Raw genomic sequence first — 107,597 nt, forward strand, 5'->3', positions numbered from 1 at the left:
CGACCTTCCAATCCGCCGGCAGGCCGGCCCGCAGCCGTTCCTTGCCGGTCGTGCTTGCCACCAGCCAGGCGATCAGCCTGTCGCAGGAGGCTTCAGTGAGGACCGAGCCGAGCGTCAGATTGCCGAGCGTGTCGAGCATCGCATCCGGGGTCGTCGTGTCGCGCGGATCGCCCTTCCGGCCCTCGTTCAGCGTCGGTTCGGTACGGTCGAGACGGGTCGTGCCGTCGCCGATCGAGCGCAGCCAGTCGGTCAGGCCCGCGGGCCCGCCAAAACTTTCGAGCAGCAGATTGCCGGCGGTGTTGTCGCTGACGGTCACCGCCGCCTCGCAGAGTTCGGCGACAGTCATGCCATCGGTTCCGGCATGTTTTTCGCTGATCGGCGAATAATCGACGAGCTTATCCTTGCCGTAGCTCACCCGCCGATCGAGGTTCTCCTCGCCCTTGTCGGCCCGGGCAAGCACGAAAGCAGCGGCCAGCGCCTTGAAGGTGCTGCACATCGGAAAGGCCTCGCTGCCGCGATAGCCGAAGGAGATGCTCGTATCGGTGTCGAGCACCGAGACGCCGAGGCGGCCGCCGGTGCGTTTTTCCAATGCGGCAAGGCGGTGTTCGATATTGTCGTCGCCCTCGCCGGCACTCTCCTTGGCCCCCTCCTCGGCATTGGCGGGAAGCGTCAGCACGGGCAGGCACAATGCCGAGCCTATCAGCATGCGGCGGGTCAGACTGAGATCCATAAAATCCTCCGGCGAATCAGGAGGACAGAGCTAAGCAGCGATTGCGGCGGCATCTCGTCCCCGCGGCGACCTTTGTCGTCCGCCGAGCGATGTCAATCGTCCGTCGAGCGATCTTGTCGTCCGCCGAGCGTCTCCGCCCGCGCCGATCATGCGGCGCGCGTGACCTCGACCGTCACATGCGACAATTCCTCCAGCGCCGAGAGCCTGCCCTTGTAGAACGCCGGATCGCGCGGCTGTGAGGTGAGGACGGCGACGATCGCGGCATGATGGCCGGGGCCGACCTGCCAGACATGCAGATCGGTGATCCGGTCGTCCTCCGTCTCGATGGCGCCGCGGATTTCAGCCGGCAGCGTCTCGCCTTCGGGGACGACGTCGAGAAGGACGCCGCCCGAGGATTTCATCAGGCTCCAGGACCAATTGGCAATGACCAGCCCGCCGACGATGCCCATCAGGGGATCGAGCCAGCGCCAGCCATAGAGGCTGCCGAGCGTCAGCGCCGCGATGGCGAGCACCGAGGTCAGGGCATCGGCGAGGACATGCAGATAGGCGGCGCGGATATTGTTGTCGCCGGTCTTTTGGTGATGGGCATGATCGCCATGTCCGTGATGATGGTGGCCGTGGTGGGCATGATCACCATGCCCATGGTGATGGTGCGCATGGCCGCCGCCGGCCAGCAGCCAGGCGCTCACCAGATTGACGGCAAGGCCGATCACCGCCACGGCGATTGCCTGGGCAAAGCCGATCGGCACGGGATTGGAAAGGCGCAGCAGGCTCTCCCAGGCCATCAGCAGGGCGATCAGCGCAAGGACGATGGCGCTGGCGAAGCCGGCGAGATCGCCGAGCTTGCCGGTGCCGAAGGTGAAACGCGGATTGCGCGCCTGCCGGCGGGCGAAGAGATAGGCGAGTGCGGAAATCAGCAGTGCGCTGGCATGGGTCGACATGTGCCAGCCATCGGCGACGAGCGCCATCGAGCCGTAGACGGTGCCGGCGGCGATTTCCGCCACCATCATCACCGCCGTCAGCGCAATCACCAGCCAGATGCGCCGCTCGTTGCGCGCATGATCAGTGCCGAGGAAGACGTGATCGTGTTCCATGGCATCAATTCCAGCTTTGTCGATTCCGGCACTCATGACAGGCTCCTTCGTCGCTTTAACTCTTTGTTTTTACGCAATTCTCGGCAAAACCACTTCGCGCTTTGCCTGGGAAAACCGCTTCACACTTTTCCTGGAATTGCTCTAGCGCATATAGGTTCTCAAGACTTCCGATATTTCCTCGACCGCCTCTGCCCTGGCCGCATCGTCGGCGGCATTCAGCACATGCTCGCGCAGGTGATCGTCCAGCACCTCGCCGGTCAGCCCGGTCAGGGCGCCGCGGATCGAGGCGAGCAGTTGCAGAATCTCGCCACAGGGGCGCTCGGCCTCGAGCGCGCGCTCGACCGCCTCCATCTGCCCCTTCAGCCGGCTGATGCGGGCGACGAGCTTCTTTTTCTGCAGGGTGGTGTGGGACATGATGGGCTCTCATATAACATAGGGGGGTATACTATCAAGAGTGAAGCCGGGGCTCAATGCCGGTGATGGGCTCCGATCCGCCATTGACAAAGCCCGCGTTTCCGACGATCTATGATCCATGATCAAGAACGCGCACCAGAGCCGCTCGTATTTTTGGCTGTACCTGTAAAGGGCGGCCGGACAAGATCATATTGTCAACAAGCCGCCGTCAGGCGGCTTTGTTGTATCGGCAGCGTCCTGACGGCAGACTATCAAAGGACGCGAAGACCATGACCGAAATCGAAGACAGCGAAATTTCACTGATGCGCCCATCGGTGGTGACGATCCGCGCCGCCAAGCCGCGCGACCTGCCCGAACTCGGCGAGATGATCGCCCTGCTTGCCGCCCATCACGGCGATGCGGCTGCCACAACGCCGGAGCAGCTGGAACGCGACCTCTTCGGGCCCCTGCCCTGGATCAATGCGCTCGTCGCCGAGACCGGCGGAGAGCTGATCGGCTACGCCATTCTCGTGCCGCTCTACAGGGCGCAGGAGGGCAAGCGCGGCATGGACCTGCACCACCTCTTCGTGCGTGATGGCCATCGCGGCCACGGCACCGGCCAATTGCTCGTCGACCGGGCGCGCGAGACCGCCCGCAATGCCGGCTGCGGCTACCTCTCCGTCAGCGCCGCCACCGGAAACGTGCTGGCGCACCGCTTCTACGAACAGCTGGATTTCACCCCGCGTCCGGTGACCGGCATGCGCTACATGCAGTCGATCGGTTAGGGTGGCCGGCTCGAAGGTTCGGCTTTCGCAAGAGCTGAAGCTCGACGCATCAAAACGGCTGCACAGGTTTGCGCGACATGCTTTATCGAATTGCATAAGGAGCTTTCATGCCTGATTTCAAACTCCATTGTTTCGCTCTCTCGGGGAACTGTTACAAGGTCGCGCTGTTCTTTGCGCTTGCCGGCATCGAGTGGGAAAGCATTTTCGTTGATTATCTGGGCGGCGAAACGCGAACCGAACAATGGCGAAAAACCATAAACGAACAGGGCGAGGCGCCTGTGCTCGAACATGGGCAAACGAAGATCAGCCAATCGGGGATCATCCTGGACTACTTGTCAGAGATGACAGGCCACTTTGGGGCGCAGACAGCCGAAGAACGGCGTGACATCATGCGTTGGATTCTTTTCGACAACCATAAATTCACGAGCTACTACGCGACGCTGAGGTTCATGTATGGCCTCCAGAAGAGCGGCGAGACGCCCGTCGTCGAGTTTTTGAGACTGAGGGCCAAAGCTGCCTATGCCATTGTTGACGAACATCTGGCGCACCGGGCCTTCATGGTCGGCGACCGGCTGACAATCGCAGACCTCTCTCTGGCGGGCTACGTCTTCATGCCGGAGGAAACCGGGATAGATCACAGCGCCTTCCCGGCTATCGCAGCCTGGAAGGATCGTATCAGCAAGATGCCCGGCTGGCGCCATCCCTATGATCTGATGCCAGGTCCCACCTCCCTCTAAACAGGCGTGGGACCTTGCGAAGGTGCCAAGCACAACCGCACTCTTAAGCGCGTCGCATCAAACTTGATTCATGCGACGCGCTTTGGATCTTTTTACGCATGTCGTTGCTTTAGCGTCCCGGCACCGCCTTCAGATAGGCGGCGATCGCCTCGCGGTCGGAGGCCGGCAGATGGGCGATGTTCTGCTGCACATCAACCATCGAGCCGCCGACGGAATCGAAATCGGGGGTAAAGCCGGTTTCGAGGTAACTGGCGATATCGGCCTCGCTCCAGCCGCCGATGCTCTCGGAGGCCGGGGTGACATCGGGTATGCGGCCCTTCCCTTCCGGATTGGGCGCGCCGGCAAGCCACTGATTCGCCTTGAAGCCGCCGAGCGCATCACGCGGCGTATGGCATTCGCCGCAATGGCCGGGGCCTTCGACGAGATATTGCCCGCGCTTGATCTTGTCGTCGCTCTTTGCCAGGGCGACGCGCGGCTGGTCGTTGAGATAGAGGAATTTCCAGCCGCCGAGCGCCAGCCGGATGTTGAAGGGGAACGGCAGTTCATGCGGCGGCGCGACGTTTGCGCTCTTCGGCAGGGTTTTCAGGAAGCCATAGAGATCGTTGACGTCCTTGTCGCTCATGCGGGAATAAGAGCCATAGGGAAAAGACGGATAGAGATGCTGCCCGCCCGGGCCGACGCCGCGCTTCATCGCATTGCCGAACTCGGCAAGCGTCCAGGTGCCGATGCCGGCTTTTTCATCGGGTGATATGTTCGGCACGTGGAAGGTGCCGAAAGGGCTGTTCAGTGCCAGGCCGCCTGCAAGTGTCAGCTTGGCATCGCCTTCGGACCCGGGCGCGGCATGACAGCTGACACAGCCGCCCGCCCAGAAGACCGCCTGGCCGTTTGCCGGATCCGGTGCGCCGAGACCCGCCCAATGGCTTTCCGGCAGCGGATCGGGTGCGGTGACGAGATAGAAGGCGCCTCCGCCGAGGACGGCGACGCCGATCAGACAGAGCAGTACCCGGATGAACCTGCGGACCATGCGCCGCCTCCCCTGTTGTCAATATTTCCTTGCAGATCGATCATTCGACCGGTCCGCGCAGGCGGAGAATAAGGCGATCCGCGCCGGCGACAAGGCCGGCGCGGATCCAGTACTATCTTTGCTTTGCGAAATCCCGGACGCAAAACCGCTGCACACTTTTGCTGGAATTGCTCCAGACGAAAACGGCCTATCGCTCACTTGCCGAGGCGATAGGCCTTGTGACAGCCGGCGCAATTGGCCCCGAGCGTGTTCATCGTGGCGCCGATGGCCGCAGGATCGGCCGGAAGCTGAGCCAGCGCGGTTTCGGCATCAGCGGAGAGCTTGGCGGCGCGGGCCTTGAAGTCGTCCATGTTTTCCCAGATCTTCGGGCTCGCTGCCTCGTCGCCTGTCTCCGTGCCCGGCTTGAACTGGTCGGGGAAAACCTTGGCCGTTGCGGCGATCGTCGTCAGCGCCGCCTTCACCGCTTCGGCGTCATAGGGCTTGGTGCCCTTGGCGATGGCTGCCAAGGCCCCGGCCGAACCGCCGATCTGCTTCATCAGCGCAACGCGCGAATCATGGGTGCCGTCGGCGGCGGTCACCGAACCGAAGGCCATGCCGGCCATGACTACGGCCGCAGCTGCTGCTTTCCAATTCATATTGCTCTCCCTTTTTCCTCGGCCAAGCTGGCCGATGGCCAATCTGCACCGGCAGCATGACAAAATCCATGCTTCCGGGCAGTCACGTTTTGCCGGATCATCATAAAAACAATGTGATAGGCCGTTCTCTGCTTTTATGCATGTCGTTATCCCGGAACCGCTGCACACTTCCGGGCGACATGCAGTGGCGCTCAAGCGCTTTTCCACCCCTGCCAGAGGCTGAAGGCGGAAACAGCAACCAGCAGCAGTCCGGCAAAGCGGCCGACAAAGGCCGTAACGTCAGGGTTGGCGATGAGCAGGTCACGGCTGCGGCCAGCCGTCATCGCCAGCGTGCCGTAGATGGCGAACTGGGTGACGACGGTCATGGCGCCCATGATCAGCCCCTGCATCCAGATCGGGCCGTATTCCGGTCTGAGGAACTGCGGATAAACGGCAAACATAAAGATATAGGCCTTCGGATTGACGAGACAGGTGACTGCGCCCTGACGAAAAGCGCGCCAGCCGGAGCGTGCCGTCCCCGGCCCGACCGCCTCGACGGTGATCGAACTGCGGATCAGCGAAATTCCGATCCAGATCATGTAGGCGACGCCGGCAAAGAGCAGCACGTTGAAAAGCTGCGGCAGCATGGTGACGAGCACGCCGACGCCGGCCGCGCCATAGGCCGAATGCACCGCGCCGCCGGCCATGATGCCGCCGGTCGCCGCCAGCCCACGCTTGACGCCGCCGGTCAGCGAATTGGCGAGCACGAAGAGCATGTCCATGCCCGGCACGATGATAATGCCGAAGAGAAGGCTGAAAAAGAGCCAGAGGTTTTCATGGTAGTTCATGTCAGTTACCGCCTTGGGTCCTACGGGCCGTTGTGAAAAGACCCTGATTAATTTCAATCCGATAGGCGGCTCTATACGCAAACCCAACTGACAGTGTATTGTCAGGAGCGTGACGGATGGAGAGGTAAAATGCGCAAGGCCTCGCGGCTTTTCGAGATCATTCAGATCCTCAGGCTGGCAAGAAAGCCTATGACGGCGGCAGTCATGGCCGAGACGCTCGAAGTGACCGTGCGCTCGATCTATCGCGACATTGCAGCGCTTCAGGCGATGCGGGTGCCGATCGAGGGCGGGCGCGGCATCGGCTACATCATGCGGCCGGGCTTCGACCTGCCGCCGCTGATGTTCTCGATCGAGGAGATGGAGGCGATCGTGCTATCGCTGGCGCTGCTCGAACGCACCGCGGACGAGGAGTTGAAGCAGGCCGCACGCCGGGTCAACCGGAAGATATCAGGCGCCGTGCCGGCGCCACTGCGCCAGGCGATGGACAACAAGGCGCTTTATGCCTGGGGCTCGATCGCGCAGCCGGCAGGCTTCGACCTGGCGATCGTGCGCCGCGCGATCCGCGACGAACGCAAGCTGATGCTCGGCTACCGCGACGAGCTCGGCCGCGCGAGCGAGCGGACGATCCGGCCGATCGCGCTAATCTATTATTCGCAGACCGCCAATATCGTCGCCTGGTGCGAGCTGCGCCAGGCAATCCGCAATTTCCGCAGCGACCGGGTGGATCGCTGCGCGACGAGCGAAGATTTCTTCAAGGGCGACGGCGATCGGCTGCGGGAACTGTGGACCAGCGGCTGGACGGAGAAACCAGTTGCCGTCTAGCTGCTTGCCCAAGTCGGATGGCTCAGAGCGACATGCCGCCGGAAACCTCGATACGCTGAGCATTGACCCAACGGTTGGCATCGCTCAACAGGGAGGCGATCATCGGCCCGATATCGTCGGGTACGCCAGCGCGGCCGAGTGCGGTCATGGAGGCGACAGCACGGTTGATCTCCGGATTGTCCCGCACCATGCCGCCGCTGAAATCGGTTTCGATGGCGCCCGGGGCGACGGTGTTGACGGCAATGCCGCGGGGGCCAAGCTCCTTGGCCATGTAGCGCGTCAGCACCTCGACTGCACCCTTCATCGAGCCATAGGCCGAGGCGCCAACCATGGCCATGCGGGCAAGACCGCTGGAGAGGTTAACGATGCGGCCGCCGTCCTCGATCACCGGCAGGAGCTTCTGCGTGAGGAAGAAAACCCCCTTGAAATGCAGGTTGTAGAGCTTGTCCATCTCCGCTTCGGTCGTCTCCGAAATCGGGGCGTGGTAGCTGGTGCCGGCATTGTTGACGAGAAAGTCGAAATGCTGACGCCCCCAGCCCTTGAGGATCTCGCGTACACTTTCGACAAAGGCATCGAACGCCGCCACGTTGCCGGCATCGAGTTGAAGTGCAGCGGCCTTGCGGCCCAGCGCCTCGATCTCAGCGACGACCTTCTCTGCCTCGTCGCGGTTCGAGTTATAGGTCAAGATCACATCGACACCGCTCCTTGCCAGATTGACGACCGTATTGCGGCCCAGGCCGCGGCTTCCGCCGGTAACGATTGCGACTTTCGAGGTTGAATTCTGGTTAGGCATTTCAGGTACTCCTGATGTTTTGATAGACCAGCTTATGCGCCGCAAGCATGAAATCCTGAATGCCGAAATCCCGCAATTTCTTGCCTATTCCTCCAAACGCCTTGCCCAGCCGGGCTGAGGGATTAAGATCATCCTCACCGGCGCGGCAGACCGACCCCGCGTTCACTGGAGGCGAAGATGTCCGCAGATCTGAAGCAGGCGCTCAATGGGTACATGGATGCCCATGGCGGAGGCGACGGGCTCTTTGCCACCGCTATTGACGGTTTTTTCCTGATGCGTTCCAGCACTCTCTCCATGCCGAAACCAGCGATCTACCGACCGGCGCTCTGCATCATCGTCGACGGCGCTAAGCAGCTCATGTTTGGAGAACGCCTTTTCAATTACGAAGCGATGCAAGCGTTGATCATCAGCGTCGAGATGCCGGCCTTCGGACAGGTGACGAAAGCCAGTGCCGAACGGCCGATGATCGCCATCAACCTGGAACTCGACGTCACTATCCTGCGCGAGGTGCTGGAGGAGATGGATGCACCGCCGAAGGCGGCAGGCGACGGCGGGCCGGGTGTTTTCGTACAAGAATTCGGCCCCGAGCTGCAGGACTGCATACTGAGACTGATCCGGACGCTCGCGACGCCTAAAGCGATCCCAATCCTTCATCCGGCAATCATGCGAGAGATCAGTTTCTGGTTGCTTTCCGGAAAAAATGGCGATGAGATCTGCAAGCTTGCATTGCCCGACAGCCATACGCGCCGCGTGGCCGAGGCCATCTACCTGTTGCGCGGCAATTTTGCGGACGCCGTCCGGGTGGAAAAGCTTGCGGCGGCAGCCAGGATGAGCCCTTCCTCCTTCCACCAGCATTTCAAAGTGCTGACCTCGATGACGCCGCTGCAGTATCAGAAGCAATTGCGGTTGCTTGAAGCCCGGCGGCTGATGGTGACCGATGGGTTCAACGCCGCAAACGCGGCCTACCAGGTGGGTTACGAGAGCGCCTCGCAGTTCAGCCGCGAATATGCCCGCATGTTCGGCACACCACCGAAGCGCGACATCAGTGAAATGAAGGCGATGCCGGCTGGGCCTGCGATCAGCTAGATAGAAAGCGTGCGGCTCACCTCGCGGCCGAAGCCGCGGATTTCGATGCGGTCGGCATGAACTTCCACGATCGCGAAGGCGTTTTCCGTCTCGGTGTCGACGACGCCCTTGAAATTGACGAAGTGACAGCCGCCGGCCAAGCCGTAATTGCCGACGTGGTCGTGGCCGTTGAGATAGGCGACGACATTGCGAGCAGAGGCGAGCAGCGCGACGATGCGTTCGCTGTCCCACATGCCGTGCTCACCGGGCGGATGCACCGGATAGTGATTCATGACAATCACCTTCTCGCCAGCCTCGGCCCCTTTTGCGATTTCATCGCCGAGCCAGGCGAATTGTTCGTCGCTCAGCGCGGCATTCCAGCGATGGGCATTCCTCGCACCTTTTGCCTGCAGCTCCGCCAGCATCTCAGCGGCAAGGGCGCGATGATGATGGCCTTCGGGCGGCGCGAAGATGCTGACCTCGTTGCCGTCGAGCACGATAAAGCGCCAGCCGTGGCGCAAGAAACTGTAATAGGGCGACGGCATGCCGAGGCGCGCGGCGACCTCGGACAAGTGTCCTGAAGAGACCGAGAAATCGTGGTTGCCGAGCAGGAAGAGCGCTTCGTGCCTGAGCGTCTCATAGACCGGCAGGATATCGTCGAAGCTTGAAAAGCTGCGGTCGATGACATCGCCGAGCGTCATGACGAAGCTGAGCTGCTCGCCGTTGAAGGCCTCGATCGCCGCGGCGACCTTGGCGAGGCTGTTGGCATAATAGCGATCCATCGCAATATGCGGCGCGATCGCCGCATATTGCGGGTCGGCGATGATGCCGAAGCGGAACAGGAGAGAAGCAGAGGAGGACATGGGGCGTGATTAGGAGCGGCCGATGACAGGGATGTGACGGCTTGGTGTGAAAACGAAACACCCGGCGTTTGAGGCGCCGGGTGCTGAGTTCGAAGAGGCGGACGACATCGCCGCCGTGGCGGCGCGTCTGATACCGCTTACTTCGTGGCTGCTTCGTAGCGTTCCAGGACGTAGTCCCAGTTGATCAGGCTGTCGACGAAGGCTTCGAGGTACTTCGGGCGGGCGTTGCGATAGTCGATGTAATAAGAATGTTCCCAGACGTCGACGCCGAGGATCGGGGTGGCGCCGTGAACGAGCGGGTTTTCGCCGTTCGGGGTCTTGGAGATTTCGAGCTTGCCGTTCTTGACGGAAACCCAGGCCCAGCCGGAGCCGAACTGGGTGGCGCCGGCAGTGGCGAAATCGGCCTTGAACTTGTCGTAGCCGCCGAGATCCGACGTAAAGGCCGCTTCGAGCTTGCCCGGCAGCTTGTTGCCGCCGCCGCCCTTCTTCATCCACTTCCAGAAATGGATGTGGTTGTAGTGCTGGGCGGCGTTATTGAAGAGGCCGGCATTGGTGCCGAAGGACTTCTTGACGACGTCTTCGAGCGAGAGGTCCGAAAGACCGGCTTCGGCGGCGAGCTTGTTGCCGTTGTCGACATAGGCCTTGTGGTGCTTGTCGTGGTGGAACTCCAGCGTTTCCTTCGACATGAAGGGAGCAAGCGCTTCGTAGTCATAGGGAAGTTCAGGCAATTCGAAAGCCATGTCAGATCTCCTCTTGGCAATAGATTGCGTCTCGGCAGGTGAGGCGGAACATAGGAGGGGAAAGGGGGAGAGGCAACCGGCGAATTATCAAAAAACGACCGGCCGGAGGAAAATTTGCCTCAGTTGCAGGGTTGGAGTCGTGCGTAGAAATCGCCTGGGCAAATCAATGGGAATACCCGCCCCGAAAACCACTTTGCCTATCATGGCGATCAACGGAGACCCGATATGAACAGGAATATAATCCAGCCTCTCACTGTCGCCGCCCTGCTTTGCCTGGCAGGTGCGGCGCATGCCTCTTCCGATGACGCCTGGAAGCAGCTCGCCGCCGACGTCGAGGCCAAATGCAAGAAGGCAGCGGTCACGATCGAGAAGCCCAGCGCCACCGTCGATCCCTTCGGCAGCTCCCATTACGGGCTTGCCCTGGTGACCGGCAAGCCGAAAGGCGCCAAGGGGCTGATCGCCCAGATCTGCGTCTACGACAAGCAAAAGAAAACCGTCGAGATCGGCAGCGAGCTGGACGCCAAGACGCTCGGTCTCACGCCGGCAAAATAGTCGGCCGGGGCTTGCACGCCGGTGCCCCCAAAATGATCGCAGGTGAGAATCTGTGCCTTGCGTCACATTTCGTGGGGAACCGGAGCCTATCCTTAGGAGTTGAAAGGCTGGGCTTTACGGCTGTTCGCGCTTTTTCACGGAAGCGCAGAACCGCTCAAATCTTTTGTATAATGCAATTCCTGGGAAAACCGCCTTCCACTTTTCCTGGACTTGCTCTGGGGAGGTGCGGCATGTCAGAGCTTCGCAGCAGGGCGGACGATCAGCAAAAAATCTATCAGCGCTGGGCACCGGTCTATGACCGGGTCTATCGCGGCATCCTGCGCGATGGCCACCGTAAACTCGCTGCCCTCGCCGCTGCGGCCGGCACCGACATCCTGGAGATCGGCGTCGGCACCGGACTGACGCTCGGGCATTACCCGCGCCATTGCCGGGTGACCGGCATCGACATTTCAGAACACATGATCGCGCGGGCGCGTGAAAAGGCGAGACGCGAAAACCTTCAGCATGTGCAGGCGCTGGAGGTGATGGATGCGTATGCGCTCACCTTTGCCGACCGGTCTTTCGATGCGGTCTGCCTGCCCTTCGTCATCACGCTCATCCCCGAACCCGAACGGGCGCTGGACGAATGCGCCAGGGTGCTGAGGCCGGGCGGCGAGATCATCCTCGCCAGCAAGCTTGGCGACGGCGCCGGTCTGCAGGGCGCGATCGAGACGGCGGTGGCGCCGCTGGTGCGTCACATCGGCTGGTCCTCCGCCTTCCGCATTCACCGCATCGTCGCCTGGGCCGAGCGCCGTGGCGATTTTGCCGCTGCCGATATCCTGCCGGTCTTTCCGAACGGCTTCTTCAAGATCATCCGGCTGAAGCAGCGCGGATTTGCCGGCTGAGACCGGAGATTTTTTCCCGCGTCGCCTATTCTGATGCTACCGTTCGTCTGAGGGGACTGCATGACATCGGATATCTTCCTTTTCATCGTCGTGGGTTTCTGCGCGCAGATCGTCGACGGCGCACTCGGTATGGCCTTCGGCGTACTGTCGACGACGAGCCTTCTCGCCTTCGGGGTGCCGGCGGCCAATGCCAGCGCCATGACGCATGTGGCGGAAATGTTCACCACCACCGCCTCGGGCATCTCGCATGTCTATCATCGCAACGTCGACTGGCGTCTGGTAGCGCGGCTCGCACCGGCCGGCATGATCGGCGGCGCGATCGGGGCCTATCTGCTCGCCAATATCGACGGCAAGGCGATCGAGCCCTTCGTGTCGGCCTATCTGATCGCGATCGGGCTGGTGATCCTCTACAAGGCCTTTCGGCCGCCGCCGAAGCGGGATGTTCGCGACTGGATGGTGCCGCCGGTCGCGCTTTGCGGCGGCATGCTCGATGCGATCGGCGGTGGCGGATGGGGGCCGATCGTCACCAGTTCGCTCGTCAGCCGCGGCCATGACCTGAAGCGGGTGATCGGCTCGACCAATTTCACCGAATTCGCGGTGACGCTGACGATTTCCCTGACCTTCATCCTGACGCTCGGCTGGTCGGAACTCGATTCGGCGATCGGCCTGATCATCGGCGGCGTCATCGCTGCCCCCTTCGGCGCGATCCTCGTCAAACGGCTGCCGGTGCGGCCGCTGATGGTGGCGGTCTCGATGATCATCATCGGTACGTCGGCGATACGGATCTTCTAAGGCCGGATGGCCACCTCGGCCGGGTTACAGAGTCCGACCGAAATAAACATCCACGGAGGCGACCTTGTCGCCGCGGAAACGAAAGCTCTCGATGTTGCGGAAGCTGCCGCCGTCGCGTTTTTCCGCACGGTAGCGGACGACCGCCTCGTCGCCGTCGATCACCAGGAATTCGATGTCAAAGCCGCGGAAGACTGGCTCCTTCGGCCAGCAGCGCTCGAAATAAGTTGCCCGGTCGATGTGGTCGTCACGCGGACTGGAGAAGGTGAAATCCTCCGTCAACATGGCGCCGACGATATCCTTGCGGTCGTCGAGATAGGCGGCGTAGAGATGACGGATGGTCTGCTCTCGGGATGTGCGCATGTCGCTCATGGCAATGTCCTTGGCTTAACCGATTGCATCATGCAATCGGTCATGTACTAGCACTTTTGCCCGACAGGGTCCAGATTGCGGCTCTCATTTCCAAAGACAGGTCACCGATGCAAAAGCGCCGTCTTGAAGGATGGGCCATAGCGCGGTTATATCAGTGCGTGCCCGCCCTGGAACGGCGAGCGCATGCACCGCTACGGCCTATGCGCTCGACCTCGAAAAGCTCGATCGTCAGGACAGATTCACCCGCGCCGATCTCCTCGCCGCGGCAACGGGCACATCATTTCATCAGGCGCGGCGGAACCCGCGCCGCCGCATATTTCCTCAAATCGGAACCGATTTAAGGAAATATGCAGATTTCAAAGTGTTACAGCGTCCTTTGCGCGTCTTAAAAGACGCGCGGCGCTGTAGAATCAATGCCGAGGCCGAGAGTATGACCGATACGCAGTGGGACGCCAGCGCCAGGCCGGGCTCGATCTACTGGAAGCGCAATCTCACCATCTCGCTGGTCGGCTCCTTCACCACGATCGTGGCGATGACGCTGCTGCTTCCCTTCCTGCCGCTTTATGTCGAGGAACTCGGCGTCAGCGACCATGCGGCGATCGTGCAATGGTCGGGCATCGCCTATGGCGCCACCTTCTTTGCCGCGGCTCTCGTCGCACCGCTCTGGGGCCGGCTCGGCGATATTTACGGCCGCAAGCTGATGCTGGTGCGCGCCAGCCTCGGCATGACGCTGGCAATCTCGCTGATGGGCATGGCCGGCAATGTCTGGCAGTTGGTGGCGCTGCGTCTGTTCGTCGGGCTTGCCGGCGGCTATGCCTCCGGCTCGATGGTGCTGGTGGCGACACAGACGCCGAAGGATCGTTCGGCCTGGGCGCTCGGCGTGCTCTCTTCCGGCATCATGGCCGGCAATCTCGTCGGGCCGCTGATCGGCGGGGCGCTGCCGCCGATCATCGGCATCCGCGGCACGTTTCTCGCCGCCGGCGGCATGATCTTCCTTGCCTTCCTTGCCACAGCCTTCCTGATCAAGGAAGAGAAATCGCCGGCCCGCAGACAAGCGGCCAAGGCCAGCGGCGGCTGGAAATCCATTGCCGACAAGCGGCCCGTCATCGCCATGCTGGCGACGGGCATGCTCTTGATGTTTGCCAATATGTCGATCGAGCCGATCATCACCGTCTATGTCGCGCAGCTCGTGCCCGTCGAATCCCAGGTGACGATCGTATCGGGCGTCGTCATGTCGGCGGCCGCTCTCGGCAGCATTCTGTCGGCCTCATGGCTCGGCAAGCTCGCCGACAGGATCGGCCACTGGCCGGTGATTGCAGGCGCGCTCGCCGTCGCCGGGCTGCTGCTGATCCCGCAGGCCTTCGTCACCAGCGCCTGGCAGCTGATCATCCTGCGTTTCCTGATGGGCGCAGCACTCGGCGGGCTGCTGCCGTGCATCGCCGCGGTCATCCGCCACAGCGTGCCGGATAGTGCGGCCGGCAGCATTCTCGGACTTTCGATTTCCTCGCAATATGTCGGCCAGGTGGCCGGCCCTATCCTTGGCGGTTTTGTCGGCGGCCATATCGGCATGCGGGCGGTTTTCCTCGGCACCTCAGTACTGCTTCTCGCCGGTGCTGCCTATGCCTGGATCGTGCGTCCGAGGGATGCGGAGACTCGGGACTCGACCTAAGGATTATTGGCGCTTCCGCAGATCAGCTCGACGCCCGACCGGGCGATCGCTTCCAGCGTCTCGCGGCTGTCGCCGGCGCGGGCGCGGACGGCGAGCGAATGCATGACGGCGGAGGCGAGCCTGGCAAGCATCTGCGGATCGGCGCTTTCCGGAAGCTCGCCTCTTTCCACGCCAAGGCGCATGCGCTTTTCGATCTCGTCGTCGAAATCGTTGAGGCTGCGGCCGAGCACTTCGCGAACCCGCTCATGCTGGACCGCCTCGACCGATGCCGTGCCGATCAGCAGACAACCGCGGGCGGCGGTTTCGCCATGCAGATAGATCGCCAGCGCACCCGCATAGACGCGGGCGATATTGTCGCGCAGCGGCAGTGACGGGTCGAGCGCCTCGGCGAGTGTATTCATGCCGTCCTGCCGATAACCCTCCAGCGTATCGAGATAGAGATCCTCCTTGTCGCCGAAGGCGCCGTAGAGGCTCGGGCGGTTGAGGTTGGTCGCAGCACTCAGATTATCGAGCGAGGCGGCGGCAAACCCCCTGTCCCAGAAGACATCCCGCGCCTTGCCGAGCGCGGCCTTGGCGTCGAAAGCCCTCGGGCGGCCGCGCTTCTTCTCGTCTTTCATATCTGTACCGTTTCGCATTAAATTGTTGACGAGAGTCATTTTATGCGAAACAGTACAGATGTTCAACGCTATCGACGGGTGGCATCGACCGCCTCCACGAGGAGAGGAAACCGCAATGAAACTTTACATGCACGCCGCGGCCTGCTCGCTTTCACCGCACATCATCTGCCGGGAGCTGGGCCTCGATATCGAGCTCATCCAGGTCGACCGGCAAACCCACAGGACGAGCACCGGCGAGGATTACCTCGCGATCAACGGCAACGGCTATGTGCCGGCGCTGATGCTCGACGACGGCAAGGTGCTGACCGAGGGGCCGGCGATCGTGCAGTTCCTCGCCGACAGCGTGCCCGAAGGGGCAGCCCTGTTGCCTGAGGTCGGCAATATCCGCCGCAACGAGGTGCAATCCTATCTCAACTTCATCACCGCCGAGCTGCACAAGCCGATGGTGCTGCTCTTCAATCCGACCTATTCCAGTGTTCATGGGGAGGTCCGCGCGCTGATATCGAAGCGGCTCACATGGCTGAACGGCCGCCTTGCCGGACCCTATCTCACCGGCGATGCGTTCACCGTTGCAGATGCCTACCTCTTCGTCTGCCTGAACTGGTCGCCCTGGACCGATATCGATCTCAAGCAATGGCCGACGCTGCACGGCTACATGGCCCTCGTGGCGGCACGGCCGAAGGTGCGCGAGGCGCTGCAGGCCGAAGATCTCGAGGCCTTCGATGCCGACGGCGTCTATTTCGCGCCGCACGCCTATCTCGCTTCGTCAGGACGGACGGGCGAGCCGGTCAGGCCGTAAACCCGGAGTCGCGCCCGCGCGCATCCCGCGCTTCGACGACCGTCAGAGCGCGCTGACGGCCACCGGCAAAGCGCGCTTGTGGGCGGTCGCCCGATAGGCGGCGAGGATGCGGCGGCGGGCGATCTCGCCGACCGGCTTGCCTTCGAGGAAATCGTCGATTTCATCATAGCTGACGCCATAGGCTTCTTCATCGGGGCGCAGCGGCCGCTGGTCCTCGAGATCGGCGGTCGGCACCTTGAAGACCAGTTCGTCCGGGGCGCCGAGCCGCTTTGCCAGCAGGCGGACGCGGCGCTTGTTGAGGCCGGCGAGCGGCAGGATATCGGCTGCGCCATCGCCGAACTTGGTGAAGAAGCCCATGACCGCCTCCGCTGCATGATCGGTGCCAATGACAAGGCCGCTCACCGCGCCGGCCAGCGCAAACTGGGCGATCATGCGTTGGCGGGCCTTGATATTGCCGAGGATGAAATCCTGCCGGCCGGCATCGGCAAAGGCGAGGCCGCCGTCCTGTGCGGCGGCAAGCATCGCAGCCGCCGGCGCCTTGATGTTGACCACCATCGAACGGTCGGGGCCGATCGTTTCCAGCGCCTTCACCGCATCGGCCTCGTCTGCCTGGACACCGTAGGGAAGGCGCACGGCGATGAATTCGGCCGCATGGCCGCTTTCCCGCAGCTCGCGCACCGCTTTCTGAGCCAGCAGTGCTGCCGTCAGCGAATCGACGCCGCCGCTGATGCCGAGCACGTAGCCGCGCATGCCGGAGGCGACGAGATAATCCTTGAGGAAAGCAGTTCGCCGTTCGATCTCCCGCTCTGGGTCGATATCGGCGGCAACACCCAGTTCGCGGATAATCTCGCCTTGTTCGTCGAACAGCACAGTCATAAGCCTCTTCCTCCCCGCTTACGGAATTTCGGCGCCACTATGGCGAAAAGATGGGGGAAGACGAAGCCGTTTAGGGCAGACCTGCCATGCATTTTATGCAAGTGGCCTGTCTGAGCCCGGCAGGGCAGAGGGGGTGGGCTTGCACCTACCGCAAGATCGTGAACAGCTCGACCGGATCGGCAAAACCCTTCAGCCTGTGCGCCCCGACCGACACCACATCCCCTGCCCCCGCTTCCTCGCGAAACGGCGCCGACATCAGCAGGGCCTCTCCCAGTTCGCTGCAGGCGGTCTGGATGCGGCTGACCAGATTGACGTCGCCGCCGATCAGGGTGAAATCGAGGCGGCGGCCGGAGCCGACATTGCCGTAGCTGACCTCGCCGTAATGCAGGGCGATGCCGGCTTTGACTCCGATGCCCTCGTACTGGAAATTGTCGATCTCATCGAGGATGGCGCGGGCCGATGCCAGGGCCGCGCCGCAGGAATGGGCGGCATCATAACCCGGGAAGAAGGCAAGCACGGCGTCGCCCATGAATTTCAGCACTTCGCCGCCCTCGCGGGTGATGGCCGGCACGATCCTGTCGAAATAGGCGTTCAGCAGCCCGAGCACGGTGCTGCCGGGCAGCCGGTTCGACAGCTCGGTAAAGCCGCGCAGATCGCAAAGCAGCAGTGCTGCCTCCATCGATTCGATCTCGTCGCGGCGGATGCGGCCGGCCAGGATGCGGCTTGCCGTCAGCGGGCCGATATAGGTATCGAGCAGGCTGAGCTCGACCTGGCGAAGAGTGCGCAGCTCGCTGGTGTTGCGCAGCGCCGGCAGGATGCGCTCGATCACCTCGCGCTCGGAGGCAGTGAAGCCGCCCGGCCGCCGCGTGCCGAAGACGGCGGCGCTGACCGGGCCGTCGACATTGCAGAGCGGCGCGATGACGAGCTGCATCAGGCCGCGATCGGCAAAGACATCGATATGCTGCCAGCGGCCATGCACGCTTTCTCTGGTATCGACCACCAGCGGCTCGCGGGTTTCCATCACCTTGCGCAGCGGCGTATTGGCGATGGCGACGCGCGCGCCGTGCTCCCGGTCGTGGATCTCGACCGGCTCGCCCGGCGCCCAGGCGATGGTGCGGCCGATGAATTCGGGATGCAGCGTCATCAGATGCAGGGTCAGCCGGTCGACCGGCAGGCCGAGCGCCTGCAGCCGGCGGCCGAGGCCGGAGACGAGCCCCGCTTCATCGAGCGCGTGGCATTCGTCGCCGGAGAGCCATTCGATGATCGAGAGCAGTGCGCCGATGCTGACGGCATGGCCGGCGGCCTTGGGCTGGAGCCTGTCGGCATCGGGAGCATAGATCGCTGACGTCATGGCTTTCTCCTCCTTGAGGGTCGCGCGGCGCTAGTGGGCGCCGCCGCCGGAGAGTTGACCGGGTTTTCTCAGAAGCAGGCTTGCAAGCAGGGCGACGACCAGGGCGACGCCGAGCAGGAAGAAGGTGTCGCTGAAGGCCATGATATTGGCCTGCTTGCGTATTTTGAGCGCGATTGCGACGACGGCCTTGTGGCTGGCGAGCGCCTGATCGCTGACGCCGTGGCTCATGAAGTAGCCGGTGAGCCTGGCGATGCGATCGCGGGTGGCTTCCTCGAAGATCGAGACCGAGTGGGTCAAGATGTTCGAATGGAACTGTTCGCGTTTCGACAGGAAGGTCTGCAGCGAGGCGATGCCGACGGCGCCGCCGAGATTGCGCATCATGTTGAAGAGCGCGGAAGCCGAACCGGCATTCTCCTGTTCGATGCCTGCCGTGGCGATTGCCGAGAGCGGCGTGAAGACCAGTGCCTGGCCGATGGCACGGACGATGTTCGGCCAGAACAGCTGGTCGCTGGCATAATCGCCGGTCATGTGCACGTTCATGAAGTTCGAGGCGGCGAAAAGGGCAAAGCCGACGATGATCAGCAGGCGGACATCGAAACGCTTCATCAGTTGCGGCACCAGCGGGATCAGCAGCAACTGCGGGATGCCGGTCCAGGCGAGAACCATGCCGATCTGCTCGGAATTATAGCCCTGGATGCGAGCCAGATAGATCGGCAGCACGAAAACGGAGCCGTAAAGCGCAATGCCGAGCAGGAAATTGGCGACGATGCCGAAGCCGAAGTTGCGGCGCACCAGCAGGCGAAGATTGAGCAGCGGATTGGCGGTCTTCAGCTCGATGATCAAGAACAGCGTCAGCGAGACGGCGGCGATAACAGACAGGCGGACGATGAAATCGGAGCCGAACCAGTCTTCCTTGTTGCCCTCTTCCAGTACCGTCTGCAGGGCTGCCAGGCCGATCGCCATGGTGATGATACCAGGCCAGTCACCCTTGGCGAGCAGCTTCAGGTTCATCGGCGCACGGTCGAGCGAGACCCAGAGCAGGCCGACCATCAGCGCGCCGGGCACCAGGTTGACGTAGAAGATATGTTCCCAGCCCCAGTTCTCGGTGAGATAACCGCCGATCGTCGGGCCGATCGCCGGCGCGAAGGTGGCAGACAGGGCAAAGAGCGCAAGGCCGATCGGCTGCTTGGCCTTGGGCAGCAGGGTGATGATGATGGTGAAGGCCATCGGGATCAGCACGCCGCCGGAAAAGCCCTGAATGGCGCGCAGGATGATCATCTGCTGCAGATTGGCCGCGAAGGCGCAGGCAACGGAAAAGATGAGGAAGAGGATGGCGTTGGTGAGCAGGTAATTGCGGAGCGAGAAGACGCGCGCCAGCCAGGCGCTGAGCGGAATGACGACGATCTCGGCGATCAGATAGGAGGTCGAAATCCAGCCGCCGTCATCGGTGCCGGCGCCGATCGCGCCCTGGATATCGGCAAGCGAGGCATTGACGATCTGGATATTGAGGACCGCCATGAAAGCGCCGAGCGTCGAACCGACAACGGCAGCCCACATGCGCAGCGGGCTCATGGCGGCAGGTGCCGCAAGCGCTGCTGCGGTGGGGGCCGCCAGCGCATTGCTGTTGGCGGCGATCTGAAGAGTGGCCATGACCTATCTCCTTCCGGCTCTTGCGGAAAATTTTCTCGTGACGGGGTCCGGGTGATCATTCAGGGAACGATCGGGATCATTCAGGAACGATCGGGATCAATTCGGGAATGATCGGGATCATTCGGGAAAAAGGGAAAGGATCATCCAGCAGGGTTGGATGATCCCTCCTTGGCTGCCGCGGAGGTTTGGGCAGCCTTGGTATCGATTTCGGGCTCGACCGACATGCCCGAGCGCAACAGGCCGCTCAAAGCCTCGTCGTCGATGACGATCTTGACCGGGATGCGCTGGACGATCTTGGTGAAATTGCCGGTGGCATTGTCCGGCGGCAGCAGTGAGAATTCCAGCCCGCTTGCCGGCGAAACGCTGTCGACATGACCCTTGATCGAGATATCGGGAAAGCTGTCGACCTTGATCTCGACCGACTGGCCGGGGCTGATATAGGTCAGCTGCGTTTCCTTGAAATTGGCGACGACATAGACCGCGTGCAGCGGCACCACCGCCATCAGCTGCGTGCCCGAGGTGACATACTGGCCGACCCGGATCGACCGGGCGCCGACCGTGCCGTCGACGGCGGCGACGATATCGGTATAGGAGAGGTTGAGCTCTGCCTGGCGGGCGGCGGCTGCCGCGCGGTCACGCTGGGCAACCGTCTGTTCACGCTCAGTCTGCAGCACCGGCACCTTGTTTTGAGCCGTGACGAGGGCCGCCCGGTCGCGCTCGACGGCGGCAGCGGCCTGGTCACGGGCCGACTGGGTCTGTTCGGCGCGAGACTGGGTGCCGGCGCCGTTGGTGATCAGGCGGGCCGAGCGGGCGGCATCGGACACGGCAAAATCGAGCGAGGCCTGCGAGGCATCGACCGTCGCCTTGGCCTGCTCGATCACCGATTGCTGCAGGGCGATCTGGGCATCGATATTGGTGATGGCGGCCTCGGCTGCCTTCACATCGGCCTTCGCCTGCGACAATGCGGCCTGGAAGTCGCGGTCGTCGATACGGGCGAGAACCTGGCCGGCCTTGACCGCGTCATTATCGTTGACGAGCACTGCCTTGATATAGCCGGCGACCTTCGGGGCGACCGTGGTGTAATCGGCCTTCACATAGGCATCGTCGGTGGATTCGATGAAGCGGCCGACCGTCCAATAGTGGTGGCCGAAGTCGCCGGCGAAAGCGACGCCGGCGATCAGTACGGCGGCGATGACGGCGCGCTTGACGATGCGGCGGCCGGTCTTTTTGGGAGCTTCCGCGACCGACGCTTCGGCGACCGGCGCTTCAGAGACAGGCATGGGAGGCGCCTCGGCGGCAGGCGCCCTGGCGGCTTCCTCGGCCAGGATCTGCTCAGCCTCCCTCGCACTTTCGAAAACGTCTTTGCGGGGCAACTCGACCATCATCATTCTCCTTCACCCTTGGCCTCCTCTGCGAGAGGCCCTGTTCGTTACGAAGGAAAATGCACCCTGACATTCATTTTGATAATCTGCTTAAATCGGGAAGGATCATCAACTCTCAGCGGATAATCCGAGGGCAATATGGATCGACTAACCAGCCTCATGGTGTTTGGCCGCGTGGTGGAATGCGGCGGGTTTTCCGCCGCCGCGCGCCGGCTCAACATGTCCGTCACCATGGTCGGCAATCACGTGCAATCGTTGGAGGACCGGCTCGGCGTGCGGCTGCTCAACCGCACAACGCGCAAGGTCAGCCTGACCGAAACCGGCAAATATTATTATGAGCGCTCGTCGCAGATCCTGGCCGAACTCGATGAGGCGGACCGGACGGCCGGCGCGCTCAGTACGACGCCGCGCGGCACGCTGAAGGTCTATACCAGCAGCGCCATCGTGCGTTTCCTGCTGCCCGTCGTCGGCGAATTTATGGAGCTCTATCCGTCGATCTCACTCGATTTCAGCGTCGGCGAGCGGATGGTCGACATGATCGAGGATGGCTACGACCTGGTGATGCGCACCGTACCACCGCCGGATTCATCGCTCGTCGCCCGCAAGCTGACGCCCTGGCGCCATATGCTCGTCTGCTCGCCGGCCTATTTCGAGAGCCATCCGATGCCGAAGACGCCGGCCGAGGTCGCCGATCACAATTGCCTGCAATATGCCTATTACCCCTATGGCGACGAATGGCGCTTCGAGGATGGCGAGGGCAATAAGGAGAGCGTCAAGATCAGCGGCAACGTCGTTTCCAACAGCGCCGAGATGCTGCGCTTCCTGACGCTGACCGGGCGGGGCATCTTCCTGGCGCCGAGTTTCGTGGTGTTCGACGACATCGCCGAAGGGCGGCTGGTGAAGATCATGCCGGACTACCGGCCGGTGGAGTTCAACATCAACGCCGTCTATCCCAACCGCAGCCATCTGCCGACGAAGGTGCGGCTGTTCATCGATCTCCTGGCGGAGAGATTTGCGGAGCATCGGAAGTGGATGACGTGAGGGGTGCGTGTGGGTAGGCCTGTTCTCACTTTTTTGCGGATGGCCTCGGGTGTGGCTGGCACCCCCTCTGCCCTGCCGGGCATCTCCCCCACAAGGAGGGAGATTGGCAAGAAGCGATGCCTCGCCTTAAATTTACGATTCATATGACGGCCAGTTGTTTGGGGAAGCCATCACGCCCAGCCAATCTCCCCACCTGTGGGGGAGATGCCCGGCAGGGCAGAGGGGGGTTGGACGCAGATCTCGATTCTGCCAGGGGAGCGCCCCGGCCCTGCGCTTGCGCTCCGGGCGTTCGTCGCTGCAATCGATTCACTGGATCGATTGCTTCGGCTTCGCCGAACCGCTCCTCACCCTCACTCTTCACTCTCGCTGCGGCCGAAGGCCCAGTCCATGTAGAGTTCCAGCGCCTTGCGGGTGAACGGGCCTTCCTGCAGGTTGCGGTCGTCGAGGCGGGTGACGCCGACGACTTTGGAGTAGTTGCCGGTGGTGAAGATCTCGTCGGCTTGCATGAAATCCTCGACGGAAAGCGCTGCTTCATGCACGTCGAAACCGGCCTGGCGCAGCAGGCCGATGACGCGGGCACGAGTGATGCCGGCAAGGAAGGTTCGGTTGGCGGCAGGCGTCATCACCACGCCGTCCCTGACCATGAAGACGTTCGACGAGGCGGTCTCGACGACGTTGCCGTTCAGGTCGCGCACCAGCGCATTGTCGAAACCGCGGCTGCGCGCTTCGGCGATCATGCGGCCGCTGTTTGGATAGAGCGAGCCGGTCTTCGCCTCGGTCATCGCCGTTTCCGGCGACGGGCGGCGATAGGGCGAGACTGTGAGGCTTGTGCCGCCATGGCCGCCCATCGGCGCCTCGAACAGGCAGAGCGCGAAGCGGGTCGATTCCCCGTCGACGGCGACGACGCTGCCCGGCGCGCCGTGTTCGCCCCAATACATCGGCTTGATATAAATCGCCGTGGCGCCATCGAATTTCGCAACGCCTTCCCAGGCAAGTGCCACAATCTCCTCGGCTGATTTCACCGGCTTCAGGCCCATGGCGAGCGCCGAGCGGTTGATGCGCTGGCAGTGCAGGTCGAGATCCGGCGCGATGCCGTCGAACCAGCGGGCACCGTCGAAGACCGTGGAGCCGAGCCACATGGCATGCGAGGTCGGCCCGATCAGCGGCGGATTGCCGGGGAGCCACTCTCCGTCGACATGAGTCCAGGTGGTTGAACGGGGTGATGTATCGACGGCCATGATGGTTTCCTCCTGAAGCCGGAGAAGGAAAAACCGTCGCGGCAAGCCGGGTCAAGGACAAATCCCGAGCCGAAACACGGAAGCAAGAAAATGCCGGGGAATGGCGCCCGGCCGCAATATTCGTGCGCAGCGATGGCAGCTTCATCGATGGGTGCATCAGCAAAAATGATGGAATGGAATGTTGGAATGGCTGGCTGCCGCATGCGATGATGGGCGCAACAGCGGATAAGCAGCAAGGAAAACGCCGATGAAAGCCATGTTCTACGAAGCCTTCGAACAGGCGCCCGAAATCCGCACCGTTGCCGATCCGACACCGACAGAGGACGGTGTCGTCATATCCGTTGGGGCCAGCGGGCTCTGCCGCAGCGACTGGCACGGCTGGATGGGGCACGATCCGGATATCCGGCTGCCGCATGTGCCGGGACATGAGCTTGCCGGGCGGATCGTCGCCACCGGCCGCGGCGTGATGCGCTTCAAGGTGGGCGACCGGGTGACCGTGCCCTTCGTTTCCGGCTGCGGCCATTGCGGGGAATGCCATTCCGGCAACCAGCAGGTCTGCCCGAACCAGTTCCAGCCGGGCTTCACTCATTGGGGGTCGTTTGCCGAATATGTGGCGATCGATTATGCCGACACCAACCTGGTGCACCTGCCCGATACGATCGACGATGCGACGGCGGCCAGCCTCGGCTGCCGCTTCGCCACCTCGTTTCGCGCCGTCGCCGACCAGGCGCGCACCGGCCCCGGCGAATGGATCGCCGTGCATGGCTGCGGCGGCGTCGGCCTGTCGGCGATCATGATCGCCACCGCGCTCGGAGCGAATGCGATCGGCATCGATATTTCGGAAGAGAAACTCGCCTTTGCGCGGGAGTGTGGGGCGGTGGCAACGGTCAATGCATCCGGCGTCGCCGACGTGGCGGAGGCGGTGCGCGAGATCACCAAGGGCGGCGCGCATGTCTCGATCGACGCGCTCGGCCATCCCGTCACCTGCTTCAACTCGATCAAGAACCTGCGCCGGCGCGGACGGCATGTGCAGGTGGGGTTGATGCTCGGCGAGCATGCGACGCCGCAAATCCCGATGGCACAGGTGATCGGCCACGAGCTGGAAATCTACGGCAGCCACGGCATGCAGGCTTGGCGATACGACGCCATGCTGTCGATGCTTTCGGCCGGAAAGATCGCGCCGCAGAAGCTGATCGGACGCCGCATCAGCCTCGAGGAGGCCGTGCCGGCGCTGATGGCGCTCGACAAGGCTGAGGCCACGGGGATCAGCGTGATTACCCGGTTTTCATGAGGGAACTCCACCCTCCCCTGCTGTGGCGAGTAAAGGTGGGAGCAAGGCGCTGCAACAGGTCTCTTCTCCCCAGCGGGGAGAAAGTGCCGGCAGGCGGTTGAGGGGGTGAGCGGCAAGCCGCGAATGCGCTGAGCGCAAGCGAAGGGCAATCAATGACGTAGTGTCGGGTGGCCCCCTCATCCGACCCTTCGGGCCACCTTCTCCCCGCTGGGGGAGAAGAGGGAGCCCAGCCCAAATGCCCAGAGGACAAACAACGGCGTTATTCAGCCACGCCAATCGAGGCGAGATAGGCCGCAGAGGCCGGGATCTTCGACTTGTCCTTGATCTCGATGATGAGGCGCGGATTGCTTTCGAGCTTGGCAAGGGCCCTAAAGACGGCATGCCAGTGGATCGAGCCCTCGCCGAGGCTCCAGTGGCGGTCGGCATATCCGTCGGCATCCTGCAGGTGAACATGCTGCAGGCGATTGCCGGCGGCCTTGACGTAGTAATCGACCGGCGGCGCACCGGTATAGCCGTGAGCATAATGGGCGTGGCCGGTGTCGATCGAGACGGCGACGGCAGGCGAGTTGAAGCTCTCGGCAAGCGCCACGCGAATATGCGGATCCTTGTCCTCGATGTTCTCGATGACCATCGTGCAGCCGATATCCTCGGCGTGCCTGACGGCGTCACGCAGGGTCATGTGCGTGCGCTCGGCCAAGGCTTCGCGGGCGCCGGCATTGTCGTCGAGATTGTTGTAGGACCAGGACGTATAAGGGCTGTGGATGACCATATGGGTCGCGCCGATGGCGGCGCAGACATCCAGGCCCTGCAGCAGGCGCCGGGTGACGATGGCACGGATATCCGGATCTTCCGAGGCGATGGTGAAGCCCCAGAACGGGCCGTGAATGCCGAGGCGGCCGCCATGACCGTCGAGAAGCCGCCTGGCGCGGGCGGCAAGCGGCGCCCAGTCGCCGTTCAAAACCTCGGCATCGATGAAGCTCTGCAATTCGAGATCGGGGGATTTTTCGAAGAGCCAATCACGGTGAAGTTCGACTTCATCGAGCGTCATGGCGGCGCCGACGACGGGAAGAGAGGACATGGATGCGCTCCATCAATGTGAATGCCGGGACGGCGTGGAAGGACGGCCCCAGGGAAGGCCAAGAACGGCCGCCGCGTTCTATGCGCCCCTTCTGTGTCGGCGGTATTACAGGCGCCGAGCCTTTCGAACTCTCCGGCCTCAGTCATTTCCGCATAGCTGATGCGGCATTGGCGGACCTTGCGGAAACGCCCCGAAGTACCGATATCGGCCCCGACAGTCTCGTGACGCAGTGGCGCGCGAGCGGCGCTGAACCCCTGGCAACGGAGCCGGCTATTCAGCGCTTCGCCTGATATAGCGCGCTTCTTTGAAGCGCGTTCGGCGATGTTACCCCCGACAACAGGGCGGGTTGTCAAAGGCGGCGCAAAGGTCTAACGGCTGCGCCCGCAAGAAAAAGCCCATAAGAAGAAGCCCTGTAAGAAAAAGAAAGAGACATGATGTCCAACTCATTTGTGAAAATGCATGCGAGCGACGAGGCGAAGCGGTTTTTCGTCCTCGGTGACCGGGTCGAGCGGCGGCTTAGAATCAGCGGAACCTGGCTCAATCTCTTCGACGTCACCGTGCCATCAGGCAGCCGGACGCCGAAACATGCGCATGCGAGCCCTGAAGTGTTCCGCATCATCGAGGGAAAGCTGACGATCTGGCGCCTGAGCGACAGCGGCCCCGAAGAGATCGAGGCCAGCGCCGGCGACATCGTCACCATCCCGCCCTTCATGGTGCACGGCTATTCCAACCGCGGAACCGTCCCCGTGGTCTTTTCCGCGGTCGTCGATCGGGACATGGCTGAATTCATCGAAGCCGAAGGCGCTACCGAGCCCCCGAAGACCAGCCCTTCGGCGGACACCATCGCCCGCATGACGGCGGCCGCCAATACCTATGGGATTACCATCCTCGCGGCTTAGCGGAGCGTAAGCACCGGGGACGGAAGCGGGCGTCAACGACACCGGCTATGTTTGGGAGGTTGCCTAATCGGTCATCGGCCCGCCGGAGTGTCCGGTACATCGATAACCTTCATTTCGTTCCCGTTCAGGACAACGGCAGTCGGCATGGAAAGACTTCGCCAGAACGCCAGCGGATCGACCCTGAGAACCCGAGCAGCGTAGATCGACATGGCAGTGCCATGTGTTACGATCATTAGATCGCCGCTCGGTTGGGCTCTTCTCGCTCGGGCCACGGCTTGGTCCAATCTATTGAAAACCTCATCTGCGCTTTCGTCACCAAATGTGAGCTGGTGAGGATGCTGCAACAGTCCGGTGATACCTGCTTCAAAATCAGTTCGCACAATATATCCTACCTTGGATCGGCCGTGTTCCCGCAAGTCAGAATCAAGACAAACGGGAAGAGCCAGACGATCAGCAATCAAGGCAGCGGTTTGATGCGCTTTCTTTTCAGGACTGCTGAGTACTTCCTTTACGCGGAAGCCAGAGAGGTATTTTGCCAACTCGATCGCGGCTGCCTGTCCAGCCGCACTGAGGCTCCAGTCGATAGACGGCGTATTCCCTTCAATGGAAGGAATACTGTGACGAACGAGAACGATCCGAGATTCCATCTTCCGATACCGGTTCGTCATTGATTGGCCGCAGGTTGGTGTAATTACCTTCTCAGTCGCCAAGTCGATCGATCAGTTCATCTACAGCCGCTTCGACCGTTTTCGAAGCCGTATCGATGACGATTGCATCGTGCCATTCGTCATAGGTTCTTTCGGAAATCTCTTGCCATGTCGGCTTTACCAGACCTTCGACGTCGGTGAGGCGCGTTTCAGCACGCTTGCGGTGCTCGGCTTTATCCGAGCAAATGATCTCGACCTCCTCCGCCACCACCCCAGCCGCTTGGGCGACCGAAAGCCACGCTGATCGGGTTATCCGGAGCGGGTTGACGGAGTCGGCGATCACGGTTCTGCCGAGGGTCAGATTGTCTCCGGCGATACCGTAAGCCGCGATATAGCCTGCAGGCCCGGCGTCATCGGCAATTCCGGAAGCGCGGATTGCCTGCTCGATGGTATCGACGCGCACATGGACCGCATTCAACCGCTCAGCCAAAGCGCGGGCAATCGTCGTCTTTCCACTGCCAGGCAGACCGCCAAAGATAATGAGCATCGTCACCTCGTCGTTTTTGGAGAGGCTCCACGAGAACGTCAGAGCAGCTCGCGGTCAGCGCAATACTTCACCATTAAGGCCCGGTTCGCAATTCCTTAGTCAGCACCGGGTTTTCACCACCGGCTTCAACGACGCTCCACCCGAGCGCGCCGTAGAATCCCACGGCGTCTCGCGCCGCATTCACCACCAATCTCTCGACCCCGTGTTGTGATGCGAATTTTTCGAGGCCGGTCGTGAGCATCCGCCCGTACCCTTTTCCCTGGCATTCCGCCCTGATCGCGACGGTTCGCACACACGCCGCAGCATCGTCCATCAGATCGAGGCGAGCCGCACCCACTGGAGTATTTTCGAGCAAAAGCAGCAAAGGGAAATGCCCATCCCTTCGATCATCGGGATGGTTCGCATCATAGCCAATCAACCCGCGGGCCTCGAAAAGGACAGCGCGGCGGATGTCGTGGTAGGCGTTCCAGTCTTCATCCGCAGACACTTGGACGACCATCCAGACGTCTTCGCCCTCGTCATTCGGAAATCTAGGCTCGTTCATCGATGGCCTCGTCGATGCTCGTGGACAACCGGCCGGTAAAATCGGTGACGGCCTCACGGCTCGATAACAGGAATTTCGGACGGGAAAAGACCGAGAACAATCGCGCGTGCGTCTCGAAGGAATTCCAGTTGTTCGTTCTACTTCTGTATTCGGCCACCCAGTTCAACAGGCCATCGAACTGGGTTTGGGACTCGCCGCCCTGGATGCCTCGCTCCTTGATGTTGGCGATGCATTCCTCCTCCGGCAGATCAATCCAGATCAGGATCGTCGTGCGGCTGAGGACCATGTTCGCCAGCTGCCCGTAAACGCCCTCCATGACCCAGACATCGCGTTCGGCCGCTGTCTTGACCATCTCATCCCTCAACGCCCTGTCGCGAGCGATGCCGTAGCGCCCCGGCTCCCAATGCATATCATCAAGGTGGACCACCGGATGGTGAAGCTGTTCACCGATACGACGGGCAAGCCATGTTTTACCTGCGCCTCCATTGCCCATGACGAGCATGCGGTCAAAGGCGACTGACGGATCGGGAAACGTCATCGGCAACTCCGAGGACTTTGCGCTGATGCTGGCTTTGTGTGACCTTAGCGCGAGATATTGAATGCTTTCAAATCAAAATTGAGCGCGTCCTATCCTTGCAGCTCTGTCCGCTGGAGGAAAACAATGTCTGCCGCCGTCGAGGACGCGTGTGGAGTGTCTAGAACTCTTCCCAATTGCCCTCGGTCGAAGCCGGTGCGGCTGAGGTGCCGAAGGCGGCTGCGAGCTTGCCGCCGAGTGCGCGGGCCGGCGACGGAGCGGGCCTGGCATGATCGGTGGCCGAAGCGGGGACCGGTCTGCGTGCCGCAAACGTCGCCGCGACCGGGCGTGCCAACGGCCTGGCAGCTGTCCGGGCGGCAGGAGCCGCCTTTGCCATCTGGCCGAGATTGAACTGTGCCAGACGCTCCGAAAGGGCAGACACCTCCGTCACCAGCGTGTGCGAGGCGGCATTCGATTCCTCGACCATTGCGGCGTTCTTCTGGGTCGACTGATCCATCTGGTTGACTGCCGTGTTGATCTCCAGGAGACCCGTCGACTGTTCGCGGGCGGCCTGGACGACAGCCTGGACATTGCTGTTGATCTGCTGGACTTCGGCGACGATCGCCTGCAGCGCCTTGCCGGTCTGACCTACGAGATCGACGCCACGCTTGACCTGGTCGCCGGACGAGGTGATCAGCGCCTTGATCTCCTTGGCGGCCGTCGCCGAGCGCTGCGCCAGTTCACGCACTTCCTGTGCGACGACGGCGAAGCCCTTGCCGGCCTCCCCTGCACGTGCTGCCTCAACGCCCGCATTGAGGGCCAGCAGGTTGGTCTGGAAGGCAATATCGTCGATCACGCCGATGATGTTGGAGATCGACTGCGAGGATTGCTCGATGCCGGTCATGGCGTCGACGGCATTGCGCACCACCTCTCCGGACTTTTCCGCACCATCCTTGGTGCGGCTGACGAGCGCACCCGCTTCTTCGGCGCGAAGGGTGGAGTCCTTGACAGAGGTGGTGATCTGCTCGAGTGCGGCGGCGGTTTCCTCGACGGAAGCGGCCTGCTGTTCGGTGCGGCGAGCGAGATCGTCGGCGCCGGAGCGGATTTCTTCAGAACCCGCCTGGATGACGGCAGCGTTTTCGGAGAAGGAAATCAGGGCTGCCTGGAGCTTTTCGACAGACGCATTGAAATCGACGCGGATTTCGTCCAGCGAGTCGGCAAACGGCTTTTCCAGCCGGATGGTCATGTCTCCATTGGAAAGGCTCGCCAGTCCGTTGCCGAGTTCGCTGACCGCGAACTTGATCGAATCCTCACGGGCGGCATGATGGACGGAACGTTCCTGCCGCTCGATCTCTTCGCGAGCCCGGGAGGTTTCCGCATCGGCTTCAAGCTTGAGCTTCTGGCGATTGCTTTCCAGCAGGATGGCGAGGGAGCGTGAGAGGTCGCCGATTTCGTCCTTTGCATTCTTGTCGCTCAATTGCACGTCGAGCTGGCCATGGGCGATGCGATCGGTCTCGGCGATCACGCCCTCTATGCGGCGGATGAATTTGCGGGCGATGAGCCAGCCCGAAAGACCGAGCAGCAGTGCCGCGATGGCGGTGATCGCAACGGCGCTCCAGGCCATGTTGTCGAGCTGGGCAAAGACGGTGGATTTGGGCACCGAGACGACGGCGTACCAGTTCAGGTCAGTCGTGAGCTTTACCGGATAGGCGACCGAGAAATAGGTCTGGCCGTCCCGGCCTGCGATCTCCTGCGCGACGCCGGGCCTGGCGATCAGCTGATTCCAGCCGGCGGTCAAATCACCGCCGTCCTTGATATTCTTGCCTGCAAGCTCGGCGGAGGGATGGCTGATGATGCTGCCGGCGCCCGTCACCAGGCTGAGATAGCCGGTCTCCATCGGGTGGACTGCCGAGATCGCCTTGTTGGCGTCGTCGAGCGAAATATCCATGCCGGCGACGCCCAGCGCCTTGCCGTCGACCATGATCGGCTTGGCGACCGAGGTCATCAGCACGTCCTTGCCGTCGACCGCGTAAACATAAGGTTCGATGACCACGGCCTTTTTCTGGGTAAAGGGCAGTTGGTAGTAATCGCCGGCGCCCGATACGGCATAGTCGACCAGCGGCGTGTGCTGGATCTTGTCGCCACTGCGGACCCAGTAAGGCACGTAGCGGCCGGTCGTGTCGTGGCCTTCCTTGCCGACGAAATCCTTGTCCTTGCCGTCAAAGGCATTCGGTTCCCAGCCGGTCCAAACACCGAGCGCCATCGGATTATCCTGCAGCATGTTCTTCAGCAGGTCGTCGGCGGCAGCACGATTGGCGTTTCCGCCGTCCTTCATCGTCGACAGCGACGTTTCCAACGCATTGACGATACCGAGCGCCACGCTCATGGATTTCTCGACGTTGAGCGCATTGGCAGCAGCGATCTGCAGCATCTCGTCGAGGCTCGATTTGCGCATATCGTTGTAGGCGATGTAAAAAAGAACGCCCGATGCCGCGATCGTCGCGATGACACCGCAGGCCGCCACGGAAAAAATGTTGCGTCCGGTAGCCGATTTGAACTGCATGCGCTTAACCTCCTCAAGCGGGCAGGTCGTCGATCGCGCACCGATCTATTCCGTCCCGGCTTCCCCTGACCGAGAACTGATTTCAGGACGTGGCAGCACGTTGCGGAAATCGTTCGCAATTTAGAAAAAATACGGAGCGGCTGTTAATTTACAGTGTATTGCGCCAGCTTTCCTTATGAGAAGGCAGACTGCCGCGCCTCTTTTAGAGCCGCAGATGCGGTGCGGCTGCCGTTGGCGAAACTGTCACATCAAGACGCTATAAGGATTTTCGCCCGGCTCCTCTTGCGTCGGCACTGTTTCACCGTCAAAATTGCGACATGCCTGACAGCGACCCATCCAGTACAAGCTCCGTCCCTTCCAACCGGGATCTCCCGGCCGAGGAAGCAGGCGACCATTGTAGACGGTGCGATGACCTCCGCCTCGCCTCAGGCATATCAAGGCTCCCGCAGAGAGGGCCGCTTCCCAGACCATTGTCGATGACGGGCGGCCGCGGCTCATTTCAGAGGAGCGGTCTGATCGAACCTGAACTGATGTCAAAACGATTATGGAAAGACGACAGGCGATGCGTATATGCGTATAAGAGCGTCCCTTCGAATGCCTCGCCGCTTCGCCTGACGAATGCGGCATTACAACCTCAACGAATAGGGTCCCTGTGTTTCTGGAAATTGGAATTGTGGCGTTTCTCACCATCCTGAATGGTGTGCTCGCCATGTCTGAGCTGGCCGTTGTGTCTTCTCGAACAGCCCGCCTGAAGGTTCTCTCCGACAATGGAAGCAAGGGGGCAGCTCAAGCGATCAAACTTGCCGAAAACCCCGGTCGTTTCCTCTCTACGGTGCAGATCGGCATCACGCTGGTCGGCGTGCTATCCGGCGCTTTCTCGGGGGCCACGCTCGGCGGCCGCGTGAGCGGATGGCTAGAAGCCCAAGGGATGTCATCGACGGCCGCTGATGCCATTGGCGTAGGTTCAGTCGTTGTGGCAATCACCTATCTTTCGCTGATCATCGGCGAACTTGTTCCCAAGCAGATCGCATTACGGGAACCCGAAGCGGTTGCGGCCAAGGTCGCACCCGCTATGGCGGTCCTTTCGAAAATCGCGCTGCCACTCGTGTGGCTTCTCAACGCCTCCGGAAACCTTGTACTGAAGCTCTTGGGCCAGGCAGGAAAAGGTGGCGACAATGTCTCTGACGCAGAGATCAAAACTGTTCTGGCCGAGGCGCAGTCGGCTGGAGTGATCGAAAGCGAAGAGTCCGCGATGATAACAGGTGTCATGCGGCTTGCGGACCGCACTGCCCGAGCGCTTATGACGCCCCGACGGGACGTCGAAATTATTGATATCGACGACAGTCTTGATGAAATTCGGACCCAGTTGCACAGGACGAAGCGGTCGCGGTTGCCGGTTCGAAAAGGCAGTTCGGACGAGGTGATCGGCATCCTTCCGGTCAAGGACTTCTACGACTCGATGTCCGAACACGGCACTGTCGACATCAAGGCTCTGACGCAAGACGTGCCGGTGGTTTCAGACCTTTCAACTGCCATCAATGTTATTGAAGCAATCAGGAAATCGCCCGTTCACATGGTGCTGGTTTTCGACGAGTACGGCCACTTCGAGGGGGTTGTCTCGTCAGGTGACATTTTGGAAGCAATCATGGGGGCTCTCCAGGAGGGGCCGGTCGATGAACAGGCCATCGTTCGTCGAGACGACGGGTCTTATCTCGTGTCGGGCTGGACGCCGATCGACGAGTTCGCTGAATTCTTAAATCTCAGACTCGATGGCGATTTGGAATATCAGACTGTCGCTGGCCTGGTGTTGGAAGAGTTGAAACATCTGCCGGAATTGGGCGAGAGCTTCACGAGAGATGGATGGCGCTTCGAAGTCGTCGATCTCGACGGGAGGCGCGTGGACAAAATACTTGTGTCGGCTGAGTGAAGCTTCGTCGCCGGCGACTTCGCCTGTGAAGTCGTCAATCTCGACGGCCGCAACATCGATAAGATCCGCATCCACCACATGGACGATGTGGCCTGACAGCAGGAGTGAACGCCATGGCATGGTCCGCCAATCAATATGTGAAATTCGAAGATGAGCGCACGCGACCGGCGCGCGACCTGTTGGCACAGGTGCCGCTGCAAAACATCCGTCATGCCGTCGATCTCGGCTGCGGCCCGGGCAACTCGACCGAGCTGATCATCGAGCGCTATGGGGCGGACGGCGTCTCCGGCGTCGACAGCGACATGAACATGCTGGAGGCGGCCCGCAAGCGGCTTCCTGGCACTGCCTTCGTCGAGGCCGATCTCGGCATCTGGCAGCCGGACGAACCCGCCGACCTTTTGTTTGCCAATGCCGTCTTCCAATGGCTGCCCGATCATCTCGATATCTTCGACCGGCTGATGGACGGGCTTTCCGAAGGCGGCGTGCTGGCCGTGCAGATGCCCGACAATCTCGGCGAACCCTCGCATCTGACGATGGAGGAGACCGCCCATGCCGGCCCGTGGAAATCCGCCTTCGAGGCGAAGAGCGTGCGCCGCAAGCCGCTGCCGCCGCCGTCCACCTATTACAGCCGGCTGATCGCCAAAGCCGCGCGTGTCGATATCTGGCACACCATCTACAATCACCCGATGGCGGATGCTGCAGCGATCGTCGAATGGGTGAAGGGAACCGGACTGATGCCCTATCTCGCCCATGCCGGCGAAGAGCATCGCGAGGCATTCCTGGCCGATTACCTGGAGCGGTTGGAAAAGGCCTATCCGAAGATGTCGGACGGACGAGTGCTGCTCAGGTTTCCGAGGATCTTCATGGTGGCGGTGAAAGGGTGATCGGCCGCGCCCGACCAAGGTGACGCGAGGTCAGCCGCTCCGCATAGTGTCAAATGCTTGTTATCCCTCGCCTTCATATGTTGCGGCGAGGCCGGCGCGCAGTATAGTCGACCGGAAAATCCAAGGAGATGACACATGGACGCTGCCCCTACCCCGCCGGTCACCCTCGTCATCTTCGGCGCCACGGGAGACCTGACGCGCCGCCTGCTGGTGCCGGCGATCATCAATCTGACGCGCAGCCGCCTGGTCGGCGAGGATCTCCAGATTCTCGGCATCGGCATCGAGCCGGGTGACGACGAATTCCTGCGCGGGCGGCTCGACCAATTCCTCAATCATCTAAGCGGTGAAGCGCCGACGGTGAAGGACGAAGCCTGGGAAAGCCTGCGCCAGCGCATTTCCTATACGTCCGGAGATTTCACCAAGGATGATATTTTCGTCGAGATCGGCAAGCGGCTGGGGCCGCATGCCAATGCCGCCTTCTATCTCGCGGTGCCGCCATCCTTCTTCGGGACGATCGTCGAGAAACTCGCCGCCCATGGGCTGACCGATGAAAGCGACGGCGTCTTCCGCCGTGTCGCCATCGAAAAGCCGTTCGGCACCGATCTCGCCTCGGCGCAGGCGCTCAATGCACAGATCCTCGCCCAGGTCGAGGAAAGCCAAGTTTACCGGCTCGACCATTTCCTCGGCAAGGAGACGGTGCAGAACCTGATGACGGCGCGTTTCGCCAACATGATGATCGAATCTTTGTGGAACAGCCGCTACATCGACCATGTGCAGATCACCGCTGCCGAAATCGTCGATGTCGGCAGCCGCGGCAAATTCTACGATGCTACCGGCGCGCTACGCGACATGGTGCCGAACCATCTCTTCCAGCTGCTGGCGATGATCGCCATGGAACCGCCGAACAGCTTCGATGCCGAGGCAATCCGCAACGAAAAGAGCAAGGTGCTGAAGGCGCTGCGCATCTATACGGCTGATGAGGCCAAGACGCATGGCGTGCGCGGCGCCTATGGTGCAGGCCCGCTCAATGGTGCTGAGCTTCCGGCCTATCGCGATACCAAGGACATCTCGCCCGACAGCAGGACTGAGACCTTCGTGGCGCTGAAACTCTATGCCGATACCTGGCGCTGGGCCGGTGTGCCCTTCTATCTCAGGACCGGCAAGGCGCTGACGGCGCGCGACACCGAGATCGTCATCACCTTCCAGCCGGTGCCCTTCGCGCAGTTTCGCGAGACGGAGGTCAATAGTCGCCTGCCGCCGAACCGGCTGGTGATCCAGGTGCAGCCCGACGAGGGCATGAGCATGGAAATCTCGATCAAATCGCCGGGGCTTTCGGTCGATACCGTGCCGGTCTCGCTCGATTTCCGCTATGCCGACAAATTCGATATCGCCAAGACGACCGGCTATGAATCACTGCTCTATGATCTCTTCATCGGCGACCAGACGCTGTTCCAGCGCGCCGACGGGATCGAGGCCGGATGGGCGGCGGTGCAACCCTTCCTCGATATCTGGGCTAGGGATCAGAGCGTGCCCGACGCTTACGCGCCGGGCAGCATGGGACCGGCCTGCGCCGACGAACTGATCCAGCGCGACAGGCGGCAGTGGCATGAGCTCGGCGTTTTGTTGCACAGAAACGGCAAATAGACGGTTCTGCCTTCCAATCCCGGACTACCCCCGTCAGCGGCAGGCGTCGCCTAGCGTACCGTCGCGCTCGGCCGCGCGGTATTGACGCGTCCCGGGCCGCGGGCACGTGGGTCGATCCGGCGGAATGACGACGTTGATATCACCGGTTTCGACAGAATCGAACGGAATCACGAGTCCGCTGCTGGATTCCGCCCCCGGCACCGTGCCGGGCGGCATACCGCCGAAGCGGCCGCTATAGTCCATATCAGCAAGCGCCTGGGAGAAGGCCGGCGCGGCGAATCCGAAGAGAATGATCGAGGCTGCTGCAAGAAACATACGCATGATGCTGTTCCTTCTGGTTTCGGCGATGCGGCAGAAACAGCATTATAACCTCATTGTTCCCACCGAGCGAGCGCAGACGATCAGAGTCTGGCGATCGGACTGGATGGCGTCGAAATGGTGTTATTCCGGCTCAATCGCGCCAGCGCGACAGCAGTCTGTCGAGACCTGTCGGATAGAGATCGATGCCGGCGTCCTGCAGCCTGTCGCGGCCGAACCAGCGCGCCGTCGCAGCCGTCTCATCGAGCTCGGAATAGCGGATCTCGTCGCGCCCGTAGAGCGATGCATCGGCCAGTTCGATATCGGCAGCAAAGATATATTCGTGACCGGTCGCGCCATGATGTTCGAAGATGTTTTCAAGCAGATGCCACGGGCCGACGATGCGGATCGCCGTCTCGAGTTCCTCTCTGAATTCGCGGTGCAAGGCTTCTTCACGGCTCTCGCCGAATTCGATCGCGCCGCCGAGCGGGCGAACGCCCTTGATGCGGCCGCTGTCATCCTCCACTTCGGCGGCGAGCAGCTGGTCTTTCCGCCAGGCGAGGCCGATCACCTTCACCCTGATCTGCTGCGATGGGCGCCAGACGGTCACGAGCTCTCCTTCCATAGGGACAGCGCTTGCTTTTCACCCCGGTGTTGCGAAAACAGGGAGCCCCGCAACAAAGCGAGGCTCCTGCCGATTTCTCGTCTCAGACGAACTGGCTGAGGCCCGGGACGGAAGCGACGACCTCGTCGACGACCTCTTCGCCGGCATATTGCTTGGCGATCGCGATGGTTTCCTTGGCAAGCGAGGTGATCTCACCCATGCCGAGGCCTTCGCCCATCAGCTGCTGGCCAAGCCCCATGATGCCGCCGCCGCCAAGCGAGCTCATCAGCCCGCCGAGCAGACCGCCGCCGCCGGCACCTGCGCCGTTGAACTGGGCGACGAGATCGGCGCCGCCGGGGATCGCTTCGATCATCTTGGCAACCGGGCCATCGGCGGCCTCGCGCTGCAGGAAGCCGAGCATCATGCCGAGCGCCTTTTCGGCCAGATCAGGCGCAATACCCACACGATCGGCGATCTGGGTCACAATTTCATTCATCGTCAGCCTCCTGTTTTTTGACGTTAACGTCAACGTTAATCGAGATTCGACCGCAACTCAAGCCGGCCCCTCCCCGGGCCGCACTTTGTCCGGTTTTGCTTTCAATGCAAACAGTTGTCCGCATCCATCTCCCTGCTTATAACAGGGAAACGATGGTTCGATGAAGGCGGCAGAAGCACGCCTTCTCATACAAATGGCGGCAGAGCCCCAAGGGAGCATTCCGAATGATCGAGGAAGGCAAGATTTTCATCGGCGCGAGCCGCAATCCCGATGACAGCATCAACAAGCCGGAATATCTCGACCTAAAATTCGGCAACCGCCATGGCCTCGTCACCGGCGCAACCGGCACCGGCAAGACGGTGACGCTGCAGGTGCTGGCCGAAGGTTTCTCTCGGGCCGGCGTTCCGGTGTTTGCGGCCGATATCAAAGGCGATCTTTCCGGCATCGCCGCCAAGGGCGAGCCCAAGGATTTCCTGACGAAGCGCGCCGAGCAGATCGGCTTTACCGACTACGAATTCGACCAGTTTCCGGTGATCTTCTGGGATCTGTTCGGCGAGAAGGGTCACCGGGTGCGCACCACCATCGCCGAGATGGGCCCGCTGCTGCTCGCCCGCCTGATGGATGCCTCCGAACCGCAGGAAGGCGTCATCAACATCGCCTTCAAGATCGCCGACCAGGGCGGGTTGCCGCTGCTCGACCTCAAGGATTTCAGCTCGCTGCTCAACTATATGGGCGAGAACGCCAGCCAACTTTCCAACCAGTACGGGCTGATCTCCAAGGCTTCGGTCGGCTCGATCCAGCGGGCGCTGCTCGTTCTCGAACAGCAAGGCGCGGAGCACTTCTTCGGCGAACCGGCGCTGAAGATCACCGACATCATGCGCACCAGCAATAATGGCTACGGCCAGATCTCGGTGCTGGCCGCCGACAAGCTGATGATGAACCCGCGGCTTTACGCCACCTTCCTGCTCTGGCTGCTTTCCGAGCTCTTCGAGGAATTGCCCGAGGTGGGCGATCCCGAAAAGCCGAAGCTCGTCTTCTTCTTCGACGAGGCGCATCTGCTCTTCAACGACGCGCCGAAGGTGCTGACCGAACGCGTCGAGCAGGTGGTGCGGCTGATCCGTTCCAAGGGCGTCGGCGTCTATTTCGTGACTCAGAACCCGCTCGACGTGCCGGAAACGGTGCTCGCCCAGCTCGGCAACCGGGCGCAGCACGCGCTTCGCGCCTATTCGCCGCGCGAGCAGAAGGCAGTGAGGACGGCGGCCGACACCTTCCGTGCCAATCCGGCCTTCGATTGCGCCACCGTCATCACCAATCTCGGCACCGGCGAGGCGCTGGTCTCGACGCTGGAGGCCAAGGGCGCGCCTTCGATCGTCGAGCGCACGCTGGTCCGCCCGCCCTCCGGCCGCGTCGGCCCGGTGACGGATGCCGAGCGCCGGCAGATCATGGACAGGAGCCCGGTCCTCGGCGTCTATGATGAGGATGTCGACCGCGAATCCGCCTTCGAACTGCTGGCCGCGCGGGCGAAGAAAGCGGCCGACGCCGAAGCCGCCAAGCGAGCGCAGGAAGAAGAAGCACAGCAGCAGGGCAACACGACCTCCGGCTGGAATCTGCCGGGCTTCGGCGGCGGCAATGACGACGACAACCAGGGCCGCGGCCAATCGCGCGGCCGGACGTCCGGCTATCAGCGCGAAACGGTGGTGGAAGCGGCGATGAAGAGCGTGGCGCGCACGGTAGCAACCCAGGTCGGCCGGGCGCTGGTGCGTGGGATATTGGGGAGCTTGAAGCGGTAGGATTGCGGACTGCCGTAGGCCCCTCATCCGCCTGCCGGCACCGACCGGGGTCGAGCCACAGGTCTCGACCCGTCCTTCGGACCCCCGCTCGCGGGGCGAAGGGACTTGCCGCGCCCTCTCCGATCCGCGCTCACCTCTCGTAGGGCACGTCCCCTCGCCCCGTTTACGGGGAGAGGGTGAGGGTGAGGGGCAACTTCCCACGGCCTTCCCCCGAAGAATGCAAGATCGTTCTCCTTCTTGAACCGGCAGCCTTTATTCCCTAAATTACCTGCCATCGACCATTTTAACAGGATGTGTGCCGCAATGGATTTCAACCCGATCGCAACGCCAGTTCGCCTTGCCAACGGGGAAATCCATATCCATGCCTGCATCCATCACACTCTCCCAAATTTCATGGTCCGCGCCTGACGGGCGGCCGCTTTTTTCCAATCTCGACCTGAGTTTCGCGGCGGAGCGTACCGGTCTTGTCGGGCGCAACGGCGTCGGCAAGACGACGCTGCTCAAGCTCGTCTCCGGTGAACTCCAGCCGCATTCGGGGATGGTATCCGTCAGCGGCAGTCTCGGCGTGCTGCGTCAGAGCGTTCAGGTGACGTCTGACGAAACGGTTGCCGATCTCTTCGGCGTGACCGACGCGCTCGCTATTCTTCGCCGTGCCGATATTGGCGAGGCAACGGCCGACGAGCTGGCATCCGCGGACTGGATGCTGGAGGCGCGCATCGCCGCAGCGCTCAATCGGACAGGGCTCGACGCGCTGCTGGAGACGCCACTTGCGGCACTCTCCGGCGGGCAGCGCACACGTGCCGGGCTGGCGGCGCTGATCTTCACCGAACCGGACTTTCTGCTGCTCGACGAACCCACAAACAATCTCGATCGCGAAGGCCGCGAGGCGGTGATCGCGCTGATGTCAGGTTGGCGGGCCGGCGCCATCATCGTCAGCCATGACCGGGAACTGCTCGAAAGCGTCGACGCGATCGTCGAACTGACGTCGCTCGGCGCCACGCGCTACGGCGGCAACTGGAGCCATTACCGCGAGCGCAAGGCTCTCGAGCTCGCGGCGGCACAGCATGATCTCACTGAAGCCGAAAAACGCATCGCCGAGGTGGCGAGGAAGGCGCAGGCGACGGTGGAGCGTCAGGCGCACAGAGACAGCGCGGGCCGGAAGACGGCCGCCAAGGGCGGCATTCCGCGCATCATGCTCGGCGGCATGAAGGAGCGGAGCGAAACGACAGGCGGCGACAATGCCCGTCTCGCCGACCGCCGGCGCGCGCAAGCAACGGAAGAGGCAACAGCAGCGCGCGAGAAGATCGAGATCCTGCAGCCCTTGTCGGTCACCCTGCCGCCGACCGGGCTGCCCGCCAGCAAGATCGTGCTGAAGATGGATGGCGTGACATCGGGCTACCAGCCTGATGATCCCGTCATCCGCGATCTCTCCTTCGACGTGACGGGACCCGAGCGTATCGCCGTCACCGGCCGCAACGGCTCGGGCAAGACGACCTTGCTGGCGCTCGTTACCGGCGCTCTGAAACCCTGGGCCGGCACGGTCAGCGTCATGACCGACCTCTCGATGCTTGATCAGAAGGTCAGCCTGCTCGATCCGTCGGCCTCGATCCGCGATAATTTCCGCCGGATCAATCCGCAGGCCGATGAAAATACCTGCCGGGCCGCGCTTGCCCGCTTCATGTTCAGGGCCGATGCCGCGCTGCAGACCGTATCGACGCTGAGCGGCGGGCAATTGCTGCGCGCCGGCCTTGCCTGCGTTTTGGGTTCTGCACCGCCGCCGCTGTTGATCCTCGACGAGCCGACCAACCATCTCGACATCGACTCGATCGCCGCAGTCGAGGCCGGACTGCGCGCCTATGACGGCGCGCTCATCGTCGTCAGCCACGACGAGACATTCCTCAGGAGTATCGGGATAACGCGGCGGCTGGAGCTGTCGCCAGCCGACCCGGCCGGGTGATTTCGGGATTGGGCAACGTGCCCATCCACCTTCCATGACCTCTCCGTGCCCCACCCGCCTCTCGCATGGCAAGTCCCCTCGCCCCGTTGTTTTCGAGAGCGCGGCATCCTCCAACGTCCCTCATCCTGAGGCGCGCAGGCCGAAGGCCGAAACCTCGAAGGACACGCTCGGCGCTGCTCCTTGCATCCATTAACCGCCAGCGCACCCGCCCCGCCCTTCGAGGCCCTTACAGGGCACCTCAGGGTGAGGCTCTCGTGAGCGCCGAGCACCAGAGCACCATCCTCACTAAGCCACCAACAACGGCACATAGGCGATAGCGGAGTTTGGAGGACGCCTTCCGGCCAAGCTCGCCGCTGGCGCGGTGACCGGAAATCGGCGTGCCTGCGCCTCTCTTGCCTCTTTTCGCGGGCAATGTTATTGGAATCCCGCAAGCTTTTGAGAAAGGAGGATCACGCAATGCAATATTATTTTCGGTTTAATCGCCAGCGTGGTCCCGTCAACGCCCTGCAAATGCGTTTGCAGGGCTGACCAGAGACCGTTTCTCGAGATCTCTTCCTGGTCTGCCCTTCGTGGCCAATGCGGCGCCGTAGATTATAGCGCGCATTCTTCTCAATTCCCGGGCCCCATACGCGCAATTCCGTGATGGCTGAACGCCCCGGATCGTGCCGACCACCCGGTCAAGACCAGAGAACGATCATGACACTCATCAATATCCGCAATCTCGGCGTGACGCTGGGCAATCCCTTGTTTTCCAAGCTCAATCTCGTCGTCAATGCCGGCGACCGCATCGGCCTCGTTGCCGCCAACGGGCGAGGAAAATCGACGCTGCTTGCCTGCATCACCGGCGCGCTGGAGCCGAGCGAGGGCGAGATCACCAAGGCGCGCGGGCTGACTGTCGGCCATGTCGCGCAGAATGTGCCCCCTGCCCTTTTCGACACGCCGTTCTACGACGCGGTGCTGCAGGCGTTGCCGGCCGATCAGGCCGAAAGCGAAAGCTGGCGGGTCGACGTGGTGCTGGAATCTCTCGATGTGCCGGAGGCCATGCGCGGCCGGCTGCTAAAGCAGTTGAGCGGCGGATGGCAGCGGCTTGCCATGCTCGCCCGCACCTGGGTGAGCGAGCCCGACGTGCTTCTGCTCGACGAACCGACCAACCATCTCGACCTCGAAAAGATCGCGCAGTTGGAGGACTGGCTGAATGCGTTGCCGCGCGACGTGCCGGTCATCCTGTCCAGCCACGATCGCGCCTTTCTCGATGCGACGACCAACCGGACTCTGTTCCTGCGGCCCGAGCAATCGCCGGTCTTCGCCCTGCCCTATACAAGGGCGCGCGCCGCCCTCGACGAGGCCGACGCTTCCGAAGCCCGGCGCTACGAGCGCGACATGAAGGTGGCGGAGCAATTGCGCAAGCAGGCGGCCAAGCTCAACAATATCGGCATCAATTCCGGCAGCGATCTGCTCGTCGTCAAGACGAAGCAGCTCAAGCAGCGGGCGGAGAAGCTGGAGGACGCGGCAAAACCGGCGCATTTGGAGCGCTCGGCCGGCGCCATCCGGCTTGCCAATCGCGGCACGCATGCCAAGGTGCTGGTGACGCTGGAGGATGCGGCGGTGACGACGCCGGATGGAACGCTGCTGTTCAAAACCGGCCGGCAATTCATCTGCCAGGGTGACCGCATCGTGCTGCTCGGCCTCAACGGCGCCGGCAAGTCGCGGCTGGTGTCGATGCTGAAACAGGCGATCGAAAGACCGGAGACGGCGCGCGACAGCATCAAGGCGACGCCTTCGCTGGTGCTCGGCTATGGCGACCAGGCGCTTGCCGATCTTGCCGACACCGACACGCCGATCGGCACGATCATCCGCCGCTTCGATGTCGGCGATCAGCGGGCGCGGGCTTTGCTCGCAGGCGCCGGCATGACGATCGACATGCAGGCAAAACCGATCGGCCAGCTCTCCGGTGGCCAGAAGGCCAGGCTCGGCATGCTGGTGCTGCGGCTGACCGAGCCGAACTTTTATCTGCTCGACGAACCGACCAACCACCTCGACATCGACGGACAGGAGGCGCTGGAGAGCGAGCTGATGGCGCACGAAGCGAGCTGCCTGCTGGTCTCGCATGACCGCAGTTTCGTGCGGGCGGTGGGAAACCGGTTCTGGCTGATCGAAAGGAAGCGACTGGTGGAGGTGGAGAGCCCGGAGAGTTTTTTCGCTTCGGTGGGATCAGGCGTGTGATGGGCTACGGGGCGTGCCGCGCCGCCCCGTCCTTTGCGAGGGTTCGCAACAAATCTCAATGTTAAAGGACACTCCGCAACACCGGCGCGGGGCATGGTTTCTTGAGAGCCGAGTGTCGTAATCGCTCTCTCGGCTTTTCTTCCCATGAACACGAGGCATCTCCATGCATATCAGATTAGTCGCCTGCGCCGCCCTGACGCTTTCGGTTGCCGTTCCTGCCGTTGCCGCCGATCTCACCTATGAAACGCCGTCGGCGCCGTCCGCCGAGCAAGTATCTTCGGCCTATGACTGGTCGGGCTTCTATCTCGGCGCCCAGGGCGGATATTCCTGGAGCCAGGCAAAGATCCTCGGCTCGGATCAGGATATCGACAGCGGCACATCCGGCCTGCATGCCGGCTATAATTTCCAATCCGGAAACATCGTCTACGGCATCGAGAACGACTTTAACTACAACTTCGAGAAAAATGACGATGCGAACCTCGAATGGGATGCTTCCGGCCGAGCTCGGGTCGGTTACGCTTGGGATCGAACCCTGTTCTTTGCAACGGCAGGCGTGGCAGCCGGCGGCGGCAAGGTCGACATTCCCGCTGCCGGAAAGAAGGACGGCATCCTGATCGGCTGGACGGCCGGCGGCGGCATCGAACACGCGGTCACCGACAATATCCTGGTGCGCGGCGAGTATCGCCATTCCGATTTCGGCAACAAGGACTTCGGCTCGACCATCGGCGATGTCGGCGCCACGCAGGACAAGGTCCTCTTCGGGACCAGCTACAAGTTCTGACGGAAAGGCAGCGGCGGCAGCCGTACGAGGGTCCTGCCGCACGCTGCCACGCCTAAAAACCTACCGCTTCGGTGCGACCAGGCAGAAGAAGGCGCCTTGCGGGTCGGTGGCCTGGATGATCCAGCTGCCGCCGGGGACTTCCATCGGGCCGTTGACGACCTTGCCGCCGCCTGAGGTGACGCGTTCGACCGCGGCGTCGAGGGTCGGCACGATGAAATAATAGCACCAGAAGGTCATCGGCATGTTTTCCGGCTTGGTCATCATGCCACCGGTCTGCCTGCCGTTATGGGCGAAAAGATAGTAGACGCCCATCGGGCCCATGTCGAATTCGCTGTCCTTCGTCCAGCCGAACAGCTTGGAATAGAAAGCCAGCGCCTCTTTGCCATTGCCGGCATAGAGTTCGCGCCAGCCGATATTGCCGGGTGCATCGAAGGCCAGTTCCGGCATGGGCTTCTCCATCGGCGCCGGCGTCATGATGCAGAGCACCGCGCCATGCGGATCGGCGACGACGGCGAAGCGGCCGATGGTCGGGATGTTTTCCGGCGGACGGCGGACCGAACCGCCATTGGCGGCGAAATCCTTGGCCGACTGGTCGACGTCGTCGACATCGACATAACCCGTCCAGTTCGGCGGAATGCCCTTGCCTTCGAGTTCGGCCGGAAATTCCATCAGGCCGGCGACGCCGATGCCGTTCGCCTCGAAGATCGTATAGGTGGGCATGCCCTCCATTTTCATTTCGGAGGTGGTCCAGCCGACGACCGAGCTGTAGAATTTCGCGGCAGCCGATGTGTCGGGGGTCATCAACTCGCACCAGATGAACTTTCCATGCGTCTCAGACATCATACTCTCCCTTTTTCGACGCCCCTCTTCGGGAGGCCTCTTTGCGAGGCCCCTTTCTCGAGGTTGAACGCCGTGATTGTCAGATCTTGCGGGCGTAATGTGCTTCCATGAACTGCTTCCAGGAGCCGTCCGGCTGCTTGGCGCTGGAGACGAAGGTGCGGTGATCGGCGTCGACGAAGATGATCTGCTCGCGGTAGTCGGCAAGCCCCTCGCCATTGAAGTCGGGGCCTGTGGTATAGAGGTCCAGCACATTGCCTGACGCGTCGACCGCACCCTCATAGACCCACATATAGTCCATCATGCTGCCGATCCAGGTGCCGACATACTTGCCTTTTGCGTCGTTGTAACCGAGCGTCAGGATGCTGGTCGCCTCCTTACCATCAGGCATACGGCCGGTCCCTTCGGCGACGAACCAGATGCCGTGCAGCGAGCGGACGGTCTCCGTCCAGGGCTCGCCGCCACTCATGTCGGGTGCGGTGACGGTCCAGTCGCCGACCAGTCTTTCCAGGAAGGAATGTTCCTTCAACACTTCAGCGGTCTTCATCGTCCTCTTCTCCCTTGAGCGCTGGGGCGTTTATCAGTGACAGCAGGATGGCGCCTTGGCGGCCTCCTCATATTCGTCGTGGCGGCGCACGAAATTCATCGTGCTGTCCTCGTTGCGGCCCTTCGGCGCGCGATCGAGGATCATCAGGGTGCCGATCAGTTCTTCCGGCCCGCGGGCATAACTCGAATAGGTATGGAAGACCTCGCCCCTGTCGTTGCGGTAGAAAGCGCTGAGGCCCGGCAGTTCGTCATTGGCATCAGCGGGCTGCATAGGTGTGAAATTGTAAAAGACCTTGTCTTTGGCAAGATCCTCGGGGCTGAATGAAACGTGATAATCGAAATTGAAATCGCTGCCGAAGGAAGAGACCCAGGGAAATTGCCAGCCCATGCGCTGCTTGTAGGCGGCGATCTTGTCGAGCGGCGCGCGTGAAACGGCGACCCAGGTGACGTCGTGATGGTTCAGATGCGGCAGTGCGCCATCGACATGATCGGACAGGAAGGAGCAGCCGGTGCAGCCGGCATCCCAATCCGGGCCAAGCATGAAATGGTAGATCAGCAACTGGCTGCGGCCGTCGAAGAGATCGGCGAGCGACTTCCTGCCCTGCGGCGTTTCGAAGACATAGTCCTTGTCGACCTTCACCCAGGGCAGCGCCAGACGGGCGGCGTTGACGCTGTCGCGCAGCCGCGTCGCCTCCTTCTCCTTGGCCAGCAGGGCACGGCGGGCCTCGAGCCACTCTTCGCGGGACACAACTTCATTCTGCATGGAATGCGCCCTCCTCCGGCGCTTGCCGGTGAAGCCGGCTCATCTCCTTTTCCTTGACTAAATACATTGATATCAATAGAAATGAGGCATGTCAAATTCGATCGAGATTCCCTTTTCCACGACGCTGATGGTGCGCGACACCTGCCTCTGCCTGCATGTGCAGCGGGCAGCACGTGCGCTTGCCCGGCTGTTCGACGATGCGCTAAGGCCGGCCGGCCTGACCAACGGGCAGTTTTCGCTGATGATGTCACTGAACCGGCCGGAGCCGCCGCCAATGGGGCCGGTGGCAGCCCTACTCGCCATGGACCAGACGACGCTGACGGCGGCGCTGAAGCCGCTGCAGCGCAAGGGCTGGGTAACGGTGACGGAGAACCCCAGAGACAGGCGCGGCCGGCTGCTGAGCCTCACCCCTGAGGGCAAGGCGGCGCTGGCAAAAGCGCTGCCGATCTGGAAAAGCACACATGCGATAATCGACGGAAAGCTGCCGGAAGGCGGCGCCGCCCGGTTGCGGCTGGATCTGCAGGCGCTGTCATGAATGATGATAGAAACGCCGAGACCGGCCGGATAATACGCTATCCGGCCGGCAGATGGCGGCAGCCGATACGGCTACCAAGTTTCTAAACCCGATCAGGCGACGGTGACCGGGACCTCGGTCGAGGTGCGCATCGCATGGCTGTAGGGGCAGACTATGTGGGCTGCGGCTGCGAGCTTTTCAGCGGTCTCGCGGTCGAGACCGGGGATGTTGACCGTCAGCGCCACTTCGATGCCGAAGCCGCCGCCATCTTCACGCGGGCCGATGCCGACCTTGGCGGAGACCGTCGTGTCCTCGGGAATCTTGACCTTCTGCTGGCCCGCGACAAATTTCAATGCACCGAGGAAGCAGGCGGAGTAGCCGGCAGCGAAGAGCTGTTCGGGATTGGTGCCGGTTGCGCCGTCGCCGCCGAGTTCCTTGGGAACGGTCAGCGTCACGTCCAGAACGCCGTTTTCGGAAACGGCGCGGCCTGCGCGGCCGCCGGTGGCAGAGGCTTTGGTCGTATAGAGAATAGGCATGACAATCTCCTTTGATTGGCCCTTCGATCGGGTTGGATTTTTATTATCGCACAATTAAATTGTACGCAAGTGAATTTTGCAAATTGCATTTCGGATTCGAAAAGAGGACAATCAGCGCCTCAGGGATGATGGATATGAAAGCGCAAACGACGAAGACGATGGAGATACCGCAAGAGGAGAAGCGGCTGGAAAAGCAGTTGTGCTTCGCGGTCTACGCGACGGCGCATGCTTTCACCCGCGCCTACAAGCCGATCCTCGACAGGGTCGGCCTGACCTATCCGCAATATCTGGTGATGCTGGTGCTGTGGGAACGCGGCGAATTGCCGGTCAAGACGATCGGCGAACAGCTGGATCTCGATTCCGGCACGCTATCGCCGCTGTTGAAACGGCTGGAACAGAGCGGGCTGCTCAAGCGCATCCGCGACCTGCGCGACGAACGGCAGGTGATCGTGTCGCTGACCCCGCAAGGTGAGGCAATGAAGGGGGAGATCGATACGATCATGGGGGCGATCGGGCAAGCCGCAGGCTGCACGCTTCAGGAAATGGCCGAGATGCGCGACATGCTGCATCGGTTGCGGGGCAATCTCGGGCGGGCCGGCACGGGCGGCGGCTGAACGCATTTGCCCCGTAAGAGCCGGCACCCGGTTGAGCCGTACGCCGAGATCAGGGCCGCGGCTTGGCCGGCGACCGGCGCTTCTTTGCAGGCGCCGCCTTAGGTTCGGCCTCGGCCTCCTGCTGCAAACGCAGCGCCTTCAGCTTCTCCGTCTTCTTGTCACGGGCCGATGCCTCGGCGGCGATAATGGCGCGCGCCGTGTGATCGGTCGCTTCCGCCTTGTCGCGAGACGAAAGCTTGGCGGGATTGAAGAATTCTCCCTTGGTGGCGGTCATGTGCCCCTTTCCCAGGTGATGGCGGCTTTACTGCATCGTTCCTCAAATCGGAATCGGTTCAAGGAATTATGCTGAAATACAAGTGCTACAGCCTCCTTGCGCGTCTCGAAAAGACGCGCGGCGCCGTAAGCCATGGCTCCACGGCAGAAACCATGATTCACGGCTGAACCGTGATTCCACGGTTGGGCCGTGATCCACGGTAGGCCGTGATGCCACGCCCGGAATTAGCGGGTGGGGCGCAGAACCTTCTTCGGTGCCGGCAGCAGACCTTCGCGCTGCAGCTTCTTGCGGGCGAGCTTGCGCTGGCGGCGAATGGCCTCGGCCTTTTCGCGGGCGCGCTTCTCGGACGGCTTCTCAAAGGCGCTGCGAGCCTTCATTTCCCGGAACAGACCTTCCCGCTGCATCTTTTTCTTGAGCACGCGGAGCGCCTGATCGACATTGTTATCTCTGACGAGTACCTGCAAAACGATATCCTTCCTGTTGCGGCGGCGAGGCCGCACTGTCCAAAAATAAAAAACCCGGAACTACTTCCCGATTTTGATGCTCGAAAACTTCAGCCAGGGCTCGGCGCCGTCGGACTTGGCCACCGCCTCGGGGGAAGCCCTCGACGGCGATTCACCGGTATCGATGTCGGCCTCAGTGATGCGGCGCTCGAAATTCTCCGCGTCGAACTGGACGCGATATTGCACATGTCCATGGTCGTTGGGCAGGATGCTGGAGATCCGGCACCGCTTGTCGGCTTTCGCCGTCCGGGTGAGGCCGGATTTCAGCACGATCATGTCGCCGACTTTATAGTTTTGTCTGCCCATTTCAGCGTCCCTTCAACTCTTCGGCTGCTCAACCGGTCAATCACAAGGCCTGCGCAAAGCAAAAAGGCCGGGCTCGAACCCGACCTCTTCCAGTCACTCAGCCCGCTGCCAGTTTGGTCAGCCCGCTGCCAGTACATCCGTGGTCAGCGTAAGCGAATGACAAATCATGCGGCCTGAAGATTGTCGGCCGAATTCTTGCCGGACTTCTTGTCGCGGACGAGATCGTAGCGGATCTTCTGACCTTCAACGAGTTCGCGCATGCCAGCGCGTTCGACCGCTGAGATATGGACAAAAACGTCCGTAGAACCATCATCGGGCTGAATGAAGCCAAAACCCTTGGTGCCATTGAACCACTTTACGACGCCTGAATTCATAACGATCTCCTTTTCAACCGTTTGTGTTCGCCTGCGGAAAGATATCCGACAAGCCGTATCGATGTTGAGAGGATATCTGACGGAGCGCTCAAGCGCGTGGACAAAGGTCGCAAGCAATTCGATACGCACCATGTAGGATATTTACCGAATTAAGCAATGGTATTTCGGAAAATAATTCTCTCAAGGGGAGCAAAATGAAGCTCTTGCCCCGGGGAAAGCGCCCTTTTCTCCAGGGGAAAGCACCTGTTTTCCTGGGGCAAAGCGACGGCTTGCCCGGGCAAAGCACCCGCTTGCCTGGGGCAAAGCACCCGCTTGCCCGGACAAAGCGATCGATCCGAGGCGACCGGATTGCGGCCGCCTCGGTGACGATCATTGCCAGACGACGATGGGCGCCTTGGTCGGAACGCGGTCGTAGAGATCGATGATATCCTGGTTCATCAGCCGCACGCAGCCTGAAGAGACGGCCTTGCCGATCGAGCGCCAGTCGGGATTTCCGTGCAGGCGGTAGAGCGTGTCCTCTCCATTCGAAAAGATATAGAGTGCGCGGGCGCCGAGCGGGTTCTTCAGACCCGGCTCCATGCCGCCGTTCTCGATCGAATATTTGACGAGTTCGGGCTGGCGGGCGACCATCTCGTTCGGCGGCTTCCAGCGCGGCCATCTCTGACGCCACTGGATGACGCCCGACCCCTGCCAGGCGAAACCCTCGCGGCCGATACCGACGCCGTATCGCATCGCCATGCCGTCGCCCTGGACGAGATAGAGGAAGCGCGACGGCGTATCGACGACGATGGTGCCGGGGGGCTGGCCGGTGGGATCGACGACGCGCTGGCGATAATAGCGCGGATCGATCTGCTCGTAGGGAACGGCAGGAATGAGAAAGCCGCCGTCTTCGATCGGGCCATACATGACGGCAAGCTCAGCCCCACTCGGCACGCTCGACGCACCCGGGGACTGGAACAGGCGCATGGGCGAACGGTAAGTGATCATCGTATCGCCTGATGTCACTGTGTTGGCTGAGGAGGCGCAGCCGGTGAGCGCCGAGGCTGCGGTCAACGCCGAAAAGGAAAGAAAGCTGCGGCGGGAAAGATGTCTATCGAAGCTCATGACGCGGGACTGAGTTCCTTGTGATGCGGAAAGCCGGACAAGGCGCCGGGCAAACCGATGATTCGCCCGATGCCGGTAACGACATGAGGAAATATCTATCGGCTTGCGCCAAATAAACCATAGCTTCACGCAGACGTGTCCGGCCCGGAGCAGACGATATGGGCCGCGCTGTTGCAGCGCTACATCACAACGATCTCGGCCTTGGCAGGAACGCGGTCGTAAAGATCGACGACGTCCTGGTTCAGCATGCGCACGCAGCCCGACGAGGTGGCCTTGCCGATCGACTGCCAGTCGGGTGTGCCGTGGACGCGGTAGAGCGTATCCTGCCCGTCCTTGAAGATATACATGGCGCGCGCGCCGAGCGGATTCATCAGCCCCGGATTCATGCCGCCATTCTCCGCCCCGAAGGGACGAACCTCAGGCTGGCGCGAGACCATTTCGACCGACGGCGTCCAGCGCGGCCATTTCTGCTTCCACTGGATGACGCCGCGGCCGGACCAGGCGTAACCGTCGCGGCCGAGGCCGACGCCGTAGCGCATCGCCTTGCCGTTGCCCTCGACGAAATAGAGGAAACGCGCCTTGGTATCGATGACCACGGTGCCGGGACGCTCGGTCGTCTGATAATCGACCTCCTGGCGCAGGAACTGCGGCTGTACGCGGCTGATCGGGATCGCCGGCAGGGTGAAATCCTCGTCACGCTGCTGTCCGTACATCGCCATGTGCACGGGGTTGGTGACCGGCAGGCCATAGGTCTGGTGGAACTGGGTCTTGTAGAGCTCGCGCGTCTGCGGCACCGGCTGATCGGGGATCGGCCGCACCCGGCGCGGATCGACGCCGGGCGGCTGATAGAAGACCGGTGAGGTTTCCTGGACGAAGCGGGCGGGCGAATCGGCGGCGACATCGGGAATGAGGATGTTGCAGCCGCTCAGCGACGCAACCGCAATCACGAGCCCGGCAAGCGGGAAGACCCGGCGCAGAAAATTCATGAAACCACCCTTATCAACGATCGGCGAGACAGCGATATCTGCTGGAACGATGGCATTCGCGGCTGGCGCGAGGCTGGTGTTGAGGTGGGAAAGCCGGGGGCTAAGACGACCAGAGCCGTCGGGCTTCGCCGCGAAGCGCGGTGATCGCCCGCACGGCAAGATCGCCATCCATCTGCAGAACACTTGCGGCATGCCTCAATTCAGCCTCGTCCTCAAGTCTGGCGAGGACCCAACCGATCTTGCGTTCAATGTCCTGCCCATAAGCTTCCGTCGTCTTGAGAACAGCGACAGCGGGAATTTCCACGTATCGGGTGAGAAGCATGCCGAGATCTATAGCATCACGATAGGCAACGGCCCTGTCCTGGCAGCGGTCAGCATTGGCGAGCAGTTTTTCGGCGAACATATCCGGCAGCGAGAGCATGGGAACACTCAGCCGTGGATCGACAGTACCCTCAAGTGCAATCCGCGCCTCGCGCACGATTTCAAAGCGAATCGGCTGCCCGTCGAGGGTAAGGACCGTGCGGATGCCGTATTGGTCTGTCCTGAAGTCTCGGAGCGCGGCAACCGGCTTTGCGAAAAAGGCCCCTGGTCCGCTTTCGACCGCCGCCGTACGCAAGACGCGATATCCGTCGCCATCCGCACAGAGAAAATCGACATCAAGCGACAGTCGGTATTCGTCGAGATGCATGACAATGGCGGTTCCGCCGGCAAACCAACATTTGTTGGCCAGAAGAAAATCAGCCTCCATCAACTGAAGGGCCATGGCGATGGTGCGATGTTCCGGACGTCTGAATTCCATAATGGGTCACCCGATTTCCGCCAAGCATAGATGCTAGGGATAAAGAAACGGAAAATCAGGAAACGAGCAGGACGCCGTTACCATAGGTGGCGGCCAGTTCGCGGATCAGCTGCGTCTCGCGCTCGCTCAGCCTGCTGGTATCGACAAAACGCCAGTTGCGCTCGTAAAGCGCGAAGGCCTCGCCGGCGGGCATGGCGCGCGCGGGATCGCGATTCCAGGCGAGCGATTTCAGCTCGGGGAAGTCGTTCGGCACAATCATGCTCTCTGGCATGCTCTTAGCGTTCGTCGTCATTCCAGCAATATAGGGCCAATGGCCCTCAATTTGAAGCGGCTGGAATTCAGGCCGCCACCCCGTGGAAGAAGCGGATGCTTTGTTCGATCTCGGCCGGCAGCGCCGAGGTGTGATTGCCGGCGACGGTTTCCGTTTCGATATGAACGCCGGCGCCGCGGGCGCGGCGGGCCAGCAGATCGGCGCGGTCGTTGAAATGCGGCTCCTCGGTGCCATGGACGACGCGGACCGGGCATTTGAAGCTGTGGGCGTAACACAGCGCCGAACGCACCTCGAATTCATGCGCGTTGCTGTCGTCGAAACGAATATCCTGCGGATAGCGGTTGAAGAAGCGGAAGGCATCGGGGTTGCCCGAAATCGGTGCAGCGGCGCGGAATTTGTGGGTGGTCATCGCCGTCAGCATGGTCAGCGTGCCGCCGATGCTGTGGCCGGCGATGAACAGGCGCTCGGGATCGACACCCGGCAGATGCGCCAGGCGCTCGGTGGCGGCGAGCACGTCGTCGACCTCGTCGTAGAAGCCGGAAAAATTGCCCATCTGGCCGTTTTCGCCACGCAACGACGGCATCATCACGATATAACCGGCATCCATATAGGGCTTCATCAGCTGCCAATGGCCGATGCCCATGGCATTGCCGCCGTGCAGGAAGAGCACGGCCGGCCTGGCGGCGCGGTCGCGCTTGTATTTGGAAACCCAGGCCGCCAGCTCCAGCTCGCCGTAACCGGAGCGGTAGAAGATCTTGTCGGCATTGGCAGGCGCATTCAGCGGTTCGTATTTGTCAGGCGCCGGCCCTTTCTGCAACAGCTTGGTGCGGAAGTGGTGGCGGACCTTGGCGTAGTCGCGCTTGGCAAGGCGCGGCTCGTCCGGGACATCGAAAGCGGCCGCCATGCGCGGCAGGACAAGTGCACCGGCGAGACCCGCCAGCACGGCACGGCGCTGGAGGAAAAGGGAATTTCGTTCACGCGAGCTCATAACGCAGCATCCATCATTTCCCCGGCACGCAGAATCTGCACCGGAAGATCGTTGCCGCCAATACACATGCTGTTGAAAATATTGCCCTGCGTCATTGTTGCGCAGGGCTTGCAACTTCACGCCGGCTTGGCCTCGATCATGGCGATCAGCGTGCGCAGCCGGTCGGCCTCGTAGGAGGGTTTGTCGGGGCGAAGGCGGGCGATGCGGGGGAAGCGCATGGCGACCCCTGATTTGTGCCGGGTCGAGCGGTTGATGCCCTCGAAGGCTACCTCGACGACGAAGCCGAAATCCTTGTCGGCGCGCACGGCGCGCACCGGGCCGAAACGCTCCGTGGTATTATCGCGCACGAATTTATCGAGCACCTCGAGCTCGGCATCGGTAAAGCCGAAATAGGCCTTGCCGACGGGCACCAGTTGTTCGCCGTCCTCGTCATCGGCCCAGACGCCGAAGGTGAAATCGGAATAATAGCTGGAGCGCTTGCCGTGGCCGCGCTGGGCATACATCAGCACCGCATCGACATTATAGGGATTGCGCTTCCACTTGAACCAGGGGCCCTTCATGCGGCCGGCCTGGTAGATGCTGTCGCGGCGCTTGATCATCACGCCTTCGATGACCGGATCGGGCGGGGCGGCGCGCAGAGTATCGAGCTCTTCCCACGACGAGAACGGCACGAGCGGCGAGAGGTCGAAACGGTCGTGCGGGGCGCGGTCGATGATCTCGGTCAGCCGATCGCGGCGATCGACATAGGTGCGGCCGCGGACGTCGTCGTCGCCATCGAAGAGCAGGTCATAGGTACGGATGAAGGCGGGGTAATCGCCCAGCATCTTTGCCGTCACCGTCTTGCGGTTCAGGCGCTGCTGCAGGTCGGAGAAGGTGCGGGTCGGGCTGTTGGAGCGGGCGGTGCCGCCGACCAGCAGCTCGCCGTCGACGACGCCGGAAAAACTGATCGCGTCGAGAATATCGGGAAAGGCGCCTGATATGTCGTCGCCGGAGCGGGAATAGATCTTGCGCCTGTCGCCGGAGCGGGAGAGCTGGACGCGGATGCCGTCCCATTTCCATTCGGCGGCATAATTCACTGGATCGAGACCGGTCAGATCCCCCTCCTCCACCGCATTGGCGAGCATGACGGAATGGAAAATCGCCGGTGTGGCCAGCACCGGTTTTTCGCCGCCATCCGCCAGCCATTCGAACAGCGTCTCATAGGGTGGCTGCAGGCCATGCCAGAGGGTTTCGATCTCGGTGACGTCCTTATCGCCGAGATCGGCGAGCGCCTGCTTGGCAAGGCGGGCGGAAACGCCGATGCGCATGGCGCCGGTGGCAAGCTTGATGAAGGCGAAACGGCCGGACGAATCCAGCCGGTCGAGGAGATCGCGGACGTAGCTGCGCACTTCGGTGCGGCCGAGCGCATTCATGCCGGTGACGACCTCGCCGAGACGCGGCTGGGCAAGGGCCGAGCGGTCGATATCCCTCTCATTGTCCCAGACGAGCGAGATGGTTTCGGCAAGATCGCCGACATAATCGTAGGAATAGCGAAACAGCACCTCGTCCATGCGCTCCAGCACCAGCTCGCGCAGCATGGCGGGCTTGACGTTGCGCACCTCCAGCGTGCCGGCGATGGCGGCAAGGCCGTAGCCGCGGTCCGGATCCGGCGTGTCGCGGAAATAGTCGGTCAGCAGCTTCAGCTTGCCGTTGCGGCTGGGGGTCAGCACCAGGCGGTCGAGGAGGTCGGCGAAGGCTTTCATGGGTGCGTCCCTGCTCGGGGGGAAGGCCCCTCCCCAATGGCATATGGAAAAGACCCCTCCCCAACCCCTCTCCACAAGGGGGAGGGACTTAACGCGCGGCCCTCGCCGCATTCATCTTCCAGCGCAAGGCATGCAGCAGGCTTGGTTTGCAAGGCGGCGCCACGGGTTAGCCCCTCCCCCTTGTGGGGAGGGGTTGGGGAGGGGTTTTCAACAACAAACTCCATCCTCAATCCCCCTCATCCTCATAGCCCACCAGATGCAGCGGCTTCGCCTTGATGCCCTGCAACTGGCACCAGCGCACCAGGGCCTCCTCGCGGCCATGCGTCACCCAGACCTCGGCCGGGTGCAGTTCGCGGATGGTTTCCGTCAGTTCCGGCCAGTCGCAATGATCGGAGATGACGAGCGGCAGTTCGACGCCGAGCTGCTTGGCGCGTTGGCGCACCATCATCCAGCCGGAGGCGAAGGCCGGCAGCGGCTCGTTGAAGCGCCGGGCCCAACGATCAGCGAAGGCCGATGACGGGCCGATGACGACCGCCCCCCTGAAAGCGGACTTGTCGCGGCTTTCGATCGTCGCCGGCAGCAGCTCGCCGAGATCGATGCCCTGCTCGATATAATAGTCGCAGAGTTTTTCCATGGCGCCGTGGATATAGATCGGTTCGGCATAACCGGCATCGCGCAGCAGCCGGATGACGCGCTGGGCTTTGCCGAGCGCATAGGCGCCGACGAGATGGGTACGCTCGGGAAATTGCCGCAGCGATGCCAAGAGCTTGGCCGTCTCGTCCATCGGGTCGGGATGATGGAAGACCGGCAGGCCGAAGGTCGCCTCGGTGATGAAGACATCGCAGGCAACCGGCACATAGGCGGCGCAGGTCGGGTCCGGTCGGCGCTTGTAATCGCCGGAGACGACGATGCGGGTGCCATTCTTCTCGATGGCGATCTGAGCGGAGCCGAGCACATGGCCGGCCGGGTGAAAACTTACCTTGACGCCGTTGACCAGCAGCTCCTCACCGAAGGCTGCCGCCTGCTCGCTGGCGCAGAAACCGTCGCCGTAACGCAAGCGCATGATGTCGAGCGTCTGGCGGGTGGCAAGCACGTTCACATGGCCGGGGCGGGCATGATCCGAATGGCCGTGGGTGACGAGCGCCTGCTCGACGGGCCGCACCGGATCGACATAAAAGCCGCCTTCCGGGCAATAGAGCCCCTCCGGGGCGGGATAAAGCAGCGCATCAGGTCTCATGAAACGAGAGATAGCGGGAAATGGGCGCGAGGCCAGAGGGCGGGAAGAAGGGACTGGCGAATGCGCCGAGGCTCAACGCCGGCGATCGTCACGACCCTATTCCATCGAGGAAGGATTCCACAGCGGCATTAAATTGCAACGGCCGCTGCAGCGGCGCGAAATGGCTGACACCGTTGAGATAGATCATCTCAGCGTTCGGAATGCTGCGGGCAAGATATTCGGCATGGTCCGGCTTGATGAATTCGTCGTGCTCGGCGAGGACGATCGCGACCGGCACGCGGATCAGGCCCAAGTCGGCGGCCTGATAGTTCGGCTCCGTTCGCATCATCAGGCTGACCGCCTCGACGAATGGATTAAAATCGCCCGGCGTGGTGGACAATGCGGCATAATCCTTGGCGTGTCGGCTGAAGCATCGGTCGATGACCGGGGTCGGAACAAAATCCAGCGTGCCGCTCGGATCCATGTTGCAGGCGAAGAAGAAGACGCCCTCGACGCGCGACGGCGCCGCCATGGCGAGGATCAATGCGATGCAGGCGCCGTCGCTCCAGCCGACGATCGCAGCCTTTTCGACATGCAGTGCGTCCATGACGGCAAGCACATCTGAAGCCATCAACTCGTAGCTATAGGGACGGGAATCGCGGGTGCTTCTTCCATGGCCGCGGCTGTCGACAAGCACGACGCGGCGGCCGCGGCGCAACAGTGCCGGGACTTGATGGCCCCAGTTGCCGCTGTGGCCGAGGCCGCCATGCAGCAGAATGACGGGTGGGCCAGAGCCGTAGCTCGCATACCAGATGCGGGCGCCGTCATGGGCGACATGCCCTTCGACCACGGCCGGCGGCAACGGGGCGGCGCCATGCGCTTCGAAATGGATGAGCTCGTCGTCGTCAAATTCCATAGCGATCAGACTCATTGTTGCCACAGCATAGAAAAGCCGGAAAACAGCCCAAGAACAACCAGAATCGCTTTCTAACCCTTGCGATGCAACCAGGGGGATCGGCATTGGGCAGGAAGCTTTTCTATTGCGCGGCGGCAATCGCGCTCGCTTCGGCGGGCATTTACCTCACCAATACAAGCCTGCTTGCCGAACATCGGCCGGGAAAACCGGTGCTGCTCGCGCATCGCGGCATCGCCCAGCGATTCGACGAAACCGATCTCAAGAACGACACCTGCACGGCAAGCCGCATGCTGCCGCCGAAACACGACTATCTGGAAAACACCATCCCGTCGATGCAGGCAGGCTTTGCGGCCGGCGCCGATATCGTCGAGATCGACGTGCATCCGACGACGGATGGGCAGTTCGCCGTCTTTCACGACTGGACGCTCGGCTGCCGAACCGACGGGCACGGCGTCACGCGCGAGCATTCGATGGCTGACATGAAGAGGCTCGACATCGGCTATGGTTACACCGCCGATGGCGGCAAGACCTTTCCCTTTCGCGGCCGGGGCATCGGCATGATGCCGACGCTTGCCGAGGTGCTGTCGAGTTTTCCGGATCGGCGCTTCCTCATCAACATCAAGAGCCGCGATCCTTCCGAGGGTGAAAAGCTCGCCGCCGTGCTCAACGGGCTTTCCATTGAGCGACGGGCCGAGATCATCGTTTATGGCGGCGACGAGCCGATCGACGTGATCCGCCGGCTCGTGCCCGATATCAAGACCGCCTCGCGCAAGAGCCTGAAGGGCTGCCTGTTCGGCTACATCGGCTATGGCTGGACCGGCCTGCTGCCGGACGAATGCAGACATGCGATGATGCTGGTGCCGATCAATATCGCGCCGTGGCTCTGGGGCTGGCCGGATCGTTTTCTCGACCGGATGGCGGATGCCGGGACCGAGGTTTTCGTGCTCGGCCCCTATCGCGGCAGCGATTTTTCCACCGGCATCGACGACCCCACGCTACTGGCGCGGCTGCCGGCAAACTATGCGGCGGGCATATGGACCAACGAGATCGAGGCGATCGGCAAGCTTGCGAAATAGAGCTCAGAGACTACGCGCCCGCAGCAATGCCGGGATCTCCTCCGGCGAGACCGGTTTGGAGAAGCGGAAGCCTTGCGCCTCCTCGCAGTGCGCCTGGCGCAGGAAATCCATCTGGGCGTCGGTTTCGACGCCTTCGGCGAGAACCGAGAGCTTCAGCGTCTGAGCCAGCGAAATGACCGCCGAGGCGATGGCGACGGCGGTCTTGTCGCCCGGCAGGGCCTCGACCAGAGAGCGGTCCATCTTCAGGCGATCGAAGGGGAAGGTCTTCAGTGCCGCCAGGCTGGAATAACCGGAGCCGAAATCGTCGATCGACAGGCGCACGCCAAGCCCCCGCAGCGTTTCCATCATGGCGAGCGCCCGTTCGGCATTCTGCATCACCACGCTTTCGGTGACCTCCAGCTCCAGCCAGCGGGACTGCAGGCGGTGGCGCTCCAGCGCCTCGGCGACATGGGTTGCGAAATCCGGATCGGCGAACTGCTTGGCCGAGACGTTGACGGCGATCGTGAGCGGTGCCAGGCCCATTTCCTGCCAGTGGCGCGCCTGGCGGCAGGCCTCGTTCAGCACCCAGAGACCGAGGGGAACGATGAGGCCGGTCTCTTCCGCCAGCGGAATGAAATTGACCGGCGGCACCCTGCCCTTTGCCGGATGGTTCCAGCGCACCAGCGCCTCGAGCCCGGTGATGCGGCCGGTGGCGACATCGACCTGCGGCTGGTATTGCAGGAACAGCTGGTGGCCGGTGATCGCCTGGTGCAGTTCCTCCTGCTCGCCGAGCGGCATTCCCACAGGCGTGCCGCCGCCATCGTGATGCTGCAATGTGTTGCGGCCGAGTTCCTTGGCGCGGTACATGGCGCGGTCGGCATTGGCCAGAAGCTCTTCCGAGGTCGCGCCATCGAAGGGGAAGGCGGCAACGCCGATGCTCGAGGTGACAGTGATCTCGCCGTTCGCGCCGCGGATCGGCCGGTTGATCGCCTTTTGCAGATCGCGAAGGCGGCGCGTGATGCCGGCATCATGGCTCGACTGGTGGACGAGCACCACGAGGAATTCATCGCCGCCGAGGCGCACCACCATATCGGACGCCCTGACGCTGTTGGCCATGCGGGCGGCGGTCTCTTTCAGAACCTCGTCGCCCGCGGCATGGCCGCGGCCGTCGTTGATGTCCTTGAAATTGTCGAGATCGATATAGGCCACGGTCACCTTGCGGTTGTTGCGCCGGGCCTGGTCGAGGATGCTCGCCAGCCGCTCCTTGAGGAAGGCGCGGTTCGGCAGGCCCGTCAGATCGTCATGATGGGCCATGAAATGGATGCGGTCGTCGACACGCTTGCGCTCGATGGCGATGCCGGCGATATGGGTAGCAAGCGCCACCAGCGTCATCTCGTGCTCGGTGGGACGGCGGACTTCCCGGGAATAGAGCGCGAACGTGCCGAGCACGTTGTTCTGCGAGGTGGCGATCGGCGTCGACCAGCAGGAGCGGAAGCCGAACGGCGCGATCATCGCGCGGAAATCCTCCCACAGCGGATCAATCGTCACATCCTCGACGATCACCGACTGGCCGCGCCACACCGCAGTGCCGCAGGAGCCGACCTTGGGGCCGATCGTGACGCCATCGATCAGGCGGCTGTAGCCGCCGGGCAGATTGGGAGAGGCGCCGTGATAGAGCCTGATGCCCTCGCCGTCGAGCAGCAGCACCGATCCGTCAATCCCATCCAGTTGCGCCTCGATCATCAGCACGAGGGCCTCGAGGATCATCGGCAACGGCTCGTTGCGGGCGATCATTTCGAGCAGGCTAGCCTGGCCGCGATGCAGATCCTCCTGGCGCTTGCGTTCGGTGATATCACGGGAAACGCCGATCAGGCCGACGATCTCGCCGCGATCGTTGCGCAGCGGTATCTTCGAGGTCAGCCGGCATATCGGTCTTCTGCTGCCGGGAAGGACGTAGGATTCCTCCATGTCGATGCGGGCTTCGCCCGTCGCCATGATCTGCTGCTCGATGTCGAAATGGCGGCGCGCCGTCTCGAAATCGAACAGGTCGAAGTCGCGCTTGCCGGTGATCAGATCGGCGCGCTCCAGGCCGAGGCTGCTGGCGGTGACGGCGTTGGCGAAGACGAAGCGGCTGTCACGATCCTTGACGTAGAGGAAATCCGGAAGTTCGTGGACGATCGCCTTGAGGCGCAGGTTCTCGATGCCTTCGGAGAGGTGGTGGGCGGTCGATGCCATCATTGCCTCCGTCGCGGCGACGATGCGTCGCGTTTCGGCCGTCAGGGCATCGGTTGATTCCCATCGCCTGGCACCCAATTCGTGCATGATGCCATTCTCCCCGCCGGCCGAAGGCCGTATCCCGCACTCGTCATCATTGAAATTCCCTTCAAAGTAGTCCTCATTTCCTTCGGCTTGCTTAAATGAAAGGGTGAACAAGACGACAATATAAGCGGCGAGATCCTGCCGTCGGCCTCGGCCATAACGGCAATTTCATCCGCCCTTGCCCAGCCTGTGCCAAAAGAATACATGCCTGCCTGGCACGTTTCCTGCTACGGGCGCGTTATGACAAGTGATCTCCGGATGCCCTCACGCCGCGACATGCTTTTCTTTCTTGCCGCCTCGGCCGTTGCGGGAGGGGCATCGCGCACGCTTGCCTCGCCGCTGACGGCGGCCGCTCAGCCCAATCTGCGCGGGGCGATCGACGCGGTGGACTATCGCGCCATTCCCGAAAGCGGCGACCGGAAGACCAGCAACCTGCAGCAGATGATCGAACAGGCGGCGCGCGAGAACGTGCCGGTGTTCCTGCCGCCTGGCACCTACCGGGTCTCCAATCTCACTTTGCCGGACAACACGCGTATCACTGGCGTGCCGGGCGCCTCGCGGATCGTCTATACCGGCGAAGGCCATCTGTTTTCGGCCGAGAACGTGCGGCGCATCGAGCTTTCCAATCTCGTCATCGACGGCGGCAACCGCAGGCTTGGCGACTATGCCGGCGGACTGTTGCAATTTACCGGTGTCGACGAGGTGCTGATCGACAATTGCGAGATCGGCGGCAGCCGCAAGCACGGCCTGCAACTGGAGCGTTGCGGCGGGCGGATCGAGCGTAGCCGCATTTCGGGGGCTGCCCAATCCGGGCTTTACGCGGTGGATTCCACCACCCTCTCGGTCACCGGCAACACCGTTTTGGATTGCGGCAATGGCGGCATTCTGGTGCATCGCTGGAAGAAGGCGGAGGACGGCACTGTCGTCTCCGGCAACCGCATCTCCAGCATCCGCGCCAATGACGGCGGCACCGGGCAAAACGGCAACGGCATCAACATCTTCCGCGCCGACGGCGTGATGGTGGTGAACAACCAGATCTCCGATTGCGCCTTTACGGCGATCCGCGCCAATTCCGCCTCGGACATCCAGATCAGCAGCAATCAGTGCCGGCGTTCCGGCGAGACGGCGATCTATGTCGAATTCGCCTTCGAGGGCGCCGTCGTTTCCGCCAACATGATCGACGGGGCGGCCAACGGCATCTCGATCGCCAATTTCGACGAGGGCGGCCGGCTGGCGAGCGTCACCGGCAATGTCGTGCGCAACCTGACGCTGCGCGGCCCCTATCAGCACGAGGTCGGCTTCGGCATCGGCATCGCGGCGGAGGCCGACACGCTGATTTCAGGCAATGTGATCGAAGGCGCGCCGCGCTGGGGCCTGCAGATCGGCTGGGGGCCGTATCTGCGCAACGTCGTTGTGACAGGCAATGTGGTGCGTAAGGCGCCCGTGGGATGCGCCGTTTCGGTCGCCGATGGCGCGGGGACAGCCGTCATCACCGACAACGTGTTCCAGGAGACCTCCGAAGGGGCAGTGCTCGGCTTTCAGTGGGAGAAGAAGGTCTCCGGCGAGATGGCGGGCGGCGGCTCGCCCTATGCGCAGTTGACCGTGGAGCGGAACCGCGTTTCGTAAAGGGCATCAAAAGCTTTCATCGTCCCATCAGCAACAAGGACTTTTCCAGGATCGGTACGGCATCTACGGTCCCTCGGGATAACATCGAGGGGATATCGTTCATGCTGACAATCTACGGGGTCTATCGATCGCGCGCGTCTCGCGTCTACTGGATGGCGGAGGAACTCGGGCTCGCATTCCAATCGGTGCCGGTGCTGCAGGCAAGGCGGCTGGCAGAACCGCTCTCAACGGATGCGCCCCTCAATACGCATTCGCCTGATTTCATCGCCGTCAATCCAATGGCGCAGATCCCCAGCATCAGGGACGGCGACCTCGTCATGCACGAGTCGCTGGCGATCAATCTCTACCTGGCGCGGAGAGACGGCGGACCGCTTTCCGGCCAAACCGTCGAAGAAGACGGATTGCTGACGATGTGGACGGTCTGGGCGGCTTCGCAGGTCGAGCCGCTTACGGTGAAGATCGTGCTCACCTATGATAACGGGCTCGAAAATAGCGACGAGGGCCAACAGACGATCGCGGTCGCCTGCCGGTCGCTACGCAGGCCGCTGGCGGTTCTCGAAGGCCACCTTGCCGGCCGGCAATGGATCGTCGGCGACCACTTCACCGTCGCCGATCTCAACATCGCCGAGGTGCTGCGCTACGCCCAGAGCGAAGAGGCGCTGTTCGATGCGCATCCGAATATCAAAGCCTGGATCGAGCGATGCCAGTCCCGCCTGGCCTATAAGGCGATGCAGGCAGCGCGGGCCAAGGAACCGATCGAGGTGTGAGGACTACCGGAAGAGAGCCAATGTGCCGGCCATTTCCTCGCGGATCCAGGCCTTGAAATCTCTCACCTTCTTCGGCTCGCGCGTGCCTTCGGCGGTGACGAAGTAATGGCCGAAGCCGGTCTGCGCACGAATACCGAAAGGGGCGGCCAGCCGGCCTTCGGCGAGCGCAAAGGCGGCAAGGGTCTGCCAGGCCAGCATGACGCCCTGGCCGGCGATCGCCGCATCGAGGCAGAGCGAGGCGTCGTTGAAGACGTGGCGGGTTGGAAGCGTTGCGCCGGATAGTCCGGCCTCGCGCATCCAGACCTCCCAGGTGAACATGGCGCGGCCATCGATGATGGCAGGCAGTGCGAGGATATCGGCGGGTTCCTTCAAATTCGCCGCCATCTCGGGGGAGCAGACGGGAAAGACCTCCTGTGCCAACAACAGTTCGGCCTTCACGTCAGGCCACTTGCCGTTGCCGACGCGGATGCCGATATCGACGTCGCAAAGCGCCGGATTGACGAGATTGGTGGTCGCATCCAGCCGCAGCTTGATGTCGGGATGACGCTCGGCGAAGCGATCGAGCCGATGAACGAGCCAGCGGGCGGCGAAAACCGGCGCCACCGAAATCGTCAGGATCGCATCGTCCTTGCGGCTGGCGATCGACACCGCCGCCGAAAGACGGGCGAAACCCTCGTCAAGTGCCAACAGCACCGGCCGGCCGGCTTCGGTGGCAATCATGCCCCTGGCGGTGCGCTCGAAGATCACCTGACCGAGTTGGGCTTCGGCCTTGATGACCTGCTGGCTGACAGCGCCGACCGAGACGCCGAGTTCGTCGGCCGCTGCCTGCAGCGAGCCGAGACGACCGACGGCTTCCAGCGCGCGCAGGCCGTTGAGATGGACCATATTCAAGTTCTTCATATAGTTTTTCTATAGCGGCGCCGCATTAATCTCAATTGAAAATCTGCCTGTTGAGGCCGACATTGCAAGCATAGGCAATCCATTCGAACGTGCAGTCTGCGGGAAATGCGATGGTTCAGCGGGCGTCAGCCACTGCACTATCTGTTCCGCGCCACTGAGAAAGCGAGGCATGCCATGTCATTGCTGAAGTTTTTCTTGAGACCAGCCCTTGCTGTGGGCACCGCGGAAATTGGCGATGCCCCAGCCTGGAAGGACGATCCGTTGCGGCATCCCGAGGTCGAGCGCATGTCGATGCGCGAAATCGCCGATCTGCCGCTCGGAATGCCGGCCGACTTTCAAGCAGAGGCCAAGTCGCCGCTGGCGAAATGCGCGTGAAAATATGATAGGTTCGCCCTGGCAGCAAGGGCGGTACCATGGCCTGTCATGTCGATGCGATCTTCGAACGTCTGAAACGGTTGGCGGCGGAAGCCGGGCTGCCCGATGTCGAGGAGAGCACCTCCTACGGCAATCCGGCGCTGACGGTCGGCGGCAAGAGTTTTGTGGCGGTGAAGAACGCCGAGACGATCGTGATCTCGATTTCGCTCGACGACAAGGATCACCTGCTGGAGATGGCGCCCGACGTCTATTTTCAAACCGATCATTATGTCGGCTGGCCGCATCTGCCGGTGCGCGCCGCCGTGATCGGCGACGAGGAATTGCGGCTGCGGCTGATCGGCGCCTGGCTGTTCCGGGCGCCGAAGAAGCTTGCCGCCGGATTTAAGGATCAGGCCCGATCATAGGCCAGCGCCCGCTGCACGGCGGGGCGCTGCAGCATGCGGGCGTGATGGTCGCTCGCCTTTTCGAACCGGGCGGGATCGATGCCGTCCGATGGCAGCCAGTCGGTCATGACGAAGAGGTAGGGATCGGCGAGCGAATAGGCTTCGCCCATCACCCATGGGCCTTCGAACATCGTCTGCTCGATCAGCGTGAAACAATCGGCCATATTCTGCGGCACCTTGGCCTTCATCGCCTCGATTGCCGCCGGCTCGTCGGCCCAGCGCGAGCCGCGCGGGCGATGGGCATGGTTCACATGCACGGTCGAGCAGATATAGCTGTTGAAGGACTGGAGCCTGGCAAATTCAAAGGCGTCGTCAAGCGGCGCCAGCTTGGCGGCCGGCGCGCTCTGGGCGATATAGGCCAGGATCGCCGGCGTTTCCGTCAGCACGCCATAATCGGTGACGAGTGCCGGCACACGGCCCTTCGGGTTGATCTTCAGATAGTCCGGCGCGCGCTGCTCGCCATCGCGGAGGCTGATCTTCTTGACTTCGAAGGCCAGGCCGGATTCTTCCAGGGCAATAAGGCTTGCGAGCGCGCAGGTTCCCGGCGCGTAGTATAGTGTCAGCATGGTTCTCGACTCCCTTTCGGCAAGGGTTATAGCGTAGCGGTGCGCGGGTCGGAACTGGTGGGATTGGGTTTTGATCGTCCATCGGGACAAGGGTGGGTGCGTCGGGCGCGAGGGCATAATCGATGTGCCGTGCCTCGCCCCTCATCCGGCTGCCGCCACCTTCTCCCCGCAGGCGGGGCGAAGGGGATATGCGGCGACCTCTCCATTCCCCACTCACCTCGCGCAAGGCACGTCCCCTCGCCCCGCTTTTACGGGGAGAGGGTTAGGGTGAGGGGCCGCTCTTGCGCTCGAGCTTGTCTTATCTGCCAAGGAGCGAATACACTCTGCTGCGACGCTCTCACGTCTGACGAGGCCAAAAACCCGCTCAGCCGCAGCCCGGCACATCCTCCAGCCTGTGCCAGACCGGAATGCCGCGTTCCCGGGCGATGCGGACGTCGTTGTCCGCTCCCTTGGAATCGCCGGGCAGGCGCAGCACGCCTTCGCAGAGCTGCAGCAGCCGGCCGGCGACCGGGTGGAAGATCTCTTCGTAGAGCGCGTCGCCGACCGACCGGCCGCCGGCGGCGTGCCAGATCGGCAGGGCCACCCATTCGCCGATCATCGGCACATGGCCGGCTTCAAACAGCGCGTGCGAAGGCGCTTCCAGTCGCTTCAGGTTGGCGGCCATCTTTTCCGGGTCGTCGCCCGTTCCGGACCGATAGGGCCCGGCAATCAAAATCAACATGATCTACTCCTTCGCTCCGCTTCTGCGTGAGCACTCCCGGCCTCATGCACGGGATTTCGTGAAAATGCACGATATTTCTTGAATGTCGAGTCACTTCGTGCAATATCGGGCTATTATGTTTAATTTCGTGCAGAGAGATCATGCTGACAACGCAACGCAAGACCCTCATTCTCGACATCCTGCGCCGTGACGGCCAGGTGGTCGCCAAGCGCGTCGCCGAGGATTTCGCCCTTTCGGAAGACACGATCCGGCGTGACCTCCGGGAAATGGCGGCGGAGGGGCTGTTGAAACGGGTGCATGGCGGGGCGATGCCGCTGGCGCCTGATCTGCCTGACTTCACCGCTCGGCGCAGCGTCTCGTCGCAGATCAAGGCGCGGCTCGGCGCGGCGGCGGCGGCGATGGTCAAGCCCGGTCAGATGATCTTCCTCGACGGCGGCACGACGACGGCGGAGATCGCCCGGCAACTGCCGCGCGACATGCCGCTGACGGTTGCGACCCACAGCCCGACCATCGCCGCCGAGCTGGAACACCACCCGACAGCCGAGGTGATCCTCACCGGCGGACGGCTCTACAAACATTCGATGGTGGCGACGGGGGCCGCGGCGGCAGCGGCGATCTCGCAGCTGCGCCCCGATCTCTTCTTCCTCGGCGTCACCGCGGCGCATCCGGTGCACGGGCTTTCCACCGGCGATTTCGAGGAAGCGGCGATCAAGCGGCACATCGCCCGCTGCGCGGCTGAAACGCATGTGCTGCTGACCGAGGAGAAGTTCGACCTCGTCTCGCCCTGCCCGGTGCTCGGCATTTCCGAAGTGGCGGGGCTGATCGTGCCCGTGGAGATGACGGCCGAAGAGTTGAAACCCTATCGCGATCTCAACGGCGCAATCGCCGCAGCATGATGGCGCTGCGGGAGGGTTGCGGCGCGGCAGCATGCGGCAAGAGGCTTGCGGCAAGGGCCGCGATGAAGGCCGCCAGCACGGCATAGGCCGGCGCCATGCTGCCGGTTCCAAGGGTGAGCACCGTCTGCAGATATGGCTGCGCCAGCGCGATGACGACGGAAAGTGCCGGCATATCCAGCAGGGTCCCGGCGATCCGCGACAGTTCCGGCATGAAGGCTAAACCGGCAAGCGCGCCGTAGACCGCCGTCAGGCGGAGTGTGAGGCGCAACGGCAGCGAGGCTGCAAGCGGCGGCCTGTCGCCATCTTCGACGGCAATCACGAGATAGGCGATGAAAACAACCAGAAACAGCAAGGCGACGGGCAGCGCCGCCAAGGTGGCGGGTTGCGTCAGAGCCGCCGCATCCGCTGCCAGGAAGAGGAGGATCGGCGTGGAGGCGACGAACCAGACAGCGACGATCGGTCCCCAGAACCAGAGGAGCGAGATAGTGTGAAGACGCAGCAGCGTTGCCATGAAGAGTATGCCGATTGCAGCCCAGATGCAGGCGGGTTTGAGCATGCCCGATATCAGCCGGAGGACCGGCTCGCAGGCGCCGGCCATATCGCCGCAGCCGGACAACTGGATCGTGAGCCAGGTGATATAATCGAGGCTCAGCGCGGCGAACATGAAGATGCCGATCCCCATCAGCATCCACCAGAGATAGCGGCCTGCAAACATGCCCTGCCCTCACGGCTTCCAGGACTGTGCTCACGTCGCCGCGAAAGGGTGCATCCGCAATCGCAGGACGTATCCCTTTTTATATTAGGTAATTCTTATTTTTTTAATAACTTATATATGTAAGCTCGCACTCACCCGGCCAAGGCAGAGGTGACCCTGATATCGCCGACATGGATGCCGTTCCAATTGCGCATCGGCGTTGCGGCATAGGCCGTCAATGCCGCATGCACCTCATCCTCCGTCTCGAAGAAGCGGGCGAGTGTCGCCGCCACCATGGCTTCGGCGGCGCGGGTCATGCCATCTTCGCATTTGAGCGCGATGGCGATTCCCTTTTCCGGGATCGCGGCGCAGAAGACGCCCTCGGCGCCTGTCTTGACGAAGATGCGGCCGGGGGCGATCTGCATCAGCGCAGTGCAGGCGCGGCCGGAGCCGGCGACATAGAAGGGCTCGGCCATGCAGGCCTCGATCAGGCGGCGGGATGCCCTGGCACGCAGGGGTTCGAGGCCGGTGCCGGTCGCCATTTTGGCAAAACCATGGGCCAGGCTGCGCAGCGGCACGGCATAGGTCGGGATCGAGCAGCCGTCGGTGCCGCAGCTATCGGCGCCAATCACGGCGCCGGTGAGGCTTTCCATCGCCGCGCGGATCTCGACCTGCAGCGGGTGCTGGGCGCCGACATAGCCCTTCGGATCGAGGTCCTGATGGCAGCAGGCGCAGATGAAACCGGCATGTTTTCCTGAGCAATTGTTGTGCAGCGCGGTCGGTGCGTCGAGCGTGCGAGCCTGCTGGATCAGGATCTTCTGGCTCATCGACCAGTGGGCGCCGCATTCCAGCGTTTCGACATCCCGGCCGGCACGCGACAGCATGGACGCGGCAAGCGTCACATGCTCCTCCTCGCCATTATGCGAGGCGCAGGCCAGCGCCAATTCCTTGTCGCCGAAGCCATAGGCATCGGCAGCACCACTCTCGACCAGCGGCAGCGCCTGCATCGCCTTGCAGGACGAGCGCGGGAAGACCGCGGCCTCGATGTCGCCCAGCGAGAAGACAAGCTTGCCATCGCCATCGACCACAGCCACCGCGCCGCGATGGCGACTTTCGACGAGCAGGCCGCGGGTGACTTCGACGGTGACGGGATTGGTCATGAGCTTTTGTCCGGATACTGGCGGGATAGCGCAGTCCATAACCCGTCACGCGGGGAAAGCCAACGGGGTCGACGTTTTGCCAGGGTTTAGGCGGCTGCGCGGGTGCCTGCTGATAGCGCACCGGCTCTATCTGTGGCTGGACGTCACCGCATATTCCGTCCTCCTCGGCCTTGAGCCGAGGATCCATGCCCGCTGCCGCTGGAGGCCGGCGTGGATCCTCGGGTCAAGCCCGAGGAAGACGGAGGGTGGGGTGAGCCTCTGGAGCAAGTACAGCGAAGTCGACCGGAATTGCGCCTCCTGCCGCTCGCGCCGCAACCTCCCCCATCCCAGGCCTTGAGTTTCGACGCATCGAGACGCTATCGTGCAACCCAGTTCACATTCCAAGGAATTGTTTTGCAATCGGGCGTTTCCATTTCAGAGTCCACATTGTTGGCATTCTTCACAATTGTCTCTCTGAGTCTGGCGTGTTAGCTGGCACGCCGGCCGGCAAAGGCGAGCGTTGGAATAATCCTCGGAACACTTCTGGGGCTAGCGCTGATCGTCAGCACGTCAGCTCTGGTCGGATTTTTGGGAAAGGTGCTTCCCTTCGGGCAAATCGACTTCTGGCTCTCGAATTTGGTCGCGAAATTCTGAAGTAGGCGTTCAGCCTCGCTGCGGGCTCTGGCCGCGATCACATCGTCCAAACATTCATCACATAAATTGACCGAAGCAATCTAAAACTATCGTTTCTCTGATAGGTCCGATGCAGCTAAGAGTGGTGCATCAGGAACCGCCCCATGCCATCCACCTTTTCCTTGATCCTTCGTGACAACAGGATCCGTATTCCGACCGTGACCCTCGTCGCGCTCGCCTTCACCTATGCGTCGACCGCGCCCTATCAGTCGATCATCGGGATCAATGAACTCGGCTTGAGCAATGGCGCCTATTCGGCATTGGTGTTCTTCTCTTCGATCGTCAACGTCACGACGAGCCTGACGCTCGGCATCTGGTCGGACAGGCTGAAGGAGCGCCGGCCGCTGGTGCTGGGGCTTTGCGTCGCCGGCATGCTCGGCTTCGGGTCGATCGCGATCATTCATAGCCCCGTGGTCTTCATCTTCTCCACGCTGTTGCTGGTTCCGATGAGCAATTCCACCTATTCGCTGCTGTTTGCCAGCCTGCGCGCCAGGACCAACCAGATGGACCGTGGCCAGGGGGCGGCGATCACTGCAACGGTGCGGGCGCTCTTTTCCGGCTCATGGGCGCTGGCGCCGGGGTTGATCGGCCTTTATCTCGTTAGTTCGCCGTCGATGACGCCGGCCTATGGGATCGCGGCATTGGCAAGCTGCACCTGCTTCTGCCTGTATTTCTTCTTCGCACCCGGAAATGGCGCCGGCGGCCCTGCCCCCGATCCAGTCGGCTTCTTTGCTTCACTGAAACGGATTTTCGTGCCGCATGTGCTGTCGCGCGTCATCGTCATGGCGATGCTGTTCGGGCTGCAGCGGCTGAACGCCATGCTCCTGCCGCTGATCATCACCCATGCGGCCGGCGGCACTGTGGTCGATGTCGGCTTGATGGCAGGTTTGACGGCCTTGCTCGAGATGCCGTTCATGATGATGTGGGGCTTTGCGCAGCGCCGCTTCCGAACTGTGCATGTGCTCGCCTTCGGCGCGCTGATCTATTGCGTCTATCTGCTGCTGCTCGGCTTTGCTTCCGCACCCTGGCACGTCTACGCACTCCTCCTCTTCAATGCCTGCGGGGCGGCAGCGATCCTCAGCGTGCCGATCACCTATCTGCAGGACCTGATCGCGGACCGGCCGGGGCTCGGAACCTCGCTGATCTCGCTGAACACGTTCATTGGGGTTGGCATCAGCGCCGGCCTCTTCGCCTTCGGCACCGCGATCACCGATTATTCCGGCACCGCCTTCGTCGGCGCGGCCGCGGGTCTCGCATCGATCGGAGTGCTGCTCTATCTCGAAAGCAGCAAGCGGCAGGCGCGGCAGCCGGCCTGAAGCATGACGTTCCGATCGCCACGCCTCAACCTGGCATGATGCGATAGGCGCAGCGGCGGGCGCCGGCGAGGATGTGTTCGCTGCGCTCGACCTCGGCGCTGAGGACGGCGCGGAAGGTCTCGAGTTCGGAGCGGCAGAAGCCCGCGCAGGCGGTGGCGGCCGCACAGATCGGGCAGTGGTTTTCGACCAGCATGAAGGTGCCGTCTGCTTGCCTCCAACAATCGGCCATATAACCCTCGCGGGTGCGGATACCGGCAAGGGCCTCGACACGTGCGGCAAGGTCATGCGCCTGGCTGAGTTCCTCCCGATAGCGCTTCAGCGTCTCGCCCTCGCGGGCGGAAATGACGGTATCGAGGGCTGCGGGGCCGAGCTGTTCGACGAGCGTGCCGAGGAGGTTTGCCGTCAGCTCGGCATGGCCATCCGGGAACTGGCGGTTGCCGCTGGCTGTCAGGTGCCAGAGCTGGCGCGGCCGGCCCCGGCCCGTGGCGGCAACTGTGACCGGTTCCACCAGCCCCTCCTCCGCCATCTTCGACAGTTGCTGGCGGGCGGCCTCGCCCGAAATGCCGAGCGCATCGCCGATCGCGGCGGCGAGCTGCGGCCCGTCGGTCTTTATCAGGATCAGGATCCGGTTGGCTGGGGACTGACGCATATTTTCCAAGTCAAATCTTGTTTTAATCGAGGTAGCATGCAATTTTCCAATTTATAACTTGGAATATAATCCTTCGCCAGCAAAAATCTCGGGGTCCTCCCATGTCGAATATCGACCAGACAGCAGCCATCCCCAGCGCCAGCTCCGTCTTCCGCCTCTTCCTGCCCGAGCACTTGCCGGCAACATTGATGCTGGCCGGCGGCGTGACGCTTTATGCGGTGGAAAGTTACATCATGGCGACGATCGCGCCTTCGATCGTGCGCGACATCGGCGGCCTCGCGCTGTTTTCCTGGGTCACCAGCCTGTTCGTCGCCGCCGCCGTGCTCGGCTCGATCTTCGTCGCCATGCGGCCGCGCGGCATCGGGCTTCGATCCGTCTATGTGATCGCAGCACTGGTCTTCGGCGCCGGCAGCCTGATTGCCGCAGCCGCACCGTCGATGCCGGTGGTGCTGATCGGACGTGCGGTGCAGGGTCTGGGAACAGGGGCGCTTGCCGCGCTCGGCTATGCCTTCATCCGCTTCGTCTATCCCGAGCCGCTATGGCCGAAGGCATCGACGCTCTACGCGGCAATCTGGGGGGTCTCGACCGTCATCGGGCCGACGCTCGGCGGCTTCTTTTCTTCGGGCCACGCCTGGCGCTATGCTTTCATCGTGCTCGTGCCGCTCGGCCTGCTGATGGCGTTCCTGGCGCCTCGGCTTCTGCCCGAGGTCGAGGACGACCGCGAGCAGGAGAAAACCCCGGTTGCCCAGATCGGACTGCTGCTTGCCGCCGTGCTGATGGTGAGTGCGGCCGGCGCGATCGAGACGACGGGCGCGAAAATCGCTTTGATCGCGGCCTCGGTCGTCGCGGTCGCCGGCATGCTCTTCATCGAGGGCCGAAGCCCGAACCGGCTCTTGCCGTCCGGCGCCGTCAGCCTTTCCCGGCCGATTGCACGGGTCTATCTGACGATGCTCGCCATGACCGTCGTGCTCGTCAGCGATGTCTTTATTCCCTATTTCCTGCAGACCCTGCATGGGGTGGCACCACTCCTATCGGGTTATTTGGTGGCGCTCGTTGCCCTCGGCTGGACATTCGCTGCCTTCCTCAGCGGCTCGCTGACCGGCCGCCGAGCCTATTGGGCAATCGTCATCGGCGCCCTCATCGAGGCGGCGGCGACCGCTTGCCTCGCCGTCTTCCTGGCCAAGGTCAATCCCGAGGGGCATATGCTGATCATCGTGCCGGCGGCGATCGGCATGTTCATGATGGGCTTCGGCATCGGTCTCGGCTGGGCGCATCTCGTCGCCATGGTTTTGAGGCTCGTCGCCGACAACGAGAAGGACAAGGCTTCCGCCGCGATCCCGACGATGAGTTCGCTCGGTGGGGCGTTTGGGGCCGCCTTTGCCGGCGTCATCGCCAATGGTGCCGGCCTCGTTCATCCCGGCGGCATACCAGGCGCCCTGTCGGCGGCGCACTGGCTCTATCTGCTGATGGCGCTGCCCGGTGTTCTCGCGGTCGCGGTGTCGCTGACATTACCGTCCCGCGCATCCGATAGGACGCACTAAGAGCGCCCTATCTCTTTGTTTTGGCGCAATTCCCGGCAAAAGCGCTTCGCGCTTTGCCTGGCAAAACCGCTGCACACTTTTGCTGGAATTGCTCTAGCCGACGCGCAGCATGACCTTGCCGACATGGCTGCCGTCTTCCAGCAGCCGGTGGGCTTCGACGACCTCTTCGAAGGCAAAGACCTTGTGGATGACGGGGGCGACGGTGCCGGCTTCCAGCAGCGGCCAGACCTCGGAGAGAAGATCGTCGCGGATGGCGCGTTTTTCTTCCGCCGTGCGCGGGCGCATGGTGGAGCCGGTGACCGTCAAGCGCTTGACCATGATCGGCGAGAGATTGACCTTTTCGGCGATCGCGCCACCGAGGAAGGCGATGATCGACAGGCAGCCGTCCCTCGCCAGCGAGGCGATGTTGCGCTCGAAATAGGCGGCACCGATCATGTCGAGGATGATATCGACGCCGTGGCCGGTCTCGGCCTTGATCACCTCGGCGAAATCCTCGGTCCGGTAGTTGATCGCGCGTTTGGCGCCAAGCTTTTCGCAGGCTTCGCATTTCTCCTTCGAGCCCGCCGTCGCGTAGACCTCGGCGCCGAAGGCGCGGGCGAGCTGGATCGCCGTCGTGCCGATGCCGCTGGAACCGCCATGGATCAGCACCGTCTCTCCTTCCGTCAACCCGGCCATCTGGAAGAGGTTGGCCCAGACGGTGAAGAAGGTCTCAGGCAAAGCTGCCGCCTTCACCGCGTCATAGCCTTTGGGAAAGGGCAGGATCTGGCCTGCAGGCAGCAGGCAATATTCGGCGTAGGCGCCGCCATTGGCGAGGCCGCAGACCTTGTCGCCGACGGCATTGCCGCTGACGCCCGGGCCGACGGCAACGATTTCGCCCGACAATTCCAGGCCGAGGATCGGGCTCGCACCCTTCGGCGCGGGATAGTTGCCCTGGCGCTGGGCAATATCCGGGCGATTGACGCCGATCGCCTCGGCGCGCACCAGGACATCCCCGTCGCCGGGCACAGGAAGCGAACGCCTGCCGATCGTCATCACCTCCGGTCCGCCAAAGGACGGCAGATCGACGAAACGCATATCCTGAGGCAATGGCATGACCGGCTCCTCCCTAATCGGAAGAAACCGGAATAAATCAGCCCCGCAGGCTTGGGAAGGCACGATGTGGCAAAGGCGTCAATTCGCCTCGCCCAGCAAATGGAAGACGAGACCTTCCTCGCTGTCCTTGGCGGCCGACTTGATGATGGCGATTTCGGCGCTGACGCGGTTGATATCGTCAACAACGAGGCCTTCCGGCAGTTCGATGACGCCGATCGAGCAGCGCATCAGCGGGAACAAAGCTTCGGCGCCGGTGCGGTCGTGACCGAGGATGCGGCCGGCGGCGCGATCCTCGTCGGAATAGAAATCCCGCACGTCGTCGTGGAAATCGCTGATCAGCCGGTCGAGGATCTCCGTCAGCTCTTCCTTGGTCCAGCCGACGATGCCGATGAAGAAATCGTCGCCGCCGACATGGCCGAGGAAATGGCGCTCGGCGAAGAAATAGCGGCGCATCAGCGCGGCAAACAGCGAGATCGCGTGGTCACCGAGATGGAAGCCATAGGCATCGTTGAACGGCTTGAAATTGTCGAAGTCGCAATAGCAGAAGTGGCGGAGCTCATCGCCGTCGCGGCCGGATTGACGCATGAAATCGCGGATGGCGCGATTGCCCGGCAGGCCGGTCAGCGGGTTCTGGTCCTGCGCGGTCTTCAGCTGTTTCTCGTTGATGACCTTGATCAGCGAGGCGGCCGAGACGACGCCGGCATAACGCATATTGTCGGTCAGGATCAGGCAGTTGCTGCCTTCCATATTGGCGAAGATCGCCATCAGCTGCTCGGCGTCGCTGTCGAGGCCGACGATCGGCGCCATTTCGACGAAATGCGAGATGCTGCGCTCATACATCTTGTTCTTTAAGAGATCGCGGCCGAAGGGCTGGTAGATATACTCCTTGAGGTGATGCTCGTGGATGATGCCGCGCGGCTCGTCATTGGCGTTGAGGACGGGAAAGAAGGCCTGACGCGGATTGCGGCGGAAGAGTTCGAAAACGCTGTCGATGCTGTCGTTCTCATAGACCGTCGGCAGCAGCTCGATCTGCTTGCGGATGAGGATTTCGTCGAGCGACTGGCTGCCCCGTTTGCTCTTGCCGAGCTCCTGCAGGTGCGGGAAGGACGGCGCCAGCTCCGATATATGCGTCGTCGGGCGGGAGATGAACCAGCCCTGGACGAGGTCGACACCATATTCGCGGCAGGCGATGAATTCGGCCTCGGTCTCGATGCCTTCGGCGACGACGCGCGTGCCGAGCACGTGGGCAATGTTGACGATGCTTTTCAAGAGATGACGCTTGCGCGGGCTGCGATCAATCGCGGCGACGAAATGACGGTCGATCTTGAGATAATCGACGGCATAATCGCAGAGCAGCTTCATCTCGCCATGGCCGACGCCGAAATCGTCGATCGCCAGCTTGAAACCGGCCTTGCGCAGCCTGGAAACCAGGCCGGAAAATTCCGGCACGCTGGTATTGTCGAAACGTTCGGAGAATTCGAAGCAGACGGAGGATGGCGGAATATTGGCCTTGCGCAGGTGTTGCAGCAGGGTTTCGACCAGGCTTTCGCCATGCGGGATGAGCCGGACATCGAGATTGAGGAACAGCGTCGCGGTGGAGTAATTCGACAGCGTTGCGAATTTGGCGAGCGCGCGGCTGGCGACCATCTGTTCGAGCTGCAGCAGTTGGCCAGCCTGGTGAGCCTCGTCGAGGATGTCGACCGGCGTCTCGTAGCCAATGCGATCCTGGCCGCGCATCAGGGATTCGTAGCCGAAGACCGTGCCGGTGCCGGCCTCGACGATCGGCTGAAAGGCATTTTCGACCACGAGCTTGGCAAGGGTTACGATCTGATCGCTGGCGTAGCGGCGCAGGACATCCGGCGCGACGGTGGCAGCCAAGGACACCCCAGTCTTCACGTGGCCGGTCTTCATTGTGGCTGATCTCCACTGCGACTTGTTCTTTTTCGCGTGGAACATGCCGCAGAAGGGTCAATGAACTCTTTCGCCAATGTGAAAGTTTTGTGAAACGCGCAAGGGTGCCCCACGCGCTCCGCGTTCATTCAATTTTTCCAATACAATCAAACGCTTGTTCAGGCGGAGCGGCGGCGCTCCGCCTCGTGATCGGCGAACATGTCGGCGACGCATCTGCCGCCTGACGGAACGCCCTCGTCGTCGAGAACATCATCCCGGAACTCATTGAGCTTGCGGGTGCTATCCCACAGGCGGAGCGCTTCGCGGACGACCTCGCTGCTCGAGGCATAACCGCCATTATCGACGGCGGCGCGGATGCCCGCTGCCTGTTGCGGAGAGATGGAAACGGTGACCATCGGCATGAACTTCCTCCCTTTTCTGATCAGGCAGAACCCTGCCTCTGGGGGACGCATGACCATTTTTAGCATTCTCGGCGATCCCGCCGGTGCCTTGGTGCATTCGCACTCAGACCGTTCGCTTGCGCGGGACCGGCCTGTAACCCGTTAAGTCTAATCCCCTGTCCTAGTCTTGTCAAAAAAGAACGGGTCTTGTCAAAAAAAGAACGGCCGCTCTCCACAATCTCAACGGCGGATGCCGAGGCCGAAGGCGATCACAGTCGAGCCCTGGACGATAAGATCGGCCGCCAGGAACAGGCCGAGGATCCAGAGGCTGTTCACCGGCCAGCCGAGCGCGATGACGAAACCGGCAAGGGCGGTGATGACGCCGCTTGCAACGATCCAGCGCCAGCCCTTGACCGGCTTCATGCGCATGCCGACCCAGGTGCGGAAGACGCCGGCGATGACGAGGGCGAGCGAGAGAAACAGCGTCAGCGCCGCCGAAGTCAGGATCGGATTGACGAAGGCGCAGATGCCGGCAAGCACATAGAGCAGGCCGCTCAGCATCCAGAACAGCACATGATCCCAGCCGCGCACCTGGAAGGCGTGGACCAGATAGATCACGCCGCCGGCCAGCATCAGCATGCCGACATAATAGACCGAGACGACGGTGGCGAGCATCAGATTGCCGAGCGCGATCAGACCGCAGACGAGCAACAGCACGCCGAGGCCGACGAACCAGATCCATTTCGACTGCAGCGAAGATGTCGGCGTTCCCTCGAAGACATCGGCCATGACGCACCTCCTGTTGGATTCAACATATGCTGCAGCAATTTTTCAAGAAAAGATCTGCGCTAAATCAAATCGAGAAAGATTTTTATTGATTGATCAGTCAATCAAAAATACCTTGGCTCCGGTTCATAGGAGTTGGCGCGGTTTGCCGAAGGTCGGAATGGAGCGGGTGCGCCGCAAGGCGCTTGTCGATGCGGCGCTGCGGGTGATCGGCGATCACGGCTCGCTAACCGTCACCATGTCCGACATCGCCCGGCAGGCCGGCGTGTCACCAGCCCTGGCGCATCATTATTTCGGCAGCAAGGAGCAATTGCTGATCGAAACGATCCGCTCGCTTCTCCGACAGTTGCGCAGCGATACGGTGGCGGCACTCAAGGCCGCCAGGACGCCGCGCGCCCGGCTTTCGGCCGTCATCCGTGTCAGCTTCCACGCCGACCAGTTCGCGCCGGGCACGATTGCCGCCTGGCTTGCCTTTTACGCCGAAGCGCAGCGCTCGGAAGAGACGCGGCGCTTCCTGGTGATCTATGCGCGGCGGCTGCGCTCCAATCTGCTGGCCGATCTGAAAGTGCTGCTGCCGGCTGACGCCGCAGAACGCATCGCCGAAGGCGCTGCGGCGATGATCGACGGGCTCTATATCAGGCAAAGTCTGAAATCCGCGCCGATCGGTATTGAAGCCTCGATCGCGCTGACGGAAGATTATCTGAATGCGCTTTTGGCCACCGCCTCCCCCTCTCCCCGGAGCGAGAAGGGACGACCACATCGAACCACCCAAGGACAAATGACATGAAAGCCCAGCCGAAAGCCTCGCACTTCATCGACGGCGAATATGTCGAGGATACCGATGGCACCGTCATCGAGAGCCTTTATCCGGCGACCGGCGAGGTGATCGCCCGGCTGCATGCCGCAACGCCTGCGATCGTCGAACGGGCGATCGCCGCCGCCAAGCGCGCCCAGCCGGAATGGGCAGCGATGAGCCCGATTGCGCGCGGGCGCATCCTGAAGCGGGCTGCCGACATCATGCGCGAGAGAAACCGGGCGCTCTCCGAACTCGAGACGCTCGATACCGGCAAGCCGATCCAGGAGACTGTTGTCGCCGACCCAACCTCGGGTGCGGATGCCTTCGAATTCTTCGGCGGCATCGCGCCTGCCGGCCTCAACGGTTCGCATATCCCGCTCGGCCAGGATTTCGCCTATACCAAGCGGGTGGCGCTTGGCGTCTGCGTCGGCATCGGCGCCTGGAACTATCCGCAGCAGATCGCCTGCTGGAAAGCTGCGCCGGCGCTTGTCTGCGGCAATGCCATGGTGTTCAAGCCTTCCGAGAACACACCGCTCGGCGCGCTGAAGATTGCCGAGATCCTGCACGAAGCAGGACTGCCGAAGGGGCTCTTCAATGTGATCCAGGGCGACCGCGACACCGGGCCGCTGCTCGTCAACCATCCCGACGTCGCCAAGGTGTCGCTGACCGGCTCGGTGCCGACCGGCCGCAGGGTCGCAGCGGCTGCCGCCGGCAACCTCAAGCACGTGACGATGGAACTCGGCGGCAAGTCGCCGCTCATCGTCTTCGACGATGCCGATCTCGATTCGGCGGTCGGGGGCGCGATGCTCGGCAATTTCTATTCGACCGGCCAGGTCTGCTCGAACGGCACACGCGTCTTCGTGCAGAAGACGATCAAGGACGAATTCCTCAAGCGGCTGAAGGTCCGCACCGAGGCGATGCTGATCGGCGATCCGATGGACGAGGCGACGCAGGTCGGGCCGATGGTCTCCTGGGCGCAGCGCGAGAAGGTGATCTCCCATATCGAGAAGGGCAAGGCCGAGGGCGCAACACTCATTGCCGGCGGCGGCATTCCGAACAACGTCTCCGGCGAAGGCTATTATGTGCAGCCGACGGTGTTTGCCGATGTCACCGACGACATGACCATTGCCCGTGAGGAGATCTTCGGCCCTGTCATGTGCGTGCTCGATTTCGACGCCGAGGACGAGGTGATTGCGCGGGCCAATGCCAGCGAATTCGGCCTTTCCGGCGGCGTCTTCACCGCCGACCTCACCCGCGCCCACCGCGTCGTCGACCGGCTGGAAGCGGGCACGCTGTGGATCAACACCTATAATCTCTGCCCGGTGGAAATCCCCTTCGGCGGCTCGAAACAATCCGGCTTCGGCCGCGAGAATTCGCTGGCCGCGCTGGAGCATTATTCCGAGCTGAAGACGGTCTATGTCGGCATGGGGCCGGTGGTGGCGCCTTATTGAGACTGTGAAGACCCCTCCCCAACCCCTCCCCACAAGGGGGAGGGGCTAGCCTGCCGCTCACCCTCACTCCGAAATCAGCGCCACAAACGATGAGGTCGAAGGAGGGTAAAACCGGTGCCGCAAGTTAAGCCCCTCCCCCTTGTGGGGAGGGGTTTGGGGCGGGGTCTTCGAACCGTTGCAAAGAATCTAAGGGAACGTCATGCAACAAGCAGATTTCGTCATCATCGGCTCGGGCTCCGCCGGCTCCGCCCTCGCCTACCGTCTGTCGGAAGATGGCAAGAATAGCGTCATCGTCATCGAGGCGGGCGGCAGCGATTTTGGGCCGTTCATCCAGATGCCGGCAGCGCTTGCCTGGCCGATGAGCATGAAGCGCTATAATTGGGGTTATCTGTCCGAGCCGGAGGCGAACCTCAACAACCGGCGCATCACCGCGCCGCGCGGCAAGGTGATCGGCGGCTCCTCGTCGATCAACGGCATGGTCTATGTGCGCGGTCATGCCGAGGACTTCAACCGCTGGGAGGAGCTCGGCGCCAGCGGCTGGGCCTATGCCGACGTGCTTCCCTATTTCAAGCGGATGGAACATTCGCATGGTGGCGAAGAAGGCTGGCGCGGCACGGACGGCCCGCTGCATGTCCAGCGCGGCGGCTTCACCAATCCGCTCTTCCAGGCCTTCGTCGAGGCCGGCAAACAGGCCGGCTTCGAGACGACGGAGGATTATAACGGCAGCAAGCAGGAAGGCTTCGGGCTGATGGAGCAGACCATCTTCGGCGGCCGCCGCTGGTCTGCCGCCAACGCCTATCTGAGACCGGCGCTGAAGCGGGACAATGTCAGGATCGTCTACGGCCTGGCGCAGAGGATCGTGATCGAGGACGGGCGGGCGACCGGCGTCGAGATCGAACGCAACGGCAGGATCGAGGTGGTGAAGGCGAACCGCGAGGTGATAGTCTCGGCCTCCTCGTTCAATTCGCCGAAGCTGCTGATGCTCTCGGGTATCGGTCCGGGCCAACATCTGCAGGACATGGGCATTGCGGTGAAGGCCGACCGGCCGGGCGTCGGCGCCAATCTGCAGGACCATATGGAATTCTACTTCCAGCAGGTGAGCACCAAGCCGGTGTCGCTCTATTCCTGGCTGCCGTGGTTCTGGCAGGGGGTGGCGGGCGCGCAATGGCTGCTCTCGCGCGGCGGGCTCGGCGCCTCCAACCAGTTCGAAGCCTGCGCCTTCCTGCGCTCGGCACCCGGGCTGAAACAGCCTGACATCCAGTATCATTTCCTGCCCGTGGCGATCAGCTATGACGGCAAGGCGGCGGCGAAAAGCCACGGCTTCCAGGTTCATGTCGGCTATAACCTGTCGAAATCGCGCGGCAGCGTGAGCTTGCGCTCCGCCGACCCCAAGGCCGACCCGGTGCTGCGCTTCAACTATATGAGCCATGCGGAGGATTGGGAGAAATTCCGCCACTGCGTGCGCCTCACCCGCGAGATCTTCGGGCAGAGCGCCTTCAACGACTATCGCGGGCCGGAGATCCAGCCGGGCGAAGGCGTGCAAAGCGACGAGGAGATCGACGCCTTCCTGCGCGAACATCTGGAAAGCGCCTATCACCCCTGCGGCACCTGCCGGATGGGCGCCAAGGACGATCCGATGGCGGTGGTCGACCCGCAAACGCGGGTGATCGGCATCGATGGCTTGCGCGTCGCCGACAGCTCGATCTTCCCGCACGTCACCTATGGCAATTTGAACGGGCCCTCGATCATGACGGGAGAGAAGGCAGCCGACCATATTCTCGGCAAACAGCCGCTGGCGCGCTCGAACCAGGAACCCTGGGTCAATCCGCGCGCGGCCGTCAGCGACAGATAGTCAGTGGTAATCTTCTTCGCGCTGGTGACGGACGGCGAGGATAATGACGCTCGTTTCGCTCATCACTTTGAAAAGAATGACATATCCGGCAGAACCGAATGGTACGACGAGCTCGCGCAACAAAGGATCGTCCGCAGATGCGCGCCTGGCCATAAGCGGGAAATCCTGGAGTATCATCAGAGCTTTTTGGATGGCATTAAGGGCACGTTCCGCCAAATCCGGATCACGCTCGATCAGAAAATCGGCGAGCCGGTCCAGATCTTCATAGAAGGTCTGGGTGTACTTCAGCGCGAAAGTCATTTCTGCTGGGCAGCTTTACGGGCTTTCGCCTTTTCAAGCTTTTTGCGCACCAACGCCTGAATGTCGTCCGTTGTATAAAACACATCGGTCCGCTGCGCTTCCGCCAAGCCAGCCAGACCCCGTGCGATGAACTCCGCTTGGGTCCTTCTATAATCGATCTGGCGGCGAAGAGAGTCCTCTATCAGCGACGACAGGCTCTCGCCTTCTTTCAGAACGCTTTCGGCGGCAGCGCGCAATTCAGGATCCACGCGAAGGGACGGGAGAGATGCCGTTTTCATGACGTTCCTCATGCGTTGCAATTGCAATGCAATATGATGGATCATCGTGTTGTATTCAACTCCCCTCCACTTGACCCAATTCATATGCGCCGCGGTCGAGAAATCGGGAACGATCATATCAGAGAAATCCGATCCAGCGGCCGGCGAGCACAGCAGCGATCCAGATCGCGGCCGACAGGGCGGCGGAGAAGCGCAGGCCGGGCCGGACGATTCCTGATGAAACAGCCGTGTTCCAGCCTCGCCCGAGGTGCACGATCGACAGGTTGAGAAGGCCGAGCGCGATCAGGCAAAGCTTGGCGAGGAAAGCGGGATTGCCGGCATATTCGACCGCCCGGACGCTGAAAAGGCAGAAGCCGGTGACAATAGCCGCGGCAAGGCCGACGCCGGCGGCGCGCGACAGAAACGGCGCGACGATCTCAACCGGCACCCTGCGGAAGAAGCCGGCGAGCCTCAGATCGAGCGGCAGGATGGCGCCAACCAAAAGGCCGATCGCCAAGATATGGGCTGCGTTGACGAACATGTAGAGCGTTCCGGAGCGCCGGAGCGCGAGCGCAGGTGTCGTTGCCGACAGCCATTCGAGAATGTCGATCACAGCTCAGTTCGCCCAGAGGTCAGTTCGTCTTGATGCGGTCGGGATAGATATCGTAGCGCTTCTCGCCGATGGTGAGGCGCACGGCCTTCAGCCGCTTCTCTTTTGGATCCTGCGAACGGTTCCCAAGGACCATCACCTGGTCGCCAGGCTTGGCCACACCTTCGACGAAACCAGAGCGTTCCGTCTGGCGCGGATTGCCGAGTTCGACGAGCCAGACGCCGTCATCGACGGTGGCGACATCGAGCGTCGGATGCGGTCCGCCCATGGAGATCTTCTCGATGGTGCCGCGGAGTTCGATCTGATCCGCCTCGGCCCAGGACCAGCCGTGATGAGCGGCCGCGCCTGTCGCGAGGGCCGCCGAGAATATGGCCGCAGCCACGATCCGCTGTGCTGAAATTCCAAGCATGATATTCTCCCTACCAGCATGGGCAGGCAGGTGGAGCATCCCGACTGGAAGAAAAGGGATTTCACCAAATCTTGAAGCAAGAGGCGTCTCTGCCGGCAAGTGACTTCAGGTCATTCGGCAGGACGATATGCCTGGCCCACAGGTTCCGCGCCGAATTCTGCAATGGCAAAGGCGATGATGCTGCGCAAGCGCGGGGTCATGCGTCGATCACAGTGGTAGATGAGCGACATGGGCCGCTCACGCAGATGCCAATCCGGGAAGAGCCGGACGAGAAGGCCAGCCTGAGTATCCGACGTCAGGAGAATGGATGGCTGCATGATGACACCCAGCCCAGCCCGAGCGGCCATGCGGACAGCCTGACCGCTGTTGACGGTGATTGCCGTTTTAGGGACGACTTCGACCTCATCCTTGCCTTTCGACAGCTTCCATGGCGACCGTGCTGCCGGGGTAAAGCCGATGGGTGAAGCACAAATCATCATTCGATAGGGAGCGAGATGACGCGCGATGAGGCGGCTATCGGGCAACTCTCCAATGCGGATAGCAATGTCGAAACCTTCTTCGACGATATCGACATTGCGATCCGTCAAGGTAATATCCAGCGTCACGTCAGGGGCAAGCTTTCGATAACGATGCAAAGCCGGCATTAAAACCTCTGCCCCAAAAGTCGTCGGTGCCGTGATCCTCAATAGCCCTCGCGGTTTCGTCTGCGATGCCTCCGCGTCCTGATCCGTAATTGCTACGCGCTCCAGGATGTCCCTGCACTGCTCGACATAGCTCATGCCGAAATCGGTCAAGCTCTGGCGACGCGTGGTTCTGTTCAGAAGGCGCGTACCAAGCCGCTCTTCCAGTGCGGCCACGTGTTGCCCAACCATCGCCGGCGATATGCCGAGCTTTACCGATGCTGCGCTCATCGAGCCTTCCTGCACCGTCGTGACAAACACCTGCATGGAGCGAAAAAGGCCCATTCGATAATTCTGCTTTCAAATGAATACGCAATTTCTCCAATTATCATGAAATGTCGCTGGAATTACAACGGCCATGACGCAACTCATTTCAAGGAGCAAGACATGACGCAAACCCGATTCATCGGCAAAACGGTTCTCATTACAGGTGCTGGAACGGGTATGGGGCGGGCCGCTGCCCTTCGCCTGGTGGCCGAAGGTGCACAGATTGCCCTCGTCGGCCGCCGCCCCGATCCAATCCGTCAGCTGCTGTCGGAGATCGAGGCATCGGGCGGTGCGGCAATCGCGATTGCTTGCGATATTGCAGATAACGAAGCCGTCGCGGCGACTGTCGAGCAGACGATCGAACGCTTCGGACGCCTGGACGCCGTGTTTGCCAATGCCGGGGTTCTCGGCGAATTCAAGCCACTGGCGGTGACCGATGCGGATGATTTCGACGCGCTGATCGCCACCAACCTTCGAGGGACATTCTTCACGCTCAAGCACTGCCTGCCCTTTCTGAAAGGAGGCAGCATCCTCATCAACGCCTCGTGGACGGCAGGCGGCGTGATGCCGGGTGCGGGAGCCTACGCAAGCACGAAGGGGGCCTTGCTTGCCATGATGCGCACCTTCGCGGTGGAGCAAGGTCCTCGAAACATCCGGATCAATGCCATCAATCCAGGCATCATTCTGACCCCGATGGCAGATGATGTTATCGATCCGGTTTTTGCCGCACGCCTCGCCGCGCACACGCCTCTTGGGCGAAACGGGACATCGGAGGATGTTGCGGGGACCGTCGCCTGGCTGCTTTCCGAAGACGCCAACTTCGTCACCGGGCAAGAGATCACCGTTGATGGCGGCTATACGATAGGAGGTCTCCGGCCGTAGGGTCGAGACAATCGTCGTTTATTTGTTCCTGACGTAACCCTAAAGCTCAAGCCAGCAGTCGGGTGACTTCGGCGCTGTGCTTGGGGGCGATGGCGTCGGCGATGGTGGTGGAGAACAACACCTTGCGGGTGGCATCCGCCACCTTGGCGAAGACGTGGCGGATCTGGCAGTTCTGTTCGCCGTCGCAATCGTCGCACCGGCGGTAGGCGGTGATCGACAGGCACGGAAGCGGCGCGATCGGACCATCGATGATGCGCAGGATCTCCCCGAAGGTGATGGTGTGGGCGGGCTTGAGCAAAAGATAACCGCCCTGCTTGCCGCGACGGCTGGCGACGACGCCGTGATGCTTCAGGTCGAGCAGGATCTGTTCGAGGAACTTCTTCGGGATCTTCTGCTGGGCCGCGATGTCGGAAATCATCACCGGTTCGTCGGCATCGGCATCAGCCAGGACCGTGAGCGCCCGCAGCGCATATTTCGCCTTTTGCGTAATCATTTTTGACCATCGACACACACAGGCGGCGCGAATTTCCGCACCGCTACGGAAGTACTTTCACCTCTATGGCACAACCAGCATGAACGGAATTTGAACGCGCCAGAGAAAGCCTTGAGAGACAAGCGTTTTGGCCTTGTTTTTTGCTCTCGGCCAAGCGCGCTTAATCTATGCCAAAACCGCGCCTTCTGCACCATTTTCGGCATCACTTCAGATTTCGGATTGACAGGCTGCGTGTAACTCTACTATTTCTATAGACATTCGAGCTGCCGATGTGGATTTTCATCCGCAGGCGGCTGCTTTTCTGCATCGCGGCAGCTTCGGAGAGATATTTGCTCCTCCGGCCGCAGCTTTCGAAATCCCTTTTTCTGTCCGATCCATGCGTGAACTGCGATACTCCCGTCAACAAAGGACAGGATTCTCATGACTGCTATCAATGCGATTGCGGAAGAAGCGCCGATTGCGGAAGCCGAGGCGCTGAACGACAGACTGGCGGGTCTCGACCTTGCCGGACGTCTGTCGCTGGTCTCCGGCCTTGGTGGCCGCGTGGTGTTCACGACGTCACTCGGCATCGAGGACCAGGTGATCACCGCCGAGATCGGCACGCACCGCCTGCCGATCGATATCGCGACGCTGCAGACCGGCCGGCTGTTTGCCGAGACGCTGTCGCTGATCGAAGAGACCGAAAGCCAGTACGACATCCATATCCATCGCTTCGAGCCCGAGAAAGCCGATATCGACGCCTATGCGGCGCAATACGGCCTCAACGGTTTCTATGAGAGCGTCGAGGCCCGGCATGCCTGTTGCGGCGTGCGCAAGCTGAAGCCGCTTGCGCGTGCCCTCGAAGGTGCTGCGATCTGGGTCACCGGCCTGCGCCGCGGCCAATCGGCCAACCGTGCCGAAACGCCCTTTGCCGAATACGACGCCGAACGCCACCTGCTGAAGGTCAATCCGCTCGCCGACTGGGACCTGGAGGCGATCAAGGCCTTCGTTTCCGCAAACGGCGTGCCGGTCAATCCGTTGCACGCCCGCGGTTATCCCTCGATCGGCTGCGAGCCCTGCACCCGGGCGATCAAGCCAGGCGAGCCGGAACGCGCCGGCCGCTGGTGGTGGGAGCAGGACGAAACGCGCGAATGCGGCCTGCATGTCGCCGATGAGGCCGCAGCGATCGCCGCACAATAATCACCCCACGGCTTTCCCAATCAGGGCGCGGCGACCGCCGCAGCCTTAGGAAAACCAACATCAAGGAATTGCTTTGCGGGCACCCGCAAACGATCGACAGTCTGGAGTAACACATGCCCGATAGCCGTCCGGATACGGAACTCAGCAATCCGCAGAGCGCCAAGGCGCCGCTCGACCCGCATCTGAAAGCGCTGGAAAACGAATCCATCCACATCTTCCGCGAGGTTGCGGCCGAATTCGAGCGTCCCGTCATGCTCTATTCGATCGGCAAGGATTCCTCGGTGCTGCTGCATCTGGCGCGCAAGGCCTTTTATCCCGGCCGCGTCCCCTTCCCGCTGCTGCATGTGAACACCGGCTGGAAATTTTCCGAGATGATCGCCTTCCGCGACGAGACCGCGAAGAAGTACGATCTCGATCTGATCGAGCACATCAATCCGCGCGGCAAAGCCGAAAACATCACGCCGTTCACGCATGGATCGGCCGCCTTCACCGACATCATGAAGACCGAGGGGCTGCGCCAGGCGCTCGATGCCGGCCAGTTCGATGCGGCTTTCGGCGGCGCACGGCGCGATGAGGAAGCCAGCCGCGCCAAGGAGCGGATCTATTCCTTCCGCACGCCCGATCATCGCTGGGATCCACGCAACCAGCGGCCGGAACTCTGGAACATCTATAACGGCATGATCCGCAAGGGCGAGAGCGTGCGCGCCTTCCCGCTGTCGAACTGGACGGAGGTCGATATCTGGCGCTACATCCAGGCCGAGGACATTCCGCTGGTGCCGCTTTACTACGCCAAGAAGCGGCCTTTCGTGGAGCGCGACGGCATGATGATCCTGGCCGAGGATCCGCGCCTCGAACTGCTGCCCGGCGAAGTCCGCCAGGAAGGCATGATCCGCTTCCGCACCCTCGGCGACTTCCCGCTGACCGGCGCCATCCGCTCACAGGCCACCACCCTCGAAGAGGTGATTGCCGAACTCGAAATTGCAACGGTGTCCGAACGGCAGGGCCGCGCCATCGATCGCGACCAGTCCGGCTCCATGGAAAAAAAGAAGCGTGAAGGATATTTCTGAGATGACCGCAGCCCAAACCGCCGTCTCGGCCGCAACCGTCGTCAACCTGCCCGCCGCCGAGCCGCTCAAGGCCCTGCGCGATACCAGGCCGCTGCGCCTCATCACCTGCGGCAGCGTCGATGACGGCAAATCGACCCTGATCGGCCGCCTGCTCTGGGACACCAAGGCGGTCAAGGAAGACCAGGCCGCCACGCTGCAGCGCGATTCCACCGGCAAGCAGAACGATCTCGGCCTGCCCGACTTCGCGCTGTTGCTCGACGGTCTGCAGGCCGAGCGCGAACAGGGCATCACCATCGATGTCGCCTATCGCTATTTCTCGACCGACAAGCGCTCCTTCATCGTCGCCGACACGCCCGGCCACGAGCAATATACCCGCAACATGGCGACCGGCGCCTCGACCGCCGATCTCGCCATCCTGCTGATCGACGCGCGCTTCGGCATTCTGGAGCAGACCCGCCGTCACGCGACGATCGCCTCGCTGCTCGGCATCAAACAGTTCGTGCTTGCCGTCAACAAGATCGACCTGACGGGCTATGACCGCGCCGGCTTCGACAAGATCAGCCATGACTTCCGGGAATTTGCCCTGTCGCTCGGCGTCAAGCAGATCACCGCCATTCCGATGTCGGCGCTGAAGGGCGAAAACGTCGTCTATTCCGGCCAGGCCGCCATGCCCTGGTATACCGGCCCGACGCTGGTGGAAACGCTGGAGCTTGCCACGGTGCGCTCGTCGCAGACGGTCGGCTTCCGCCTTTCGGTGCAGCGCGTCTCGCGTCCCGGCGAAAGCTTCCGCGGCTATCAGGGCACGGTTGCCGGCGGCTCGGTCAAGCCGGGCGACAGCGTCATGATCCTGCCGTCGGGCATGGTCGCCAACGTCTCGAAGATCGTCACCTTCGATCTCGTCCGCAACGCCGCCGTTGCCGGCGACGCGATCACCTTGGTGCTCGACCGCCAGGTGGATGTGGCGCGCGGCGACATGATCGTCTCGATCGACGCCCAGCCGCAGGTCGGCCTTGCCTTCGACGCGCAGATCGTCGCGCTGCAGCCCGAGGGTATCGAGCCCGGCAAACGCTATTGGCTGAAGAGCGGCAGCCGCCGCCAGCGCGTGCAGGTACAGCCGCTCAGCCAGCTGGAACTGAAGACCGGCACCTGGAACGCCGCCCAGCGGCTCTACATGAACGCCATCGGCAAAGTCCGGCTCGTCTTCGACGAAGCGGCGATCTTCGACCCCTATGAGCAGAACCGGCTTTCCGGCTCCTTCATCCTGATTGATCCGGAGACCAACAATACGGTTGCCGGCGGCATGGTGACCGGCAAGCGCACGGAACTCGGCGGCCTGCACAATGGCGAAGCCCGCGTCATCCTCTCGCTTCCGGCCGATCTTGCCGAGCAGATCATGGCAAGCGAACTCTTCGCCAGCCGCAGCCATGAGGCCGAGGTACGGCGCATGACGGCCGCCGAAGCGGCCGATCTCTGGTCGAGCGCTGCAAGCGATATCTGACAAGGGATAAGGGATAAGGGGCCAGCAAGACTGGCCCCCTCACCGCAGCCGAACCCGCTGGCTGGCGGATTCCCTGTCGGCCTCTACGGCCGCTAAAAAATCAGAGTTTGCAGAAAACGGACTTTTTCAATTCACGATTCGCTGTTTACCGCTTGCCCGCGGGCCAATGTGGGGCCATTCTTAGATCGGATCCTGGCGGTGCGGCAAGACGAGAGGTCAGGCTTCACAACGCTCAATCTCGACCTCGAAGCAATTGACGTGGCGCCTTTTCTCGACTGATCCCCGAGCGAGGAGGTTGTCCATGTCCACGCGCTATGTCGACCATCCGCTACAACCGGGCGACCGGGTTCCGAACGTTGTGTTTGATGCGATCTCAAGCGAGGGGAAGATCGCACTTGACGATTTTCGTGGCCGCAGCCCATTGTTGATCGGTTTGTTTCGAGGCCTGCATTGTCCGTTCTGCCGGCGCCATGTCGCGGCCATGGCATATCTCAACCCGATGCTGCGTGAGAAAGGCGTCCAATCCCTGGCGGTGGTAAATACCCCGGTCGAACGCGCGCGGCTCTATTTCCGTTACCATCCGATACCCGATCTTCTTGCTGCTTCCGACCCGGTACGGGCTTCGCACCAAGCTTTCGGCTTGCGCGAGGTCGGGATCGACACGGCCATGGCGATACGGATCAATCTTCCGGGCGAGTTGCCCGAGCCTATGAGCGTGATGGCAATGGACGAATTTCTCAACGAGAAGGAAGGATATCAGATTACGGAAGCCGATCAGCAGATGATGACTGCCGACCACGGGCAGCTTGTCGGTCAGTTCCTAATCGACCGGGAGGGCATCGTACGCTGGAGCTTCACTGAAGTTCTGGAGGCCGGGCTCCAGACATTCCAGGCACCAAATTCCGAGGAATTGATGTCGGTCGCTTCCCAAGTCGTGCATTGACAACGAAAAACTCGCTCGACGACCCACCGCCCGGGTGGTGCTCGGTGGGTTGAAGCATCGTTCGAGATGCTCATGGGTTCGCTCTTTACCGCTTGCTTGCTGGAGACTGCACTCCGCCCTTGGCTATAGATCGCCAGTGGAATTTGAAATCCAGCTTGCCGCAAAGAACCGATCAGAACCTGAGACCGTGCGATGAGGTCTCCGCATCTGCTTGCGGCGGCCTGAAGCCGTCAGATGGCTTTCTCTAGACTTCAGCATTTCTGCGATCTACATTCGAGCTTCTGTGAGCCTGAAATTATATCAGATCTCAGCCCCTTCGCATCGCCCACCCTCACCATTTGCGATTCGGGCCTGCGCTTCACCCCCCATTCAACGTAATTTCACCGCGCAAGCGGGAGGAGTTTCCATGGCCAATGCCCAATGCGCCTGCGGCGCTCTGAGACTGATGCTCAGCGAGCCACCACAATTGACAGCTCTCTGCCACTGTTTGGCCTGCCAGCGCAGAACGGGTTCGCCGTTCAGCGCAAATGCTTTCTACTCGATGGGCTGCGTCGAAATATCTGGAACCTCTACAGAATTCATTCGCACTGCCGAGAGCGGTCGCAAGGTCCGAATGCATTTTTGCCCGACGTGCGGCTCGACCGTCTATTGGAAGGCCGATGCTGCGCCGTCCTGGATCGGTGTGGCGGTCGGTTCCCTTGCCAACCCGGTCTTCGCGCCACCAACCATGTCAGTCTTCGAACAGTCGAAACATAAGTGGGTGCAGCTTGCCGAAACGGTAGAACACTTTCAAAGCCTTCCAATCCTTCAAGAATGAATCGACGCCGGAAGGCCAGCAGTGGTGAGCGCACCGAACTTCGGCTTTTCCGCCTGAAGCGGACTTTGGATCAACGGCAGCGAAGCTCTTTCGCCGCCTGCTTGCTAGACAACCATTTCGCTGAGATCGCGAATAAGCCCGCCGGGGCCGTCCTCGGCTGCAACGTCTACGCCAATCTTCGTGAGCCAGCACCACATGCTGACCCGATGGAAGAGAGTGTAGAGCCGAAGCGCCCTTTCGGTGTCCGGGTGATCGACCGAGCCGTAACCTTCCAAAATGGGCTGATAGCTGCGGGAGTCTTCATGTGCAGAGCAGAAAAGGGCCTTGGCCAAGTCGAAGAGCTTATCGGCAGCGCGTGCGTTTCCAAAATCGACAAGCCCACTCAATTCAAGTCCGCCAGCCTTGCCACGCAACGCTAACACGTTGCCTTGATGAAGATCGTCGTGGGCGAGAACCGCACCGTCGCTTGCGTCGAAAATATCGAAGCTGCCCTCGGCAAATTGTTGCAGACGACCTGCCAGCTCGGGATCGCCACCAAGCTCGCGAAACCGCCGAAACACATCGTCAAACGCTGCCGTCATGTAATCTGCGTTCGTGGGTAGCGGTTTGTCGATGCCGTGGCCACGCACGTAGCCATACCCAGGCATCGGTACCGCATGAATGCGTCTCAGAAGCTCCCCCATCTGGCGATAGACGTTTTTGATATCAGGCTCGGCCATCCAGTGACGAAGTGAGCGGCCCGGCAGGTGCGTCAACAAGGAATAGCGTAGCGGCAAAAGGGACCGCGATTCATCGACGCGCAGCCAGGTGGGAACCGGCAGCGTCAAATCTTTGAGCCAGCCCGCGACGAGCGCCTCCTTAGACGGTCCCCACTCGGGCTCGTCCGGATAAATCTTGAGAACCAGCGACCCATAATCGGAATTCGCAAGATCAATCCTGTAGACCTCCGTGCTGCCGCCCTCCAGCCGGGAGAAACCGCTGATGGTGAGATCGGGCTCAAGGTATTGGATGATCCGCGAAATCGCTTTAGCGTCCAGTTCTAAAGTCATCCTTCATCTCGGTGCCATTGCGTGGAGCCCTGTTATCTGGCGTCTTTACCACCGCGCGCCTACTTCCCGAGAGCGTTTTTCAGCGCATCGACGACGACGCGGACAGAGGGGACGTCTTTGATGTCAGAATGGACAACCAGCCAGACCTCTCTTGTCAAAGGCCGTTCGGTCTCGATGCGCTGGAGACCGCTGGACTCCAGGACGGCGAAATCGGGGAGCATGACGACACCGGCGCCCAGCCTTGCGGTTGCGGCCTGAAACTCCAGGACGGACGACCGCACCGCGATCGGCCGGCCGGCGGCCAGTTCGATCAGCTGCAGTTGCTGCGGTGAGGTGTTCATGGTTTCGTCGTAACCGATGAAGGTCCACTCCGACGGGGAAACCGTTTCGAGATAGGTCTTCGATGCATAGAGATGGAAGCTTGTCTCGCCGAGCTTGACGATAGAGTAATCGCCGTCCTCCGGACGCGACATTCGCACGGCGATATCCGCCTCTCGTCTGTTCAGGGAGGCGAGGCGCTTTTCTCCAACAAGCGTGATCTCAACACCCGGATGGTCCCGTCTGAGGGCGGCGATCGGTTTTGCCAGGAGCACGCTTGAGAGAGCGGGAGGCGCGCTGATCCTGACATGGCCACGCAATTCCGTGGCGCTGCTGCGGCCAAGCTGCTCGATTGCCGCGGTCTGCACTGCCACAAGAGCTGCGTGCCTGGCAACCTGCTCTCCGTCCGAGGTCAAAACGATGCGCCGTCCGCGGCGGTCTACGAGCTTGCGTCCGAGACTGGCTTCAAGCGATGAAACGCGCCGGCTGATCGTCGCGTGTTCGACGCCGAGCTGCTTTGCGGCCCCAAGCAAGGTTCCCGACTGCGCGAGCGCCAGGAAATGCCGAAGGTCGTCCCAGTCGATATTTGTGAATTCTCTCCCAATCATTGTGAAGCAATAGGGAATTTTCACACATCACGCCATCGCCTAATTTGTGCCCATGAAGGAGCACGAGAGATGACCGACCAAATCATATGGCTGAATGCCCCAGGTGACGTCACCCAGTTCCATGTCGAGGAGCATCACCATTCAGAACCTCCCTGTCATGGCGAGATAAAAATCCGTCATCAGGCGATCGGAACCAACTTTCTCGACGTCTATCACCGAAAGGACCTCTACCCCATGCCGTCCTACCCCTCGGTGATCGGCGCCGAGGCGGCGGGCATCGTCGAGGATGTCGGTCCTGGCGTCTCCCTGTTCCAAAAAGGTGACCGCGTCGCCTATGCCGGGCCTCCGGTTGGCGCCTATCGCTCCACCAGGAATATTGCCGCCGAAAGGGCGATCAAGCTTCCGGATGCCGTTTCGGCGAAAACGGCAGCGAGTTCGCTGCTCAAAGGTATGACCGCCTACATGCTGTTGAAAAAGACCTATGATGTGCGCGCAGGAACTCAGGTTCTGATCCATGCGGCCGCGGGCGGGCTTGGGAGTATCCTTGTTCGTTGGGCCAGATCGCTCGATGCCACCGTGATCGGGACGGTCGGCTCTTCCGAAAAGGCCGCACTCGCCGCATCTTATGGAGCCGACCACCTTATCGTTGGACGAGGCGCCGATATCGTCGCGGAGGTGAAACGGCTGACGAACGGGCTTGGTGTCGACGTCGCCTATGACGGGATCGGCGGCGACACGCTTCTCAAGAGCATACGCTCTGTCCGCCCATTCGGCATGGCTTTCACCATCGGTCAGGCCGCCGGTGCTATTCCACCGGTGCCCGTCGAGGAACTTCGCCCGGGCAAGGCACTCTGCCATCCGAGCATCATGGCCTGGTGCGCTGACATCGGACAATATCGCGAGGCTGCTCTGGCTGCAGTCGGGGCGATGGAAACAGGGATCGTTTCGCAGATCGGCGCCGAATATCGTTTGGCCGAGGTTGCCAAGGCTCACGAAGAGATGGAATCCGGACGCTCGGCGGGCAGTATCCTGCTGATCCCTTGATGAGCCAGAGAAACAGCGCCGGCAGAGTCCATGGATCGCTGTCGGCGCCTTTCAGTCCTCGGTGCGGGTTTCGACGCGATTGGCCGGCGCCATTTATCCGAAAAATGGCATTATGTTATGTATTTCAGATATCTATAGCCGTAGAACCTGTTGCGATAAGGTGCCCGCCATTGAGGTGGGCTCTCGGCACAGACCGACCGTCCTCCCCGCAAAATGACGCCTGGCACCGCAGTCGGCGTCAATGACAGGGAAAGGTTCAAAGCTCTATGTCTGCACATGAAAAGCCACTGATCGCGATTGCCGGTGCAACGAGCAAACAGGGGCGCAGCGTCGCTGCGGCGCTCCTTCAGAGCCAACGTTTCCGGGTGCGAGCTTTCACCCGGAAAAAGGATTCGCCTGAAGCTTTGCATCTGGAGAAACGCGGCGCTGAAATCGTAGCCGTCCCTCTTGAGCTTGGCCGTCAGAAAGACCTCGTTGCTGCCTTCAAAGGCGCGGACGGTGCATTTCTGATGACGCCGCCGATCGCCCCGCCGGAGACAATCGAGGCCCCTCTCGGCCGGCAACTGGCGGATGCCGCCGTTGAGGCCGGCGTCGGGCATATTGTTTTCAGCACTCTTGAGAATGTCGACAAGATCACCAGCGGCACGAAGTATGCGCCGCATTTTACCGACAAAGCGCGCGTTGCAGACTATATTCGCGGTCTGCCGATCTCTCACTCCTTCGTCATGCTGGCATTCTTCTACACCAATCTTCTCGAATATTATGTGCCGCGCATGGAGGGCGATACGCTGCTCCTGCCGGTCTATCTTCCTGAAGATTTTCGAGCGCCTTTTGTCGATCCGCTGACGGCGACCGGGCCGGTCGTGCTTGAAATTTTCTCAAACCCCGAGCGCTACAACGGCAAAACGCTGCCGATCGTCGGCGACATCCTTTCTCCGCGCGAGATGGTCGAAACCTTTCAGCGCGTAACCGGGCTCAAGGCCGCGTATCGAAACGCTTTCACCCGGGATGGCCTGCTGCACTATTTTCCAGAGTTTGCCGCCAACGAACTTCTCGTTCGAGAGCTTCTGGGGATGGTCGAATATGCTGTCGACTATGGCTATTTCGGCAAGGAGCGCGATCTTGAATGGAGCCTTCGCCTGAACCCCGACACACTCAACTGGGAACAATATCTGCGAACGACGGGATGGCGTGGCGATAAGCGGTCCTTCGGACTCTAAATCATGACGGCCGGATTCCCGGCAATTTGGAAATCTCGGCGGCAAGAAAGTCGACGAGAAGCCGAACGCGGGCAATGGCGGCACGCTCTGGAACGATCAGCAAGCTCACCGGAACCGGTAAAGGACGATAGTCGCCAAGCACGACCTCGAGCTGGCCGTCGTCCAGAAGATCGTGGACCAACCAGAGGTGTGCGGGACCAATGCCGCGTCCGGCGGCAAAGGCTTCGCGCGCCGCAAGCCCGTGATCGACGCGCAACTTGCCACCGACGGGAATCATCAGGCTTGTGCCATCGGGAGAGGAAAGAACGAGCTGATCGCTTCCCGCCACATTGGACATCACGACGGTTTCGTAGCGTGACAGATCGGCTGGGCGCTCCGGCCGTCCGTGGACGGAAAAATAGGTCGGTGCGCCCACCAGCAGCCGATGGCTCTCTCCGAGCGCATGAAGTTTCATCGCGCTGTCGGCGAGAGGCCCAAGACGGAGTGCCACGTCGACGCCTTCGCGAACCAGGTCGATACGCTCGTCCGTCAGGTTGATGTCGACCCGGATGTCCGGATGCTTGTCCTGGAAATCAAAGATCAGGCGCGTGATGTGCATCACGCCGAGCGCTGCCGTACAGGAAAGCCGAACAGCGCCCGCGGGGGCCTGACGGGCATCTCTCGCTTCTTCGGCAGCCTGTTCGACCAGCCGTAATATCTGAAGGCAGTTGGTATAATAGCGGCTACCTTCGTCCGTCAGTGTTACGCGGCGCGTGGTGCGGCTGAGAAGCGGGACGCCGACAGCCTCCTCAAGTTCATTGAGGTGCCGCGTCACGGTGGATTGACCGATACCCAACTCTCTTGCGACCATCGACAGGTTGCCGCGTTCGGCGACGCGGACAAAGGTGCGCATTCTGTCGAGAGACAGTCCCGTATTATCCATTTTTCAGCACAGTGATCATCATTCCCTCGGTATAGGGAATAATCTGGGCTGTGCCTAGTTCGAGCAGATCGGCCGGATTGATCCGGCCGATCGCTGTTCATGCGAATTTGACGAGGTTGAGGACGGGCAACGGCCCGCCGGGGAATTGCGCGAGCTTGCCGCCGATCGAAATCGGCCCGAGATCGATGCCGGCAAAGCCCAGTCTGGAGATCAGCGCCCCCACCTCGGCCTTCGATTGGGCATCGTCGCCGGAATAGAAGAGCACGCGGCTGCCGCCCTCGGCGCGGGGATCGGCTGAAACCAGATGCGCCAGAAGATGGTTGAATGCCTTCACGACGCGAGCGCCGGGCACCAGGCTCGCGAAGACTTCCGTCGACAGGCGGCCATTCAGCTCGGCCGGTTTGAACAGCGGTCCTTCGATCGGATTGTTGGCGTCAATCACGATGCGGCCCGCCCAATCGGGAAGGCCCGCTAATGCCTTGGGAAGCTTCGACCAGGGCACGGCGACAAGGACGAGGTCGGCTTTCGCCGCCTGTTCGATCGTCCCCGCCGTAATGTGCGGCGACAGCTCCTCGGTCAGATCACGCAATGTGTCAGGGCCGCGACTGTTTGAGATCGTGGCAGCGATGCCGTTGCGGGCAAGGGCTCGGGCGAAGGCGGAGCCGATCTTGCCGGCGCCAATGATACCGATGGTCATTGCGATAACTCCATTGTTTGGTTTCGATGGAGCGAATATCGCCTCGTTATTCCCTTGTGATTAGACGGAATTGCCTGTTATCAATTTCAAGCATTCATTGAAAGCCATGGCATGGAGACGCTTGCAAACCTGGAATCCTTCGTGCGCAGCGCCGAGCTTGGGAGCTTCTCCTCGGCGGCACGACGGCTCGGCCTGACGCCAGCGGCGGTCAGCCGCAATGTCGCAGCCCTTGAAGGCAACCTGAAACTCAGGCTGTTTCAACGAAGCACCCGAAGTCTGACGCTCACGGAAGCAGGCGAGCGCTTTCTGCTTTCAATCCGTGACCATCTGGACAGCCTTCAGGGAGCGATCTCGGAGGCATCGAACGAACAGTCAGAACCATCCGGCGTGCTGAAACTCAGCATGAGCCCGACACTCGGCATCGGCTACATCCTTCCGCTATTGCCTGAGTTCATGCGGCGATATCCGATGATCCGGCCAGAATGGATGTTCGAAAACAGACAGGTCGATCTGATCGCCGAGGGCTATGATGCTGCGATCGGCGGAGGGTTCGAATTGACGCCCGGCATCATCGCCAGGGCGTTGGCGCCTGCTCATATTATTCCCGTATCATCACCAGGATATATGGGCGATCGGGTTCCGCCTGATGATCCGTCCGGCCTGCGCGAACTCGATGGTATCGTCATGCGCTCGATGCGGACGGGTCGAATTCACCAGCGGCAGATGCGCAATCTTGCCGGAGATGAGCAGCCTGCGGCCTTGAAAGAGACGATCGTCGTCAACGATCCCGCGGCAATGCGATCCGCAGCACTTCTCGGCCTTGGTGTCGCGATGATCGCCAAGGCGGATGCTCTTGCCTATCTGGAGAGCGGCGAGCTGATCCGATTGATCCCGGCGTGGTATGCCGATGCAGGCCCGATTTCGATCTATTATGCAAACCGCACCCTGCTGCCCTCCAAGACAAGGGTGTTCATCGACTTCCTGACGGAGGTTTTTCAACGTGAGCGGTGGCCGGAGCGATTTGCAGGAACACTGGGCTGATATCGGCACAAAGCTGGCAGATCGTACCAGGTTGCCTCGTCAAGCCGCGCCAGAGCAATTCCAGGAATATGAAGCGGTTTTCCGTACGGAATTGCGTAAAAACAAAAACTTAGAGCGGTTCTGCGTTTCCATGAAAAGCTGAACCGCTCTAGCGCGTCGAGCCGCGTGGGATGACGGAGAAGCCGCAATCGACCTTTTCTTCGCCGGGCGGCTCACTGCGGACGGCGCGCAGCAGCATATCGGCGACGCGGTAGCCGACTTCGTAGCGCGGTATGTGCACCGTCGTCAGCGAAGGCTCGGTGAAGGCCGAAAATTCCAGATCGTTGAAGCCGCAGATGCCGAAATTCTCCGGCACGCGGATGCCGCGCACGCCGCATTCGATGAGCACGCCAAGCGCCAGTTCGTCGTTCTGGGCAAAGACGGCATCGATATCGGGCACGCGCGCCAACAGGCGGGTCAACAATTCCCTTCCGAGACCGGTGGTGCCGGCCGCATCCGCGCCGATGGCGAGATCGGGATCGAAACGGCCCGCTTCGCGCATCGCGGCCTCATAGCCCTCTCTGCGGCGGCGGGAGCGAACATCCGTGCCGCCGCCGATGAAGCCGATCCTCTGATAGCCCCTCGACAGCAGGAAGCGGGTGGGTTCGGCGCCTGCCGCATGATGGTCAAGGCCGACAACCAGCCTTTCCGGCTCCTGGCTGAGATCGGTGATATGGGCGATCGGACAGGCGGCATTTTCGATCAGCGGCAGAAGATCGTGATAGGATTCGGCGCCGGCGATGATGACGCCCGCCGGCTTCTGCATCAGGAAGGATTTCAGTTGACCGGCCTCGCCGTCGGCATGGTGGAGCGTGTTGGAATACTGCACGCCGAATTCGGTGGCGCGCAAGCGATCCTCGATGCCGAGCATCAGGCCGGCGAAGCCGTGCTGGTGCAATGCGGGCGTGATGACGCCGACAGTTCCGTTGTGGCGGCCGGCCAGCGCCCGGGCGGCAAGATTGGGGATATACCCCATCTCGTCTACCGTGCGCAGGATGGTCTGGCGCAGATCCTCCGAGACGATTTCGGGATTGCGAAGCGCGCGCGAAATCGTGATGGGGCTGACCCCCACCTTCTTCGCCACATCGCTCAACTTCACCTGCGCGCCGCGCCTGGCTTTCCGCCCCCGCTCCACTGCTGCCCTCATCGCCCTATACGTCGCCCGCGAGACTCGCTTGCCCTCGATTCGCGGTTTTTACTTTCTGAAGAAGAAATAATTTAGAGTCTACTAACATTTTATATTCGCAACAGGATCCGGGAATATAACGTCCGGAAAGAGCAACAAGATTGTCTGTCGGAAAATTACGGATGCATGCGGCGAACGGATCACCCCTTCCGGGAATAAGTCCATTTATTTTCGAATGAAAACATCGCGGAGGACGCCAAGCGAAGCAAAATCAGGCCGGACTTTTTGAGACGCTCAAACGCTGGGTGAGCGAAGATTAAATTCCAGTCATATCTTACAAATCGGCAATATAAACATGATCAAACTTTAATTTGTAAATCCACCTGATGCGATCATATGAATCTTGAGCGCGAATTCTTCCATTCGCCCGGTCGCCGCCCCTCGACGACTGCGCTGCGAGGAGAGGAATTGGCGTCCAACGCCATCCGACGCCAGGTCCCAGGACATGGAACCGCGACGCCATCAAAAGCCAACGCTCTCGCAAGAGACCCCCGCCCCAAGGTATCACCACCATGTCACACATTCTCCGCAACCATCGCACCGCAGCCCTTGTCGGGGCCGCCATCATCGCCGGCGCGGCATGCCTGCCCTTCACCATCAACGCCTCCAGCGCCGTTGCCGCACCTTCGGACGCCGGCGGCGTTCTCGCCCCCAGCGGCTCCTTCGCGTCCATCGTCGATGCCGACAAGCCTGCCGTCGTCACCATCACCACGACAATGAAGGCGACCGATGTCAGCGCCGGAGAGCAGGAGTCGCCGATGGACGAGCAGTTCCGCCAGTTCTTCGAGGATCAGGGCATCCCGCTGCCGCGCCAGGCGCCGAAAAACCGGCCTTCGCAGCAGGCGATGGCGCTCGGCTCCGGCTTCATCATCAGCCCCGACGGGGTGATCGTCACCAACAACCATGTCATCGACAATGCCGTCGACATCAAGGTGACGCTCGACGACGGCACGGAACTGCCGGCCAAGCTGATCGGCACCGACCCGAAATCCGACCTCGCTGTCTTGAAGATCCAGGCGGGCAAGCCGCTGCAGACCATTGCCTGGGGCGATTCCGACAGGCTGAAGCTCGGCGATCAGATCCTGGCGATCGGCAACCCCTTCGGTATTGGCACCACGGTGACGGCAGGCATCGTCTCGGCGCGCGGCCGCGACCTGCACAGCGGGCCCTATGACGATTTCATCCAGATCGACGCGCCGATCAATCATGGCAATTCCGGCGGCCCGCTCGTCGACCGCAACGGCAATGTCGTCGGCATCAACACCGCCATCTATTCGCCGAACGGCGGCAGCGTCGGCGTCGGTTTCGCCATCCCCTCCGACGAGGCCAAGGCGATCGTCGCCAAGCTGCAGAAGGACGGCTCGATCGATCACGGCTATCTCGGCGTGCAGATCCAGCCGGTCACCAAGGACGTCGCCGATGCCGTCGGCCTTGATAAAACCGGTGGTGCGCTGGTTGCCGCCGTCACCGCCGATACGCCGGCCGCCCATGCCGGCCTGAAGCCCGGCGATATCGTCACGTCAGTCGGCGGCGAGAGCGTCAAGACGCCGAAGGACCTGTCGCGCCTGGTCGCCGACCTTTCGCCCGGCGCCAAGGAAGCCCTCAGCGTCTGGCGCGACGGCAAGACGATCGATCTCAACGTCACCGTCGGCACCAACGAGGAAGGCCAGAAGCAGGCCGCAGCGGAAAGTCCCGACGCCCAAGGCCAGAGCATCGGCCAGCCAAGCCTCGGCATCGGCCTTGCCGACTTGACACCCGACGTGCGCCAAGAGCTCAACCTGCCGCGCTCGGTCAGCGGCGCGGTGGTCGCCAACGTCAATCCTGACAAATCGGCGGCTGCCGCCGGCATCCAGTCGGGCGATGTCATCGTCTCGGTGAACGACAGACCTGTTCATAACGCCCGCGACGTCAAGACTGCGATTGCAGACGCCGGCAAGGCCGGGCGCAAGTCGGTGCTGCTGCTTGTCGAACGCGACGGCAACAAGACCTTCGTCGCCGTGCCCTTTGCCGCAGCCTGAAAAGACATGATCTCGCGAAAAGAGAAAAGCCCGTGAAAGCGGGCTTTTCGACGAACCGGACCGGATAGGCCTGGAAGCCAGTTTCGCTCCGCCGGCGAAGAAATCCAATAGGACGCAGGTCCGCTCCGCTCTTATTTCCCCCTCAGGGTGATTTCAGCTTTGTTGTCTTTGCGCGCACGCGGGATTTGCCCTTTTGGCGGTTTGCCTCTTGCCGCTTTATCGCGTCGGATTGGCTGCGTTGCGCGGCCTCCAATTGCTGCCGCGTCGGGAGATCATGGTCGTAGGTGGAAGCACTGAATGCCGTCGCGTTATCGAACGGACCTTTGTGTGGCCGCGCCAGACCATAGGCTTGCTTATCAGCGCTATCGATCCCCTCCTCCGCTGACGATGACCGCGCTTGACGCGCCTGCGCTATGAGATCGTCTGCAGTCGGGCTTAAGGTTGCGATTTTCCGCAAGAAGGCGATCATTTTGCTTTTCCTGGCCCTGTCCTTTTGATCGGCGGGAATCCCAGACATGTCTTCTTCCTTGTTCGTCATGTCATCGCGACGATCGATCGAGGGGTGCCGGCGACATCGCAGCAGGCTCGTTCACGGGATCTCGGACACTCGTTCAGGCAGCCTGGTTTTGGGAAAACGATAGCCTGAGGACCGCAGCGATGCGTCCGCCCGCCCGGACGCCGTATACCGCGCGATCCGATGGGCTTTCACCGGGGCACCGCCGTCATCCTGCCATCGGGCAAAGGAGCCGTCTTCCATTGCCTGCGGAAGCGGGCCTGAACTCAACTGTGTCGCGAGATACATTTTCAGCGACGACCTCAACGCGGCCTCATCGACGATGCCCATCTGGAAACAACCAATGAGGAAACTTGTGGCGGTGATCTCACCCTCATCGGCGGCGTGGGTTTCGCCGCCGCGAAAGCCGGCCTTTCGCAGAATACGATCGAGCATTCTCAAATTGGCAATCTCGAAAAACTGATCTGACGTGGAAGACATGACGTCCTCCTTCGTTGGGGCTAGGGTTCACTGGCGCTAGAGCATGATGCCGAAAAGTGTGAGCGGTTTTCGGACGACATCATGCTCTAACGATATAATGTAGAACAGGATTCAGATTTTAGGCCGACCGGCCTAAAATCATCCTGTTCTAGCATCACTGGCGTGCCCCAAGCAGCGGTGCCCGTATCGTGCCCGCCGATAAATTAGCTTGCGCTTATTGCCGGCTGACCGCAACCTCATTCGGCAGCCGCCATTGATAATGCCGTGGCGGAACCCATTTTAGCTAAAGGAGGGTACGCATCATGCAGTTCAACGATGAAGCGACCCTCACAAAGCCGTCGGCATTGCCGGTGGAAAGGCGTGCGCTGGTCGATCACCTCAGAGAGGCGATCGCGCGCCTAACGCACGGGCTGGCAGCCGCCGGATTGGTGGAATTCGTGCCGCCTCTGCTGGAGATCAACAAGGTTCTCCGCGATATGACGGACGAAATTTCCCGTGCGGATTCGCTCTATTCCGATGAGGTTATCAGAGGTACGATGCGATTGATCAAGACATCGGAAGCCTTGCTTGAAAACCGGGTTATCGTGCAGACCATCCACTGAGATCTGCCGACGCCCGGACATGCAGGCAGGCTGATCGCTGGACATCCGGCATCAAGCTATTCGCTCCCTCGTGCATCCATCATCACCACCGGTGCCCGAGTTCCGCAGATCGGCCGCGCCCACTTCCAAGGATAATCGCAATGACACTTATTTTCCCCAATAGAAGCCGCAGCTTCGACGAAGCGAGAAAAGGCGTCCGCTTCACCGGCTATGACGGCATGTTCGAGGTCAGGTTTCTGGTCGAAGAAGCAGCGCTCGGCAGCGCGATCACCCAGAACTCTTCCGAGGCCGCTTATCTCAATGCTTTTGATGCGGCGCGCTCTTCCATTCAGGAGGCCGCATCGAGAGCCTATCAGCATCGACGCGGAAACAACTTCACGCTGACGGCCGCAGATTTTCGCTGATGGCTGGAAGGCGCATGGCGCCGGCGCGCTGACACAGCCATCGTCCCGCACTGCCGCATGACACGAGGAACAAAGCATATGGTATGTACGCGATATCGCCCGAAAGACCTGAAGCTGGCACGTCGCCATATCGCGAAGGCTGCGCACCGCATTGCCGACCAGGAAAGGGTGATCCGGACACTATCGCTCAAAGGTGCACCCGCGGGACCTGCCTACGCACTGCTGGACAGGCTCTACGATTATCAACGACGCAAACTCGCCCGCCTGAAGCTGATCGAAGCGATGCTGAATGAAAGCATGGCCCTCCCCGAGGTCCGCCAGGCTTGCGACCCGCCCGGCAAGACCAGCATGCATCTACACCTGGTCTCTCCTGCTTCAGCAAACAGCGGGAACCCGGATTGCTTGCCTTAAGGCGGAGAGCGAGACAGCCTTGCCGTCTGTTCACCTTCGATATTTCGATTGACGTGGTATCGGGAAGCCAAGTGGTTTAAGGTGCCGTCTTCAGACATGCCGCGCCTCTACCATCGATTCTCGGCGCGGCTTTGCTGCACGATATATGGAACTCCAGACAGACACGGCTAAGCGCTGTCCGATACCAGCCTTCCCATAGGGGCGCGGATTGCTTGATGCATCTTACCAACGCGGCTTGCTGAACCAGCATCGCGTTCAATGCCACACGACCACCCACAGGGAAAACGATGACAGACGCACCTGAAAATGAAGCCCTTTTCAACATTACCGGACACTACGTGCAGGAATTGAAGACCGTTCTCGAAAGCGAGAAGATCATCGAAGGCTCCGACTACGAAAACAGCGCCTTCGACGAAAAACGACGGAACGAAGGACTTCACCTGCTGCGCTTCCACAAGACTGGCATGGCTGCGCAGGCGACGCAGATCTGGGAAAAACACAAGACGGCCCGAGCGCATCGATAAACGGCGCGAAGCCAATTCTTCGACCGATGCCGGTTTGACGCGGTCCGAAGCCGACAGAGCATGAGTGTGAGCGGTTTTCGGAAGACACCGTGCTCTAACTCTATAATTTGGAACAGCATTCAGATTTCGAGCCGACACGGCCTGACATCATCCTGTTCCAGCGGTGACGCGTGGCGACATCAGCTGATGTCCGGCGCAACATTGCCTTGAAAGGAAAAAACATGACTAATGACACAACGAAAAAGGCCCAGCCCGCCAAAGCGTCCGTGGCTGACGCGCCCTACGACGTCATCTATTTCGCGAAAAAACACCGCATTTCCAACGAGGATGCCAAGGACATCATCGAAAAGCACGGCGCCAATCGCAAAGAGGCGGACAAGGCCGGCCGGCGCATCAGCGTCTGAAGCCGCGCAGGCGTCAATGCATGCCGTCGTCCCAAAACCGCCGCACAGTTTTGGGCGACATGCATGACAGCGCCGCGCGTCTTTTCAGACGCGCAAAGGACGCTGCAACACTTCGGATCGACGCATTGCGCTTCCGAAAATCGATTCCGATTTTCCGGCCGATGCGTTAGCCGCGGCTGGCTTTGCATGCTTTCGATGCCACGATGCAACATCGATGGACGAATTAACCCTACTGGCTTACCTTAATATCAGCATACGCTTGAATACATCGACTCCTATGCCATCGTAGCGTCACGATAACACTTCTGGTTCCTGAAGCAGCTCGCCGGAACCGTGGCCCGCTTTTCTTGCGGAGAGGCCGGCTTGCCTTCATAGGGCCCGAGCTCAATCGAATGGAGGGTGCGCCATGAACAACGTCTTGGAATTTCGGGCAAAATGCCCGCATGTCGAAAGCCTGTCCGACTGCCGCGAAGCGCTTGAACCGGCCGTGATGAAGATCGTCAGCGACGCCATCGGCAGAGGATACACGGCCGCGGAAGCCGCCATGGTGGTTGCCGATATCGCCGATGACTACATCCTGATGCTGTCGCGGCAACCACGGCTTTGACACGCTTGCGGGCGCGCAGCTGTGCCTTCTTGAGCCATTGCAGGTGACGGATGACAAACATGGCTTCGCCCGCTGCCGATAGCCGGGAGCAAAGTCCTTCCGTGAACTGTTTGAAGTGGACCGCGCAGCAACTGCAGGGGTAGCAGTGGTACAGGAGACGAGACCTGCCGCGCGATCCGCCGGCAAAACCCCTGATATTGCCGGAAGTTCCCGGCAGAACGACTGCACCGCGAACCCGAAAAATCCGCCGAAGGCTCATCGACAACCTGCCCGGGCACGTTGCGACGGTCACACCGACAAGCTCCCGTCGGGCGAAAATCGACAGCCACATCACAACGCCGACGAAAAACCCCGCTGGAGCGGGGCTTTCAGCGGTTCGAAGCGGAGCGAACCGAGCATTCGGCCCACATCTTCAACGCCATCGATATTTAGAATCCAGGCGATAAGGCCTTTGTCTTACGCCTCCGCGACGCTGCTTCGTCTCGCTCAATCTTTGAATCAATGCCGTAATGCGGCGTGAGCCGATCATATGCGCCGCCTTCCGCGACCTCTTCACGAATGAGAGCGGTTCAGCTTTCATGGACTGAACCGCTCTCACCTTTTGTATAATGTAATTCCCGGGGAACCGCTTCGCACGTCTCCCGCCTAACGCCACCTTGGCTGGCGCGGCGGAGCATTGGCCTGGATTTCATGCAGCGGCGCCCGCGACCCGAGAAGTTTCTTCAGCTTCTTCTCCTCGGCCGGGCCGATGCCGAATTTGCGGCAATGCTCCGCAACGTCGTGCTCTCGCGGGCCGGGAATGCGAACTTGGCGATTGCTCATGCTCTTCATGTCTGTTTCCTCCTGAGAGGAAAACCAACAGGGCGCAGATTTGTTCGTTAGGGAAGCCTAAAATTTAAGGGTTTGTTTACTTCGGTTTGGGGCGAGTGAGTCTGCTGACGCCCTGGTGCTCGTCGATCAATTGATCTTCAACCAATGCCGAAGCGCCGCCACCGCGCCGTCGCTGGCATAGGCAATCATCCCGCCGATCGTCAGGCCGGCAAAGGCGATCAGGCCTGAAATGCCGTAGCCGATCGATTTCATCCGTTTCCACTCTTCAAGCGCCGGCCCCACCGCCTCCTGGTTCTTCTCCACGGTCTCCTTGAGGCTCTTGATCTCCTCGCGGATATGCACATCCGCGCCGCCGCTGATCGCCACCCTGGTATCGAGATGGGCGATCTGTCTGGCCTGTTCGTCGAGCCGCTTGTGGATCACGGCGCGGCTGTCGTGGGCGTTGGCCTTTTCGTCGCTGACCTCGTTGCGGAGAAGCGCGACGTTTTCCTCGATGCCTGTCAGCCTGCCCTCGACGCGCCCGAGGGCGCGGAGTATATCGTCATTGGATGTCATCTCTTTCGGTGCTCGCCTAGGGGTAAAATTTCAGCTTTTCGGATTGCGGCAAGCGGCTGACAAATCGCAAGATCCCTTGCAGCACCGGATGGACATAAGACGAAACGTCGAGGTTCATGCCGTGGGCGAGCAGCGCCGCATTGTCCTGGACATTGGTGGCAAAGACTTCAATGACCTTATAGTCCGCCGTCCCATCGCCATTGTCGACGCGGTCGTAGGTGGTTCTCGATGTCCAAAGACCAGGCTGATATTCGAACATGATGCGAGTGCCGTTCGGAACCGAAGCCGGCAGCTTGATCGTGTCCCACGTCGTCACGCCGTCCTGATTTCCAGGATGCCCGACGACGTTTCCGAGCGGGAACATTTCAGCGGCCGGCGACTTCGTCGGATCAGTGTCCGCCGTGAAGGCAAGCAGCTGATCGATGACCTTGGCGTAACGAGAACTTGCCTTGATGGTGTTGTTCACCGTCGCCAAGGTGGTTGTCCACAAGACGGGAACGGTATAGCCCGCGACCGTCCGGCCGCTGTCCGACGAAGCGGTCATGGTCGGAATTATGGTGACGCCGACGACATGGATGCCCGCCCCATAGCGCGTCTTGACGCGGTCGACCAGGCCGAGCTTGGCGTTCGACCATGTGCTTGGCGTGGCGCTGTTATCGTTGCGGCCGGACTGGTCGAGAACGAACGTCCAGATATTCTTGCCGCCGTTGTATGTGTCCCGGATCGCGTCGATCATGGCCCAGCGCTTGGTTGCCGACGTCGCCAGTTCCTGCACCGACTTCGAGCCGGGGACGCCCATGACGAGGGGTATGATACTGCCCCATACCGGATCTCGGACATCAAGCCAGCGCAGCCACATGCCCATATTGCGCCTGGCATCGGCCGTGGCGGCAATCTCCTGGCGCTCGATGAGGCTATCGGACAGGACCATCGGAACCGGCCGGCCGTCCCACCCCTTGGCCAGAACCATTGCAGGGCCATAGGCAAGAGGCTGCGAGTTGCTCTCATTGCCGACCGTATTATAGAACGTATCGCGGGCTGGCGTGCTCG

117 protein-coding genes (2 of these 117 running past the window's edge) are annotated in these 107,597 nt (G+C 61.6%); 49 read left to right on the forward strand and 68 right to left on the reverse strand.

Annotation, left to right across the window (positions count from 1 at the left end; genetic code table 11):
• The 3 genes from bla to dmeR form a co-directional block, all read right to left on the reverse strand.
• Positions 1 to 730, reverse strand: partial view of a class A beta-lactamase gene (bla, locus tag OLZ32_RS19860; protein WP_264422205.1) — the 5' portion only. 173 nt of this gene lie to the left of the window's left edge; the window shows 730 of its 903 coding nt (coding positions 1-730); it begins with the start codon at positions 728 to 730; the stop codon falls past the left edge of the window.
• A 146-nt stretch (positions 731 to 876) separates the two neighbouring features.
• Positions 877 to 1,860, reverse strand: a complete 984-nt coding sequence (gene dmeF / locus OLZ32_RS19865; protein ID WP_017990797.1) for a CDF family Co(II)/Ni(II) efflux transporter DmeF — start codon at positions 1,858 to 1,860, stop codon at positions 877 to 879.
• 105 nt (positions 1,861 to 1,965) lie between these two features.
• Positions 1,966 to 2,238, reverse strand: coding sequence for a Ni(II)/Co(II)-sensing transcriptional repressor DmeR (dmeR, locus tag OLZ32_RS19870; protein ID WP_003546569.1), 273 nt, complete (start codon positions 2,236 to 2,238; stop codon positions 1,966 to 1,968).
• A gap of 269 nt (positions 2,239 to 2,507) precedes the next feature.
• Between dmeR and OLZ32_RS19875 the strand changes: the two genes are divergently transcribed.
• Together OLZ32_RS19875 and OLZ32_RS19880 are read left to right on the forward strand one after the other, a co-directional pair.
• Positions 2,508 to 3,002 (forward strand): GNAT family N-acetyltransferase, encoded by a 495-nt coding sequence (locus OLZ32_RS19875; protein WP_003546566.1) that lies wholly within the window; start codon positions 2,508 to 2,510, stop codon positions 3,000 to 3,002.
• 107 nt (positions 3,003 to 3,109) lie between these two features.
• The gene (locus OLZ32_RS19880; protein ID WP_003546564.1) at positions 3,110 to 3,739 is read left to right on the forward strand and encodes a glutathione S-transferase family protein; all 630 of its coding nucleotides are present in this window, start codon (positions 3,110 to 3,112) and stop codon (positions 3,737 to 3,739) included.
• Positions 3,740 to 3,848: 109 nt separating this feature from the next.
• Here OLZ32_RS19880 and OLZ32_RS19885 read toward each other — a convergent pair whose 3' ends face one another.
• The 3 genes from OLZ32_RS19885 to OLZ32_RS19895 form a co-directional block, all read right to left on the reverse strand.
• Positions 3,849 to 4,763 carry a cytochrome c gene (locus OLZ32_RS19885; RefSeq protein WP_264422208.1) on the reverse strand — a complete coding sequence of 305 codons (915 nt, stop codon included), beginning with the start codon at positions 4,761 to 4,763 and terminating at the stop codon, positions 3,849 to 3,851.
• 194 nt (positions 4,764 to 4,957) lie between these two features.
• Entirely contained in the window at positions 4,958 to 5,398 is a 441-nt protein-coding gene (locus OLZ32_RS19890; protein ID WP_011651058.1) for a c-type cytochrome, read from the reverse strand.
• 191 nt (positions 5,399 to 5,589) lie between these two features.
• Complete coding sequence (locus tag OLZ32_RS19895; protein ID WP_264422210.1) at positions 5,590 to 6,225, reverse strand: LysE family translocator; 636 nt, start codon at positions 6,223 to 6,225, stop codon at positions 5,590 to 5,592.
• A gap of 129 nt (positions 6,226 to 6,354) precedes the next feature.
• Here OLZ32_RS19895 and OLZ32_RS19900 point away from each other — a divergent pair, with 129 nt between their 5' ends.
• Entirely contained in the window at positions 6,355 to 7,047 is a 693-nt protein-coding gene (locus OLZ32_RS19900) for a helix-turn-helix transcriptional regulator (RefSeq protein WP_264422212.1), read from the forward strand.
• Between the two features lie 22 nt (positions 7,048 to 7,069).
• Here the strand turns inward: OLZ32_RS19900 and OLZ32_RS19905 are convergent, their stop codons facing one another.
• The gene (locus OLZ32_RS19905) at positions 7,070 to 7,840 is read right to left on the reverse strand and encodes an SDR family NAD(P)-dependent oxidoreductase (RefSeq protein ID WP_264422213.1); all 771 of its coding nucleotides are present in this window, start codon (positions 7,838 to 7,840) and stop codon (positions 7,070 to 7,072) included.
• 177 nt (positions 7,841 to 8,017) lie between these two features.
• Between OLZ32_RS19905 and OLZ32_RS19910 the strand changes: the two genes are divergently transcribed.
• Complete coding sequence (locus OLZ32_RS19910; RefSeq protein ID WP_017990791.1) at positions 8,018 to 8,926, forward strand: AraC family transcriptional regulator; 909 nt, start codon at positions 8,018 to 8,020, stop codon at positions 8,924 to 8,926.
• Here the strand turns inward: OLZ32_RS19910 and OLZ32_RS19915 are convergent.
• Positions 8,923 to 9,768, reverse strand: a complete 846-nt coding sequence (locus OLZ32_RS19915; RefSeq protein ID WP_264422216.1) for a metallophosphoesterase — start codon at positions 9,766 to 9,768, stop codon at positions 8,923 to 8,925. The genes OLZ32_RS19910 and OLZ32_RS19915 overlap by 4 nt on opposite strands.
• A gap of 137 nt (positions 9,769 to 9,905) precedes the next feature.
• Positions 9,906 to 10,508, reverse strand: coding sequence for a superoxide dismutase (locus OLZ32_RS19920; protein ID WP_003546549.1), 603 nt, complete (start codon positions 10,506 to 10,508; stop codon positions 9,906 to 9,908).
• Between the two features lie 225 nt (positions 10,509 to 10,733).
• Between OLZ32_RS19920 and OLZ32_RS19925 the strand changes: the two genes are divergently transcribed.
• The 3 genes from OLZ32_RS19925 to OLZ32_RS19935 all read left to right on the forward strand — a co-directional run bounded on the left by OLZ32_RS19925 (position 10,734) and on the right by OLZ32_RS19935 (position 12,736).
• The gene (locus OLZ32_RS19925) at positions 10,734 to 11,060 is read left to right on the forward strand and encodes a hypothetical protein (RefSeq protein WP_264397410.1); all 327 of its coding nucleotides are present in this window, start codon (positions 10,734 to 10,736) and stop codon (positions 11,058 to 11,060) included.
• Between the two features lie 230 nt (positions 11,061 to 11,290).
• A complete protein-coding gene (locus tag OLZ32_RS19930; protein ID WP_264422218.1) occupies positions 11,291 to 11,944 on the forward strand; it encodes a class I SAM-dependent methyltransferase in 654 nt (217 codons plus the stop codon).
• 60 nt (positions 11,945 to 12,004) lie between these two features.
• Complete coding sequence (locus OLZ32_RS19935) at positions 12,005 to 12,736, forward strand: sulfite exporter TauE/SafE family protein (protein ID WP_264422220.1); 732 nt, start codon at positions 12,005 to 12,007, stop codon at positions 12,734 to 12,736.
• Positions 12,737 to 12,760: 24 nt separating this feature from the next.
• Here the strand turns inward: OLZ32_RS19935 and OLZ32_RS19940 are convergent, their stop codons facing one another.
• The gene (locus OLZ32_RS19940; RefSeq protein WP_264422222.1) at positions 12,761 to 13,105 is read right to left on the reverse strand and encodes a nuclear transport factor 2 family protein; all 345 of its coding nucleotides are present in this window, start codon (positions 13,103 to 13,105) and stop codon (positions 12,761 to 12,763) included.
• Between the two features lie 430 nt (positions 13,106 to 13,535).
• On the opposite strand from OLZ32_RS19940, the gene OLZ32_RS19945 reads away from it, so the two are divergent.
• Positions 13,536 to 14,774 (forward strand): multidrug efflux MFS transporter, encoded by a 1,239-nt coding sequence (locus tag OLZ32_RS19945; RefSeq protein WP_264422224.1) that lies wholly within the window; start codon positions 13,536 to 13,538, stop codon positions 14,772 to 14,774.
• On the opposite strand, the gene OLZ32_RS19950 is transcribed toward OLZ32_RS19945, so the two are convergent.
• On the reverse strand, positions 14,771 to 15,391 hold the full coding sequence (locus OLZ32_RS19950) for a TetR/AcrR family transcriptional regulator (protein ID WP_011651049.1): 621 nt from the start codon (positions 15,389 to 15,391) through the stop codon (positions 14,771 to 14,773). The two genes, OLZ32_RS19945 and OLZ32_RS19950, sit on opposite strands and share 4 nt — an antisense overlap.
• Positions 15,392 to 15,506: 115 nt before the next feature.
• Between OLZ32_RS19950 and gstA the strand changes: the two genes are divergently transcribed.
• The gene (gstA, locus tag OLZ32_RS19955; protein WP_003546541.1) at positions 15,507 to 16,190 is read left to right on the forward strand and encodes a glutathione transferase GstA; all 684 of its coding nucleotides are present in this window, start codon (positions 15,507 to 15,509) and stop codon (positions 16,188 to 16,190) included.
• Positions 16,191 to 16,232: 42 nt separating this feature from the next.
• Here gstA and nadE read toward each other — a convergent pair whose 3' ends face one another.
• The 4 genes from nadE to OLZ32_RS19975 all read right to left on the reverse strand — a co-directional run bounded on the left by nadE (position 16,233) and on the right by OLZ32_RS19975 (position 21,449).
• Positions 16,233 to 17,066 (reverse strand): ammonia-dependent NAD(+) synthetase, encoded by an 834-nt coding sequence (gene nadE, locus OLZ32_RS19960; RefSeq protein ID WP_003546539.1) that lies wholly within the window; start codon positions 17,064 to 17,066, stop codon positions 16,233 to 16,235.
• 145 nt (positions 17,067 to 17,211) lie between these two features.
• On the reverse strand, positions 17,212 to 18,417 hold the full coding sequence (locus tag OLZ32_RS19965; protein ID WP_264422227.1) for an adenylate/guanylate cyclase domain-containing protein: 1,206 nt from the start codon (positions 18,415 to 18,417) through the stop codon (positions 17,212 to 17,214).
• A 30-nt stretch (positions 18,418 to 18,447) separates the two neighbouring features.
• Positions 18,448 to 20,067 carry an MDR family MFS transporter gene (locus OLZ32_RS19970; RefSeq protein ID WP_264422229.1) on the reverse strand — a complete coding sequence of 540 codons (1,620 nt, stop codon included), beginning with the start codon at positions 20,065 to 20,067 and terminating at the stop codon, positions 18,448 to 18,450.
• A 140-nt stretch (positions 20,068 to 20,207) separates the two neighbouring features.
• Positions 20,208 to 21,449, reverse strand: coding sequence for an HlyD family secretion protein (locus OLZ32_RS19975; protein ID WP_264422231.1), 1,242 nt, complete (start codon positions 21,447 to 21,449; stop codon positions 20,208 to 20,210).
• Between the two features lie 138 nt (positions 21,450 to 21,587).
• On the opposite strand from OLZ32_RS19975, the gene OLZ32_RS19980 reads away from it, so the two are divergent.
• Complete coding sequence (locus tag OLZ32_RS19980) at positions 21,588 to 22,490, forward strand: LysR family transcriptional regulator (protein ID WP_017990781.1); 903 nt, start codon at positions 21,588 to 21,590, stop codon at positions 22,488 to 22,490.
• 350 nt (positions 22,491 to 22,840) lie between these two features.
• On the opposite strand, the gene OLZ32_RS19985 is transcribed toward OLZ32_RS19980, so the two are convergent.
• Positions 22,841 to 23,728: a branched-chain amino acid aminotransferase gene (locus tag OLZ32_RS19985; protein ID WP_003546528.1), complete on the reverse strand. Its 888-nt coding sequence runs from the start codon at positions 23,726 to 23,728 to the stop codon at positions 22,841 to 22,843.
• A gap of 247 nt (positions 23,729 to 23,975) precedes the next feature.
• On the opposite strand from OLZ32_RS19985, the gene OLZ32_RS19990 reads away from it, so the two are divergent.
• Positions 23,976 to 25,019 (forward strand): zinc-dependent alcohol dehydrogenase family protein, encoded by a 1,044-nt coding sequence (locus tag OLZ32_RS19990; protein WP_130709847.1) that lies wholly within the window; start codon positions 23,976 to 23,978, stop codon positions 25,017 to 25,019.
• A 259-nt stretch (positions 25,020 to 25,278) separates the two neighbouring features.
• On the opposite strand, the gene OLZ32_RS19995 is transcribed toward OLZ32_RS19990, so the two are convergent.
• On the reverse strand, positions 25,279 to 26,097 hold the full coding sequence (locus OLZ32_RS19995) for a sugar phosphate isomerase/epimerase family protein (protein WP_264422235.1): 819 nt from the start codon (positions 26,095 to 26,097) through the stop codon (positions 25,279 to 25,281).
• A 2-nt stretch (positions 26,098 to 26,099) separates the two neighbouring features.
• Between OLZ32_RS19995 and OLZ32_RS20000 the strand changes: the two genes are divergently transcribed.
• Both OLZ32_RS20000 and OLZ32_RS20005 read left to right on the forward strand, forming a co-directional pair.
• On the forward strand, positions 26,100 to 26,387 hold the full coding sequence (locus OLZ32_RS20000; RefSeq protein ID WP_264397400.1) for a hypothetical protein: 288 nt from the start codon (positions 26,100 to 26,102) through the stop codon (positions 26,385 to 26,387).
• 141 nt (positions 26,388 to 26,528) lie between these two features.
• A complete protein-coding gene (locus OLZ32_RS20005; protein WP_264422237.1) occupies positions 26,529 to 26,996 on the forward strand; it encodes a cupin domain-containing protein in 468 nt (155 codons plus the stop codon).
• Positions 26,997 to 27,067: 71 nt separating this feature from the next.
• Here OLZ32_RS20005 and OLZ32_RS20010 read toward each other — a convergent pair whose 3' ends face one another.
• From OLZ32_RS20010 to OLZ32_RS20030, 5 genes are all read right to left on the reverse strand, one after another.
• The gene (locus OLZ32_RS20010) at positions 27,068 to 27,643 is read right to left on the reverse strand and encodes a histidine phosphatase family protein (RefSeq protein WP_264422239.1); all 576 of its coding nucleotides are present in this window, start codon (positions 27,641 to 27,643) and stop codon (positions 27,068 to 27,070) included.
• Between the two features lie 52 nt (positions 27,644 to 27,695).
• Complete coding sequence (locus tag OLZ32_RS20015; protein ID WP_264422241.1) at positions 27,696 to 28,190, reverse strand: AAA family ATPase; 495 nt, start codon at positions 28,188 to 28,190, stop codon at positions 27,696 to 27,698.
• A 73-nt stretch (positions 28,191 to 28,263) separates the two neighbouring features.
• On the reverse strand, positions 28,264 to 28,734 hold the full coding sequence (locus tag OLZ32_RS20020; protein WP_264397385.1) for a GNAT family N-acetyltransferase: 471 nt from the start codon (positions 28,732 to 28,734) through the stop codon (positions 28,264 to 28,266).
• Complete coding sequence (locus OLZ32_RS20025; RefSeq protein WP_264422245.1) at positions 28,721 to 29,272, reverse strand: P-loop NTPase family protein; 552 nt, start codon at positions 29,270 to 29,272, stop codon at positions 28,721 to 28,723. The genes OLZ32_RS20020 and OLZ32_RS20025 overlap by 14 nt, the downstream gene beginning before the upstream one ends.
• 157 nt (positions 29,273 to 29,429) lie before the next feature.
• Positions 29,430 to 31,811, reverse strand: coding sequence for a methyl-accepting chemotaxis protein (locus tag OLZ32_RS20030; RefSeq protein WP_264422247.1), 2,382 nt, complete (start codon positions 31,809 to 31,811; stop codon positions 29,430 to 29,432).
• Positions 31,812 to 32,463: 652 nt separating this feature from the next.
• On the opposite strand from OLZ32_RS20030, the gene OLZ32_RS20035 reads away from it, so the two are divergent.
• The 3 genes from OLZ32_RS20035 to zwf all read left to right on the forward strand — a co-directional run bounded on the left by OLZ32_RS20035 (position 32,464) and on the right by zwf (position 36,266).
• Positions 32,464 to 33,738 (forward strand): hemolysin family protein, encoded by a 1,275-nt coding sequence (locus tag OLZ32_RS20035; RefSeq protein ID WP_264422249.1) that lies wholly within the window; start codon positions 32,464 to 32,466, stop codon positions 33,736 to 33,738.
• Positions 33,739 to 33,851: 113 nt separating this feature from the next.
• Positions 33,852 to 34,622 (forward strand): trans-aconitate 2-methyltransferase, encoded by a 771-nt coding sequence (tam, locus tag OLZ32_RS20040; RefSeq protein ID WP_264422251.1) that lies wholly within the window; start codon positions 33,852 to 33,854, stop codon positions 34,620 to 34,622.
• A gap of 135 nt (positions 34,623 to 34,757) precedes the next feature.
• Positions 34,758 to 36,266 (forward strand): glucose-6-phosphate dehydrogenase, encoded by a 1,509-nt coding sequence (zwf, locus tag OLZ32_RS20045; RefSeq protein WP_264422253.1) that lies wholly within the window; start codon positions 34,758 to 34,760, stop codon positions 36,264 to 36,266.
• 33 nt (positions 36,267 to 36,299) lie between these two features.
• On the opposite strand, the gene OLZ32_RS20050 is transcribed toward zwf, so the two are convergent.
• From OLZ32_RS20050 to OLZ32_RS20060, 3 genes are all read right to left on the reverse strand, one after another.
• A complete protein-coding gene (locus OLZ32_RS20050) occupies positions 36,300 to 36,587 on the reverse strand; it encodes a hypothetical protein (protein WP_264422255.1) in 288 nt (95 codons plus the stop codon).
• A 130-nt stretch (positions 36,588 to 36,717) separates the two neighbouring features.
• On the reverse strand, positions 36,718 to 37,173 hold the full coding sequence (locus OLZ32_RS20055; protein ID WP_003546504.1) for an NUDIX hydrolase: 456 nt from the start codon (positions 37,171 to 37,173) through the stop codon (positions 36,718 to 36,720).
• A gap of 97 nt (positions 37,174 to 37,270) precedes the next feature.
• Positions 37,271 to 37,663 carry a hypothetical protein gene (locus OLZ32_RS20060; RefSeq protein WP_003546502.1) on the reverse strand — a complete coding sequence of 131 codons (393 nt, stop codon included), beginning with the start codon at positions 37,661 to 37,663 and terminating at the stop codon, positions 37,271 to 37,273.
• Between the two features lie 224 nt (positions 37,664 to 37,887).
• Between OLZ32_RS20060 and OLZ32_RS20065 the strand changes: the two genes are divergently transcribed.
• From OLZ32_RS20065 to OLZ32_RS20080, 4 genes are all read left to right on the forward strand, one after another.
• Positions 37,888 to 39,453, forward strand: coding sequence for a helicase HerA-like C-terminal domain-containing protein (locus tag OLZ32_RS20065; protein ID WP_026160156.1), 1,566 nt, complete (start codon positions 37,888 to 37,890; stop codon positions 39,451 to 39,453).
• A 361-nt stretch (positions 39,454 to 39,814) separates the two neighbouring features.
• A complete protein-coding gene (locus OLZ32_RS20070) occupies positions 39,815 to 41,410 on the forward strand; it encodes an ABC-F family ATP-binding cassette domain-containing protein (protein WP_264422258.1) in 1,596 nt (531 codons plus the stop codon).
• A gap of 696 nt (positions 41,411 to 42,106) precedes the next feature.
• Positions 42,107 to 43,633: an ABC-F family ATP-binding cassette domain-containing protein gene (locus tag OLZ32_RS20075; RefSeq protein WP_264422260.1), complete on the forward strand. Its 1,527-nt coding sequence runs from the start codon at positions 42,107 to 42,109 to the stop codon at positions 43,631 to 43,633.
• 163 nt (positions 43,634 to 43,796) lie between these two features.
• On the forward strand, positions 43,797 to 44,414 hold the full coding sequence (locus tag OLZ32_RS20080) for an outer membrane protein (protein WP_017990765.1): 618 nt from the start codon (positions 43,797 to 43,799) through the stop codon (positions 44,412 to 44,414).
• Positions 44,415 to 44,474: 60 nt separating this feature from the next.
• Here OLZ32_RS20080 and OLZ32_RS20085 read toward each other — a convergent pair whose 3' ends face one another.
• From OLZ32_RS20085 to OLZ32_RS20095, 3 genes are all read right to left on the reverse strand, one after another.
• Positions 44,475 to 45,254 carry a VOC family protein gene (locus OLZ32_RS20085; protein WP_264422262.1) on the reverse strand — a complete coding sequence of 260 codons (780 nt, stop codon included), beginning with the start codon at positions 45,252 to 45,254 and terminating at the stop codon, positions 44,475 to 44,477.
• A 79-nt stretch (positions 45,255 to 45,333) separates the two neighbouring features.
• A complete protein-coding gene (locus OLZ32_RS20090; RefSeq protein ID WP_264422264.1) occupies positions 45,334 to 45,798 on the reverse strand; it encodes a DUF1579 domain-containing protein in 465 nt (154 codons plus the stop codon).
• Positions 45,799 to 45,831: 33 nt separating this feature from the next.
• The gene (locus tag OLZ32_RS20095; protein WP_003546486.1) at positions 45,832 to 46,560 is read right to left on the reverse strand and encodes a DUF899 domain-containing protein; all 729 of its coding nucleotides are present in this window, start codon (positions 46,558 to 46,560) and stop codon (positions 45,832 to 45,834) included.
• An 88-nt stretch (positions 46,561 to 46,648) separates the two neighbouring features.
• Between OLZ32_RS20095 and OLZ32_RS20100 the strand changes: the two genes are divergently transcribed.
• Positions 46,649 to 47,095 carry a MarR family winged helix-turn-helix transcriptional regulator gene (locus tag OLZ32_RS20100; protein ID WP_264422267.1) on the forward strand — a complete coding sequence of 149 codons (447 nt, stop codon included), beginning with the start codon at positions 46,649 to 46,651 and terminating at the stop codon, positions 47,093 to 47,095.
• 92 nt (positions 47,096 to 47,187) lie between these two features.
• On the opposite strand, the gene OLZ32_RS20105 is transcribed toward OLZ32_RS20100, so the two are convergent.
• Positions 47,188 to 47,610, reverse strand: coding sequence for an organic hydroperoxide resistance protein (locus OLZ32_RS20105; RefSeq protein WP_003546481.1), 423 nt, complete (start codon positions 47,608 to 47,610; stop codon positions 47,188 to 47,190).
• A 125-nt stretch (positions 47,611 to 47,735) separates the two neighbouring features.
• Between OLZ32_RS20105 and OLZ32_RS20110 the strand changes: the two genes are divergently transcribed.
• Positions 47,736 to 48,224, forward strand: coding sequence for a MarR family winged helix-turn-helix transcriptional regulator (locus OLZ32_RS20110; protein WP_264422270.1), 489 nt, complete (start codon positions 47,736 to 47,738; stop codon positions 48,222 to 48,224).
• A 49-nt stretch (positions 48,225 to 48,273) separates the two neighbouring features.
• On the opposite strand, the gene OLZ32_RS20115 is transcribed toward OLZ32_RS20110, so the two are convergent.
• The 12 genes from OLZ32_RS20115 to OLZ32_RS20170 all read right to left on the reverse strand — a co-directional run bounded on the left by OLZ32_RS20115 (position 48,274) and on the right by OLZ32_RS20170 (position 57,703).
• Positions 48,274 to 48,498: a hypothetical protein gene (locus OLZ32_RS20115; protein WP_003546479.1), complete on the reverse strand. Its 225-nt coding sequence runs from the start codon at positions 48,496 to 48,498 to the stop codon at positions 48,274 to 48,276.
• 224 nt (positions 48,499 to 48,722) lie between these two features.
• Positions 48,723 to 48,962, reverse strand: coding sequence for a 30S ribosomal protein S21 (gene rpsU / locus OLZ32_RS20120; protein WP_003546477.1), 240 nt, complete (start codon positions 48,960 to 48,962; stop codon positions 48,723 to 48,725).
• A 60-nt stretch (positions 48,963 to 49,022) separates the two neighbouring features.
• Positions 49,023 to 49,307 (reverse strand): hypothetical protein, encoded by a 285-nt coding sequence (locus tag OLZ32_RS20125; protein ID WP_003546475.1) that lies wholly within the window; start codon positions 49,305 to 49,307, stop codon positions 49,023 to 49,025.
• 164 nt (positions 49,308 to 49,471) lie between these two features.
• Positions 49,472 to 49,681, reverse strand: a complete 210-nt coding sequence (locus tag OLZ32_RS20130) for a cold-shock protein (RefSeq protein ID WP_003546468.1) — start codon at positions 49,679 to 49,681, stop codon at positions 49,472 to 49,474.
• Positions 49,682 to 50,050: 369 nt separating this feature from the next.
• A complete protein-coding gene (locus OLZ32_RS20135; protein ID WP_003546464.1) occupies positions 50,051 to 50,785 on the reverse strand; it encodes a L,D-transpeptidase family protein in 735 nt (244 codons plus the stop codon).
• Between the two features lie 179 nt (positions 50,786 to 50,964).
• Positions 50,965 to 51,771, reverse strand: coding sequence for a L,D-transpeptidase (locus OLZ32_RS20140; RefSeq protein WP_264422272.1), 807 nt, complete (start codon positions 51,769 to 51,771; stop codon positions 50,965 to 50,967).
• A 100-nt stretch (positions 51,772 to 51,871) separates the two neighbouring features.
• Positions 51,872 to 52,570, reverse strand: a complete 699-nt coding sequence (locus tag OLZ32_RS20145) for a nucleotidyl transferase AbiEii/AbiGii toxin family protein (RefSeq protein WP_319641122.1) — start codon at positions 52,568 to 52,570, stop codon at positions 51,872 to 51,874.
• 55 nt (positions 52,571 to 52,625) lie between these two features.
• Positions 52,626 to 52,862 (reverse strand): hypothetical protein, encoded by a 237-nt coding sequence (locus tag OLZ32_RS20150; RefSeq protein ID WP_003546458.1) that lies wholly within the window; start codon positions 52,860 to 52,862, stop codon positions 52,626 to 52,628.
• Positions 52,863 to 52,908: 46 nt separating this feature from the next.
• Positions 52,909 to 53,829: an alpha/beta hydrolase family protein gene (locus OLZ32_RS20155; protein WP_003546455.1), complete on the reverse strand. Its 921-nt coding sequence runs from the start codon at positions 53,827 to 53,829 to the stop codon at positions 52,909 to 52,911.
• 116 nt (positions 53,830 to 53,945) lie between these two features.
• Positions 53,946 to 55,571 (reverse strand): cisplatin damage response ATP-dependent DNA ligase, encoded by a 1,626-nt coding sequence (locus OLZ32_RS20160; protein ID WP_264422275.1) that lies wholly within the window; start codon positions 55,569 to 55,571, stop codon positions 53,946 to 53,948.
• A gap of 226 nt (positions 55,572 to 55,797) precedes the next feature.
• Positions 55,798 to 56,808 (reverse strand): ligase-associated DNA damage response exonuclease, encoded by a 1,011-nt coding sequence (locus tag OLZ32_RS20165; RefSeq protein ID WP_003546452.1) that lies wholly within the window; start codon positions 56,806 to 56,808, stop codon positions 55,798 to 55,800.
• 88 nt (positions 56,809 to 56,896) lie between these two features.
• Complete coding sequence (locus tag OLZ32_RS20170; protein ID WP_264422369.1) at positions 56,897 to 57,703, reverse strand: alpha/beta fold hydrolase; 807 nt, start codon at positions 57,701 to 57,703, stop codon at positions 56,897 to 56,899.
• 104 nt (positions 57,704 to 57,807) lie between these two features.
• On the opposite strand from OLZ32_RS20170, the gene OLZ32_RS20175 reads away from it, so the two are divergent.
• Positions 57,808 to 58,779 carry a glycerophosphodiester phosphodiesterase family protein gene (locus OLZ32_RS20175; protein ID WP_264422278.1) on the forward strand — a complete coding sequence of 324 codons (972 nt, stop codon included), beginning with the start codon at positions 57,808 to 57,810 and terminating at the stop codon, positions 58,777 to 58,779.
• Between the two features lie 3 nt (positions 58,780 to 58,782).
• Here OLZ32_RS20175 and OLZ32_RS20180 read toward each other — a convergent pair whose 3' ends face one another.
• Positions 58,783 to 61,080: a sensor domain-containing protein gene (locus OLZ32_RS20180; protein WP_264422280.1), complete on the reverse strand. Its 2,298-nt coding sequence runs from the start codon at positions 61,078 to 61,080 to the stop codon at positions 58,783 to 58,785.
• A 255-nt stretch (positions 61,081 to 61,335) separates the two neighbouring features.
• On the opposite strand from OLZ32_RS20180, the gene OLZ32_RS20185 reads away from it, so the two are divergent.
• Both OLZ32_RS20185 and OLZ32_RS20190 read left to right on the forward strand, forming a co-directional pair.
• Complete coding sequence (locus tag OLZ32_RS20185) at positions 61,336 to 62,703, forward strand: TIGR03808 family TAT-translocated repetitive protein (protein WP_264422371.1); 1,368 nt, start codon at positions 61,336 to 61,338, stop codon at positions 62,701 to 62,703.
• 101 nt (positions 62,704 to 62,804) lie between these two features.
• Complete coding sequence (locus OLZ32_RS20190; protein WP_264422283.1) at positions 62,805 to 63,470, forward strand: glutathione S-transferase family protein; 666 nt, start codon at positions 62,805 to 62,807, stop codon at positions 63,468 to 63,470.
• Positions 63,471 to 63,473: 3 nt separating this feature from the next.
• On the opposite strand, the gene OLZ32_RS20195 is transcribed toward OLZ32_RS20190, so the two are convergent.
• On the reverse strand, positions 63,474 to 64,370 hold the full coding sequence (locus OLZ32_RS20195; RefSeq protein ID WP_264397371.1) for a LysR substrate-binding domain-containing protein: 897 nt from the start codon (positions 64,368 to 64,370) through the stop codon (positions 63,474 to 63,476).
• 174 nt (positions 64,371 to 64,544) lie between these two features.
• Between OLZ32_RS20195 and OLZ32_RS20200 the strand changes: the two genes are divergently transcribed.
• Positions 64,545 to 64,745 (forward strand): hypothetical protein, encoded by a 201-nt coding sequence (locus OLZ32_RS20200; protein ID WP_264397370.1) that lies wholly within the window; start codon positions 64,545 to 64,547, stop codon positions 64,743 to 64,745.
• Positions 64,746 to 64,783: 38 nt separating this feature from the next.
• Positions 64,784 to 65,149: an MmcQ/YjbR family DNA-binding protein gene (locus tag OLZ32_RS20205; protein WP_264422285.1), complete on the forward strand. Its 366-nt coding sequence runs from the start codon at positions 64,784 to 64,786 to the stop codon at positions 65,147 to 65,149.
• Here OLZ32_RS20205 and OLZ32_RS20210 read toward each other — a convergent pair.
• Positions 65,134 to 65,754, reverse strand: coding sequence for a glutathione S-transferase family protein (locus OLZ32_RS20210; RefSeq protein ID WP_264397369.1), 621 nt, complete (start codon positions 65,752 to 65,754; stop codon positions 65,134 to 65,136). The two genes, OLZ32_RS20205 and OLZ32_RS20210, sit on opposite strands and share 16 nt — an antisense overlap.
• A gap of 364 nt (positions 65,755 to 66,118) precedes the next feature.
• Positions 66,119 to 66,475 carry a hypothetical protein gene (locus OLZ32_RS20215; protein WP_003546432.1) on the reverse strand — a complete coding sequence of 119 codons (357 nt, stop codon included), beginning with the start codon at positions 66,473 to 66,475 and terminating at the stop codon, positions 66,119 to 66,121.
• Positions 66,476 to 66,615: 140 nt separating this feature from the next.
• Here OLZ32_RS20215 and OLZ32_RS20220 point away from each other — a divergent pair, with 140 nt between their 5' ends.
• Positions 66,616 to 67,371, forward strand: coding sequence for a DeoR/GlpR family DNA-binding transcription regulator (locus OLZ32_RS20220; RefSeq protein ID WP_264397368.1), 756 nt, complete (start codon positions 66,616 to 66,618; stop codon positions 67,369 to 67,371).
• Here OLZ32_RS20220 and OLZ32_RS20225 read toward each other — a convergent pair.
• A complete protein-coding gene (locus OLZ32_RS20225; RefSeq protein WP_264422287.1) occupies positions 67,346 to 68,086 on the reverse strand; it encodes a hypothetical protein in 741 nt (246 codons plus the stop codon). The genes OLZ32_RS20220 and OLZ32_RS20225 overlap by 26 nt on opposite strands.
• A 131-nt stretch (positions 68,087 to 68,217) precedes the next feature.
• Positions 68,218 to 69,225, reverse strand: coding sequence for an asparaginase (locus tag OLZ32_RS20230; protein ID WP_264397366.1), 1,008 nt, complete (start codon positions 69,223 to 69,225; stop codon positions 68,218 to 68,220).
• A 776-nt stretch (positions 69,226 to 70,001) separates the two neighbouring features.
• On the opposite strand from OLZ32_RS20230, the gene OLZ32_RS20235 reads away from it, so the two are divergent.
• Positions 70,002 to 71,213, forward strand: a complete 1,212-nt coding sequence (locus OLZ32_RS20235) for an MFS transporter (protein WP_003546425.1) — start codon at positions 70,002 to 70,004, stop codon at positions 71,211 to 71,213.
• A gap of 25 nt (positions 71,214 to 71,238) precedes the next feature.
• On the opposite strand, the gene OLZ32_RS20240 is transcribed toward OLZ32_RS20235, so the two are convergent.
• Positions 71,239 to 71,862 carry a helix-turn-helix transcriptional regulator gene (locus OLZ32_RS20240; protein ID WP_264422290.1) on the reverse strand — a complete coding sequence of 208 codons (624 nt, stop codon included), beginning with the start codon at positions 71,860 to 71,862 and terminating at the stop codon, positions 71,239 to 71,241.
• A gap of 101 nt (positions 71,863 to 71,963) precedes the next feature.
• Between OLZ32_RS20240 and OLZ32_RS20245 the strand changes: the two genes are divergently transcribed.
• Positions 71,964 to 73,403 carry an MFS transporter gene (locus OLZ32_RS20245; protein ID WP_264422292.1) on the forward strand — a complete coding sequence of 480 codons (1,440 nt, stop codon included), beginning with the start codon at positions 71,964 to 71,966 and terminating at the stop codon, positions 73,401 to 73,403.
• Between the two features lie 93 nt (positions 73,404 to 73,496).
• Here OLZ32_RS20245 and OLZ32_RS20250 read toward each other — a convergent pair whose 3' ends face one another.
• The 4 genes from OLZ32_RS20250 to OLZ32_RS20265 form a co-directional block, all read right to left on the reverse strand.
• Positions 73,497 to 74,495, reverse strand: coding sequence for an NAD(P)H-quinone oxidoreductase (locus OLZ32_RS20250; protein ID WP_017990738.1), 999 nt, complete (start codon positions 74,493 to 74,495; stop codon positions 73,497 to 73,499).
• 78 nt (positions 74,496 to 74,573) lie between these two features.
• A complete protein-coding gene (locus OLZ32_RS20255; protein ID WP_264422295.1) occupies positions 74,574 to 76,451 on the reverse strand; it encodes a bifunctional diguanylate cyclase/phosphodiesterase in 1,878 nt (625 codons plus the stop codon).
• Positions 76,452 to 76,564: 113 nt separating this feature from the next.
• A complete protein-coding gene (locus OLZ32_RS20260) occupies positions 76,565 to 76,807 on the reverse strand; it encodes a ribbon-helix-helix domain-containing protein (protein WP_003546415.1) in 243 nt (80 codons plus the stop codon).
• A 219-nt stretch (positions 76,808 to 77,026) separates the two neighbouring features.
• Positions 77,027 to 77,575, reverse strand: a complete 549-nt coding sequence (locus tag OLZ32_RS20265) for an HdeD family acid-resistance protein (RefSeq protein ID WP_018068794.1) — start codon at positions 77,573 to 77,575, stop codon at positions 77,027 to 77,029.
• A 157-nt stretch (positions 77,576 to 77,732) separates the two neighbouring features.
• Here OLZ32_RS20265 and betI point away from each other — a divergent pair, with 157 nt between their 5' ends.
• From betI to betA, 3 genes are all read left to right on the forward strand, one after another.
• Positions 77,733 to 78,359 carry a transcriptional regulator BetI gene (betI, locus tag OLZ32_RS20270; protein ID WP_264422373.1) on the forward strand — a complete coding sequence of 209 codons (627 nt, stop codon included), beginning with the start codon at positions 77,733 to 77,735 and terminating at the stop codon, positions 78,357 to 78,359.
• Positions 78,356 to 79,819: a betaine-aldehyde dehydrogenase gene (gene betB / locus OLZ32_RS20275; RefSeq protein WP_264422298.1), complete on the forward strand. Its 1,464-nt coding sequence runs from the start codon at positions 78,356 to 78,358 to the stop codon at positions 79,817 to 79,819. The genes betI and betB overlap by 4 nt, the downstream gene beginning before the upstream one ends.
• Positions 79,820 to 80,018: 199 nt before the next feature.
• Positions 80,019 to 81,671 carry a choline dehydrogenase gene (betA, locus tag OLZ32_RS20280; RefSeq protein ID WP_264422300.1) on the forward strand — a complete coding sequence of 551 codons (1,653 nt, stop codon included), beginning with the start codon at positions 80,019 to 80,021 and terminating at the stop codon, positions 81,669 to 81,671.
• On the opposite strand, the gene OLZ32_RS20285 is transcribed toward betA, so the two are convergent.
• The 5 genes from OLZ32_RS20285 to OLZ32_RS20305 form a co-directional block, all read right to left on the reverse strand.
• Entirely contained in the window at positions 81,672 to 81,971 is a 300-nt protein-coding gene (locus OLZ32_RS20285) for a type II toxin-antitoxin system RelE/ParE family toxin (protein WP_264422303.1), read from the reverse strand. It abuts the gene before it with no gap.
• Positions 81,968 to 82,249, reverse strand: coding sequence for a YlcI/YnfO family protein (locus tag OLZ32_RS20290; protein ID WP_264422376.1), 282 nt, complete (start codon positions 82,247 to 82,249; stop codon positions 81,968 to 81,970). Before OLZ32_RS20290 ends, OLZ32_RS20285 begins: the two co-directional genes overlap by 4 nt.
• Positions 82,250 to 82,367: 118 nt before the next feature.
• Entirely contained in the window at positions 82,368 to 82,841 is a 474-nt protein-coding gene (locus tag OLZ32_RS20295) for a DUF6644 family protein (RefSeq protein WP_264422305.1), read from the reverse strand.
• A 19-nt stretch (positions 82,842 to 82,860) separates the two neighbouring features.
• The gene (locus tag OLZ32_RS20300; RefSeq protein WP_003546403.1) at positions 82,861 to 83,247 is read right to left on the reverse strand and encodes a DUF6152 family protein; all 387 of its coding nucleotides are present in this window, start codon (positions 83,245 to 83,247) and stop codon (positions 82,861 to 82,863) included.
• A gap of 110 nt (positions 83,248 to 83,357) precedes the next feature.
• Positions 83,358 to 84,212 carry a LysR family transcriptional regulator gene (locus OLZ32_RS20305; RefSeq protein ID WP_319641123.1) on the reverse strand — a complete coding sequence of 285 codons (855 nt, stop codon included), beginning with the start codon at positions 84,210 to 84,212 and terminating at the stop codon, positions 83,358 to 83,360.
• Between the two features lie 102 nt (positions 84,213 to 84,314).
• On the opposite strand from OLZ32_RS20305, the gene OLZ32_RS20310 reads away from it, so the two are divergent.
• On the forward strand, positions 84,315 to 85,076 hold the full coding sequence (locus tag OLZ32_RS20310; protein ID WP_003546401.1) for an SDR family NAD(P)-dependent oxidoreductase: 762 nt from the start codon (positions 84,315 to 84,317) through the stop codon (positions 85,074 to 85,076).
• A 46-nt stretch (positions 85,077 to 85,122) separates the two neighbouring features.
• Here the strand turns inward: OLZ32_RS20310 and OLZ32_RS20315 are convergent, their stop codons facing one another.
• Entirely contained in the window at positions 85,123 to 85,569 is a 447-nt protein-coding gene (locus OLZ32_RS20315; protein WP_003546399.1) for an RrF2 family transcriptional regulator, read from the reverse strand.
• A gap of 420 nt (positions 85,570 to 85,989) precedes the next feature.
• Here OLZ32_RS20315 and OLZ32_RS20320 point away from each other — a divergent pair, with 420 nt between their 5' ends.
• The 5 genes from OLZ32_RS20320 to OLZ32_RS20340 all read left to right on the forward strand — a co-directional run bounded on the left by OLZ32_RS20320 (position 85,990) and on the right by OLZ32_RS20340 (position 91,073).
• Positions 85,990 to 86,748, forward strand: a complete 759-nt coding sequence (locus tag OLZ32_RS20320) for a phosphoadenylyl-sulfate reductase (RefSeq protein WP_264422310.1) — start codon at positions 85,990 to 85,992, stop codon at positions 86,746 to 86,748.
• 113 nt (positions 86,749 to 86,861) lie between these two features.
• Entirely contained in the window at positions 86,862 to 87,815 is a 954-nt protein-coding gene (gene cysD / locus OLZ32_RS20325) for a sulfate adenylyltransferase subunit CysD (protein WP_003546395.1), read from the forward strand.
• 1 nt (position 87,816) lies between these two features.
• Positions 87,817 to 89,313 (forward strand): sulfate adenylyltransferase subunit CysN, encoded by a 1,497-nt coding sequence (cysN, locus tag OLZ32_RS20330; protein ID WP_017990729.1) that lies wholly within the window; start codon positions 87,817 to 87,819, stop codon positions 89,311 to 89,313.
• A 301-nt stretch (positions 89,314 to 89,614) separates the two neighbouring features.
• Positions 89,615 to 90,256: a peroxiredoxin-like family protein gene (locus OLZ32_RS20335; protein WP_264422312.1), complete on the forward strand. Its 642-nt coding sequence runs from the start codon at positions 89,615 to 89,617 to the stop codon at positions 90,254 to 90,256.
• Between the two features lie 406 nt (positions 90,257 to 90,662).
• Entirely contained in the window at positions 90,663 to 91,073 is a 411-nt protein-coding gene (locus OLZ32_RS20340; RefSeq protein ID WP_264422314.1) for a GFA family protein, read from the forward strand.
• A gap of 104 nt (positions 91,074 to 91,177) precedes the next feature.
• Here OLZ32_RS20340 and OLZ32_RS20345 read toward each other — a convergent pair whose 3' ends face one another.
• Together OLZ32_RS20345 and OLZ32_RS20350 are read right to left on the reverse strand one after the other, a co-directional pair.
• On the reverse strand, positions 91,178 to 92,122 hold the full coding sequence (locus tag OLZ32_RS20345; protein WP_264422317.1) for a phosphotransferase family protein: 945 nt from the start codon (positions 92,120 to 92,122) through the stop codon (positions 91,178 to 91,180).
• A 59-nt stretch (positions 92,123 to 92,181) separates the two neighbouring features.
• Positions 92,182 to 93,048, reverse strand: a complete 867-nt coding sequence (locus tag OLZ32_RS20350; RefSeq protein WP_264422319.1) for a LysR family transcriptional regulator — start codon at positions 93,046 to 93,048, stop codon at positions 92,182 to 92,184.
• 69 nt (positions 93,049 to 93,117) lie between these two features.
• Between OLZ32_RS20350 and OLZ32_RS20355 the strand changes: the two genes are divergently transcribed.
• Both OLZ32_RS20355 and OLZ32_RS20360 read left to right on the forward strand, forming a co-directional pair.
• The gene (locus OLZ32_RS20355; protein WP_264422321.1) at positions 93,118 to 94,092 is read left to right on the forward strand and encodes a quinone oxidoreductase family protein; all 975 of its coding nucleotides are present in this window, start codon (positions 93,118 to 93,120) and stop codon (positions 94,090 to 94,092) included.
• Positions 94,093 to 94,358: 266 nt separating this feature from the next.
• Complete coding sequence (locus OLZ32_RS20360) at positions 94,359 to 95,312, forward strand: NmrA/HSCARG family protein (RefSeq protein WP_264422323.1); 954 nt, start codon at positions 94,359 to 94,361, stop codon at positions 95,310 to 95,312.
• Position 95,313: 1 nt separating this feature from the next.
• On the opposite strand, the gene OLZ32_RS20365 is transcribed toward OLZ32_RS20360, so the two are convergent.
• Entirely contained in the window at positions 95,314 to 96,234 is a 921-nt protein-coding gene (locus OLZ32_RS20365) for a LysR family transcriptional regulator (RefSeq protein ID WP_264422325.1), read from the reverse strand.
• Positions 96,235 to 96,331: 97 nt separating this feature from the next.
• Positions 96,332 to 96,931, reverse strand: coding sequence for an NADPH-dependent F420 reductase (locus OLZ32_RS20370; protein ID WP_003546380.1), 600 nt, complete (start codon positions 96,929 to 96,931; stop codon positions 96,332 to 96,334).
• Between the two features lie 111 nt (positions 96,932 to 97,042).
• Between OLZ32_RS20370 and OLZ32_RS20375 the strand changes: the two genes are divergently transcribed.
• Positions 97,043 to 97,972 carry a LysR family transcriptional regulator gene (locus OLZ32_RS20375; protein ID WP_264422327.1) on the forward strand — a complete coding sequence of 310 codons (930 nt, stop codon included), beginning with the start codon at positions 97,043 to 97,045 and terminating at the stop codon, positions 97,970 to 97,972.
• A gap of 148 nt (positions 97,973 to 98,120) precedes the next feature.
• Here OLZ32_RS20375 and OLZ32_RS20380 read toward each other — a convergent pair whose 3' ends face one another.
• The gene (locus OLZ32_RS20380) at positions 98,121 to 99,158 is read right to left on the reverse strand and encodes a LacI family DNA-binding transcriptional regulator (RefSeq protein WP_032986544.1); all 1,038 of its coding nucleotides are present in this window, start codon (positions 99,156 to 99,158) and stop codon (positions 98,121 to 98,123) included.
• 551 nt (positions 99,159 to 99,709) lie between these two features.
• Between OLZ32_RS20380 and OLZ32_RS20385 the strand changes: the two genes are divergently transcribed.
• Complete coding sequence (locus OLZ32_RS20385) at positions 99,710 to 101,215, forward strand: DegQ family serine endoprotease (protein WP_017990720.1); 1,506 nt, start codon at positions 99,710 to 99,712, stop codon at positions 101,213 to 101,215.
• Positions 101,216 to 101,357: 142 nt separating this feature from the next.
• On the opposite strand, the gene OLZ32_RS20390 is transcribed toward OLZ32_RS20385, so the two are convergent.
• Complete coding sequence (locus OLZ32_RS20390; RefSeq protein WP_264422378.1) at positions 101,358 to 101,732, reverse strand: hypothetical protein; 375 nt, start codon at positions 101,730 to 101,732, stop codon at positions 101,358 to 101,360.
• Positions 101,733 to 101,804: 72 nt separating this feature from the next.
• Positions 101,805 to 102,209: a hypothetical protein gene (locus OLZ32_RS20395; RefSeq protein ID WP_003546353.1), complete on the reverse strand. Its 405-nt coding sequence runs from the start codon at positions 102,207 to 102,209 to the stop codon at positions 101,805 to 101,807.
• Positions 102,210 to 102,511: 302 nt separating this feature from the next.
• Here OLZ32_RS20395 and OLZ32_RS20400 point away from each other — a divergent pair, with 302 nt between their 5' ends.
• From OLZ32_RS20400 to OLZ32_RS20425, 6 genes are all read left to right on the forward strand, one after another.
• Positions 102,512 to 102,811 (forward strand): hypothetical protein, encoded by a 300-nt coding sequence (locus tag OLZ32_RS20400; RefSeq protein WP_003546351.1) that lies wholly within the window; start codon positions 102,512 to 102,514, stop codon positions 102,809 to 102,811.
• Positions 102,812 to 102,951: 140 nt separating this feature from the next.
• Complete coding sequence (locus tag OLZ32_RS20405) at positions 102,952 to 103,215, forward strand: DUF1488 family protein (protein ID WP_003546348.1); 264 nt, start codon at positions 102,952 to 102,954, stop codon at positions 103,213 to 103,215.
• 78 nt (positions 103,216 to 103,293) lie between these two features.
• Positions 103,294 to 103,626: a hypothetical protein gene (locus OLZ32_RS20410; RefSeq protein WP_319641124.1), complete on the forward strand. Its 333-nt coding sequence runs from the start codon at positions 103,294 to 103,296 to the stop codon at positions 103,624 to 103,626.
• Between the two features lie 287 nt (positions 103,627 to 103,913).
• On the forward strand, positions 103,914 to 104,150 hold the full coding sequence (locus tag OLZ32_RS20415) for a hypothetical protein (RefSeq protein ID WP_003546340.1): 237 nt from the start codon (positions 103,914 to 103,916) through the stop codon (positions 104,148 to 104,150).
• A gap of 221 nt (positions 104,151 to 104,371) precedes the next feature.
• Positions 104,372 to 104,554 (forward strand): DUF3606 domain-containing protein, encoded by a 183-nt coding sequence (locus tag OLZ32_RS20420; protein ID WP_003546338.1) that lies wholly within the window; start codon positions 104,372 to 104,374, stop codon positions 104,552 to 104,554.
• A 406-nt stretch (positions 104,555 to 104,960) separates the two neighbouring features.
• Positions 104,961 to 105,161, forward strand: a complete 201-nt coding sequence (locus tag OLZ32_RS20425; RefSeq protein ID WP_003546336.1) for a hypothetical protein — start codon at positions 104,961 to 104,963, stop codon at positions 105,159 to 105,161.
• Between the two features lie 645 nt (positions 105,162 to 105,806).
• On the opposite strand, the gene OLZ32_RS20430 is transcribed toward OLZ32_RS20425, so the two are convergent.
• The 3 genes from OLZ32_RS20430 to OLZ32_RS20440 all read right to left on the reverse strand — a co-directional run.
• Positions 105,807 to 105,992 carry a hypothetical protein gene (locus OLZ32_RS20430; protein WP_003546334.1) on the reverse strand — a complete coding sequence of 62 codons (186 nt, stop codon included), beginning with the start codon at positions 105,990 to 105,992 and terminating at the stop codon, positions 105,807 to 105,809.
• A 126-nt stretch (positions 105,993 to 106,118) separates the two neighbouring features.
• Positions 106,119 to 106,547 carry a DUF1515 domain-containing protein gene (locus tag OLZ32_RS20435; RefSeq protein WP_131713697.1) on the reverse strand — a complete coding sequence of 143 codons (429 nt, stop codon included), beginning with the start codon at positions 106,545 to 106,547 and terminating at the stop codon, positions 106,119 to 106,121.
• A 16-nt stretch (positions 106,548 to 106,563) separates the two neighbouring features.
• Positions 106,564 to 107,597 carry the 3' portion of a hypothetical protein gene (locus OLZ32_RS20440; RefSeq protein WP_264422332.1) on the reverse strand. The gene runs 574 nt beyond the window's last position, so only the last 1,034 of its 1,608 coding nucleotides appear in the window; its start codon lies beyond the right edge, outside the window; the stop codon is at positions 106,564 to 106,566.

It is taken from the genome of Rhizobium acaciae (assembly GCF_025941625.1).
In the GTDB taxonomy this organism is placed as follows: domain Bacteria; phylum Pseudomonadota; class Alphaproteobacteria; order Rhizobiales; family Rhizobiaceae; genus Rhizobium; species Rhizobium acaciae.

What these genes read in the sequence shown, in the direction of transcription:
- dmeF (WP_017990797.1), bottom strand. Translation starts at nt 1,860, where the DNA reads ATGAGTGCCGGAATCGACAAAGCTGGAATTGATGCCATGGAACACGAT.
- dmeR (WP_003546569.1), bottom strand. Translation starts at nt 2,238, where the DNA reads ATGTCCCACACCACCCTGCAGAAAAAGAAGCTCGTCGCCCGCATCAGC.
- OLZ32_RS19875 (WP_003546566.1), top strand. Translation starts at nt 2,508, where the DNA reads ATGACCGAAATCGAAGACAGCGAAATTTCACTGATGCGCCCATCGGTG.
- OLZ32_RS19880 (WP_003546564.1), top strand. Translation starts at nt 3,110, where the DNA reads ATGCCTGATTTCAAACTCCATTGTTTCGCTCTCTCGGGGAACTGTTAC.
- OLZ32_RS19885 (WP_264422208.1), bottom strand. Translation starts at nt 4,763, where the DNA reads ATGGTCCGCAGGTTCATCCGGGTACTGCTCTGTCTGATCGGCGTCGCC.
- OLZ32_RS19890 (WP_011651058.1), bottom strand. Translation starts at nt 5,398, where the DNA reads ATGAATTGGAAAGCAGCAGCTGCGGCCGTAGTCATGGCCGGCATGGCC.
- OLZ32_RS19895 (WP_264422210.1), bottom strand. Translation starts at nt 6,225, where the DNA reads ATGAACTACCATGAAAACCTCTGGCTCTTTTTCAGCCTTCTCTTCGGC.
- OLZ32_RS19900 (WP_264422212.1), top strand. Translation starts at nt 6,355, where the DNA reads ATGCGCAAGGCCTCGCGGCTTTTCGAGATCATTCAGATCCTCAGGCTG.
- OLZ32_RS19905 (WP_264422213.1), bottom strand. Translation starts at nt 7,840, where the DNA reads ATGCCTAACCAGAATTCAACCTCGAAAGTCGCAATCGTTACCGGCGGA.
- OLZ32_RS19910 (WP_017990791.1), top strand. Translation starts at nt 8,018, where the DNA reads ATGTCCGCAGATCTGAAGCAGGCGCTCAATGGGTACATGGATGCCCAT.
- OLZ32_RS19915 (WP_264422216.1), bottom strand. Translation starts at nt 9,768, where the DNA reads ATGTCCTCCTCTGCTTCTCTCCTGTTCCGCTTCGGCATCATCGCCGAC.
- OLZ32_RS19920 (WP_003546549.1), bottom strand. Translation starts at nt 10,508, where the DNA reads ATGGCTTTCGAATTGCCTGAACTTCCCTATGACTACGAAGCGCTTGCT.
- OLZ32_RS19925 (WP_264397410.1), top strand. Translation starts at nt 10,734, where the DNA reads ATGAACAGGAATATAATCCAGCCTCTCACTGTCGCCGCCCTGCTTTGC.
- OLZ32_RS19930 (WP_264422218.1), top strand. Translation starts at nt 11,291, where the DNA reads ATGTCAGAGCTTCGCAGCAGGGCGGACGATCAGCAAAAAATCTATCAG.
- OLZ32_RS19935 (WP_264422220.1), top strand. Translation starts at nt 12,005, where the DNA reads ATGACATCGGATATCTTCCTTTTCATCGTCGTGGGTTTCTGCGCGCAG.
- OLZ32_RS19940 (WP_264422222.1), bottom strand. Translation starts at nt 13,105, where the DNA reads ATGAGCGACATGCGCACATCCCGAGAGCAGACCATCCGTCATCTCTAC.
- OLZ32_RS19945 (WP_264422224.1), top strand. Translation starts at nt 13,536, where the DNA reads ATGACCGATACGCAGTGGGACGCCAGCGCCAGGCCGGGCTCGATCTAC.
- OLZ32_RS19950 (WP_011651049.1), bottom strand. Translation starts at nt 15,391, where the DNA reads ATGAAAGACGAGAAGAAGCGCGGCCGCCCGAGGGCTTTCGACGCCAAG.
- gstA (WP_003546541.1), top strand. Translation starts at nt 15,507, where the DNA reads ATGAAACTTTACATGCACGCCGCGGCCTGCTCGCTTTCACCGCACATC.
- nadE (WP_003546539.1), bottom strand. Translation starts at nt 17,066, where the DNA reads ATGACTGTGCTGTTCGACGAACAAGGCGAGATTATCCGCGAACTGGGT.
- OLZ32_RS19965 (WP_264422227.1), bottom strand. Translation starts at nt 18,417, where the DNA reads ATGACGTCAGCGATCTATGCTCCCGATGCCGACAGGCTCCAGCCCAAG.
- OLZ32_RS19970 (WP_264422229.1), bottom strand. Translation starts at nt 20,067, where the DNA reads ATGGCCACTCTTCAGATCGCCGCCAACAGCAATGCGCTGGCGGCCCCC.
- OLZ32_RS19975 (WP_264422231.1), bottom strand. Translation starts at nt 21,449, where the DNA reads ATGGTCGAGTTGCCCCGCAAAGACGTTTTCGAAAGTGCGAGGGAGGCT.
- OLZ32_RS19980 (WP_017990781.1), top strand. Translation starts at nt 21,588, where the DNA reads ATGGATCGACTAACCAGCCTCATGGTGTTTGGCCGCGTGGTGGAATGC.
- OLZ32_RS19985 (WP_003546528.1), bottom strand. Translation starts at nt 23,728, where the DNA reads ATGGCCGTCGATACATCACCCCGTTCAACCACCTGGACTCATGTCGAC.
- OLZ32_RS19990 (WP_130709847.1), top strand. Translation starts at nt 23,976, where the DNA reads ATGAAAGCCATGTTCTACGAAGCCTTCGAACAGGCGCCCGAAATCCGC.
- OLZ32_RS19995 (WP_264422235.1), bottom strand. Translation starts at nt 26,097, where the DNA reads ATGTCCTCTCTTCCCGTCGTCGGCGCCGCCATGACGCTCGATGAAGTC.
- OLZ32_RS20000 (WP_264397400.1), top strand. Translation starts at nt 26,100, where the DNA reads ATGCGCTCCATCAATGTGAATGCCGGGACGGCGTGGAAGGACGGCCCC.
- OLZ32_RS20005 (WP_264422237.1), top strand. Translation starts at nt 26,529, where the DNA reads ATGATGTCCAACTCATTTGTGAAAATGCATGCGAGCGACGAGGCGAAG.
- OLZ32_RS20010 (WP_264422239.1), bottom strand. Translation starts at nt 27,643, where the DNA reads ATGGAATCTCGGATCGTTCTCGTTCGTCACAGTATTCCTTCCATTGAA.
- OLZ32_RS20015 (WP_264422241.1), bottom strand. Translation starts at nt 28,190, where the DNA reads ATGCTCATTATCTTTGGCGGTCTGCCTGGCAGTGGAAAGACGACGATT.
- OLZ32_RS20020 (WP_264397385.1), bottom strand. Translation starts at nt 28,734, where the DNA reads ATGAACGAGCCTAGATTTCCGAATGACGAGGGCGAAGACGTCTGGATG.
- OLZ32_RS20025 (WP_264422245.1), bottom strand. Translation starts at nt 29,272, where the DNA reads ATGACGTTTCCCGATCCGTCAGTCGCCTTTGACCGCATGCTCGTCATG.
- OLZ32_RS20030 (WP_264422247.1), bottom strand. Translation starts at nt 31,811, where the DNA reads ATGCAGTTCAAATCGGCTACCGGACGCAACATTTTTTCCGTGGCGGCC.
- tam (WP_264422251.1), top strand. Translation starts at nt 33,852, where the DNA reads ATGGCATGGTCCGCCAATCAATATGTGAAATTCGAAGATGAGCGCACG.
- zwf (WP_264422253.1), top strand. Translation starts at nt 34,758, where the DNA reads ATGGACGCTGCCCCTACCCCGCCGGTCACCCTCGTCATCTTCGGCGCC.
- OLZ32_RS20050 (WP_264422255.1), bottom strand. Translation starts at nt 36,587, where the DNA reads ATGCGTATGTTTCTTGCAGCAGCCTCGATCATTCTCTTCGGATTCGCC.
- OLZ32_RS20060 (WP_003546502.1), bottom strand. Translation starts at nt 37,663, where the DNA reads ATGAATGAAATTGTGACCCAGATCGCCGATCGTGTGGGTATTGCGCCT.
- OLZ32_RS20065 (WP_026160156.1), top strand. Translation starts at nt 37,888, where the DNA reads ATGATCGAGGAAGGCAAGATTTTCATCGGCGCGAGCCGCAATCCCGAT.
- OLZ32_RS20070 (WP_264422258.1), top strand. Translation starts at nt 39,815, where the DNA reads ATGCCTGCATCCATCACACTCTCCCAAATTTCATGGTCCGCGCCTGAC.
- OLZ32_RS20075 (WP_264422260.1), top strand. Translation starts at nt 42,107, where the DNA reads ATGACACTCATCAATATCCGCAATCTCGGCGTGACGCTGGGCAATCCC.
- OLZ32_RS20080 (WP_017990765.1), top strand. Translation starts at nt 43,797, where the DNA reads ATGCATATCAGATTAGTCGCCTGCGCCGCCCTGACGCTTTCGGTTGCC.
- OLZ32_RS20085 (WP_264422262.1), bottom strand. Translation starts at nt 45,254, where the DNA reads ATGTCTGAGACGCATGGAAAGTTCATCTGGTGCGAGTTGATGACCCCC.
- OLZ32_RS20090 (WP_264422264.1), bottom strand. Translation starts at nt 45,798, where the DNA reads ATGAAGACCGCTGAAGTGTTGAAGGAACATTCCTTCCTGGAAAGACTG.
- OLZ32_RS20095 (WP_003546486.1), bottom strand. Translation starts at nt 46,560, where the DNA reads ATGCAGAATGAAGTTGTGTCCCGCGAAGAGTGGCTCGAGGCCCGCCGT.
- OLZ32_RS20100 (WP_264422267.1), top strand. Translation starts at nt 46,649, where the DNA reads ATGTCAAATTCGATCGAGATTCCCTTTTCCACGACGCTGATGGTGCGC.
- OLZ32_RS20105 (WP_003546481.1), bottom strand. Translation starts at nt 47,610, where the DNA reads ATGCCTATTCTCTATACGACCAAAGCCTCTGCCACCGGCGGCCGCGCA.
- OLZ32_RS20110 (WP_264422270.1), top strand. Translation starts at nt 47,736, where the DNA reads ATGATGGATATGAAAGCGCAAACGACGAAGACGATGGAGATACCGCAA.
- OLZ32_RS20115 (WP_003546479.1), bottom strand. Translation starts at nt 48,498, where the DNA reads ATGACCGCCACCAAGGGAGAATTCTTCAATCCCGCCAAGCTTTCGTCT.
- OLZ32_RS20125 (WP_003546475.1), bottom strand. Translation starts at nt 49,307, where the DNA reads ATGGGCAGACAAAACTATAAAGTCGGCGACATGATCGTGCTGAAATCC.
- OLZ32_RS20130 (WP_003546468.1), bottom strand. Translation starts at nt 49,681, where the DNA reads ATGAATTCAGGCGTCGTAAAGTGGTTCAATGGCACCAAGGGTTTTGGC.
- OLZ32_RS20135 (WP_003546464.1), bottom strand. Translation starts at nt 50,785, where the DNA reads ATGAGCTTCGATAGACATCTTTCCCGCCGCAGCTTTCTTTCCTTTTCG.
- OLZ32_RS20140 (WP_264422272.1), bottom strand. Translation starts at nt 51,771, where the DNA reads ATGAATTTTCTGCGCCGGGTCTTCCCGCTTGCCGGGCTCGTGATTGCG.
- OLZ32_RS20145 (WP_319641122.1), bottom strand. Translation starts at nt 52,570, where the DNA reads ATGGAATTCAGACGTCCGGAACATCGCACCATCGCCATGGCCCTTCAG.
- OLZ32_RS20150 (WP_003546458.1), bottom strand. Translation starts at nt 52,862, where the DNA reads ATGACGACGAACGCTAAGAGCATGCCAGAGAGCATGATTGTGCCGAAC.
- OLZ32_RS20155 (WP_003546455.1), bottom strand. Translation starts at nt 53,829, where the DNA reads ATGAGCTCGCGTGAACGAAATTCCCTTTTCCTCCAGCGCCGTGCCGTG.
- OLZ32_RS20160 (WP_264422275.1), bottom strand. Translation starts at nt 55,571, where the DNA reads ATGAAAGCCTTCGCCGACCTCCTCGACCGCCTGGTGCTGACCCCCAGC.
- OLZ32_RS20165 (WP_003546452.1), bottom strand. Translation starts at nt 56,808, where the DNA reads ATGAGACCTGATGCGCTGCTTTATCCCGCCCCGGAGGGGCTCTATTGC.
- OLZ32_RS20170 (WP_264422369.1), bottom strand. Translation starts at nt 57,703, where the DNA reads ATGGAATTTGACGACGACGAGCTCATCCATTTCGAAGCGCATGGCGCC.
- OLZ32_RS20180 (WP_264422280.1), bottom strand. Translation starts at nt 61,080, where the DNA reads ATGCACGAATTGGGTGCCAGGCGATGGGAATCAACCGATGCCCTGACG.
- OLZ32_RS20185 (WP_264422371.1), top strand. Translation starts at nt 61,336, where the DNA reads ATGCCCTCACGCCGCGACATGCTTTTCTTTCTTGCCGCCTCGGCCGTT.
- OLZ32_RS20190 (WP_264422283.1), top strand. Translation starts at nt 62,805, where the DNA reads ATGCTGACAATCTACGGGGTCTATCGATCGCGCGCGTCTCGCGTCTAC.
- OLZ32_RS20195 (WP_264397371.1), bottom strand. Translation starts at nt 64,370, where the DNA reads ATGAAGAACTTGAATATGGTCCATCTCAACGGCCTGCGCGCGCTGGAA.
- OLZ32_RS20200 (WP_264397370.1), top strand. Translation starts at nt 64,545, where the DNA reads ATGTCATTGCTGAAGTTTTTCTTGAGACCAGCCCTTGCTGTGGGCACC.
- OLZ32_RS20205 (WP_264422285.1), top strand. Translation starts at nt 64,784, where the DNA reads ATGGCCTGTCATGTCGATGCGATCTTCGAACGTCTGAAACGGTTGGCG.
- OLZ32_RS20210 (WP_264397369.1), bottom strand. Translation starts at nt 65,754, where the DNA reads ATGCTGACACTATACTACGCGCCGGGAACCTGCGCGCTCGCAAGCCTT.
- OLZ32_RS20215 (WP_003546432.1), bottom strand. Translation starts at nt 66,475, where the DNA reads ATGTTGATTTTGATTGCCGGGCCCTATCGGTCCGGAACGGGCGACGAC.
- OLZ32_RS20220 (WP_264397368.1), top strand. Translation starts at nt 66,616, where the DNA reads ATGCTGACAACGCAACGCAAGACCCTCATTCTCGACATCCTGCGCCGT.
- OLZ32_RS20225 (WP_264422287.1), bottom strand. Translation starts at nt 68,086, where the DNA reads ATGTTTGCAGGCCGCTATCTCTGGTGGATGCTGATGGGGATCGGCATC.
- OLZ32_RS20230 (WP_264397366.1), bottom strand. Translation starts at nt 69,225, where the DNA reads ATGACCAATCCCGTCACCGTCGAAGTCACCCGCGGCCTGCTCGTCGAA.
- OLZ32_RS20235 (WP_003546425.1), top strand. Translation starts at nt 70,002, where the DNA reads ATGCCATCCACCTTTTCCTTGATCCTTCGTGACAACAGGATCCGTATT.
- OLZ32_RS20240 (WP_264422290.1), bottom strand. Translation starts at nt 71,862, where the DNA reads ATGCGTCAGTCCCCAGCCAACCGGATCCTGATCCTGATAAAGACCGAC.
- OLZ32_RS20245 (WP_264422292.1), top strand. Translation starts at nt 71,964, where the DNA reads ATGTCGAATATCGACCAGACAGCAGCCATCCCCAGCGCCAGCTCCGTC.
- OLZ32_RS20250 (WP_017990738.1), bottom strand. Translation starts at nt 74,495, where the DNA reads ATGCCATTGCCTCAGGATATGCGTTTCGTCGATCTGCCGTCCTTTGGC.
- OLZ32_RS20255 (WP_264422295.1), bottom strand. Translation starts at nt 76,451, where the DNA reads ATGTTCCACGCGAAAAAGAACAAGTCGCAGTGGAGATCAGCCACAATG.
- OLZ32_RS20260 (WP_003546415.1), bottom strand. Translation starts at nt 76,807, where the DNA reads ATGCCGATGGTCACCGTTTCCATCTCTCCGCAACAGGCAGCGGGCATC.
- OLZ32_RS20265 (WP_018068794.1), bottom strand. Translation starts at nt 77,575, where the DNA reads ATGGCCGATGTCTTCGAGGGAACGCCGACATCTTCGCTGCAGTCGAAA.
- betI (WP_264422373.1), top strand. Translation starts at nt 77,733, where the DNA reads ATGGAGCGGGTGCGCCGCAAGGCGCTTGTCGATGCGGCGCTGCGGGTG.
- betB (WP_264422298.1), top strand. Translation starts at nt 78,356, where the DNA reads ATGAAAGCCCAGCCGAAAGCCTCGCACTTCATCGACGGCGAATATGTC.
- betA (WP_264422300.1), top strand. Translation starts at nt 80,019, where the DNA reads ATGCAACAAGCAGATTTCGTCATCATCGGCTCGGGCTCCGCCGGCTCC.
- OLZ32_RS20285 (WP_264422303.1), bottom strand. Translation starts at nt 81,971, where the DNA reads ATGACTTTCGCGCTGAAGTACACCCAGACCTTCTATGAAGATCTGGAC.
- OLZ32_RS20290 (WP_264422376.1), bottom strand. Translation starts at nt 82,249, where the DNA reads ATGAAAACGGCATCTCTCCCGTCCCTTCGCGTGGATCCTGAATTGCGC.
- OLZ32_RS20300 (WP_003546403.1), bottom strand. Translation starts at nt 83,247, where the DNA reads ATGCTTGGAATTTCAGCACAGCGGATCGTGGCTGCGGCCATATTCTCG.
- OLZ32_RS20305 (WP_319641123.1), bottom strand. Translation starts at nt 84,212, where the DNA reads ATGGGCCTTTTTCGCTCCATGCAGGTGTTTGTCACGACGGTGCAGGAA.
- OLZ32_RS20310 (WP_003546401.1), top strand. Translation starts at nt 84,315, where the DNA reads ATGACGCAAACCCGATTCATCGGCAAAACGGTTCTCATTACAGGTGCT.
- OLZ32_RS20315 (WP_003546399.1), bottom strand. Translation starts at nt 85,569, where the DNA reads ATGATTACGCAAAAGGCGAAATATGCGCTGCGGGCGCTCACGGTCCTG.
- OLZ32_RS20320 (WP_264422310.1), top strand. Translation starts at nt 85,990, where the DNA reads ATGACTGCTATCAATGCGATTGCGGAAGAAGCGCCGATTGCGGAAGCC.
- cysD (WP_003546395.1), top strand. Translation starts at nt 86,862, where the DNA reads ATGCCCGATAGCCGTCCGGATACGGAACTCAGCAATCCGCAGAGCGCC.
- cysN (WP_017990729.1), top strand. Translation starts at nt 87,817, where the DNA reads ATGACCGCAGCCCAAACCGCCGTCTCGGCCGCAACCGTCGTCAACCTG.
- OLZ32_RS20335 (WP_264422312.1), top strand. Translation starts at nt 89,615, where the DNA reads ATGTCCACGCGCTATGTCGACCATCCGCTACAACCGGGCGACCGGGTT.
- OLZ32_RS20340 (WP_264422314.1), top strand. Translation starts at nt 90,663, where the DNA reads ATGGCCAATGCCCAATGCGCCTGCGGCGCTCTGAGACTGATGCTCAGC.
- OLZ32_RS20345 (WP_264422317.1), bottom strand. Translation starts at nt 92,122, where the DNA reads ATGACTTTAGAACTGGACGCTAAAGCGATTTCGCGGATCATCCAATAC.
- OLZ32_RS20350 (WP_264422319.1), bottom strand. Translation starts at nt 93,048, where the DNA reads ATGATTGGGAGAGAATTCACAAATATCGACTGGGACGACCTTCGGCAT.
- OLZ32_RS20355 (WP_264422321.1), top strand. Translation starts at nt 93,118, where the DNA reads ATGACCGACCAAATCATATGGCTGAATGCCCCAGGTGACGTCACCCAG.
- OLZ32_RS20360 (WP_264422323.1), top strand. Translation starts at nt 94,359, where the DNA reads ATGTCTGCACATGAAAAGCCACTGATCGCGATTGCCGGTGCAACGAGC.
- OLZ32_RS20365 (WP_264422325.1), bottom strand. Translation starts at nt 96,234, where the DNA reads ATGGATAATACGGGACTGTCTCTCGACAGAATGCGCACCTTTGTCCGC.
- OLZ32_RS20370 (WP_003546380.1), bottom strand. Translation starts at nt 96,931, where the DNA reads ATGACCATCGGTATCATTGGCGCCGGCAAGATCGGCTCCGCCTTCGCC.
- OLZ32_RS20375 (WP_264422327.1), top strand. Translation starts at nt 97,043, where the DNA reads ATGGAGACGCTTGCAAACCTGGAATCCTTCGTGCGCAGCGCCGAGCTT.
- OLZ32_RS20380 (WP_032986544.1), bottom strand. Translation starts at nt 99,158, where the DNA reads ATGAGGGCAGCAGTGGAGCGGGGGCGGAAAGCCAGGCGCGGCGCGCAG.
- OLZ32_RS20385 (WP_017990720.1), top strand. Translation starts at nt 99,710, where the DNA reads ATGTCACACATTCTCCGCAACCATCGCACCGCAGCCCTTGTCGGGGCC.
- OLZ32_RS20390 (WP_264422378.1), bottom strand. Translation starts at nt 101,732, where the DNA reads ATGTCTGGGATTCCCGCCGATCAAAAGGACAGGGCCAGGAAAAGCAAA.
- OLZ32_RS20395 (WP_003546353.1), bottom strand. Translation starts at nt 102,209, where the DNA reads ATGTCTTCCACGTCAGATCAGTTTTTCGAGATTGCCAATTTGAGAATG.
- OLZ32_RS20400 (WP_003546351.1), top strand. Translation starts at nt 102,512, where the DNA reads ATGCAGTTCAACGATGAAGCGACCCTCACAAAGCCGTCGGCATTGCCG.
- OLZ32_RS20405 (WP_003546348.1), top strand. Translation starts at nt 102,952, where the DNA reads ATGACACTTATTTTCCCCAATAGAAGCCGCAGCTTCGACGAAGCGAGA.
- OLZ32_RS20410 (WP_319641124.1), top strand. Translation starts at nt 103,294, where the DNA reads ATGGTATGTACGCGATATCGCCCGAAAGACCTGAAGCTGGCACGTCGC.
- OLZ32_RS20415 (WP_003546340.1), top strand. Translation starts at nt 103,914, where the DNA reads ATGACAGACGCACCTGAAAATGAAGCCCTTTTCAACATTACCGGACAC.
- OLZ32_RS20420 (WP_003546338.1), top strand. Translation starts at nt 104,372, where the DNA reads ATGACTAATGACACAACGAAAAAGGCCCAGCCCGCCAAAGCGTCCGTG.
- OLZ32_RS20425 (WP_003546336.1), top strand. Translation starts at nt 104,961, where the DNA reads ATGAACAACGTCTTGGAATTTCGGGCAAAATGCCCGCATGTCGAAAGC.
- OLZ32_RS20430 (WP_003546334.1), bottom strand. Translation starts at nt 105,992, where the DNA reads ATGAAGAGCATGAGCAATCGCCAAGTTCGCATTCCCGGCCCGCGAGAG.
- OLZ32_RS20435 (WP_131713697.1), bottom strand. Translation starts at nt 106,547, where the DNA reads ATGACATCCAATGACGATATACTCCGCGCCCTCGGGCGCGTCGAGGGC.